The organism is Paenibacillus senegalimassiliensis (assembly GCF_001486585.1).
In the GTDB taxonomy this organism is placed as follows: domain Bacteria; phylum Bacillota; class Bacilli; order Paenibacillales; family Paenibacillaceae; genus Fontibacillus; species Fontibacillus senegalimassiliensis.
This window is the reverse complement of sequence record NZ_LN909042.1, coordinates 230,686-346,028: the sequence shown is the minus strand read 5'-3', so window position 1 is coordinate 346,028 and position 115,343 is coordinate 230,686. Positions and strand designations below refer to the sequence as shown.

Genomic DNA, 115,343 nt, shown 5'->3' with positions numbered 1-115,343 from the left:
AAGATTCCAACCCCTTTTGACATAATAAAGATCCTTTTCGAAACGTTATTTTTTTTCATTGTTTACGTTACTTTTAAACAATAAAAAAGGTTTTTCAATATAAAAATAACTAATTATTGATATCAATAGTACAACAGGTAAGATGATTAAAGTAGTATAAATCAGATAATCAATATTTGCATGTCCAGTAAATAACCATTCCCAGGATTCTAGTAACCTATTCTGAGTTTTTTTCAAAGCAATTATCACAAAATAGTGCCAGATATAGATACTATAGGAAATTGTACCAATTCCCATAAATATTCGATTTAATAGAAACCTTTTTATATTTGATGATATTAAAAGGAAAGAGACAATTATTAATGCCCAAAGCAAAGCTTCACCTGTATGAAAGAAAGTCCAAAAATACCAATTAAGTCCAATCGCTGTATAACCTCCATAACCACTTAAGCGATGCAAAAATAGGAGTAACGATACAATACCGAGAAAAAAAACTCCCCATGGTAATACTTGTTTTAATTTCAAATCTTTCAATTTATTAAAGTAGATATCTGCGGCAAAAACCCCGACCAGAAACTGATCCATTCTTCCAAATATAGAGTTTATCAATGATGGCATAAATATTTTGATAACTAATGATATTATTATAAGATTATAAAATAAAGCTCGGGACTTTCTAAAATAAACCATAAGAAAAGGTAACATTATGTAGAAATGAATTTCAGGACTTAATGACCAAAATACTCCGGCTGCCCCTCCAAGGTCAGCTTTTTCAATTAACGTGTTTTGAAAGAAAAGAAAATAAGGCATGATCGTATTGAAACTTAGATTTTCTGGTGTCTTTGTTACATAAAAATAAAAAAGAAGGGCAACATAATACAAAGGTATTATTCTAAGAGCACGATTAATATAAAATTGCTTAGTGCTTACTTCTCTACCAACTACCCATTTAATTGATAATAGGAAACCGCTAATTACAAAAAATAATGATACACCTGTATGGCCTTCAAAAAAAAACGTCAATAAAGAATTGTAATCACTTTCTAATCTTTCCACATACTTAGGGAAAACCATATTAGCATGAAAATATAGGACTAACAATGCAGCAACAGCTCTGAAAAGTTCAATTTCTTTCAAGAAATTATTGTTAAAGCCATTTTTTTTAGATAATTCTATATTTCTCAGTTTAGCCACCTCTTGGATTTCAAAAGTGAATTATTAAAGATTTCAAATCGTTTTTTGGATTAATGATAAAGCCTCTTCAAATCTATCTTGTTTAATAAGAATTATTGCTTGATACAAATAAAACTCTTTGCTCTCTGGTCTCCCTTTGATGGCATTTTTTATATATATTTCTGCTTCTGTATAGTTCTTATCTTTTATCATCAAAAGTGCTAAATGAAAGTTAGCCTCAGGATATTTTGGATGTTTCTCCAGTGCCTTTTTAAACCAAATAATTGCTTTGCCGGTATTTCTTATTGTATTGTACGTAACACCTATTTTATAATATCCATTTGGCTTATCTGGGTTTTGTTCAATACCTTTTTGATAATAATAAATGGATTTTTTATAATCTTTCTCAGAAAAATAGATATTCCCCAGATGAAGAAACCCATTATCACAATATGGATCGAGTGTAATGCATGACTTAAAAAATTCTTTTGCTTCTGTTATTTTTTTTAACTCCAAGCAAGCAATCCCTAGATACAAACAAAATTCACTATGATTTGCTGTATATTCACAATCAATCAACAACTCATATACTGACTGGTAATTCTTTTCATCCACGTGTAACTTTAACTCCCTGTAGATCATAAAGATACCTGGTTCATCCTTGTTTTCGAAACAATATCTTTCATCGCTAGATTCAAATTTTCGTTTTTCCAAAAATCCTTTTAACAATTTGCTCATGTCAAATCTCTTTGTAACCTGATGATTTCCACTCGCAAATGTTAGATGATATAGATTATTGTTTGTTATTACATCAGAAATACTCCACAATAAAGACAAGTCAATTAGATCGTAAACTCCATAAATACAATAGACTTGTGTCTTTTTATTCTGTCTCATTAAACTAGCTAATGATTTATACCGATAGTCATATTTTTTTATATCGTTAGAATAATAACTTCTCGCATACCCCTCTCCGATTAAAACTTCTGAAGTAAATGCAAGAATTTCATCAACTTCTAAGAGCAGGCCAAATAATAGCGCTGCATACCCCCCCATAGACATACCTGTACATATAATTCTACCTGGCTTTAATTCCGCTAAAATTTCTTTCAATAATTCTGCTGTCTCATCAATAGACGAAGTTATATTTCTTATTCCTTCCTGATACCACGAATTCCCATGACAATTTACGTATATTTTTGTAGCAGCAAGCTCACTAGCAACATTAGTCATAGCAAATTTACCCGGAGGATAATTTGTGTGCGAAAAAACAATAAGAACATCTTTTGAATTTGCATACTTCTCAATCTTAATGTACTCATTACTTCCATTTAAGATCCTCTTAAAAAGTTCATTTTCCGAATTATCATTCGCTAAAAGCGACTTAAATAATTGATTTAAACGCACTTGATTTATCTCTTCTTTCTTTAGGGCTTAGAATTTATTTTATTTCTACTTATAAATTCTGAGATAACGGAATCTAGCACAAAATTAAGATTCTCTTATATTTTTTCGATAGGCCAATCCCACCAAGCAATATCAATTAACTCATCAATTTGGTGAAGCCTGAATCTTTGTTTAATTATTTTTTGTGGATTACCACCAACTATAGTATAAGGGTCTATATCCTTTGTAATAACACTACCGGCAGCTATAACAGCACCATCACCAATAGAAACTCCCGACAAGATCTAGGCATCCCTTCCAATCCAAACATCATTCCCAATGATTACATCTCCCTTGGATTTGGGATGCCCGTCAAAACTTCCAGCCTCTGCAAGTATCTTATTTGAATGGATATGTTGTAACCCAATCAGTTCTGTGTTCCTCTGCCAATAAAATGGTAACCTCTTTTGCAATGGAGCAAAACTTACCAATTTTCAGATTACTACCTTCCCCCAATCCAGTATTTTAGGGGTTCCATAAGTTCAAACTCCAATTTTGTACACTAAGTATTCAATAAATTAATTAGTGAATTTAATTTCTTTATTGATCATATTTCGCTTCTCCTCAAAAGAAATATACTCCAGATATATTATAGTATTTTAAGTTAATAGAAGCTTATGCTAAAATAATTGTCGTACCTATTCGCAAAGGAGATAAATACGTGTCGAATCCAGTATACGGGAAAAAGGCCACAGCGTCGAGAAATGGGGAAAAGTTTCCTGCGGCTCTGTGGGTATTGATGATCGGACTCATTTTATTCTTGGTTTGGGCGCCGTTCCAGGCCGGGTTGTTCAACGGACTTGTGCTAGACTTTGAGAAGCCTATCTATTGGGCGGTGCTAATAGGCAGCTTGCTAATGCTAGCCTGGGTCGCTGCTTTCTTCAAAAGCATTAAGCTTGAAGATCAACGGGATTGGACGGCGCTGCTCGTTCTGTTCATCCCCATAACTTATATTATCGCATTGATTAACGCGGCTAGCCAGTATTTTGCTGCCAATATGGTGCTGATCCAATCGCTTTATGCCTTTATCTTCATTATAGGCCTCTATCTATTACAGCACAAAAAGGCGAATCAAATCATAGAAACGACTGTGATTACCGTAGGCTATGGCATTGTTCTGTTCGGCTTGTTTAACTGGTTGGGACAAGGCAGAACGGTGTCGGCTATTGTCGGCTGGTTCACGAGTACTGTGGTTAACGGCCAGTTCAACCAGGCAGTTTGGGTTGATTCCAATGGTCCACGGCTTGCTTCAGTGTTCCAATACCCGAACACGTATGCCGCTTTTCTAATGGCTTTCTTTTTCGTGGCCATATTTGCTACTACACGTTCTAAAAAAGGATATGGACAAGCCGTTCACGCCTTCATGTTAGTTCCAATTGTCCTGTCTCTTCTCTTAACCTTATCACGTGGGGGCTTGGTGTTCCTGCCGGTCGTGTTTGTGATATTGCTACTGTTTCTGAAGCCAGCCAAACAAATTCTGTGGATTCTCTATTCACTAATTGCTGGAATTGCTACTCTGCTTATTGCCAAACCGGTGACAGAGCTGGGCCAACAGTTCCATTTGGGACAAATCGGAGATCCGGCTAAAGGCTGGTTCTACGTTCTCGCCGCCTCGATTATACTTGCAGTGTTGGCTTGGCTTATACAACGATTTGTAGCACCGCGTTTGGAGAAGGCTACCAGCCATTGGTCAGGGAAGAAGCTTTCCAATTTGTGGCTACCGCTTGTCTCTGTCATAGCGGTTGTGGTCTTGGCTTTCTTGTTCTTGGGCACAAACCTCAAGCATATCTTACCGGGCAACATCGGAGATCGTCTGGAAAACCTCAATCTCCAGCAGCACAGTTTCCTGGAACGGATGACCTTCTATAAGGATGCCGCAAAAGTTGTCAAAGACTATCCGGTGATTGGAGCAGGTGGTGGCGCTTGGGCTTCTATCTATGAGCAATACCAGAACAACCCTTACCTCAGTCGCCAGGCACATAGCTTTGTCATGCAATACCTGGTCGAGGTTGGTGTTTTAGGATTTATCGTTCTGCTTGCCTTTATGGGCTTTATTTTCTACAAATATATCCGTGGCTACATGAAGGCTGATGAGCAAAAGCGTGAAGGTTATTTTGCTTACTTCATTATCGTACTTTCCATTCTCATGCACAGCTTGATGGACTTTAACATGAGTTATGTATTCTTAGGGGTACTTGTGTTCTTGGGACTTGGAGGTATGGCTGCGGGAATGGAGCATCACCCTGCTGGCAAGCTTGTACTGAAACCGGGGACCATGCGCGGACTGTTCAGTTCTGTTATGGTTGTGGCTTCGTTGATTTTGATTTTCGTATCCATCAGTTATATTCAAGCGAACCAAGCTACGGTCCAAGGTAAAATGCTGATGTCTACAAGCTCTGACTTTCAAGAGATTCAAGCACCACTCAGTGAAGCGCTCAAGAAACGTAGTGGGCAGCCAGATGCGGTGTTGTACATGAGTTCTCTTCTGCAAGCCGGGTTCGAGCAAACCCAGGACGATGCCTTTTACAATCAAGAGAAATTGTTGCTTACCGATGCTTTGAAAAAAGAACCTTATAATAAAAATATGTACAAGCAGCTTATTAAGCTCTACCAGTCTAAAGGTGAATTGGAGCAAGCCCATGCCGTCCTTAGCGATAACGCCAAGCGTTATGCTTGGGACATGAACTGGTACGAGGACTTGATTGTGCAGTCCTTCGAGCTTGGTTATCAGAAGCTAGGCGAGCAGGATGTGGCGCAGAAGGATGAATACTTCCACATCGGAGTTGCTGCCTATCAGCATGTGGTTGACGGAGTAGAGCATTTGAGGACACTTCCTGAAGGTCAAATGCAAGGGAATACCTTTGAGGTTACCCAGTCTATGGTCCTTCACGCCGGCAAAATGGAGTTCATGCTCAATGAACCCGCCAAAGCGGCGGAGGTTTTCAAGACAGGAATTCGTGAAGATCTGAATGACAGCACCAATCGAGAGATTGCCCGTTGGTATTTGGCTTCTCTGCAAAAAACAGGCTCCACCGATCAAGCGATACTCGACCTACTTTTACAGGTAGACCCGTCTGAGCAGGCTTCGATAGATGAATTGGCAAGTTTGAATTTCTAAATAAAAAACGGTCCCTCCGCATTGGAGAGACCGTTTTTTTATTGTAAGGTATTATTTAGCTACAGGTTTCAAAGTATCCGTCATATAACGAATCAACTCATCCCGTAGTTCTGGATTTTCTAACGCGTAGTGAATGGTTGTTTTGATAAAGCCTAACTTCTCCCCAACATCATGCCGTTCCCCTTTAAAATGATAGGCCAGCACCCGCTCCATTTCACCTAGTGTGGATATCGCATCCGTCAACTGGATTTCTCCGTTCACCCCAACTCGTTGATTTGCTAAAATATCAAAGATAGCGGGAGTTAAAATATATCTACCCATAATGGCCAGGTTGGAGGGGGCCTTCTCAACGGTTGGTTTCTCAACTAATTGATTAGCCACATATACCCGTTCCTGAATAGCGGTGGGGTCCACAATCCCGTAACGAGATACTTCATTTCCATCGACAGGCTGTACGCCAACGATAGAAGCCTTATGCTCGTCGTACACCTGAATCATTTGTTTTAAGCAGGGAACCTTGGATTCAACAATGTCATCCCCGAGCAATACTGCAAACGGCTCATTACCGATGAATTTACGCGCACACCAGATTGCATGCCCCAGACCCTTGGGTTCCTTTTGCCGAATATAATGAATATCTGCCATGTCCGAGGATTTACGTACCTCTTCGAGCAGTTGAAATTTCCCTTTCTCATGCAAATTGTATTCCAATTCAAAAGAGGTATCAAAATGATCCTCAATCGCCCGCTTCCCCTTACCGGTGACGATAATAATATCCTCGATCCCCGAAGCTACAGCTTCCTCCACAATATACTGGATGGTGGGCTTGTCCACGATCGGCAGCATTTCCTTGGGCATGGCTTTGGTCGCTGGCAAGAAGCGCGTACCCAGCCCCGCTGCGGGGATAATGGCCTTGCGAATTTTCATACAACGATCTCCTCATTTCAAGATTGTCCAATTGCTGTAATTATAACATATGCTCCAGCGCATCTGTGATTTCAGGTAAGTAGAAAAAGCAGACCCGGAGGTAATTCCCGAATCTGCTCACGCTCTTATCTATTCACAGTCATGTATCTTTAGATTAATGGCTGCGCCATTTCCCTAGCCAATCCGTTCGCCAAGGCTGTTCCTCATCGTGCAACACCGGGGAACGATCCATATTCGGGGTATGCAAACGACGCTCATTGCTAAATTCGATCTTGCGGTACTCTTGCTCACCGTCCATGTTCAATCGGCCATGTACCCGACTTACAACCGATTGCATTTCGAGGAATCCTTCAAACATCACGATCACCCTCCTGGGAATGTCGAGCGATACTTCCAGACTGCCTCTTGCAATTCATTTCTAACTTATGACCCTAATTGGCTTCATGACTTCAGCTATTCTCTAACCAGCCATCGCAACAATCTGCCAGGATCGCTCTTTAGTTTTTTGTTTACGCTTACATTATATCATAATAGAATGGTTTGATGCAGCTTGCAGACTTGATTTAGCGCCTTTTCAGGCCCTCTTCACAAACCCTCCACATGTTGTCCTCATTGGGGAAACGAGTGTCTTCGCAGGGTGTATTTTCTGATATTTGAGTTACGAAAAAGAGTCCCTATGGCCAATTTTCTCTGCCATAAAGACTCTATATTTATTCCATATTCGTCTACTTCACCAATTGTCCACGGGTAACGCCAAGCTGATTGGTGGCTTTCAGTGTTTTCCACACCTGAGTACCGCTAATTTCACCACGTAGCGCCCGGTTGTACAAATCAATAACCTCTTGCACTTGCTCCGTTGTTTCCTCCAAGAACTCTACCCGGTAACGGGAAACTCCTAGCTCCAGAAAATGGCTCAGGTATTCCGCGCCCGATTGCTCAATGGCATTGTAGACCGTATTACGGCAGCCTTCATCCACCCGGACCGGATGGGACATACCGATGCGATCCTGCAACGAAGCCCGTTGCTCTTCGCATGGACGGCCACAGTTGGTATAGTTCGTACCTTCGCTGAGGAAGGTGCAATACACGCAATGCTCTGTATGAAACATAGGTAAATGCTGGTGGATAACAATCTCCATCTCAGCCGTCCGGCTTACACCCAGCAGGTCTACCATCTGCTGAATGTTGAGGTCATAGGATGGTGTCACCATGTCACAGCCCGCTTCCAGGAACAGCTCCGCTGCTTTGTGATTAGCGATATTAAGCGAGAAATCGCCGATCAACTGCGGATGCTGCGCAGACGGGTTCTCCTGCCGGTGGCGCAAATAATAATAGAGCGCCCCGGTATTACGTACCAGCACCGCATCCGGCTGGAGACGCAGGATGTTGTTGTGGTAGCCGTTCTCACCTGGCATATGAATGCGCGGCGTAGCCAGAGCAATACGTTTGCCTGCGGCCCGAACGGCTTCTACCGCTGCCGGGAACTGCTTGATAAACTCGAAGTCGGCGTAAATCCACGATACGCCGGCTTCCAGCGCAGCCTGCACCTGCGGCAGGCTGCGGCACAGCGCGGTACACGGGCGGCTTCGGCCGCTCGGCGGCGAGCAGTTCCACCGCCCGCCGGCGGATGCCGTTCAGCTCTCGCATCGGCAGGATCACGTCGCCATGCAGCTCCGTATCCAGCTTCTCGAGTTGGAACACCGTGCCGCCGAGACGCCCGAATTGCTCTTCGAGCAGGGCTGCGTCCATCGGCCGTTTTTGCGCGATCTCGAGCTCCAGCTCCGAGTCCACGCGCACCATCGTTCCCTTCTGCACATCCGTCCAGAAGGTCGAGAGCAGCCCCCCGGCATGGCCTACGGCCCGCACATACACCGGGAACACCCGATACGGCTTCTCCGTCTCATAGGTCTGACGTAACCGTTTATCCAGCGCTGGATCGCTCGTCTTCCAGATGCGATCCCCTACATGCACACGGCGCAAATCGACATCATTCCGGCCCGGCACGATGTCGATGATCCAGCCTTCTCCGGCTTCGCCCTCCTGCTTCACCCCTTGGCGGCGCCAGTCGTACACACGCCCGCCTTCTTCCTTTTTCGTCGGGTCCCCGGCATCAAACACAATTCCGTCCCCCCGCTTAAGCGGGGCTTCCAGCTTACAGACCACGCCATCGCGCAATACCTTCTCTACGCGTCCAAGATAAACACCGCGGCTTTTCGGAAAAGTTCCCTCCACCAGTTGCTTGTTGTTCGTCCCCTCCAGGAAGCCATGCGTAAACCCACGCGAAAAGCTCTGCTGCAGCTCACGAATTTCTTCCTTGGACGGCCGCGCATCATCACCATCAAAATACAGGTCAATCGCTTTACGATACTTGCTCACCACGTTGGCGACATACTCCGGAGTCTTCATCCGACCTTCGATTTTAAAAGAAGTCACGCCCGCTTCAATCAACTCCGGCATAATATCAATGGCGGCCAAGTCCTTAGGTGACAACAGATAAGCCACATCGCCCATCGGCTTTTGTTCGCCATCCACGATCAGATCATAGGGCAAGCGGCAAGCCTGCGCGCATTCGCCCCGATTCGCCGAACGACCACCCCACATCTCGGAGGTCAGACACTGACCGGAGTACGAAACGCAAAGCGCCCCGTGCACAAAAACCTCCATCGGCAGCTTCGCCTGCTCTCCGATCACCTGAATCTGCTTCAAATTATTTTCCCGACCTAGCACCACACGCTCCATATTCCAAGGCTTAACGAACTCGACAGCCTCCGGCGACGTAATCGTCATTTGCGTCGAACCATGAATCGGGAAGTCCGGCGACAACTCGCGAATCAGTTTGACCAAGCCCAAATCCTGTACAATGACCGCATCCACGCCGCTATCAATGCAAACTTCAATCAATTCCTGCGCATCACGTAGCTCATCCTCAAAGACGAGAATGTTGAACGTCAGGAAGCCCTTGACCCCATAGCTATGCAAAAAAGCCATGATTTCCGGCAGCTCATCCATCCGAAAATTGTTCGCTCTGGCGCGGGCATTAAACTTTTCCACTCCAAAAAATATCGCGTCTGCTCCATTCGCCACGGCGGCCCGCATGCAGTCCCAATCGCCGGCTGGTGCCAACAACTCTACATCCTGTCTGGTTAATCCAGTATTACGGCTACTCATATATATCCTCCCAAGCTGACCCTGGTCAGCATTCATCTCTCATAAAGCTTCAAAATTGAATCATCCATTAACTTATTTATTCTAGCAGACATTGCCGACGTACTCTAGCTTTTCCAGCCATTCACCATAAAAATACTTAAATCCACCAAGCAGCATACACATTACACGCAAAAAAAGCCCACAAGAACCATTGTTAACGGCTCCCATGGGCAAAGCACTGATCTTATTATTCTAGCCTTTTATAATTTTTCTCAACATAATGAAGAAGTTTCGCCTCCGTTATGCAGCAATATCGCAGCATCCGGCATCCACTCTCTGGTGCACTCAATGCGTCACCATAGACCGGAAATCATCCCTGCTCGACAAGTCCGCATGATAAAATACGACATCCCCATCCTGCAAACTGAATTTTCGCCCATACGGATCCGCCACCTGCCGGGCAAATCCCTCCATGTCATACCATTGATTCATTAGCGGGCCATAAATATATTGCAGATAAGGCCGGTCAAGCTCCCCGTTTCGCACCGTTTCCACATTGAAGTTCACCACAATATAGCCATTTTTCAAAAAGATTTCCGACCGGTCCGTCAATCCCCCATGTGTGCGACCATACTCTGCCACATTCGTTCCTGTCGGTACGGCAAACAATTCGGCGGGCAGACTGTATTCCCCGTACCACTTTTGGACCGCTGCATTGGCTCTGGCTGGGTCTACGGAAGACGGAATTTCCGTCTTCGGGCCAATCAGCGTTCGTACTCCCTCAGGCAACCTGAGCAGACTCAAGCTTCCGATGGATATCTCTCGAATCGTTTGTCGCTCCATAAAGTTTTGCACAAACTGGCTTCGTCCAATCCCAGCCACCTGATTAAACGTATACTCATGATCATACTTGTACAGCGCCGTATCTCTCAGTTCTTCCTCCGGCACATTTCGCAGACGCTCATTCAGAATGACGTACCGCTTTACCTGATCTGACGGGGAACCAATCCGGACATAACTCCGGCTCCCGGTATGATAATACAAGTCCACCGCTTGTCTGGCCCCACTGTCCCCATCCACAAAATAGAAGCTTGGGGTAATCACGATCTGATCCTCCACACCAAACATGTTACCCTTCGTCTTCAGATCAAACTTGAAGTGATATCCTGTCTTAATGACGGCATTCTTATATAGTGGATGACTTCCCGGCCGAATAGGTAAAGTGTACAGAGCAGAGTTTCCTCGCAGCGCCCCATCAATTCCTTGACGCCCTACCCAATACGATACCCCTGTTGGGGTGCGATTGCCTTTTTCCGTACGAAACACCAGCTCCCAGTTATAATCGGCAATATCCGTCACCCGAAAATCATACACTCGTCCAATCACATCCACAGGGACCTTATCATAAGCGACGTGGTGGGACAGATTCAGGTTTGCACTCGTTTGCTGTGTAGCACCTCCCGGTGCATTATGTGAAATCGAACGGAACTCTACCTCGTAAAAACCTTCATCCACCCAAACAGGCAAAAAGAAGGAGAACGTTTCCTGCTCTTTCCGTACTTCTATCCAAGAATTTTTTGGATAAAATGTCGCTCGTGCTCCATCATACACATCAAACGGAAAACGCACCTGCTTGCTGCCTATGTATTTGAGATAATCTCGGTTGCCATACCCTTTATAGTTCGTATGCTGTCCACTGTTCGGTAACTCTACGGTAAATGGTCGATCTAAAATTAGCGCTGAGCTTCCCGCAGCAGGTGTTGTTTTCTGATTATGAGCAGCATCATCTGACACGTCTGGATACATAACGACTGGCGTATGCACCGTTACCGAGTTAATACCTTGAATGGAATAGCTCTTACCTTCGCCCCCCTGGATATTTCCGCTCATCAAACCATAATAGATCGTACCTGTGCTGGGCTGATTTGCTTTATTCGTTTTACTCGTCGGAATTTCATGTCCCGGACTGTATAGCACATTCTCCCCAATGGATGAGGCAACAGGGATTGTTCCCGGTCTCGGCCCAGAACGCGTAGCTTCGGCCCCCTGCATAATCGTAGCTCCGTTAAAAGTGAGCGTATCATTCGTGACCTTCACTTCTTCTACCGCGCCTTCAGCATAAGAACTCAAATTTTCTCCCGAAACACTCGGCCTACTTTTGATTCCTGATTTACTCCCCGATGGGGCTTCTACCGGGTTTTCCGGCTTAGGAGCCGTAAAGCCACTTGATTTGGCAGTAGAGTAACTAGGTGGTATGTACCCTGCGGGCAAAATACGAATCTCATTTCCTGCAAATGCATAATTTTGCAGAGTTGTTTCGTCGATTTGGTAGACTTCCAGATTATCAATCACCCAGTAAGAATACTCGCGCTGAATAGCGTACGACTTGGTAACCGTCTCAGTATCAGTCTGAGGATCGGGTTCTGTTCGGGTATTGCCTTCATCATCCGTTACCGTCTTCCCCGGGTCCCAAGTCAAGGTATACTCCCGATTCACAGTAATATCAAAGGTACACGTGCCACCCATTTCAACAAACTTGTTCTGGTGCAAATAACTCTTGGCTAGAACATTCCCATACAGACTCTCCGTCGTCGGAATCCCATCCAGCACATTAAACCTCTCCGCCCCCCGGCTATCCGCCTTAATCACGGCGCTGGGATCAGGTGAAGTTAAGGGCATGTCCATGACTTGTCCCGTTGGGGCTGGATCAGTGCATTGACCGCCACCATCAGGAGGAGTAGGTTCATCCGGTGGTACTCCGTCCTTCGGTCTGTAATACATCATCAATTTGTAGCTGTCATAACTGCCATCATAGGTCAATGCAGGTGGTGGTGTCTTGATAATTTCACCTTCAGGAGGTTTTCCTGTAGTACTTTTCTTGTAGCCCACATATTCATACTTTGATGATACTGGCGGTGTATTCGGGTAAGTTTTCCCTGCCTCCATTGAAATTTTAGTGTATTGAAACGTTTGCGGCTCAATCGCGCTCAAATTCTGACCGGTCTCCGTAAAGTAACTGATCTCCAACTGCCCACTTAATGTGAATTCAAACAGAACTGGAAAGTAATAGCGATAGGCTCTAAGATCAGGAGAAAAGTCACCAGGGCTGTGTTCATTTGCCACGATGTCATAAAGAGCAGAGGAGCTCAATCTCCCATTTAAACTGAGATCAAAAGAAACACTGCTTGTTCCCTTTCCTGATATGTTTCCAGTCGAACTAACTGAGATTACTGTTGCGAAGTATCTATTCAAAGACGAAAAATCCCCCTGTCTTGAATTATCAAAGTATTCAATGTGCTTGGGATCCCCAGCAGCGAATACTCTGACCTGCACATCTTCAACTGCTCTTCCTGGAAACGAAAAAGTATAGCGGTGATTCAGCCCCTCAGCGCCATTAATAAGTTCTCCTGGCTTTTTAGTAATCCATTGTCCTGATCCATTGGTCCATATTTCAAATGACATAAAACCCACCGCGTAGCGTTTATTTTGAATACCTGTTGGATCTCGATAAGGTGTAATATGGCTATTAGCAAAATCAGAATTCGAAGCAGAGAATGTGTTTAATGGGATGCTTGTTAACAAAAGAAAACAACCTACACCAAACAGCCATTTGAGTATCCTTATTTTATTCATCTTTCTTACCAACTTATTCTGTAAAATCATTTTTGATGAGAACAGCCGTATCAGCATCAACAGACAAACCAACATATTGAATGTCCTTCAAACGAATTTTATTATAATCTTTAATTCCCAATTGATCTTCATCTGTTGGAACAGCTACCTTATGATACTTTACTCGATAATCTGAAAAGTCCGTAACTCGTTCACGCAAATAAGAAATCTCTGCGCGAAATTTAGCTGGTTCTCCTTTTTGAAGTAAATAGATGCCATGACCTATTAAAGCTTTACTATCAGTAACAGAACGCAGGTATTCCAATCCATTATTCATCGCAGCATAATCCATACGGTAAATAATCTGTTTCTCAAACTTTATAGGAAAGTCATTAAGATTGACCAATCGTACTTGGTCTAATGACACCGCGCCATAATTTATCAAGCTTTCCCCCTTCTCATATAAATGTAAGTAGGGCTTGATGGGAATAGGCGTACTAATCTCCTCCAGCGTAGGAACCTCAGTGCTGCCAATCCAGATATATTGATTTGGTGCATCCCATTTCACATTTTCTCCGAGTGCTTCGCTGACAAAGCGCAGCGGAACCAACGTCCGTCCATTTTTTGCAAACGAAGCTTTATCTAAAGTAACTGTTTCGCCATTCACCGTTGCCGTTTTAGCGCCAATCGTGAGTTTAACCGTCCGATCCCCCTTAACAATCGTAATATCTTTCCCTTTCAACTCCAGGGCTCCCCCCAACTTATCCGACACAAAACGTAGCGGAACAAAGGTGGTTCCGTTATTGATTTGCGGCCTTTCATCAGGAAAAGCCACTCTTCTCGCATCGATCAGCACTTCAATAGACATGTTTTTTACTTTAGGAACCTCATGATCGTTAGAAGCAGCCAAAGCAGCTAAACTAATATCTCCACCAATAACAAACACACCTGTAAATGTAATAATGCAGGTCAATAACAAGATCATCATTCTCTTCATGATATTCTCTCCCTTGTAAAAAATAATCTAAACTCCCACCTGGATCATCCCTCAGTTAGCAACTTATTTGGCAAGAGCGGTCATCCTTTCCGCGGGGTTCCTCCCCAAATCCATCTCCCCCAATATTCGCCATCCTTTCTCCATCAACCTCCTTCCTTCTCTCTAATTTGTGAATTTAACCCATATACAAACAACAAAAAAGCACACCTCGCCATCCATTACGATGCAAGGTGTGCTTCACCAGTTATTAGTATAAGTGAATTTCTTCCATTTGGGAAGAACCTTTCACTCTAGACTGCAACGATTACTTACCAAATTCATTTGCAGGTGAGTCATCAAGCAGATATATATTATCAAAAGCACATCTATAATTGCGATTCAAACAATTTAGTGGGAATTCCTCCAGCTAAAAACTCTTTTTTCGCCATCCTAAAACAGTTAACTGGAATTCCTCCATATAATTTTTCCAAAAGCACTGAAAATAGAGCTAAACCATTGATTTATAGGGAGCTTTTCCAGCTAATTATCAGAGATGAGCCATAATACGCAAATTAGCGGGAGGATTTCCCATTAATGTGTAGCCAGGGCTTTACGCAATGTGTAATCAGGCCCTCTACGCCGCGCATAATCCGCATAGGTGGCCACACAAGCTACTCCACTTCCATGTAACCTCGTTTAGCCTGGCGCTACTCATCTCCCGTGTAGCGTAACCCGGCCTTGCACCGCCCCACTCCACCATTCCCAGCCAATCCGCTGCTCCACAGCTAGCTTTATTACCTGTTCACTTAATTTCACCAAAAGTTAAGCCCGGCTCGCTCCGGCCTTCTCCAGCATCCCCCGGGCGATCCACACTCCGGCGGCTCCGGCTTGAGCCAAGCCCCGGGTAATTCCGGCGCCATCGCCGCCGCAGAACAGGCCGCTGATTTCCGTTTCCAGCGATTCGCTGAGCTTCGGCCGGGCCGAATAGAATTTGGCCTCTACACCGTAAAACAACGTGTGCTCCGAGGCGATTCCTGGCGTGACCTTCTCCAGGGCCTCAACCATCTCAATCAAGCTCTTCATCGTGTTGTAAGGGAGGACTAGCCCCAGATCTCCCGGCACCGCTTCCTTCAGTGTAGGCTCCAGGAACCCTTCCGAAATCCGACCAGCGGTTGATCGACGGCCCCGCAGGATATCCCCGTACCGCTGCACGATTACCCCGCCGTTAGACAAATCATTGGCCCGCTGGCAGATTTCCCGCGCATATTCATTGGGCTTGTCAAACGGCTCCGTGAACTTATGGGATACCAGCAAGGCGAAATTCGTATTATGGGACCCCAGTGCCGGATCTTTGAAAGAATGCCCGTTTGCCGCCATAACCCCGCTATGATTTTCCACGACTACGTGTCCCGATGGATTACTACAGAACGTGCGTACTCTCGTGCCCACTGAAGTGTTGTAGATAAATTTGCCTTCATACAAATGCTCATTAATCTCACGCATCACCACATCGGATGTCTCTACGCGCACCCCAACGTCTACTTGATTATTCGTCATCTTCAGCCGACGCTTCTTCAAAATCTCCGTCAGCCAAGCCGAGCCATCCCGGCCGGGAGCAACCATTACCAAATCCGCCTCGTGCGTGTCACCGTTCTTCAGCGTAATCCCCCGTACTATGTGGCTATCATCCTGTTTATCTGTGATCAAGTCGGCCACTTCTGCCTTGAACAGCATATCGATACGTGTATTCAAATATTCGTAAATGGATTTTAAAATCTCCAGATTTTGCTCCGTGCCCAAGTGACGTACCTGCGCGCGCAGCAGCTTCAGGCCCGCCGCATATCCACGCTGCTCAATATCCCGTACCGCTTCGGTCAACGGGTCTGTAACCGCCCGGGTAGCCCCATGCTCCAGATTGATTGAATCCACGTACTTAATTAAATCAAGCACCCGGGAGGGAGCAATATAATCATTTAGCCAACCGCCAAATTCCGTCGTGATATTAAATTTACCATCGCTGTAAGCCCCGGCACCACCGAATCCGGCCGTAATGGAGCAAGCTGGCAGGCATCCTGCAAACTCCTTGCGCCCGGCAGCAGGCGGACAAAGGGTAATTTTCTCTTCCAGAATTGGACATCTCCGGCGGTAAATATCATGCCCCTTATCCACCAGCAGCACCTTCCAATGCGGAGCCTTCCGAGTTAACTCATAACACGCAAATATCCCCGCAGGACCTGCTCCCACCACAATCACATCATATTTACTCATCTGTATCCTCCACAAGTAAAAAGTATCAGTACTACCTCTTTTTAAAAAAATCCTGGCTACTCATAGGTATGCCAAAGCACCCTATTCGTAGCCAGGAATTTATGGTTCCTTGTAGAGACCCTCAATCCATATTATTGAGGTTATACGAACGTTAAGTTATCTAACTCATGTAACTCTTACGAAACAACCACAGTATATTGAAAAAAATAGACGAAGTCAAGTTCAAAAACCGATTAATATTCGTATTTGCATTAATAAAATCACTAAATTCGTTATTTCATCAGTATTAAATCCAATAAACACGAACGTTTATATCATTAAAGTCTCGTTTTATTGGCTTTCTCGAATTCGCTTTCTCTAGTCAGCCTATTATATAATGAGCTTATGCTTTATCACTTTAATATTTAACAAGGAGTAGATGTAGAGAATGGACAGTGACAGGCTTTTGGTATTGTACTTGGTTTTGGTCGTAATCCTCATTGCGCTCACCGCATTTTTCGTGGCCGTAGAGTTTGCGATTGTACGTGTCCGGGGAAGTCGGGTTGATCAGTTAATTGCGGAAGGGCATAAGGGAGCGCCCGCCGTCAAACTGGTAACCACTAATCTCGATGGTTATTTGTCAGCATGTCAGCTTGGGATTACGATTACCGCGCTGGGACTTGGCTGGCTAGGGGAACCAACCGTAGAGAAGATCCTTCATCCGGTGTTTCAAAGCCTTGAATTACCTGAAGCAGTCAGTAGTGGGCTTTCTTTCGTTATCGCATTTGTAGTCATTACTTATTTGCACGTGGTTGTCGGAGAATTGGCTCCGAAGACGATGGCAATTCGCAAATCCGAGGAAATTGCCTTGCTTACGGCTAGACCCTTGATCTTGTTCACCAAGATTATGCGCCCGTTTATCTGGGCCTTGAATGGATCGGCCAACCAGCTTGTACGCCTGATCGGCATCAAGCCAGCTTCCGAGCATGAAGATGCCCACTCTGAGGAAGAACTGCAAATTATCATCAACGAAAGCTTCGAAAGCGGCAAAATCAACCAAAACGAATATGGTTACGTAAATCGCGTTTTTGCGTTTGATAACTTGCTCGCCAAGGAAATTATGGTTCCGCGTACCGATATGGTGTGCTTATATACGGACAAGACGCGGCAAGAGAATCTGGACATCATCAAGGAACAGCAATATACGCGGTTTCCCGTGGTAGAAGGCAGCAAAGATAATATTGTCGGCGTCATTAATACCAAGCAATTTTTCTTATCCTATGACAGTAATCCCGACTTAGAGCTTGCTTCCTTGCTGCAACCGGCCATAACGGTCTCAGAGGTTACTCCAATCAACGAATTGCTGAAGAAAATGCAGGCCGAAGGCACTCATATTGCCATTCTGATCGACGAGTACGGCGGTACAGCCGGATTAGTCACCCTGGAGGATATCCTGGAAGAATTGGTCGGCGAGATTCGCGACGAATTCGACAAGGAAGAGGAGGACCCGCTCGTACAACTGAACGAACTCCATGTCGTTGCGCTAGGGACAGTGACCGTTAATCAAATTAACGAAGTGCTGTTGACAGACCTCAGTACGGAGGAAGTGGATACGATCGGCGGCTGGCTCTACGGCATGAACCCTGTGATGGATGTGGGCGATACGTTGGAGCATGAGGATTTAACCTTCAAGCTGCTGGAGAAAGAACCTCACCGTTTCAGAAAACTTGAAATTATGAAGCAAGGGTCCGTTTAACGACCTGTTCCATAGATAATATATTGTAGAAAAAGCGAGCTTGCCGAGGATTTCCCTTCGGTAAGCTCGCTTTGTTTAGTACGATCTATATATCTATATTTATTTATAGTGCGTGTTCAAAAAGTCGAATTTTCAGGACCGAGAAGGTTGGATGAGGCTAGGGACTGAGTAGCGGAGCGTACGTAGTGGGTACGTGAGCAACTCAAATGTTTCTGAAGGAAACATACTACGGAAGCCTACGCTAGGCCCGGCTGAATTCAAGATTCGATGTCGAGTTCACTCCTTGAACTACTTCGTTCTGGGAAGGTGACTTTTTGAACAACCTCTTATACTATAGGCGACGGTGGAGCTCTGCCAGTTCCTCTTCATTTATGGGCTTATCGCCATAACGGGCCGGATAATAGAGCTTAAGCAGGCGCTGAATTACGGAATCCCTTTCCCCTCTACGTCCAGAAGCTTTCTTCATCCCTGCCTGCCGTTCCTGCTCGCTGCGGATATCCTCTGCGGTTTCCCTTGGAGTCAACTCAGCCTTCAGGCTATATCCCTGTTCTCGCTCTTTGCGCAAGAACTGGCGGTATAAGTAACGTGCCCGCTCCCGGCTATCTTGTATCTCTTCCCAACGTTCCGGGGCCGATGTCCTAACCCCAAACAAACGTGAAGCCGCCTGGCGCCAGCCTTGCAGCGCGTCTTCCCAGCTAAAGATATTTTTCTCCTCGTCCCGATACACCTCGGCAGAGTAAGGAGCTGACTCCCGGCGCAACAAGGATAACAACCTGGCAATGCTCTTGCGCCAGATGGTTCCTCCATGACGGTACAGCCAATATATAGCCACAACAACCAGTGCTGCAATTACCAAACCGCCAAAAACATAAAACACAATGTTCAGCAGTTTTGCCAGCAGCCCAGGCTCACGGACCTCTTCAGGTAGAAACGGCGGTGGAGATGGCATGGCGGGGGGCTCCTCCGGGAGGATCGCCTCAGGAGCTGGCGAGCGCGTGAGCCATTGCAACAATCCACGAAGCATCCCCCACAATACGCCGCCGATCCAACGCCCCACTCCAGCAGCCAGCAAGAGCGAAGCTACTATGATGGCCGTCACGAACAACCGGTTATGCCGCTTCAATCCAGCGGGCAAACGCTCATGCGAGCCGGTAGAATCCAGATTATAGCGCAAGTGCTGATGATTCGTTACGAAGAGCGCTGCCGCCACACAAGCAGCCCCGGCCCAGGTTAATAGCGGCACACTGTCACTAAGGAGTGGCACTCTGGGGAACACGATTCCGGCAATAAAATAAATTGTGATTGCCGCCCAGTACAAGCGGTAATGCCCCTTACGTGACGCAGCGGTCAACCCCTGCATGATGCACACCACAGCGGCTGCAAGGAAGAACGCCGCTTGCATGATATTAACCACTCGGGCAGGCTCGGAAGTTATATCGCTGCCTGCAAATCCTAGACGTGGCAGCAAAATCAACGGCAATGAAGCATACCCCATCCCCAGGCATATAGCCACCGCCCCTCGTTGCCATAATTTGCGCAAGGAGAAGGACAGCAACGCTCCAATTAGCGACAAAAGCAACATCCCTCCCAGCCAAATGAAGGATAGAGCTTCCGGCCACGCATATACGACGAACAAAACCCAAACAGGAAGAAGCAGGGCATGCTCCATCAGGCAGGACAGCCATAAACGAATGGACTGGCCCAGATAGGCACCATCCTTTTGATTCGTATAATGATCAGCTTGAAGCGCAGATTCCTGGTTTGTTCCCTTCTCCTGATCGAGCGTCACCTTGTCCCCTCCCTCGTCTATACTGAATCCAACCTCATTTATATCATGCGTGCGTATGTACATTTATTATCTGCTTCGATCATACCATATCGACTGGTCAAGCACGTACCCAGCACAAAAAATCCCCCGCTCCTTTGTCAAAGACACGGAGGATCATAAATATAGGTTAAATCACCGAAGTAGAAGCCTCACTATAAGCCAAGCGTTCGACCAATAGGGGATTTTTGCGAACCTCCATCTCGAACTCTACCATCTCCCGAAGGCCCTCGTACAACGTATACCTCGGCTCCCACCACAGCGCATCACGTGCCTTGCCGTTATCCAGTATGCTATGCCCGATATCTCCCGAAGAGGCCGGATGAAACTGCGGCTGCAACTGACGCCCGGAGAGCTCCTTGAGCAAATCCACCACTTCCAAGAGCGAGGTCCCCGTGCTGCTGCCAATATTCAGGACTTGGTTCTGATTCGTCCGTAACGCATGTACCGTCGCATCCGCTACATCTTTTACATAAATAAAATCACGTGTTTGTCTGCCATCCCCGAAAATATCCAAGGGCAGTCCGGCCAGTAGCCGCTCCACAAAGGCCGTCAGCACTCCGTCTTCCCCCGTCCTGCGCTCCCGAATCCCATAGACATTGGCGTATCGCAAGATGGCATAGCCCAGCCCATAGCGTTCGCCAAATGCCTGTATGTATCTTTCGCCCGCCCATTTGGACATTCCGTAAAAAGACAGCGGCTCCGCAGCATGCGACTCTGCGATAGGAAGATGCACCGGATTGCCATAGACAGCAGCCGAGGAAGCAAACACGATCTTCTGTACCCCATAACGAACACATTGCTCCAGTACATTTACGGTCCCTAAAATATTCGTCTGGGCATCCTCAACCGGATGATTTAAGGAACGCCGAACGCTGGTCTGTGCCGCCAGATGGATGACCCGATCCGGGCGCTCCTGGGCAAAAACATCCTCCAGCTCTTTGGACGCAACATCCACAGCGTAATAGGCGACTTCCTTATCCCCTTCCGGCTTGTGGCTTCCTTCTCGCATGTCCCCATTATCCACAATAACCACCTGCTCATCTTGCTCCCTGATCCGCTTTACCGTTTCACCACCAATAAATCCGGCTCCCCCTGTAACCAGTACCTTCATACTTCCGACTCTCCCATTCCCCAATATAATGGCGTTAACTTCCGCTTCAAACACCATATGTAAGCTTGGGCCAGAATATACTATTCCAGTGAATAAAACGGGCCACCCGTTAATATAATGCTATGAAATAGCTGCTGCACTATTCCCTTTCTCAGGATGGAGACGAATGAACCTATGAAAATGAAAACTGTTAAAAAGCTGCTGATGCCGACCCTTCTACTGCTCGTTCTAGCGGGAGGTTTATGGTGGGCCGGGTTGAAATATGAGCCTTCGCGACATTTTCAGAGTGCTACGCTTCCCGTGCTGGCTACCCCGCAACCAGTTAATCTGCCCAGTGACTCACAGCAGGACCAAGCTGGGGGGCAGAGCGTCCCCCCTTCCTCGCAAAGCTCCGCAAGCCTTAGTAGCACCGAGAAAGCCAAAAAGGGACCTACATGGCTGTCCACAGACCCTGACTCTGCCAAGGACAGCTTTAACCTGTTGCTGCTTGCCACCGATGCTAGAGCGGGGGAAGCTTCACGTACCGACGTCTTGATCCTCGTTCATGTCAATACCAACAATAACGGGATTAAGCTGATCTCCATCCCCCGGGATACTCGGGTGCATTTGCCCCAAATCGGATGGACGAAAATCAATCACGCTCACGCCCTTGCTGAAAGTAAAGGCAAGAACAGCCACGCAGGAAGCGAATCGGCCATTCAAGCGGTAAGCAACCTTTGTGGGTGTACGATTAACTACTATGTCAAGACGAACTTTGAAGGATTTGAGCATTTCGTCAATACCATCGGGGGGGTGGACATGAACCTGGACGCTCCCGTCAAGCTAACCTACTATCACAAGACATTGCCCAAAGGGCCACAGCATTGGGATGGAACGACCGCGCTCCAGTTCGTACGCGAGCGCAAATCACTGGAGGATGGGGACCATGCAAGGCAGCAGAATCAAGTGCAGGTGCTTAAAGCCATGGCCAAAAAAATACTTACCCCCAATAATCTACGGCAGCTTCCTACCCTGCTAACGCAGGTTAAAGAGGACATTCTGGATACCAACCTTTCGGATAGCGATATTCTCAGCCTGGCCTGGCTTGCGAGTCAGACCGATACAGACGAGATGGAATATGTGCAGTTCCCCGGCCGCAGCGGGAAAGCCTACGATCCACTGGTCCGGGCCGAGTTGTATTACTGGCTTCCTGATATGGAGGCATGGGGAGAAATAGCCGAGGAAGTGCTGGGAGCCGGTTCATATGAGTAAAATCACGGCTCTGCGCCATATTCTTCGCTGGGGATTCCCGGTAACGATCGGCGCAGGTTTGCTGCTGTTAGCGACTTCTCTCCTGCTCGCCCCACCCGTCTATAACGTCAAAAAAGCCGGCGCCAAGGGCGACGGCTTCACCAATGACACCCGCATTTTTCTGCGGGTGTTAGAGCAAGCTGCTGCTACCGGGCGCGGCGCAACTATCATCGTGCCTCCCGGTACCTACCTGCTTGAAGTAAATAAGCCGCTCCCACTCGCCAGTGGGGTCACCCTGCGAGGGAGCGGCCAGCCCATCCTCTTATTTCGGGAGCCCGCGGGAGCCAGTCATGGCTTTGAGGGCATTTCCATTCACGGGCGGGGAATTCGGGTGGAGGGAGTCACCGTGGATGGAGGAAGTCGCCTGAACCGCGGCATAGGCATTCATACCGGCTCCTCCGATGTACAAATCACGAACAGCCAGGTCCGGCAGCTCAGCCAGCCTGCTAACCCACGGGACCCCCTTTATTCCACCGTCGTTGCCGGAGTCATGATTTATGGCAATACCTCAGATATTCTCATTCAGAACTGCGAGATTACGAGGATTGCAGCCCGCTCCGGAACCCCCGTGGCCAGAGGAATCATGGTCTGGAGTGAGCCCGGGCAGACGATAGCTCAACGCGTCCATATTCTGAACAACCGGATTACCCATATCACACCGAGAGAGGACGCCGATGGTATTTTTTTCGATAAAGCCCCAATCACCTCTCCCCTATCCCAATCCGTCATAGCAGGGAATATGATTCACCATGTCGCCAAACGGGGCATTAAAATCGCTACGCCTGGAGTCGAGGTGCAGAGTAACTACATTTACAATTCGTATCAAGGCAACAACCGATATGTAACTTCGCAACAGGAGCCTTTGCCCCAGGATATGTACGCCGCCATTTCCATCTATGCGGATAAAGTGACCGTTGCGGACAATCGGATCAGCGGAGCAGGCAGCTACTATAACGCGATTGAAGCCGATATTGGCGTAAGCAGCGGATACTTGCGGGGCATCGTTATCACGGACAACATTATTGACAGTGGCGGTCAACCCAAGCCTGTGCGCAATACCAGCGGGATTCGGCTTGGCGCCGTGCGTGAATTTCGCATAGCAGGGAACCGAATCACTGGAACCGAATCAGCCATCAGGTTGTCAGAAGAAGCACGTACAGCTATTCGTGCCGGGGCAAAGGGATATCTCTCTCAGCCATAAGGGGAATTCCTCTTCACATCGTCTTCACCGCTCTCATTTCTGGCACAGCTTCGAGAGTCTCCGCAGTCACCTCAAATCCAGCAGCGCCTGCATTGCTTTCCGCGATTAGATTCTCTGCCTTCTCTTCCACCAGACTAGCTGTCTCTACGCCTTCGGCTTGTTGCCGCTGGAGCATGACCCGAACGGTTTGGAACAAAATTTTGATATCGAGCAGCAACGAATATTGCTTAATATACATTAAATCATAACGCAGCTTATCGGAAGGTGTGGTAGCATAACCAGCCATAACTTGAGCGTAGCCTGTCAATCCGGGTTTGACCATAAGCCGATAGGTATAGTGCGGCAGCTTCTCCTTGAAGCGGGAGATGAAGAAAGCCCGCTCCGGCCGGGGGCCTACCAAGCTCATATGCCCAAGCAGCACGTTGAACAACTGAGGCAACTCATCCAGACGAGTAGCACGGATGAATTGACCCAGCGGCGTAATTCGTGCATCTTCGCGCCCCGCCAGCACCGGTCCCGTAACATCCTCGGCCCCCTCCACCATACTGCGGAATTTGAACAGCCGGAACGGTTGCTCCTTGAAGCCAACTCGCTCCTGAACATACAGTGCCTTGCCTCGAGACGATAGCGGAATCACCAGGAACAGGCCTAGCAGCACAGGAGATGCCAGCAGCAATAACAGGCTGGATACTACCAGATCCAACAGACGTTTCGCGCAGCGTTCCGGCAGGGATAATCTGGGCGGCAACAGCGAGTACACCAATAGATCATCAAGCTGCTGGGGCTCCGCATCAGCCATATACAGCTCATAGAAGTCAGGAATAATCACCACTTCCATATTGCGCTCTCCCGCCGCGGCCGACCATTGCTCCTTCGTCTGGACAGACAATCCCGGTCCGAGAAGCAGGGCTTCCATGCCGCTCCATTCCTCCTCATGTAATTTCTCTTGAAGTTCGTCCTCCCGGACAATCCGTTCAATCCGGAACCAGGGTTCGCCCTTACGTAGCAGACTGCTAAGTGCCGGGTCTCCGTAGCCTCCAAATGTTCCGCCGACAACAGCGATCGTTCTTTTGCGACCGAACCCCTGACGCTGGATGAGGAACACCAATACCCGCAGGCTGAACGACAATCCCAACTGAATGGCGAACCCCCCAAATAGAACGTAAGCGGGCATCACCATCCCTCCCATAAGATAGCTCAGCACAATGAATTCCGCACCAATGAACAAATGAGCCAGCAGCAAATTCCACAGCATCTGCGATGGCTTCCGGCGCCCTGCCAAATCATATAAGTTATAAAAATAGTACGTCGTCACCGTAAAGAGAATCATCCAGAGCATCCCCCAGGTAAATCCATAGCCAGAGCTATCCGCCGCCCATAACGATTCTTCGCTTGGAGCCAATACCAGCTTCGCCAGGCCATAGCTGTCGTAAATGAGTAGAGCATCCAGCAACAGCAACAGAAGCTTGGCTCGCTTATTGCGAAATAACCTGATCATACTGTTCCTCCTCTCCTTGATGATTCACGTCCTGAATTAATGCGTCCCGGCTATGCGATGGGCCGAGCAGCCCGGCATAAATAGCGGCGACATCCCTACGTATCTCGCTAAGATCGTACAGCGCCGCCAGCTTGCGGCTGTATTCCCCCATCCGTCGCCGTTGCGGCGGATCTTGATGCAACCGGATCAGCGCAGCCACCGTAGCAGTCACGTCCCCGAGCGGCACCAGATAGCCGTTCCGTCCGGGAGCTACCAGATCGCGACTGCCGCGCACATCGGTCGTCACCAGTGGCTTGCCAGCGGCCATCCCCTCCAGCAGCGCCTTCGGCAGTCCCTCACGTCGCGATAACAAGGCCACTACGTCGGCTGCCTGCAGCAGCCGGGGGATATCGCGGCGGAAGCCCAGCAAGCGGACCTCCCGCGTTAAGCCATACTCGGCTGCCTGCTTGCGGAGGGACGCTTCATTTCGTCCAGCTCCCGCTAGTAGCAATACAGCGGGAACCCCGCTGCGGCGAAGCCCGCGAACCGCCGATAGCAACTGGCCCTGATTTTTGTTTCCGTTCAATTCGGCGGTGCACAAAATCACAAAATCCTCTGGAGCCAAGCCAAGCTCCTTACGATAGCGGCCAACTTCATCGGCGTCCGGAGAGGTATATCGTTCCATTTCCACGCCAACGCCAGAGATATAAGCCACATGACCTCGGACCGGAAATGATCGCGCCCGCTGTTCATCCTCTCGATTAATCGTGATCAGCACATCGGTCAACCGGGCCAGGCTTCGTTCCAGCAGATAGAACAGCCAGTTGCGCCAGGGGGCACCGTGATAGAAATGGAATCCATGGGCGGTATATACCAACCGAATCCGCTGGCCCCCTGCGGGCCTGGCTAACTGGGCCAGCCAAACGGCCAGACGTACAATCACCGCGGCATTGGGCGTATGTACATGGACAAATTCATATCGCTCCTCACGCAGCCAGCGAATGAGCTGCTCCAATGCTCGCCAGTTGCCGGGCGCCAGTGGATGTCGGCTGAAGGGAAGGTCACGGCAGTCAAAGCCAGCCGCCACCACTTCCTCCCGGCAGTGATCTGAAGCCGCATAAGCGTGAACCTCCAACCCTTCCTGGCGCAAATCCGCCATGAAGGGAAGATGGAATGCCGCCAGATGGGAATAAACGGTGGCGATATAAGCTGCTTTTTGTGTCATCCTTCAAAGCCCTCCCTTCCGCTATAGAACATCGCATTCTTCTTAGCTATCTTGCAGCCAGAAAGCTGCTCGTACAGGGCAACCCACCGCTCAGCCACCCGTGGCATGGCGTAATGAGCTTCCACATGGTCACGGCCCTGTTGTCCGAGTTCCCGCCGCTTCTCTGCGGGCAGTGTCATCAGCCGCTCCATGGCTTGCGCAAGCAATTCTTCCTCCATCGGCGGCACGACGTAGCCGTTCTTGCCGTCCAGCACCACCTCGGCATTGCCGCCCACCGCCGTAGCAACGATGGGCAGACGGGCTGCGCAAGCCTCCAGCAGCACAATCGGGAGCCCTTCCCAGCGGGAGGACATGATAAAGCCATCGGCGGCTTCCATCAGCCGGGGAATATCCTGCCTGATTCCCAAGAAGGCTACGCTATCCGCCAGCCCCAATGCAGCTACCTCCTGCTCCACCCGCTCCCGCTCCGGACCCATGCCCGCAATCCATAACTGGCTTGCCGGGAAGCCTTGGCTCCTGGCAGCCGCGAAGGCCCGCAGCATCAGCGGATAATCCTTCGCCGGGACCAGTCGCCCCACCGCCAGCCAGACGAAGCTGTCCCGCCCTGCCACCTGCGGCGCTCCTAACTCGGCACGTATCATGTCCCGCTCTGGCGTTCCTACACCCGGGAAGCGGCCTAGATTAATGCCGTTTTCAATTAGGTGGATTTTGCGGGCTGGCGCGATTCGCCGTTCCGTATAAGAGCGAACGGCCTCGCGGCTAACATTGGTCAGCACATCACAGAGCGGATCGGTAAGCCGATATAGCCATTCCCGTACCCGGCCCCCTTCACGAATATTGTGCGCCGTGCAGATTAATACCGGCATACGTACGAACAGTCTGGTCACTCGGGCAAGAAGGTTGGCATGCACCAGATGGCTATGCACCACATCGGGCCGCTCGGCGCGTATCAGGCGAGCTAATCGGAAGATGGCCCGGGGATCAGGAATCCCCTTGGCCATATCCAGGCTGTGAACCTCTACACCTAGTTCTCCAAGCTCCTGTAAATAGGCCGTTGGTGGAATCATCGTCACCAATCGAACACGGCACTGCCTGGCCCGCAGTTCCCGGCAAAGCTCCAGCACTTGATTCTCTGCCCCGGCATGGTCAAACCCGGTAATGACAAACAAGATATTCATGTCTTGCGGCCACCCTTTCCTTACGCCTTGCCGGAAGCAGCATCAATGCGGCAAAGGCGATCATCATGTACTCAAAGTTATAACCGAAGTCCCCACTTGCCATGGCATAAGCGATTGCCTGCACCAGCAGGATGGCCAGAACCGGGGCTTGCCGCAGGGCCACAAGCCATGTGAAGAGGACCGCCAGCGTCCATAGGGCCAAGCCCAGGAAGCCGCCCTCGGCCCCGATTTCCAGCGCCAGATTATGTGGGAAATCCCGCGCCAACGGCTGAGTTACACTCCCAAGCCCCGCCCCTAAAAACGGGGAAGCCTCCAGCTTCTCCATCGCCTTCGTTTGCAAATCCATCCGTCCGATGTAATTATCGTCGCCCTGCAACTGATTGCGGTCGAACAACACCATGAACCGGCTGCTCTCCACCCAATCGCTTAACGGCTCCGCATAGAACGTAGCCGTCCCTCCTGTCGCCAGCAGCAGGAACAACAGTGGAACAGTCCATTTGGACAGGTATCCCAGCTTCTTCTCTCGATATTTGCGAATTAACGAGAAACACAAGTAAAAGGCATTTGCGACCAGGAAGGCGACCAGCGGGCCACGAGACTCTGTAGCCAGGGCCGAAGCCAGAGCCGCTCCCAATGTTAACAGTCTTAGAGGAAGTGGAATTTTCCCGGCCCATAGGCAAATCGTGGCCGTAATCAACGAAGCACGGGCATTGAAGATGGGATTGCTCCCCGGCAGGGTGAGCCGACCGGGATACTCCGCCGAATAAACACCAAGCAGCAAATGCCCCAACGCGTAGGCAAGACCCGTCCAGGCGACCACGCTCCAGGAGAACTGACGGTCTTTGAGATATAAAATGTACATATAAATGGCCGGAACGATACCGCGAGCGAGCAGCAGGAACTCCTTCATCAGCCCGCCTGAATCCGCAGGTGCCCATAGCAGCGTTACCAGCATATAAGCAAGGAATAACCCCCATAGCCAAACACCCTGATTGGCGAATATCTCCCGCAGCAATTCCGGTTGAAGCAGCAAGGCTAACACGACAGGCAGAAGCGGAACGGCGAGCAAGACGAACAGGGAAGGACCGGGAAGCACCAGCTTGCTGAAATAGCCAAACAAATCAAAGTAAAGGCAAAATGAAAAGATCCAGGCACTATCTACCTTCATATTCAAGGTCAGCAAGCATTGGAGAAGGAACACAACAACCGCTCCGCCAAGCAGCGCCAGCCACAGCAAGCTGATATCCGGCATTAGTCCTCCCCTCTCTCCCCAATGACGCGCTCCATGTAGGCCACTCTGACCGCCTCCTTGACTGAAGTATCCAAATGCTGCACTAGCGCCCGTGCCACACGCTTCCCCTTCCATCTGGCAGCAAATTGTTCGATCTCCTTCAGGTGAACAACCGTACTGCCTGGCTCATTGGGCAGCTCCAGTATGAAAGGGACTTGCTGAGGAAAATCCGTCTCCTTATAGGCGGAAATAACCGGTAGGCCGTTGGCCAGATATTCTCGCACCTTGAGCGGTGAAGCCTCTTCCATCCCTTTCTCGTACAGGGCCATCGTGCCAATGGCCAGGTCGGCCTGGTCCAGCAGCGGCTGATACGCTGAGCGGGTGAGGACGCCGTGGAAGAACAGATTAGCAGGGCGCTCCTTTTCGAATTGATCCTGTTCGTCCTTCCCGGGCCCGATGATGTCAAACCGCCATTCAGGTTTCATCCTGGCCCACCGGGCAATCTCTTCCAGTCCCTGCCAAGGCTGGCCGGGGGAGCCGATAAACACCAGCCGCATGGAAGCCTGCCCGGACACCTTCGAAGCAACGCTCTGCTCACAAGGTCCACCAGACTGCGGAGCAAACTGCGCCAGTTCAATGCCATTGCCAATCACTATTGCGTTTCTGGCGTAACGTCGAAACACCTTGGCCTCCGCCAACTCACGGCTAACGAAGACAAGCCCTCCGGCTGCCCCCAGCACCCAGCCGCGCGTCATCCGATGATAGGCATAGCGCAGCAACCCCATACCACGGCGTTCCAGGGCCAGTTCAGCCACATCGTTGGTGTTAATCTCCAGGACAGAGGGAATCGCTCTCAGCAACGAGGGCAACTTGATATAGTACAGATCAAAGCGATGATAAATGACATCCGGCTGCCAGGAACGAAGCCGTTCTAACAATGCCTTGAAGCGGGCCATTCGGCCCCAGCGTCCTGAATACGTCTCGCATACTACGGAAATGCCAACAGTCTCCGCCATGGCCCAAGGTTTTACCGTCTTTCGACTGAACAGGAACAAGGACACCTCATGCCCTTGCATCCGCCAGGCCGAAACCTGAGCCACCACTTTCTTGAATACCCCGCTCTCCGGCCCCTCGTTCCAATGGATCAGGTAGGCGATCTTCATCCCTTTCCCTCCTTGGCGAAGTCCGGCTTCAACAGCTCAAGCAGCAATTTACGGTATAAAGCCCGATGAGAACTCTTCAACAATTGGCTGTTGTGCCATAGCAGCGTGAATTCGCCGTTGTATCTGCGACATTGCCTGTACAGGCGGCACAGGGCTTCGTAAGCCTGGTCTGGAGTCAGCCCCATATACTCCGGGTGCAACAGCGTCTGGTCCATCGCAATAAGCGGCCGCTCCCGCAAAGCCAATTCCCGGCGGGTCTTCAAATTAAACACCGGGTATTCGTAACACACGCCAGCGCGGAATCCCGTATGCTCGGCGTAACCCAGCGTACTGTCATAGTCCAGGCCGACATCCTCCCAGAATTGCCAGGTTTCCGGGGCCCGCCAGCGCAAATAGTGCTGCCTTCCTCCCCATCTTCTTGGATGAACTCCAAGGGCTGCCGCAACCTCCTGCAACCGTTCAAATTGCTTGCGGATCAGCGCCGGATTCAGAAAGGTACGATAGCCGGGATGGAGTCCGATTTCATGGCCCCGTTCATGAACATCCCGCAGCAGTTGCCCTACTGCCGGATCATCTATCTTGTAATTGCCATCAAGCCCCGAAGGTGAGTACCTGTCCTTGGCAATAAAATAAAACGCACTCCGCAGACCGGCCTGCTCACTCAAATCCATCAGCCATGCGAAGGTATTGTAGGGGTCCTGATCCAGACGGTCAGGATGCAGCAGCATTGTGCCCTTGTGCCTTGCTGCTTCCGCATCCTTGCGGCGCAGCAGGTCCATGGCCACCTCCCGGAACATGCTGATCCGGCTACGGCCATACACATAGAAGGGAAAATCGACATCATGACTGAGACGAACGGATGGCTCGCGTTTTTTGCGTACCAGCCCTGGCCCTAACCGGGTCAACAGCTCCCACAAGCACTCCACATAAGCGTTGACGACAGGCAGATGCAGGAACGACTCCCGCCAGGCCAGGGAGTTCCTCGCCGGGAACCGGCCATGACGGTCGAATTTCCGCTCTCCCTGAACCACTTCCTCGTACCTGGTTAGCATGAACAGGCTGCTGCCGAACACGTCCAGCCCCAGATAAAGGTTGTCATCCTGCCACTCCATATAGCTCCCGGAAGCCGTCTTTCGGCCATAAATGACGGGCAACTCTTCGCCATCGGCAGCAAAATCGCCACTTGGTAGCACAAAGCGGTCCAGCGGCAACACCGGCAACGAAGCTGGCTTCAGCCAACGTTCCTGCGGGATGCTAAGCAGAACATCCGGCATACGTAGTCCTCGGTGTGGGCCTGCTAGGGAAGGACTTCCCTGATCCAGCACGAGAAGCACCTCGTTTTTCCGCTCCCTTTCGTAGACGATTCGATAATCAAGGCCAAGAAATTCGCCCAGTAACACCCGGTAAATATATTCTCTTTCCGCGCTCCGCGTAGGAGGCGCATGTACAATCAGCATTCGTTATCCCGCTCCTTGCTGGGTAGTGATTCTCCTTCCACCGTCTCCCCGTCTGCCTTCACCTTGTATTTCCGTACAGAGTGCCAGGATAATCCCAAATGCAGGGCATACCCTAGCGTAGAAGCCGCACTGAACCATCCGATCGCATAATCAGCAGACTGATTCGTCTGCCAGGCCAAATAAAGCGAGCCCAAAATGAGCAGGGTACGGATGATCTCACGATATAAGTGCAAATCCTGCCTCTCCATCACATCGATAGTAGAGCCAACCGAGTTGGCCACAAACTGGCTTAGATACATGATGGAAAGCAAGCGGATAAAGCTGCCTGACCTGGCCCACTCCTCCCCGAACAGGAACGAGAACAGATAGGGCCCCACCGCCACAATCAGCAAAATGGCCAATGCGCCGAGCAGGAAGACATTCCGCACCGTTTTCCGGAATAAAGGGTACAAACGACTGGGATTATGGATCATATGATCTGCCGATTCCGCCAAATACACGCTACGTACCGAGGTCATAATCAGCGTCATGGGAGAACCGAGGATTCGCTGGCACAAGGCAAACCAACCTGCAACCTGCGGTCCATAGAACGACGCCAGCAAAATCGTTGGCACGTACAGGCCGATACTGTTCAACAGGCCTGCCGACATCGATAGAATGGGGAACCTCCGATAGCGGTAAGCCGTTTCCTTCAAATCGGTCCAATCCGAAGCGATGTCCTGACGTTTGACATCCCGCCGCCATAACCGCCACTGCGGCAGCAACCCGCCGAAACGCCCCACGATATCCCCGATAATCAAGCCCAGCGGGCCGAGTTGGAACAAGCTCAGTCCGATCTGCGAGGAGATTTGGCTCAGGCTCTGTGTGTACTTTGTCCGCGCCAGTTGTTTGAAGTATTTTTTGCGAATGGACCAGAAGTTCAGGATTTGATAGAATCCGGCCCCAAACAGACTGACGATGAAGAACATGTAGTAGTGCGTCAAGTAAGACTCATGCAGCCAGGAGGACAACGGGTCCTCCAGAATATGAATGCCAATCCCGCTGGCAATGCTGACCCCGATGCAGATACGCAGGGACAAGGACAATACGCTGGAGGCGGTATGATCGTCTTCCGGCAGGGTGATGGCGTTCTCGTAGGAGAAGGAAATGACCATAAGCAGAATGCCGATGATAGAAAGGTACATGGAGTAGGTGCCGTACTCGGTCGGGGAGTACAACCTGGTCAAAATCGGCAAGGTGGCGAGTACGATAATTTGGCTAATAATCGTTCCTCCGGCCAGCACGAAGACATTGCGCAGAAATACATTATTCCTGAGCTTGTGCCAGAGAGCAGACAGATTCGCGGGCCGCAGCAGCTCGCGGAGCTGCCTTGCACGGCTGTGCATGGAGCGGAGGATGAGGTTTACGGAAGCTTTCTTCGGCATATTTCGCATCCTCGTCCCTTTTGAAAGTCGGTTAATATCAATTTACGTACACAGTACATTTCGGATTTGCTGCACAACCAGGTTTTGTACCTCTTCATCCATGTGCGGCCAGATCGGCAGGGACAGTACCTCTTGTGCTAAATGCTCAGCCAGCGGCAGAATATGGAGTCCATCTGCATAAACAGGCTGCCGATGAACGGGCACCGGATAATACACCATCGTGCTAATGCCAGCTTCGGCTAGTCCAGCTTGCAGCTCATCCCGCCGTCCATTTAGCACGCGTACCGTGTATTGGTGGAATACCTGCTTGGACGAGGATGTTACCTCTCCCGGCAGCATAAGACCTGGAATATCCCCAAGCCGTTCGTTGTAACGAGCGGCAACCCGTCTACGTGCTTCATTTTGCTCGTCGATTCTGGGGAGCTTTACCCGCAAAATGGCCGCTTGCAACTCGTCCAGCCGTGAATTGAAGCCCATTATTTCGTTATAATACTTGCGCTTGGAGCCATGGGTTCGCAACATAGCTGCCGCCTCGGCCAACTTTGGATCATCCGTAGTTAGAAGCCCACCATCCCCGTAAGCACCCAGGTTCTTGGACGGGAAGAAGGAGTAGCAGCCGATATGACCAATCGTCCCTGCCTTCTTGCCATTGACCTCGGCTCCAAAGGCTTGCGCAGTATCTTCAATGACAATCAGATCGTGCTGCCCAGCCAGGGTCATCAGTCTATCCATATCAAGCGGTCGCCCGAACAGATGCACCGGAATTACGGCCTTGGTCTGCGGAGTCAACGCCGCTTCCACGGCCTCCAAATCCAGGTTGTACGTCAGTGGATCAACATCGGCAAACACCGGAACCGCGCCCACCCGACTGATTGCCTCGGCTGTAGCGAAGAAGGTGAACGGTGTAGTAATGACTTCATCTCCGGGGCCGATGCCAGCCGCCAGCAAGCCGATCACCAGAGCGTCCGTCCCCGAATTTAGCGTGATGGCATGCTTGGTGCCCAGATAGGCGGCAAGCTCGGCCTCCAGTTGCTTCACCTGAGCCCCCATGATAAAGGCCCCTCCGTCCAGCACATCCTCCATAGCCCGCAGAAGCTGGGGCCTCAATTCAGCTATCTCCTGTTGTAAATCCAGTAAAGGAATCTGCGTCATTTTCATTTGGCATCACCTTCTCCTTTGAGAGTAACGGCGTCCCGCTCCAGACGATATTCCCGGCCGCATTCACCGCACCATGCGTCTCCGCCGCTGAACCCCAACCTCGCTCCACAGCGACAAGCCCAGCCGATTCGTCTTCCGGGTACCCCTGCAATTAGCGCGTACGGCTGGACATCCCGGGTCACGACCGACCCGGCAGCAATCATTGCCCATTCTCCAATGGTCACGCCGCATACCACCGTGGCATTGGCCCCGATGGAGGCCCCGCGTTTTACCCGCGTCTCCAGGTAATCTTCGCTGCTGGCCCGCGGAAATGCCGATCTCGGGGTTCTGACATTTGTAAAAACAATGCTTGGCCCGCAAAATACGTCATCCTCCAGGGTCACTCCCTCATACACAGACACATTGTTCTGAATCTTGACGCCGTTGCCGATTCGAACACGGTCGGCTACGTATACGTTTTGCCCCAGGCTGCACCTTGCACCGATGACCGACGTCGAAGAGACATGGGAAAAATGCCAGACCCTTGTCCCTTCCCCAAGCTGTGCGCCTGGGTCGATGATGGCTGTCTCATGGATATATTCGCTCATTCCATCTACCTCCGTCTTAAATTAATCCAGGCAACTTATTCACCGCACTCCTAGAGCAAGTAATAACGTTCCGACTTGTCCACATCCTTCATGGCATTGCGGGTGTCCAGCAAGCTGCGGCCCGTTCGCGCGATTAACTCATAGTCGAAGCCCGTATGATCTGTCGTAATTACAACCACATCCGCTTCGGAGAGCCGCTGCCCGGTTACTGCCTCACAGACGTACCGGATGCCCCGATGCTTGAACTCGGGGATGTGGGTATCACTGATGCGCACTGTGGCTCCCTGCTCCTCCAGCAGCGTAATCATCTTCAATACCGGAGATTCCCGGTAATCGTCGATATCCTTCTTGTAGGCCACGCCCAGCAGGTGCACGATAGAGCCCCTTAAAGCCTTGGCTTCCCCGTTCAAAATATGTGCGATCTTCTGCACGACAAATTCCGGCATACCCCCATTGATTTCACCCGCCAGTTCAATGAGACGCGTATGATAGCCGTATTCCCGTGCCTTCCAGGTCAGATAGAAGGGGTCAACCGGTATGCAATGCCCGCCAAGCCCCGGGCCGGGATAAAAGGCCATGAACCCGTAAGGCTTGGACTTCGCGGCTTCGATAACCTCCCACACATTGATGCTCATGCGGCTGCACAGGATGGCCATTTCATTAGCTAGCGCGATGTTGATGTGCCGGAACGTATTCTCGTAAATTTTCTCCATCTCCGCCACGGCCGGGCTGGATACCACATGAACCTCCCCGTTCAGCACTTGTTGGTACAACGTCCTGGCCACAAGGGAACAGGCTTCCGTCACCCCACCAATGACCTTCGGTGTATTTTTAGTGTTGTAGGTTTTGTTGCCTGGGTCCACTCTTTCCGGCGAATAAGCCAGGAAGAAATCCACCCCGCAGCGCAGACCCGTTTCCTCCAAAATAGGGCGGATCAATTCCTCCGTCGTACCGGGATAGGTCGTGCTCTCCAGCACTACTAACATGCCTGGATGCAGGAAGCGGGCCACTTCCCGGGCGGAGCTCTCCACATAGCTGGTGTCCGGCTGCTGATAAATATCCAGCGGTGTAGGTACACAGATGGCCACCGCGTCCACCTCGCTTAAGAAACGATAATCTGCGGTTGCCTGCAAACGCCCTTGCTCTATAATGCTGCGTAAATCCTCGTCCACCACATCACCTATGTAGTTATGGCCGCGATTAACCAATTCGATCTTGTGGCTCTGAATATCAAAGCCGATCACCTGATACCCCGCCTTGGCTTTCTCGACTGCCAATGGCAAGCCGACATAACCCAAGCCAATGACACCGATCACCGCCGTTTTATCCTCCAGCTTGCGCAGCAGCACTGCCTGTTCGCTGCCGTTAACCTCCTGATTTATAAGTCCGCCTCTTATTCCTGTCATCCTATATCTCTCCCCCTGAAAACCCGACTTTTTGAACAAGCACTTTTAGTCACTCACCCCAGCGATCCTGCCAGCTCGTCACTGCTCCCGCCGGTCATGTCCAAAGCCAGCTTGACCGCCCGGATGCCGTCTTCGAGTGTAATTTCCGGGTCTCGTCCATCTTCTATCGCCTGTACGAAATCAGCGATGATGCACTGATGCCCAGGAATGCCAAACGGGTCGGCTTCGACCTTGCGGGTCAAGGCCTCCGTCTCTTCCTGGGACATGGAGGCACATACCCAGTGCTTGATCCAGTTGGCCGTCTTGCCCCCAATGACCGCATATCCATCCTCGCCGAAGACCGATATCGTCTCCTCCAGATTGTGCCCGTACACCGTCGTCGCCGCTTCAATCACACCTAGCGCTCCACTCTCCAGCCTTAATGCGGCAATAGCGACATCCTCCGCTTCAATGGGCTTCAGACGCGTAGCTACCAATGATTTGACCTCTTCCACTGGCCCAAACAACCATTGCAGCAAATCCAGGCCGTGGATGGCCTGATTAAGCAGCACCCCCCCGTCCATCTCCCTCGTTCCCCGCCAGGCGGCCTGATTATAATACTCGTCGCTTCGATTCCAGCGCACCGTCACATTAATATGACTGAGCTTGCCAAATCGCTGCTGCTCCAGCGCTGCCTTCAATTCGCGGATCGCCGGGCGATATCGATTCGGATGGACCACGGTAGCTTTCAGGCCGCTTTGATCCAAGGCTTGCCGCAGCAGCTTGGCTTCGGCCAAGTCCAGCGTCACCGGCTTCTCCAGCACCACATGCTTGCCTGCACGAATAGCCTCCAACGCCAGCGGCACATGCAGGCCGCTCGGGGCACAGATGCAGACGGCATCTACCTGGGGCTCCTGTACGAGCAGCGTAGTGAAATCGGCATACAACGAGACCGAACCCGCTCCGCTCCAGGCCGCCAGCTTGGCCGGATCGGGATCACATAGCGCTATAAGCCTGGCACCCTCCGTCCGTTCAATAGCATCAATATGCTTGGCTGCGATATGACCGCAGCCTACAATAGCGAAATGAATCATGATGCTGAACCTCCTTTATGTTTTTGTTCAATACGAAGCAATACATCTCCAAGCTCCGGATCATGATCTGGCAAATGCCGACGCAGCTTCTTGCGTCCCTTCCGCCGTTCGAGCCCCAGCGCTACACTTAATGCTGCAAACAATCCGGTAAAGGCAGCGAAGGCAATATTAAGCACCTTGCGGGGACTTACAGGAATCGAAGTCTCTTCCAGACTGGCGCGATCCAGGATCGACACATTTGCGCTGGTCACGATTTCCCGCGATTTAGCTATGAACGTCTCAGCGAAGGCGTTGGCAATAGTCACCGCTTCCTTGGCATCATGGCCGGTATAAGACAGCATAATGACCAGGGTTCCGGGGTCCGTTCGGACCTTGATTTTCTCCAACAATTGCAGGACGGTATCCTTAGTGCCTACCTGACTCCTTACCTGCATCGCGATCGACCGACTTTGGATGGCATCCTCATAGGTCTTGGTCAGCATCTGGCTGGCCAGGAACTCGTTGTATGTGCTCGATTCAGGGTTTGACGCTATATTAGCAACCAAGCTGACGTTGGCCTGATAGGAAGGTGGCATCACTTCATTGATCAATACCGCCAGGCCAATACAACCCGTCACCACAAGCCAGAAAGCTAGCGGATGGCCTCTGACCGACCGCCATAGAAATTCCATATCCACGCCTAGTTCACCTCATTCATTGGTATGACTCCGCTTCTCCCAGCACAAGGTCGGCAAGTTCTTCCATGTTCAAGCTGGTCATTCCGTACTTAGCAGATAGTCGCGAGTAGTGGACCATCAATGCTTCCAACGACTTAAGCCCCGAACCTACAGCATTGTAGGGATGCAGCCAGAGATGATACACCTCGCCTCGCCTTGCCGCATGGGTCATGCTCTGCTTGATTCTCCGTAGCCGCAGGGGCTCAAGCGAGCGTAGCAGACCCGGTGGCGTACGGAAGAAAAAGCTGGCTGGCAAATTAACCGGAACGGTAGAGTCGAGAGTTTCAAAATCATAGGTATGATGCCCCGTCAGGTTGCAATAGCTGTCTGCTAGACGAAGGACTCTACGCCAGGGCGAGTCGCTCGTCGAATAGCCCTGCTTGTACAATGGGTGATCGGGGTTGCCGCGATAGCTGAGGAAGCCAAGCTCTCCCAGTCCATCCATGTAACTGCTTTGCCATTGGTTGCGCGGCAGCACCAGACTACGGAGCGCGATTCCCCGTTGCCCAGCCACTTGCTGGGCCGCCTGCAAATCACTATAGAATTGCTCCTTGGTCTGTCCCGGCTCCCGGCAGTAGTAATGAGAGAAGGTATGCGAACCTACGGCTTGCCCCGGTGTAGCACAGATTTGCTTGATCAGCGAAGGGGCATAGCTGTGCGGGGCTTCCTGCTCTCCTAATCCCGTGAATCTCTCATCCAGATCCTCATAGGGTGATAAACGGCAGTCCTTATAAGTCGGGCGAAGAGCCGGTAGCCCAGCTAACAGCTCTGCATGGTGCTCGAAGAACAACAGCCCTACTGTAGCCCAAGTCGCATGAACTCCGGCCTGCCGAAACAAATCTAGTATGTGAGGAATCGTCTCCCTTTCTCGCAACCACTTGGCTTGATATTCGTCCATGCTGTACAGATCGCGAAGCCCCCAATACAATTCAAAATCCAGCGAAATGACAAGGGTTCCTTTCATTTCCGGCATATCATGTTCCCTTCCCGTTGATTGGTTCTATCGTCTATCACAACATTTGCTATATTGTGTTTATATTCGCAGCCTGTCCGTTTTAGACCGAATTACGGCGACTTTTCACCAGATTTTCAGCCCAATCCAAAAAAGAAATGCGGTGAAACAACGATCATTAGACCGCTCTTTCACCGCACTGCTGAATAAATATTGAATTGGAGGATTTCCCGTTAAAGTTAAATGGCGTCTTCTATTGTAGCTTCACATTTACGTTGGTAGAGGACGAAGTCTTGATTTTGGAGGCTGCCGTCTTGATGTCATTGTCCTTGCAAAGAATATCGCGTTGCACATGCCCTCGCAGATAGGTGGTCAAGTCAATTCCAACCCCCTTGGGAACGCGGATGACATTCCTCTCAATTCGACCGTCCTCCGCACTTTGCCAGGTCCACACACCTCGCTCTCCACCCTGAATCGTATTCCCGGCAATCTGAAAATCGTGGATACTCCCGAGCCGAATCGCGGTCGTGCCCTTTGTGGTACTTTTTGCTCCCATCGCAATCGTATTGTCCTGAATCGTAATATGGTCCAGCGTCGCTCCAGCCCCTACTTCAATCGCTGCATAGAAGCTGCCACTTCCTGTAATCCGGTTCCCCTCCACGATACTGTCCCCACCATAAATACTGATGGCAGAATACATATCCGGAGCCTGCTGTCCTCGCTGCGCCCCACTATAATAATTGTTATTCAGATAAGGATTGTTAATCGTATTCCCCCGGACCACCAGGCCTCTGGCAAAAACCTTGATCGCACGCTTGGCACAGTAATCAAACCGGTTGTCCGCGATGACACTGTCCAGTTTAACCGCACGGTTCTCTTCCATGGCAGGGTCCTCATAATAGAGGCCATCACCATCGTTAGCCGGTCCGATATGATGGATATAACAATTGGATATTGTAACTCTTCTTGGAGCCAGCTCTCTACTTGCCCAGGTGGTGGTGAGATATATTCCCCGTGCAACCAACCCGGCAGGAGAAAGGTTTTGAGCTACAATGTCATGGACCTCCGTATTCACGATGTTAATGGCTTCACTGTCGCCCAGCACGATAATGCCGGAGACGACACCTCCATAATAGGCGCTTTTGCTGTCCGTGCTATGACTCGCCCCCTGTACAACCAGCCCATTAACCGACACGCGGGCGATGCCACTACCCAACGTCAATACACGATTAACCCGCCGTCCGCCGTCAAGAACGATATCGTTCAGGGAAACATCACTTCCGTTCACCCGTATCAATTCCCAGCCAAACCCCACGTCTGCCGCACGGATTATCGAGGCACGTCCACTCCCCTTAATCTGGGTACGGCCGCCAACGCTGAGTGTCTTGGCAGGATTTACGCGGTACACCCCGGCGGGAAAATAAACCGTGTCTCCGCTTTGCGCTGCCTGATTCAAGGCCTTCTGGATTGCCGCCGTATCATCGGCCGTCCCGTTACCGCGCGCGCCCAGCTTCGTTACATCAATCATCTTCATCCCTCCTTCATTATAAATAAGAGAGACTTCTTGTTCTCTCCTTACAGTAAATGAGCAAGTCCCAGCAGAGGAAGCGGCATCTATACCATTTAGCCAGTTGCCGCTGCACACATATTTAGGAGGACAAGATCATAGATTGGCAGTAACGCCTCGATGGAAGGAGCTAATTGGATAACGATGAATACATGGGAACTGTGGGGAAAATGGGCTGAATTTCATGCCGGAAAATGGGGATGCCGTGCAGAGGTCACCGAGTGGAGTGCCCCGAACTCGACGGCTAGCGGAAGGGGAATGCTGTTTTACGATAAAAAGGGACGGCTCTATCTCCCGCCGCTGAACCCTTATCATCCCTTTGCCTTCCACTCCACTCCAACGGACAAGCGGTTCAAGCTGGATCGGCAATGGCATGAGGTGGCGGGAGCCATGATCCCGGACATGCTGGCAGGGCAACGGGGAGCCAGCTTTGTATTTCCCCCGGAGATTACCGATATTCGGCCATTTCTGTGGAGCGGATTTAAAGCCGAGGTTAAATATACATACATTACCAAGTTGCCCTTCGACCTAAGCCAGACCAGTACGGAGATTCGGGCCAAAGTCAAAAAAGCCCAGGCTGCCGGCTATCGAACTGCCGTTACCGAGGACATGGCTGAGGTGCACCAATGCTTGCAAGGAACCGAGCTACGCCAAGGCTTCAGCCATCAGCTCAGCCTGCAAGACCTTAAGCGCGTCCAGGATTTGCTGGGGAATCAGGCCTTTCAGGCCTATGTCTGCTACGCACCTTCGGGGGAACCGGCAAGCGCCAGCGTTATCGTTTCGCTAGACGGCCAGCATGCCTTCGGCTGGATCGCCGCCAGCAAGACGGAGCATCTGAACCAGGGGGTGGTTCAGCAATCGCAAAGCTTTGCCCTACAGAATCTGTCCGCCTGCGGTTTTGCCGAATTCGACTTCGCCGGGGCCAACATTCCCTCCGTCGCTCAATCCAAGACGAATTGGGGGGCAATCGTAACCCCTTATTATCTGGTCCGGCCCCCGGGCTACAAGGAAATTCTGCGAGCCGGAAGAGATTGGCTCCAGTTTGCTCGCCGCAAAGCCCCTGCTCCCGGTGCAAAATAAATATTCCGCCACCGGAAGGCTTAGGCTTGTCGCAGCACCTGCTCGGAGCCGGGGATTTCCATCCATTCCACCCCGTTGCCGTTCAAGCGCAATTGCTCGGCAAGCTCGCGCAGCTTCCCGCCCTGGTGGCAGGAGATGATTAGATAGTCCATGTCTGTCACGCCCATAGCCAGTTCCATCTCCAGTGTACGAATCATCGAAGCCGTCATGTCCAGAACGAGTCTGGCCATCGCTTCCAGCAGCAGAGTAAGCTGATCGGAAGAGACTGCGGGAGCGATACGCACCGGCTCACGTGGTCCGTCTGCCAGACGCGCATTACTTAGGAAGCCCGCGGACAAGCCATTACGATGGGCGTATTCGGCAACCGTGGCCGCATAACGCAGCCCAAGCTCAATGCGCTCCGGATCGGTAACCGTTCTCCACATGGAGTCGCTCACTTCGAGATTCAGGCAGATCATGAGCCGATGGTCGGCGGTGTAATCATGGTGATGCACCTGCAATTCTCCAGTGCGGGCCGTCGCCTTCCAATTAATATTACCCAGCGAATCGCCTGGGCGATATTGACGAATCCCCGAGATGAGAAAGGGGTCTTCCCCGATCCATCGCCGTACAGGCAATTCACCAAGCCAGCTATGATTGGGTAAGGGTAACTCCGGCAACGACAGTATTTGCGGATAGACCAGCAGTTCCAGATTCAGAGGGAACTGCTTATATTGCCTGTTAAAGCCCATCGGGTCTCCCGTCGTCATCGTAGCCGAGTCCAGCAGGTAGTATCCCCTGCGAGAGCAGACGATTTCATGTCGACGGGTAATTTGCCGATAGGAGCGGAGGTAAAACAAGCTGCTGTGATTCTGATAGATATCTCCGGCATGGATGGTCAAATTGCTCTGCTGACCAAAGGCCAGAGCCACAGGCATGCTCGATTCCAGCCGCAGCCACGACAGAGGCAAAAGCTTGGCATTGGCGATGACCTCAACCATCTCCACCGTATCCCCTTCGAAGACGGTCTTCTCGCTAAAGAAACGATCGTAACGTATCCCCTTCAATGCTCTGGATTGATACAAGAGCACAACTATGCCGAAGATCACAGCCACACTTACGATAAGCCACGTAAGCTGCATGAATCAGTTCACCTGCTCCCCTTCACCGGAACCAGCGTCTCGGCCGGAACCGCCGTTGCTGCCAGTACCTGACGTACCGCTTCCCCCGCCGGATTGCTCGCAGGCGCAAGCCCGTGCCGCATCAACAACCGATGGGCCAGTACAGGCTCCGCCACCGCCTTGACATCATCTGGCGTCACGTAATCTCGTCCCTGGACCAGCGCATATCCCTGAGACGCGCGCAATAGCGCCATACTGGCCCGGGGGCTGGCTCCCAGCTTCACTTCGGAATGCTTACGCGTCGCCTCCGTAATCGCAACGATGTAGGCAAGCAAGTCGTCCTGCACTCGCAGGGAGCGGGTAAAGGCCTGAGCCGCCGCCACTTCTTCTGCCGATGCTACCGCCTGCAATCCTTGCAGCGGCTGCTGCTCCCGGAAGCGTTGCAAAATGGCCACCCCCTCATCAGCCGTAGGATACCCCATTGATATGCGCATGAGGAACCGGTCTAACTGTGCCTCAGGCAAAGGGAAGGTGCCCTGCTGATCAATGGGATTTTGCGTAGCCATGACCAGGAACGGTGCTCCTAGGACATGAGTGTCTCCGTCAATTGTTACCTGACGTTCCTCCATACATTCCAGCAAGCTGGATTGGGTTCGCGGAGTTGCGCGATTTATCTCATCCGCAAGCAGGACATTCGTGAACAGCGGGCCCGGACGGAATTCGAACTCTCCCAGCTTCTGATTGTAGAAATGTATCCCGCTGAGGTCCGAAGGAAGCAAGTCTGGCGTGAACTGAATGCGCTTGAACTCGCCGCCAAGCGACTTCGCAAGCGCTTTCGCCAGCAATGTCTTGCCGGTGCCAGGCACGTCCTCCAGCAGAACATGTCCATCCCCGAGCAACGCGGCCAGCAGCAAATCCACCACCTCACTCTTGCCTACTACCACCTCGCCGATATTGCGGCGAATTCGTCCTATTGCTTCTACTGCATCACGAAGTTCCATCAGGTCAACCACCCTCACTACCATTTTCCTTTATTCTATCATAAGGAGATCGTTTCATAAGTCATCTTTTGAATACGAGGCACCTACTGTTCGCCGCGGTTGCGGTAATTCCGTGGGGAAACGCCGGTAATTCGCTTGAATACACGCGAGAAATAAAACGTGTCCGTATACCCCAGCGTTTCTCCAATCTCCTTAACACTCAGCTCCGTATTGAGCAGGATGCGCTTGGCTTCAGCCGCCTTGAGGCGATGCAAAAACTCATTCAGCGGATAACCGGAATATTCATGGACTATTCGCCGCAGCGTGGAGACGGAAATATGATGTCGGGCTGCTATCTCTTGCGGCGGCGGATTGGTGAAGATGGAATCGGAAATATCTTCAATGACCTTGAGGGCAAAGCGTCCCCGATTTCCCGCCTCTACCTGATCGGTCTGGGACATCAGTTCATAGAGCAAGGATTCGAGTAGCAGAGCAGCCCGATCCAGATTACTGGGTATTCCGCTATCAATCAGCATGAACATCAGTTCCATCCGGCTGACAACGGCATCATCCACCTCAGCCTTCTTGACCAAGGATGGCTGCTGTAGCCAGCTATTCAGCCACTCCTGAATTCGCTCCCCCTCTACGGTGAAATAATATTCATCCCAGGTACCTCCCGGATGAGGGCCGTAATGAAAGGTCTCACCAGGGTACAGGCAGAACCAGGAACCCGACGTGACTTCTTGCTTCTCGCCATCGCCCGCCCGGTAATCGCCACTCCCGCCGGCAATCATGACAAAGGCCCAATAACGGAAGCGGGCGTTCTCACGCCTTAAGGTTCTCCCGGGCAAATGACCCGCGTTGACCAGTGCCAGCGAAGGGATTCTCCGCTTGCTGGCGTCCACCACCGGATTAAATAGGCGAATAGGCTGAGAGCTGATCATATAATCCATGTATTTTATCATCCTGCACATTCTCCCTTTTATAACCCTATGTTAAATTAATGGTGTTTGAACAAATAAAACATATCCGCGCAGAAGATTTCTCTAATTGTAGCAAAATGTTGCGGAGAACGAAAGGATGTCAGGTACAGAATATGAGCGAACTGTATATCGGCGTAATCGGAGCCGGATCGATTTCCGAGGCTCACCTTGCAGCCTATCAAGCTAATCCTCAAGCACGCCTGCACGCGATTTGCGATTTGAACGAGGAACGGGCGCGGAAGCTCGCTGCCAAATATGAAATCCCCCATGTTTATACAAATTTTCACGATCTGCTAGCGAACTCTGAGGTACAGGCGGTCAGTATCTGCACCTGGAATAACTCCCATGCTGCCATTAGTATTGCCGCGCTGGATGCCGGCAAGGATGTGCTTTGCGAGAAGCCTCTGTGCATGACTGTGGAGGAAGCGTTACAGGTACAGCAGGCCGTGGAGCGTACGGGGCGCCGGTTTGAAGTCGGCTATGTGCGCCGCCATGCCTCGAGTATCGGCGTACTGAAGAAATATCTCGATGCTGGCGATCTTGGTAGCATCTATTATGCCAAGGCAAGCCTGATTCGTCGGCTTGGGAATCCTGGCGGCTGGTTCGCCGACAAGGCCCGCTCCGGTGGTGGACCCCTGATTGATATCGGCGTGCATGTGATTGATCTTTGCTGGTATCTGATGGGGCGGCCGAAGGTTGTCTCCGTCAGTGGCAACACTTACGCCAAGCTCGGCAACCGTTCAAATATTGAGAATTATGCCTTTTATCAGGCGGCCGATTACGATGCTTCCTTTAATACTGTTGAGGATATGGCGAACGCACTGATTCGATTCGAAAATGGAGCTTCGCTCATGGTGGATGTCAGCTTCTCGCTGCATGCCAAGCAGAATTCAGCGCTAATTAATATCTATGGTGACAAGGGGGGCGCAGAAATCGAGCCCGAATTGTCCATTGTGACCGAACAGCATAATACTATTGTAAATATAAGTCCACAGATTACCGCTCCATCCTTTGATTTTGCCGAGAGCTTCCAGAACGAGATCAACCATTTTGTAGCAGGATGCCTGAATGGAGTCCCGGTTTTCAGTCCCGTTGAGGACGGCGTGGAGATGATTAAGATATTGAATGCGGTTTATGAGTCTGCGGCCGAGGGCCGGGAGATCCGTTTCTAAGAAACTGGAAAGAAAGGTGGCAGGTTTCATGGGATTAAACAATAAAATTGGTGTCATTGTGGATAGCTTTGGCGTAGGCGTTAAGGAAGGCTTGCGTAAAGCCAAGGGGGCCGGAGCCGAAGGCGTGCAAATCTATGCGGTGTCCGGAGATATGGACCCGGCCGTGCTAACCGGGGCAGCTCGCAAGGAGCTGCGCACCTATATTGAGAGCCTCGGTCTGGAAATATCAGCGCTATGCGGCGACCTTGCCGGCCACGGCTTTCAGGATGCGGCGGCCAACCCGGCCAAGATTGAGAAGTCCAAGCGCATTCTGGATCTGGCTGTGGAGCTAGGCACAAACATCGTAACTACGCACATCGGCATCGTGCCGGATGACAGCAGCAGCCCAATCTATGCCGCGATGCAGCAAGCCTGCGAGGAGCTAGGCGTATATGCCAAGAGCCTGAATGCCTACTTTGCGATCGAGACCGGACCGGAGCCTGCCGCGCATTTGAAGAGCTTCCTCGACACGCTTAGCACCAACGGCGTTTCGGTCAACTTTGACCCGGCCAATATGGTCATGGTCACCGGGGATGATCCGGTCCAAGGTGTGAAGACGCTACGCGATTACATCGTCCATACTCACGTCAAGGATGGCATCCGCCACCGGCTGGTAGACCCGCGGAACGTTTATGGTTACTTAGGCTATGAGGCCATGGATCACCAGAAGATTGCTGACATGGCCACCTCGGGGGCTGATTTTGAGGAAGTACCACTTGGTCAAGGCGGCGTGGACTTCCCGGCTTATTTTGCGGCCCTGCAAGAGATCGGCTATACCGGTTATCTCACGATTGAGCGTGAAGTAGGCGACCGTCCGGAGGAGGATATCCGCCAGGCCGTTCAATTCGTCCGTTCCTTCCGCTAACCATTACCTATAACTATAGAGGAGTTGCTTGTCCATGAAGCTGGGAATTAGCTCTTACAGCCTGTACCAAGCGATGCGAAGCGGCAGCATGTCGATTCTGGATACCATCGATTGGGTAGCCGAACTGGGTGCTGAGCATATCGAGATCGTTCCACTCGACTTTAACTTCAACGAAAATCCGGAGCTGATCGGCGCTATTCGGGAACGGGCGGCCAAGGCTGGTATCGCCTTATCCAACTATGCCATCGGCGCCAACTTCATCACCGAATCCACAGAAGCCTATGAGGCAGAGATTGAGCGGGTCAAACGCGAGGTGGACCATGCTCATGCCCTGGGAGTTAAGCTGATGCGTCATGATGTAGCCGCCCGTCAGGATACCTCCATCATTCGTTTCCAGGAGGACCTCCCTCGCATTGCGGAGGCTTGTCGCCAAATCGCAGACTATGCCGCTGAATACGGCATCACTACCAGTCTGGAGAACCACGGTTATTACGTGCAAGCGAGCGACCGGGTACAGGCCGTGGTGCATGCCGTTGATCGGCCCAACTACAAAACAACGCTGGATGTGGGCAACTTTGTCTGCGTAGACGAGAACCCTGTTATGGCCGTGAAGAACAACATCGGCTATGCTTCAATGGTGCATATCAAGGATTTCTACATTCGTCCGGAGCACGCTAATCCCGGCGAAGGCTGGTTCCGCAGCGCAGGAGGCCAATATTTGCGCGGGGCCATCGCGGGCCAAGGCGATCTGGACCTGTACGAGCTGCTACGTATCGTGAAGCATTCCGGCTACGACGGCTACCTCTCCATTGAGTATGAAGGGATGGAAGACTGCCGCCTTGGCACGCGGATTGCCTACGACAACGTTCAGCGGATCTGGAACGAGGTCTAAAAGGAGCTGGTCTAGATTGGTCTATCTAGGACGGTCTGGTCTAAAAGAGTCTAGTCCAGAATAATCTGGCTCAATAAGCCCTACGACCACTGCTAAAAAATGAGCTCACCGCTCACTATACACCCTATACAAATTAAAATCCCCCTGCCACGGCGCTCTTGCTCCTGGCAGGGGGATTTATTTATGGGATGAAAATTTTTTGTCCTGTAGTGAGACTTCTGTCGTGAACAGTCCTGTCGTAAACACCTCACGAGCAGTTCACATGGTGAAGCCCTCATGATGAACCTCATCATAAGCCTCACCATGAAGTTCTCATCACGAATTAACAGGAATTCCTCATGCTAATTAGCCCATTTCCCCAAAAAACTACGGATTAACGGGAAATTCTCCCGCTAATCTGAGGGTATTCACCGCACATGGCGGATTTCCCGCATATTATAGGGAGAATTTCCAGCTAAACATTGATATCCACTAGTTTTCCAGCAAATAACGGGACTTTTTCCCGCTAATCTTCATCTCGAGCTCATAACTAGCTACTCAAACACAATAAACTTCATTTCGAGCTCATAACTAGCTACTCAAGCGCAACCGTCCGCTTGTACCCGTTGTCGTTCTTACGATATAAGCGGTCGCTCTCAAGGTACCCGTTGGCATCCTTACCCTGCCAGTTTGTCGCTCTTAGGATACCCGTTTGGCTGGCTCCTTACGATGCCAATAGCCTTTGCACTTTCGGTTTAGGCACGGCGAATACCGACCGTCGTGATTTCACACGGAGCCACCGGCAGCGACAGGCAGCCTGCCGCACTCTTGGACAACGGCGCAGCCGCTTCTTCAAGAATTGTCGTTTTGTAGAAATGTTGATGCGGGATGTCCGTACCGAGTGTTAACTCAGCCGCTTCGTCGCTCATATTGTACCAACGCAGCAACAGATCACCCGTCTCTTGGTTCATTTTGAGGGAGGAGAAAGCCAGTTCCGCCCCTTCCCACTGGAACGGCTTATACACCGGTGACAGCGGTCCTTCATGAACTCCGGTCTGGCAGACCGTCCAAGGAATCTGGAATTGGTAGGCCTCCGTGTAAGCTCCGGACGCGATACCATCACCGCTATGCGGAATCAGTTCCATCCGAACAGTATAGGTATCCAGACATTGCGCCTCAGGTGTTGGGAACAAGCCCCAATCGCCCAGTTCGCCAACCGAACGCAACAGCGTAATCGCAATCGTGTTGCGGCCGTCGCGCAAGACTTCGTACTCGTTCAAGCCAAGATTGGCCACCGTCAGGCCGGCTCCCTCTCCGCTTACATCGACGAAGGCTTGCTGATGCTGGGTATTGCTTGGGTTCTCCCATTCCGGCGCAGGAACGATATCGCGCTCAGCTACTTCAAACATGGAATCGACGCTAAGCGTTGAAGCCTCGATATCGGTCGGGAACAAGGCGCGTACGCGATGATCCTTGGCCGTATTGTTGATCGTCGTTTCGATCTGCACACCCTTGCCTGCGGCTTCAAGCGAGATTACAGTACGCAACGTGATCGTCGTTACTTCATTGCTGCGACCTGCCTTCCGGCGAGGGAAGTATACCAGCTCACGTTGTTCCTCATCCAGCTTCTCATCCGCAGATACAGGAATCTCCCAAGCATGGTTGATTTCCAGCGATGCACGGTAAGGCGCGTCCTCCAGTACACGGATATCTGCTGCCAGACCCTTGGTTGTCAGCGGAGTCGTGCCTTCGGGTTGTCTGTACATATACTCATTTCCGATATCTCCGGTATCCTCGTAGATGCCCAAATCACGGTAAATCTTGCCACTAGCCTTGTCGGTCAGCGTAAACGAACCATCTTGAGCCAATTCGACCTTCAGGCTCTCGTTCTCCAATACCTTGTCTCCTGTGAGCAGGGAAGAAGGCTGAACTGCTGTCTTGGCATCACGACGTACCCAGGCGTAAGTGCTCAAGCCTAGCGCAGGGATATCCTCAGCCAGGAAAGTCAGCTTCACTTTGCGGCACATGTACGGCTGGCGGAATTTATCGTCCGGCAAATCATAGCCGAACAGTAGTCCCAGGTCTTCAACGGTACAAGGTACCGTGTTGCCTTCGGCGTCAACCAGTTCACGGCCAGACAAGTCTACAGCCTTCATGCGGCGGCCTGTCTCTTCTACGCCAAGCCCTTCACGCAGGTACAGACGAGCGGCATCCAGTTCCACCGTCACCGTTCCTGTGCGCGTCCAGCCTGTTGTATTCATCGCGATAACGGGCAGCGGGTCTTCCCCGTAAGCAGCGAATACGGAGGTATTCACAGCATCGGCAATGACTTGCTTGCTATCATCAATCAGAGTTTCCGCCACATGGCGGCTCTTCTCGAAGCGCGTTACCATCTCGCGGTGAACCTCATCTACGCTACAGCCGCAAATGCTATCATGCGGATGGTTCTGCATCAATGTCTTCCAGGCATAGGTGAACAGATGATGCGGGTAATCCTTACCCAGCAAATGTGCAACCGAAGCAAGCGGCTCGGCTACCTTCTCCAGCAAGGCTTGACCTTCCTGGTTCATTTGCTTCAAGTACACCCGGGCCGAAGCGGTGTTGACCAGCGTTCCCCAGCCATCATTACGCTGGCTACGCAGTTCACCCTTCACCGTCGACAGCTCGCGTCCATCCAACGCGCGGTCCAACTCGTTCAAATAGTCCGGGAAGTTGGAATGAATGAACTTCGTATCCGGGTACAGCTTCTCTGCGGTACGGATCGCTTCAGGCAGATCCAGTTGCAACGGCTGGTGATCACAGCCATTCATGAACAGAAGTTCTCCCGTAGCCGCATACTTCTCGGCATCGGACAGCTTGCGATCCCAGAATGCCTTCGCTTCTGCTTCATCCACAGGAACTTCATTCCCGTTGGAATACCAGTTAGCGAACAAAATACCAAGCACCTTGGAGCCGTCTGGACCTTCCCAGATCAGCTCGGAGAAGGAGGATTCATAATCACCCTCAGATACCGTGTTGTTGAAGCCCGTTGGCTTAACGCCACGGCCGAAGAAGACATTGTTAATGCCCGACTGCTTCATTAATTGCGGTGTTTGTCCCACCAGACCGAAGGTATCGGGGAAATATCCGATTTTGGCTGGCGTGCTGTATTTCTTGGCATCCTGATGACCAATTTGCATATTGCGAACATTGGCTTCTCCGCTGGTCAGGAAAGCATCCTGCAGGATGTACCAAGGACCAATCAGGATACGGCCTGCACGGATATGCTGCTCCAGACGTTCCTTGTTCTCCGGGCGAACTTGAAGATAGTCTTCCAGAATAATCGTTTGTCCGTCCAGATAGAAGCTGCGGAACGCCGAATCTCCATCCAGCTTGTCCAGCAGCGCATCCACCAGCTCAACGAGACGGACATGATGCTTCTCATATGGCAAATACCATTCCCGGTCCCAGTGGGTATGGGAAATGATATGCGCAGTTCTTTGCTTGCTCATTTGCTGATCCTCGCTTTCTTAAGCCGCATAAGTTAGTCTTAAGCTTCGATTTCCAAAGGATACTCTTCCATGTAGCTCAGCAATTCGTCGACAGTTGTAAACGCCAAACCAGTCACAGTGTCGGCACAGCCGTAGTAAATAGCGATACGTCCTGTATCAGCGTCAGTCAAAGCCGCGCAAGGGAACGTTACGTTCGGTACATCGCCAACACATTCATACAGCGTTTCAGGGCCGAGAATGTAGTTACGGGAGCGAGCCTTCACGATCCATGGCTTGTCGATATCCAGCAGCGCACAGCCCATGCGGTACACGAAGCCATTGCAGGTATTGATAACACCATGGTAGATCAGCAACCAGCCCTTGTCGGTTTCAATTGGAACCGGTCCTGGGCCAATTTTTTTGGATTGCCAAGCCGAAGCATCACCGTTAATCGTACCCATCACATAACGATGCTTGCCCCAGAAGGTCAAGTCCGGGCTGATGCTATAGAAGATGTCGCCGAATGGTGTATGTCCAGTGTCACTTGGACGGCTTACCATGGCATAATGCCCGTTAATCTTGCGTGGGAACAACACACCGTTACGGTTATATGGCAAGAAGGCATTTTCCTCTTGGTGGAACGTCTTGAAGTCGGTTGTCCAAGCAATCCCGATGGTTGGGCCATGATAGCCATTACACCAGGTAATATAATAGCGGTCGTCAATCTTGACTACGCGTGGGTCGTAACGATATTCGCGCTTGGTGATTTCCTCGTCACCTTCAAATTGAATCGGCTCGTGGTTAATGTTCCAGTTCACGCCGTCATCACTAAAGCCTGCGAAGATATCCATGCTAACTGAACGGGAGTCACAGCGGAATACGCCAGCAAATCCACCTTCAAAAGGAACAACTGCGGAGTTGAACACACTGTTGGAGTTCGGAATAGCGTGACGCTCGATGATCGGATTTTGCGAATAACGCCATACTGGAGCATTCAAGCCTTCAGGCTTGTCTTGCCAAGGAATATTTTTCAGAGTTTCACCGATAATTTTAGACATGGTCTTGTCTCCTTTTCTTTGTTAAGAGATTGGCGAATATAAGAATCCTTGAATTGAAATTACAAAATGCCTTCTTTCATCGCTCTGTATACCAATTGCGAGAACAGGCTGTTTGACCAAGCAAACCATTTACGGGTAAAAATCGTCGGGTCATCGGCATGGAAGCCTTCGTGCATAAAGCCGGTTCCAGCATCTGTGGATTCAAGCATCGCGATCAGCTCCAGCTTCTCTTCCTTCGATTGCGCCGTGATGCCCTGCATCGACAACGCCATATGCCAGATGTAATCCTTCGGCGTATGAGGACTACCAATCCCTTTGGCTGCTTTCCCTTCAAAGTAGAACGGGTTCTCCTTGCTCAGGGCAAAACGACGTGTATTTTGATAAATCGGATCGTCCGCGCCCACATAACCAAGATATGGTATGGACATCAAGCCCGGCGTACCCGCGTCGTCCATCAGGCAATAGTTGCCGAAGCCATCGGTTTCGTAAGCATAGATAGGTCCAAATTCTGGATGGCGATAGATGCCGTACAGCTTGATGCCGTGATCGACCTCGAACTCCAGTTCTTTCAATTCGGCCAGGAAGTCCAGATCGCGGAATACCCACTCCGCAAACTCCTGCATTTGACGCAAGGTTACCACGGCGAACATATTACCCGGAATGTTGTAATGGAAGTCGCAAGCATCGTCACTGGAGCGGAAGCCGGACCAGATCATGCCTGTATAGTTCACGGGCATACCAAGGCCGTTATTACGCAAGGAATCCTCAGGAATGCCGTTGTTGCGCGTGAAGCGGTAAGGCGATTGTTCAAAGTGATATTGCTCGGTTTTGAACAGATCGTATATTTTGCGCATAGCAGCTTTGAACCCGGCATCGAAGATATCGGTTTGTTCGGTTTCTTTCCAATAGGTATATGCTAAACGAACCACGAAGCACAGGGAATCAATTTCGAATTTGCGCTCCCATACCCATGGAGACATTTCGGTCACGTCGGCCGTATTCCAATGCCAATCATTAGCCGATTCATTAAACGCATTGGCGTATGGATCGATATGAACGTATTGAATGTGACGTTTGATCAAGCCGCTGATAATCCGCCGCAAATCGGCATCTTCTTTGGCAAATGGCACATATTGAATAACCTGCTCCACGGAGTCCCGCAGCCAGGAAGCTGGAATATCACCCGTAATGACAAAGGTCGTACCGTCATCCATCAACTTGGTGGTTGTTTCGAGCGTGTTAGGGAAACAGTTCTTGAACAGTTCCAGCAGCTTGGGACGATGGGCCAGCTTGGTCTCTGCTTCAGCCAAGACGTCTTGAACGGCTTGCGGCAGCTCCAGCTTAGGCATAGGTATTTTAGGAAGTCTGAATTGTTCCATGAGTGATGGTTCTCTCCTTTATTAGGCGATGTAAGAAGTGTGGGGAACCATGGGGCCTGCGGCCGATATGGGCTTCCACTCGCTGTTAAACCCGAATTTTTTGAAGCATTTTAACCTGAAAAGGTAAAAATCCGGGTTTAAAGGCGACCGCTTCGCTGCTCCAGCTCCATATCGGCTCTCCGGCAACGGGTTCACCACAATTCTTAAAGTGTGTGTTCAAAAAGTCGGGTTTTCAGGACCAAAGCGTATGCTTTCGATGTGCGTTTTTTCAAAACGCTTGAGTTGGATGAAGCTAGGGACTGAGGAGCGGAGCGTACGTAGTGGGTACGTGAGCACCGGAAGTCCCGGCTGAATTCAAGATTCGATGTCGAATCCACTCCTTGAACCGCTTCGTCTTGGGAAGACGACTTTTTGAACAACCTCTTAAAGTTCGCAAGAATGTCTCCCGTTATTTAAAGCTCATATTAACGGGAGACATTTTTGCTAGGTTAGACTCTGCTCTCGGATGGCCGGATGATCACAGCCACGTGAGAGTCATAATTACTTGATCTTCAAAGTCTTGATTTCATATGGGGCAAAATCCAATGTGATCACGCCGCCTTCGGCATTCACAGGCTCGAGCTCTTGCTCAAGCGCATTGGATAGAACCGCTGACTGGAACGGCAAGTTCCAGGTTAACTCTACGCGCTCACGACCGCCAGTCGACTCGTAGAAGCGCAGAACTACGCCATCGCCGTCCTCGGCTGGCTTAACTGTATCCAGCACGACATGCTGGCTGGCAAAGCCCAGCAACGCATGTACCGCAGGCAACGAACCTTCATGAGCCCGAGTCGCCAGGACCGCTGCTTCATGATTCAGTTCAGCGGCTGCACGGACCGTATGGGCCGCTTGCCAATCGCCTTCGTGCGGGAACAGTGAATACGTAAATTCATGCTCGCCCAGGTCGGCCGTCATGTCTGGCCATTTTGGTGCCCGCAGCAAGGATAGACGAATCGTGCTGCCTTGAACATCGTAGCCGTACTTGCAATCATTCAGCACGCTGACGCCGTAACCACGTTCGGATACGTCGGCGAACCGATGTCCGCATACTTCGTACTGAGCCTGCTCCCAGCTTGTGTTGCGATGCGTAGGACGTTCCAGTGCACCAAACGGAATTTCATAAGTAGCCTTGTCGGTAACCACGTCAATCGGGAAGCCAACCTTCAGCAGCTTGTGATTTTCGTTCCAGTTCACCTTCGTTTGGAAATCAATACGACGATCATAATGATACAGAATCAAGTCCTGCTCAATCTCCGATTGCCCTACGCTCCAGCGGAACCGCAGCACATCCTTAACCGCTCCTCTTGCCACAACACGGCTCTCCAGCAGCTTCGCTTCTCCGGCCGGTTGTTGCTCATAACGGGTATCAATGTCCCAGGCATCCCATAATGTCGGACGATCATGGAAGAAGTGGAAACGATTCGCCGCTTCTTCGGCTTTGACGATTTCACGGTTTGCTTGTTTATCCCAAAGGCTGACAATTTCCCCGCGATCATTAAAGGTTAGGCGGTAGAACTCAGTTTCCCACTCACCAGGAACTGCTTGCCCGGCTTCAACTGCTCCAGTCTTCTCAGCAGTCGCTTCACTCCGCAGCCAAATCGTTTTGTAACCGAAGGCCGGAACTTCTGGTACGCGTACCCAAACCGCTAAGCCATCCGTTCCCGGAAGCACATCCAGTTCAAGCTTCGCTCCCTTGTCGTCATAAGCCATCACGCCGCCGCTTACGTCAGCACCGCGCAGCTCAGCAACCAGGTCGCGAGACCAGCCGAGACTGTTGAACATAATATATGGCACGCCGTCGCCCTTCGTCGCGATCTGTCCGGCTAACGCCTCAAGGCCGTGACTGAGTCCGGCATAACCTTTTTCAAAGACATCCTCATATTCTTTCAAGGACGTCACATAAGATTCCGTAATCGCCGAACCTGGAATAATATCATGGAACTGATTCAGGAGAATCAGCTTCCAGCCGTCCTGCAATGTGGACTGAACCTCACGCTGCCGCTCTGCAGATACGGCAGGAGCCGACAATGCGCTCCAAATCTCCGCTTCACGGTACAGAATCTCTGCCTTACGGTTGCTGCGTTTGTTACGTCCGTGAGTTGTATATGTCCCCCGGTGTAATTCAAGGTACAGATCTCCGTGCCATGAAGGCAGCTTCGGCTGCGCCGCATCAATTCCGGCAAAGAAGTCGGTCGCTGTGCTATAAGCACTCGACGGCTGACCTACCATTAGCTCAGCACGATTGATATACTCCAGCATCTCGCGGGTAACCCCGCCGCCGCCATCACCATGCCCGTACAGCAGCATTTGCTCAGGGTGAACGGCCTTCTCCCGGTAGGACTGCCAATGATCATGAACATCCTTCGGCAGTGTATTCTCGTTCACACCATGGTTCAGATAGGACAGCATCGGCGTTCCGTCGATACCTACCCAATGGAACAGGTCGTATGGGAATAAGTTGGTGTCGTTCCAACCCAGCTTCGTCGTCATGAAGTAGCGGATATTCCCGTGCTTCAAAATCTGCGGCAGGGAAGCGCAATAGCCAAACGTATCAGGCAACCACTCGATCTCCGAGGTTTGTCCGAACTCTTCCTGATAGAAGCGTTGACCATACAGCATTTGCCGCATCAACGACTCGCCACTTGGCAGGTTAAGGTCCGGTTCGACCCACATCCCGCCGACCAGTTCCCAACGGCCTTCCTTAATGCGTTCCTTCACTCGTTCATATAATTCAGGATCATTATCCTTCAAATAAGCAAATAATTGCGGTTGGCTCTGGGCATAACGGTATTCCGGATATTCACGCATCAGCGCGTCCACCGTAGAGAAGGTCCGACTGGCTTTACGCACCGTCTCCCGAGTTGGCCACAGCCAAGCGATATCAATGTGGGACTGGCCCACCATATGAATAAGTCCTTCGGCATTGCCGCCGACTTCTTTGATTCTATTCGTTAAAGTTTGCTCAATGTCAGCAATAGCATGGCCTTCTCGAACAGCCTGCTTGTCTAACATCACAAACGCATCCATCGCGGTATATATAGCTTCAATCAACCGGGTACGCCGAAGATCCTGTTCTGGCAACAGTATGGCAGCATCACGAATGATTGTTACTGCATACATCAGGCTTTGCGCCGGCTGATTCACCAAGACCAATTGACTTTGGATATGGGTAATCGGAGGCTGAATATTGGCCTGATGGTTAAGCGGGTCTACCGGTTCCGGAATAGGATCAAACAGTTCGATTTCCAAATCAAGCGACCGGGCATCATCAATCGCAGGCAAGGTCACAAAGCTATGGTTACGATCCAGCCCCTGCGCCGACTTGCCATTAATGCGCAATAACCCTTCCCCGATCGAAGCAAATATCAATCCCGTCTGGCCATTCCAGCTTGACGGTATCTCCAGCTTCTTACGAAAGAAATAAGTTGTACCTTGCGTACTTGGAAAGCGTTCGAAGTTCTGGCCTTCCGGGTATGAAGTCTCTTCTGTGTAATTTCCAGGAACCACATAGGTAGAGGTCGTAATCTCCCAATCCCGCAGCGGTGCTACTTCAAGCCACTGCGCCTCCGACAATTCCCGAATAAAACGTTTGATCCGTTCCATTAGTATTAGTCCTCCCGCACAAAGAAATTGGCGCTCAGCGTATCATTTACGTTCTTGCCGACATGAACCCGGAATTCTCCCGGTTCCACCACTGGTTTGAAATCCCGGCCGATATACTGCAACTGCTCTGGACCTACGGCAAACTCGACAACCTGCGATTGTCCCGGCTCCAGAAATACCTTCTGGAAGCCCTTCAGTTCTTTCGCTGGTCTTGTCACCGTACTGGCCACGTCAGTCAGGTACAACTGTACCACCTCAGCGCCTGCCCGGCTGCCGATATTCGTCACTTCTACCGTAACCTTCGCTTCGCCGTCTCTCCCGATAATTTCAGGAGTGACTGCCAGTTTGGCATAGCCGAATTCGGTATATCCAAGTCCGAAGCCAAACGGATATTGCGGCTGCGAATCAGCTTCCAAATACCGCTTGCCCCGTGAGCGTTTGCCATTGTAGTACACCGGAAGTTGTCCGACATGCTTCGGAATGGAGATGGTCAGACGTCCCGACGGATTTGCGTCGCCGAACAAGATATCGGCCACTGCATGTCCACCCTCTTGTCCTGGATACCAAGCTTCCAAAATTGCATCCGCATGTTCATCGATCCACGGTTCGGCAATAGGCCGTCCATTAATGTAGACAACGATTAATGGTTTGCCCAGCTTGTGAACCTCTTGAATCAGCTCCAATTGGACGCCGGATAGAGAGAGTGACATCCGGTCGATGCCTTCACCACAATCCATATCGCTTTCCGAATTACCGGTCACCTTCGAAGCACCGGTCTTCAAATCGATGCTGCCCTCACCAAAGTCGCGGGCACTTGAGCCACCAACGACCATAACGACCGTATCAGCTTGCTCAGCGCATGATAAGGCCAACTCGAAGCCTTCTCGCGAATCTCCTTTGATACGGCAACCCGGGGCGTACAACACTTGCTCCAGCGTGCCCGCAAGCTTACTACGAATACCGCCAAGTACCGTCGTGACCTTGGAATTGGGCTGTGGCGATGTATAATCGCCAAGCTGATTATAGCCTACATCCGCATTCGGTCCGATGACGGCTATTTTACCCATCTTCGGCGAAAGCGGCAATATGTCATTTCTATTCTTGAGCAAGACAATGCCTTCTGCGGCCAATTGACGTGCCAAAGCGACATGCTCTTCGCTGGCAATGACCTGCTCGGCCCGATCCGGATCAGCATAAGGAGATTCGAACAAGCCGAGGCGGAATTTCAGCGTTAGCACGCGATCAACCGCACGATTCAGCACTTCTTCCTCCAGCGCCCCGGAGCGAACGGCATTCACCAAGTGATTGCCGAACATTTCACCGGACATTTCCATATCAATGCCTGCACGGATAGCTTGAACGGCAGCATCCTGTCCATCAGCGGCTACGTCATGGCCAGAGGCCAGCATATCGATGGCTCCGCAGTCGGTGATGACCATGCCGTCAAAGCCCCATTCGCCACGAAGAATATCGTCCAGCAATTCTTCATTCGTGGTGCAAGGCACACCGTCGATTTCATTGTAAGCTGGCATGATTGAAGCCGCACCGGCCTCTACCGCCTTGCGAAACGGCAGCATATCAACTTCCAGCAGCTCACGCCGCCCCATATGCGCCGGACCCGCGTTGCGGCCCCCTTCAGAACTACCGTAACCGACAAAATGCTTCAACGTCGCCGCAACGCTATCTTGTCCATCCAGACGATCGCCTTGCAGCCCTTCCACTGAAGCCACCGCCATCTCACTGATGAGATGCGCGTCTTCGCCGAAGCATTCCTCTGTCCGCCCCCACCGTGGATCACGGACAACGTCGAGCACCGGCGAATAAGTTACTGCGCCACCTTGGCTCCGCGTCTCACGGGCCACAGCCCGACACATTTCACGGTATAAATCCACGTTCCAGGTGCTACCTAGGGACAAAGGCACCGGATATACGGTTGCCCCAATCGCCATATGACCGTGGGAGCATTCCTCCCCAATCAGAATCGGAATGCCTAGCCGGGAATTCTCTATGGCGTAGCGTTGAATCGCGTTCACCGCTTCGGCCCCTTGACGTGGCGACAAGCCGCTCGCAAGCGTCACGCCCGTCCAAGGGTCGGCGCGAAGAACGCCATACAACGAACCAACCCCACCATTTGCAACCTGTGACTTAAATAACTCTGTTAATTCAACTTTTCCATCTATATGTTCATAGGTCTGCCAGCCGAACGGCTGAACAAGCTGGCCAGCCTTCTCTTCCAATGTCATCAGATCGAGCAGGTGCTTTACTCGCTCCGGAATGGGTTTCGTGCTGTCCTTGTAAAGCAACATCGATACTCGCTCCTTTTCTAACAACCTCTATTAGTGCGAGTTCAAAAAATCGGGTTAGCAGGACCAAGAAGGTTGGATGAAGCCAGGGACTGAGTAGCGGAGCGTAGACAGATCTACGTGAGCAACGGAAGGCCCGGCTGAATTCAAGATTCGCTGTCGAATCTACTCCTCGATTTGCTTCGTTCTGGAAAGACGATTTTTTGAACATCCTCTTAAATTATTCTTTGACAGCACCTACCGTAAGTCCTTGTACGAAATAACGTTGGAAGAACGGGTAAGCAAAAATAATTGGCAGCGTCGCAAGCACAACCATCGCCATCCGGGATGTATCCTGTGGAATGGATTGCAGTGCAGTTAAGCTAAGCGAGCTGTTTTGCGAGTTCTGCTGAATGAACGCAATACTCGATTCGATCCGCATCAGCATCGACTGCAACGGTACCAAGCTTGGTTTATCGATATACAGCAAGGCGTTAAACCAGTCGTTCCAGTAACCTAAAGTGCTGAATAGTCCAATCGTAGCCAGACCCGGCAGGGACAACGGCAATACGATGCGTAAGAAAATGTAGAAATCGCCAGCTCCGTCGATGCGCGCCGATTCAATGATCGGTTCAGGCACACTGGTGCTGTAGAATGTGCGTAGAATCATGATGTAGAAAGCATTCATAGCGAGCGGCAGAATCAAGGCCCACAACGTGTCCTTCAGTCCGAGCAATTGGGAAACGACCATGTACGTCGGAATCATACCACCGTTGAACAACATCGTTACAATTGCAAAGATGGAGAAGAAGCGCCGATAAGGGAAGCTCTTCCGCGAAATTGCGTAGGAGTACAACGAAATCATAATCAAACTAAGAATCGTACCAACTACTGTTACCAAAATAGTAACGCCGTAAGAACGAAGCAGCGTATCCCCTGTCTCAAATACGAAACGGTACGCTTCCAGGCTCCACTTGGCCGGAATTAACCGATAGCCGTCCGTAGCCAGCGTCTTCTCATCAGTTAATGAGATGATGACAACGAACAAGAACGGGAATACACACATAAAGGAAAATATGCCCGCAATTAAATGCAAGATGAAATTCCACCCGCGGGATACCTGATGAAAGTCCCGCTGTTTCTTAATTACCTCCGCCATAGCTTGACACTCCTTTCACTGTTTTAGAATAGGGCACTGTCTTTATCGATTTTGCGCACAACAAAGTTGGAAATCATGACGAGGGCAAAACCTACTACCGATTGATAAAGACCGGCTGCCGTACTCATACCAATTTCCCCGGTTGTCTTCAAACCGCGGTATACGTAAGTGTCAATAACGTTGGTAACCGCATAGAGCGTACCTGAATCCCGTGGTACTTGATAGAACAAACCAAAGTCTGCGTAGAAAATTCTACCTACAGCGAGCAACGTCATAATGATAATGATCGGGGATAGCATCGGAATCGTGATGCCCTTAATTTGCTGCCATTTGCTGGCCCCATCAATCATGGCTGCTTCATATAAGGATTTATCAATCCCCATAATGGAAGCGAGGTACACGACGCTGTTATAACCAATTGACTTCCACAGGCTGACAAATATCAGAATGTATGGCCAATATTTCGGCTCGGAATACCACTGTATGGCATCGACGCCAAACCAGCCCAAAACCTGATTAAGCATCCCGCGGTCCATGCTCAGGAAGCTGAATGCAAAGTATCCAACAATAACCCATGATAAGAAATAAGGCAGGAACATACCGGTTTGGTACACCTTCGCCAGCTTCTTACCAACCAATTCAGACAACAATATGGCCATGGCCACGGAAAGGACCAGACCGATGATGATAAATGCCAGGTTGTAGAACAATGTGTTCCGTGTAATGAGGTAAGCATCGTTGGTGCTGAACAGGAATTTGAAGTTATCCCAGCCCACCCATTCACTCTTCACGATACTGGCCCAGAAGCCCTCTCTGGTAAAGCGATACTGCTTAAAGGCAACGATTGTACCCACGAGCGGCATATACGAGAAAAAGAAAAACCAAAGCGCGCCGGGCAGTACCATAAATAGCATGACTTTGTTTTTGATCAGGGTCTTAAAGAATGCGGTCACCTTGTTCCCTCCTATCAGTAAATAACGTAAAAAGATCGGGCGATACATATCACCCGCCCGATCTTACGAATTTCTTTAATTATTACTTGTTGTTTTCAGCTCTCCAGGCATCGAGCTGAGTTTGGGCTTCGGCCATAACTTGATCAAGACCAGCCTCTTTGAATTTTTCGATGGCTTTTGGCAGGTAAGACTCAGGGTCTACCGTACCGGTCATCAGCGAGGACCAGAATTGTTCCTTCACGTTTTGAACCGCAGCCATTTGTGTTGCTACCTTCGTGCTGTCAAAGTTGAAGCTCAGGATTGGAGAGTTTACGCCTTCAGCGTTAAATTGCTTGAATTGTTCCCATTTGTCATCAGCATCACTTGGGTTCAAGTAAAGCAGCATGTTGTTACCCAGGGAATACGAAGGCATGTCATAGTTCTTCGATTCAGCCAGGTTTTCGTAATGTGTGTCATCCAGTTTCTTGTAGTGAACGCCTTCGATACCGGAGTCAACCATGTTACGCAGTACAGGATCTGTGTTCAGCAAGTTCAAGAACTCCATAGCTTTCTCTGGATACTCAGAGTTTGCGGAGATTGCCATGATCGAACCTTGTACAGAAGTGTTTGTGATAATAGCATCACTTGCTTGTGTGGAGACAACTGGGTAGCCATAACTTGCAGACCAGAGGTTATCTGCCGACGGTTGAGTTTGCGCACGGTCCATGAACCATTGACCGGAAGTCATCAAGTCGCTTGTAGAACCTGTAGTAGCTGCTTCAGGAGCTACATAACCAGCTTGATAGTATTTACGCATCGTGCTCAAAGCTTCTTTCATTTCAGGTGTTTCCAAGATGTTAACGATCTTATAATCTGTTGTATCCAGCTTTACAGCCAGTGGCAAGTTAGTGATAACGTAGTCGTAAGGAACATACGGCACGTAGTTCTTGTCCATAGCGAAAGTGGTGATCGTTGGTTCGTTTTCTTTGATCGTTTTCAGCAATGGTTCGATGCTGTCCAAGCTGCGAACGTTCGTGATGTCCAGGTTGTACTTGTCAACCAGACCTTTGTTGAAACGCCATACTTCTTGTTGCGGCAATTCTTTGTTAGCCGGAACACCATAGTTGTGGCCGTCGACTTTGGAACCTTCCAGGAAGGCAGGGTCGATGGTATCTTTCAACTCTTTGCCGTATTGCTCAAGCAGGTCGTCCAGTTCCATGAATGCGCCTTTTCTTGCGTTCTGTACGTAGTCAAAGCCACCTGCAGAAGTAAAGAGGATATCCATTGGCTCACCGGAAGCTACGTTAACTTGCATCTTTTGTTGATAATCGCCCCAGTCAACCATCTTCATAGTGATTGTGGCATTGATTTTTTCTTGGGTGTATTTGCTAACTTCTTCCATAACGCGGTCCACGTCTTTTTGCGGAGTACCAATCGTGTACCAGATCAGGTTGACAGGTGCTTCGCCTTTGCCGTTGCCGCCTGCCGAAGAGTTGTTTGTTGCACTGTTTCCGTTACCGCCGCAAGCGCTAACAACTAACGCGAGTGCCATCAGGGAAACCAGCAACAAAGAAAAGCTTTTTCTCTTTTTGCTCATTGTAAATTTAACCTCCCTTTAATGTGTACCTTAAGAACTATTTATACTGTAAGCGATGAAAGCATTTTCAAATAGAAGTGAAAACTAATAAATCATGTCTAAAGTAAAGAAAGGTCGTCCAAGACTTGACATTGATTTGACACTGTTAGACAAGTCCCTTGAATTCCGTCGGGGATACGCCTACATACTTGCGGAATTGCTTGTAGAAATAACCCGGCTCCCAGTACCCTACATTCCGGGCAATTTCATGAACCTTCAAGTGCGTGGTCCTCAATTGTTCCTTCGCCTTCTCAATCCGGTAGTGGTTGATGTATTCAGTGAACAACTCGCCGACCTCTTTATGGAAAAGCTGCCCCAGATAAACGGGATGGATATGATACAACGCCCCCAGCGTCTTTAACGATAAATCCTCGTTGTAGGAAGTATGAATCGTATTGAGCACCTGCTGGATCACGGGACTCTTCAAGTCGCGCGTCAACGCCGTAATCGTTTGCCCGGCAATTTCCTGCATCAATTCAATTAGCACTTCAAGCGAGTCCGCCGTGCGGATTCGGGCCAAGCTTTCATTGAACGCATCCGGTTCTTCGGTATGGCGAATCTCCTTCAGTTGCATCTTGAAGCGAATTAACCATTCCATCACCACAAGTTGCAAATGCTCCGGAGTGACTCCCTTCATGGTCGCTAATTGATGAAAATCTTCATCAATAGCTTCATCCATCGCCTCTTTATTTCTGGCTAGAAGCAGCTTGGGATATTTGTCCCAATCCATCGTTAGACTAGGTCCAAGGGCTTCGCCCGTTAATCCAAGATCCTCAAATCGAATCAGATCGCGATCCTTGAAGATCAGGAAATATTCCAACGCCTTCTTCGCATGCGCGTAACTGACCGAGGCCTGACTATCCGCTGCTTCGATGCTGCCTGCGGCAATACGTACAGGACGGTAGGACTCTAGCGTTTGCTTCATTTGAGCCAGGCCTTCCTCTGCGTCGCGGGCTCCTTCCACAGTATCGTCAATGTTAAACACGACAGCCAAGTCGCCATCCATGTCCTGAAAGACGACGATGCGGGGTTGTCCGGCGAATAGCTCGGCTATCGCTTCGTAAGCCGCCTTAGGGGAATCCTCTATCCGAAGCAACGCAACTAGCACCTTGGGCTTGTCCAAAGTGATCCCCAGCAGTTCAGCACGTTCATGGAACTCGGCCGATCCAATCTGCTGCCGCATCCAGCGGGTCATGACATTGTCCCGCAGTATGCGAATGCTATGCTCATCAACCAGGGCCTTGGACTCATCCAGCTTCTGGGTGACGGTGTGCAAGGTCGCGTTGAATTCCTCCAAATTAATGGGTTTCAACAGGTAATTCTCAATCCCCAGCGACATGCCTTCCTTCAAATAAGCAAAGTCATCATATCCGCTCAGCACGATTACCTTCAGGTCAGGATGGATTGCTCTAGCCTGACGAATTAGGTCCAGCCCGCTTAGCCGAGGCATCGAAATATCCGTAATCAATAAATCCACCGGAAGATCCTTCAATGCCTCCAGAGCGGCAAGCCCATTCTCTGCCTGGCCCACGATCTCCATCCCCAGCTTGGCCCAATCGATAATGTCGTAGAGTCCCTCTAAAATAAACGGTTCATCATCTACCAAGAACACCTTATACATGGCTTGTCTCCTCCTCCCAAAGTTCCGGAAAGCTGACTGCCACGGTTGTTCCTTGCCCGATTTCGCTCTGGACCTCCAAGCCGTACTCAGATCCATAGAGCAACTTCAACCGGTCATGGATGCTACGCATCCCGAACGAATCCGAAACAATTTCCGGATTCTGCAAGGCAGCATTAATTTGCCCCAGTCTTTCCGATTCAATACCTTTTCCATTGTCCTTTACGATGGCCTGCAGCACACCCTCACGGAGCCGCTCTACCCTAATCTCAATTCGGTTATCCGTACGCTCCGGCCGCATTCCGTGCAGGATATAATTCTCTATAATCGGCTGCAAAGACATTTTCAGCACCAGGCTGTTCTCAATCTCCTTCTCGCAGGATATTTCATACGCGAACTTGTCCTTGTAGCGAATGCGGAACAACTCCAGATAGAGACGACAGGCTTCCAGTTCATCCTTGAGTGTATATCTGGCCTTCTGCTGCACGTAGCTCTTAAATAACATCGACAAGCTATAGATCATTTCTCCCACATCAGCAGCCCCCTGCGATATGGCTCTCATTCGAATGACCTCCAACGTATTATAGAGGAAATGCGGATTGACTCTCGCTTCCAGCGCTGCCTGCTCTGTTCTTCGCTGCTTAATCTCAGCCTTCAGCACGCGGTCGATGTATATATTCAATTCATCCAGCATGTCATTGAAGCTCTTGGAGATCTGGCCCAACTCATCTTCGCGGGAATCGGCAATTCTCGCCTTAAGATCCCCGCTGCGCACCTTGCGTGTAAACCGGATAATCCCATATGTCCGCTTGGCAAAATTACTGATAAACAGCGAGGGTATTAGCGTGGCGAAGAAAATACAAATGATGCTGACAGTCACTATCGTATTACGCAAACCTCGATAGGTCTTGGCCAACTCCTGCTGGGGCACAACGCTCACCACTGTGAAGCCAGCCTGACTTTGCGTCAGCTTCGTAATCGTTGTCGTCTCATTCAACATCCCGTCACTATAAAGCGTATTATTGATTTGCTCGGCGTAAGGGTATTTTTGACCGTAATATTCTCCGGAGGAATCGAACAACACCTCGCCATCCTTGGATAAGACCAGAATCGTGCCTTTCAAGTCCTCCTGATAGGGTGCAAGGCTCTTCCATACACCGTCTGTGTTGAAGAACACCATTAACTGTCCTATATTCCTTAACCATAGCTTGTCATTAACCGGGACACGAATGGAATACATCATCTGGTCATTTAGCCCAACAGCCTGACGGACCCAGATGTTCGCATCTGCAACATCGGCATTTTCCTGCTGATACATGACGTCGGGAATGAAGGAACGGGCGGCATTTGTGGAAATGACTTTAAATTGAAAGTTGTCATTGTATACAAAGAGTTGCTGTTGCTCTGCGCTGTATAACATCAAGCTGCGAATATCTGCATCATCCTCAACCTGATTACGGAAATAGGCCACCGGGTCTGTGGTGGAACTATAGAAGCGGTCCAGCCGATATTTTACATAGTCCTGATAAGGGTACTGGAGGAAATAGGTGATGTTGTTGGCCAATTCCTCATCCCTGTAAAGTCCTCGCACCATATCCTGTACGGTTCCGTATTTGTTGCCGATGTAGTTGCCGACACTCTCAATCGCCCGCTTCTGAATGCCCATCTGTCTCTCCACGGCCAGTTCGGACATGAACTTGAACATTAAGTAAGAGAAGGTGATAATCGTGACAATCGTAATAATCGAAAAGAATAAAATAATCCGCATGAACAGATTATTCTTAAAATAGTTGTGATAAATGTTCCGGATGAACATAACTTCCCCCCTATACCTGTCCCAATTATAGCATGCCCCATACCCTACAGTGGACTATCCAGCAAGCTAATCGGGCAATAGGCAGCAGGTGTCGACACCATGCCCACAGCATAGTTACGGACCCAAAAAGTGCCTGTTCCGCAGGGGAACAGGCACTTTCAAAACGAATGTGTGTGAGATACGAAATGCTGCAAGCTACTCTCTGAATTCCTGCAAGCCTTCATTTAATAAACGAGTTGCTGCATATACTTGCTGGTACAGCTTGAACAGACGAGCATATTTCTCAACATTGACCGGGATCGGTTCATAGGTCGCCGCGTAGCCAATAAAGGCATCTGCACATTCCTTCAAGCTGCTGAACCAGCCGCTGCCTACGGCCGCCATCATCGCCGCGCCCATGGCTGGGCCTTGCTCATTCTTCAACGCTACGACAGGCTTGCCGAAAATATCAGCCTGCATTTGCAGCCAGGTTGGATTCTTCGCGCCACCGCCGATCGAAATGACACGTTCAACGGCAATCCCGGCCTGGGCGAACAGGTCAAAGGATTCTTGCAGGGAGAACGTGATACCCTCCATTACGGCGCGCGCCAAATGCTCACGGCGATGCGTTCCGGATAAGCCGATAAAGCTGCCGCGAATTACGCTATCGGCATGTGGGGTGCGTTCTCCTACCAGGTAAGGTGTGAACAACAGGCCCTCTGCTCCCGGAGCAATGTCTCCTACCGGTTCCAGCAGTTCATTGAAGCTCAGTTCGGGAGCCAAGGACTCTTTGAACCAACTTAGTGAGTACCCCGCCGCCAAGGTTACACCCATCGCATAAAAGGCGCCTGGATGCGCATGGTTGAAGAAATGAACCTTGCCGCCGAAATCTTTATTCTTATCTTCTTCATATGTGAGCACAACGCCCGATGTCCCTACGCTGCACAGCGCGTCACCTTGGCGAACAATCCCTGCTCCCACGGCTCCGCAAGCATTGTCAGCTCCGCCGCCAAATACCTTGGTTCCGGCAGACAAGCCCGACAAGGCGGCAAATTCCGGCAGTAAGGCACCCGTGTCCTCTGTACTACCGACCAGTGGCGGGCAGAAGTTAGCTGGTAACCGAAAGGCGGTGGCAATCTCCTCACTCCAGCAGCCCTCCGGTACATTCAGCAACAAGGTGCCTGCGGCATCAGAGATCTCCATCTGTACTTGGCCTGTCATGCGGTAACGCAGATAATCTTTCGGCAAGACAAACCGCGCTGCCTTAGCGAACAGTTCCGGCTCATGCTCCTGCACCCAAAGAATCTTGGGTAGCGTAAAGCCTTCCAAGGCTGCATTGCGGGTAATGTCCAGCAGCTTGCCGCCCAGCTTGGCTTCAATATCACGACATTGCTTGGTTGTCCGTGTGTCGTTCCAAAGAATGGCATTGCGTAGCACCTTGTTCTGCTCATCCAACAGGACCAGGCCATGCATCTGCCCGGAGAAGGATACGCCCGAGATATCATCCGCAGCTACGCCGTTATCCTTCAATAATTGCTGTAGACAAGCCAGGGTACCCTTGACCCACTCTTCAGGATCTTGCTCACTATATCCCGGACGCTCATGAATGAGCGGGTAAGCAGCGGTCGCTTCTCCGGCAATATCACCGTTTTGGTTGACCAGCAGTGTCTTGACAGAGCTGGTTCCGAGGTCGATGCCAATTACATACTTCATCGTGATACTCTCCCTTGCGCTTGGTTCAACTCTTATTTGGTGTTGAAGATATATTCGTTCAGGCGAGCTTTGACCAATTCAAGATGATTGGATTTGTTGACGATTTGGCTGTTTTGCAAAGCGTAAGCTTCCAGCGTCTTGAAGTTGGCTTTGCCGGATACGATGTCAGCACCAATACCTGTCTTGAAGCTAGAATAACGCTCTTCAAGCAGTTGTTCGAAGAATTTGTCTTCCGTCAGCTTGCCAGCCACTTTAAGGCCTCTAGCGAAGGAATCCATCCCGGCAATATGAGCATAGAACAAGTCTTCTGGCTCGAAGGAACCACGTCTTACTTTGGCGTCAAAGTTCACACCACCGGAGCCGATGCCACCGTTTTGCAAGATTTCATACATAGCCAGTGTGACAGCATACATATCTGTAGGGAATTCATCCGTATCCCAGCCCAGCAATGGATCGCCTTGGTTAGCATCCACGGAACCCAGCATATTGTTGGTACGAGCTACGCGCAGTTCATGCTCGAAGGTATGACCAGCCAAAGTCGCATGGTTGGCTTCAAGGTTCAATTTGAACTTGTCTTGCAGACCATATCTTTGCAAGAAAGCAATTGTAGTCGCTGCGTCAAAGTCATATTGATGTGTAGTTGGCTCTTTTGGTTTTGGTTCGATCAGGAATTGACCAGTGAAGCCAATTTCCTTGGCATAGTCGATAGCCATTTGGAAGAATCTTGCCAGGTTATCCAGTTCAAGACCCATATCCGTGTTCAGCAAGGATTCATAACCTTCACGGCCGCCCCAGAATACGTAGTTCTCCGCACCCAGTTCAACCGCAGTCTCCAGACCCTTCTTCACTTGCGCCGCTGCATAAGCAAAAACATCGGCATTGGAAGTTGTTGCTGCACCATGTACATAACGTGGATTGGAGAACATGTTAGCCGTATTCCACAGCAATTTCACGCCGCTGGCTTTCATGCCTTCCTTAATTTTGGCCACGATTACATCCAGGTTCTCGTTGGATTCCTTCAATGTTGCGCCTTCTGGAGCGATATCGACATCATGGAAGCAGAAATAAGGAGCGCCAAGCTTCTCAAGGAACTCGAAGTTAACTTCAACGCGAGCTTTGGCCAGATCAAGGCCGGATACTGTTTCCCAAGGACGAATCATGTTGCCTTGACCAAATGGATCGCTACCGTTCATTGTCAGCGTATGCCAGTAAGCCACGGCAAAACGCAGATGTTCTTTCATCGATTTACCGAGTACAACTTCATTCTCGTTATAATGTTTAAATGCCAGCGGATTGTTGGAACCTGCACCTTCATACTGAATTTTGCTGATGTTTTTAAAATAACTCACACTAAATCCTCCCAGCCTGATTTTAATTGAAGTAAGCCTTTACATTCTGTCACTAACAAGTAGCATGCCCGCCGTATGAGGGCCGCATGCCGTTTGCATTTTGATCGTAACACGTTATACTTAGTTTGTCTAGTGAACTAACTAAGTTATTAATCAAGCATTTGATGACCTGTGTTATGATGAATAGAACAAAAAATTCCATGCCTTTCAGACATGGACCGACGAGGGAGATTTTATGAAGAAGACCGGTGATCAGCAGCTTATCAAGAAAATGAATAAAACTATCGTCCTCGATACTATTCGGCAGCGACAGCCGTTATCGCGGGCTGATATTTCCGCTGCGATCGGCCTGAACAAGGCAACCGTATCCTCCCTTGTATCCGAACTGATCGAGAGTCGCCTGGTTACAGAGATCGGACCCGGAGCCTCCAGCGGTGGGCGCAAACCTACGCTGCTCCTGTTCGAGCGAAGTGCCGGATACGCAGTAGGCATCGATATTCGTGTCAATGACTTGCTGGCCGTGCTCGTAGACCTGGAGGGTAATGTCTTGAAGGAGAAAACGACAAAACTAAGCGACTTCTCCCCTGATACCGTGCTGAACCACATCCGTCAATCCATCCACCAGCTCAGCAAGTCACTTCCAGAATCACCCTACGGGATTGTGGGTATCGGGATCGGGGTACCTGGACTGGTAGACGAGAAGAGCCAAGTCATCTCCGCACCCAATTTAGGTTGGAATCAAATTGATTTGCTCGGAGCCTTGGCCCCCGAGTTCGGAGCCAATATTCATATTGATAATGAGGCCAACGCTGGTGCCATTGGAGAGAAGCTATATGGCGCCGGGCGCGAAGCCCAAAACCTGATCTACCTGAGTATCGGAATCGGGATTGGCTCCGGCATCATTGTAGACGGGGCCCTATACCGGGGGACGTCGAACTTCTCGGGAGAGGTCGGACATATGACCGTGGCCGAGAATGGCCCGCTCTGCCGTTGTGGTAACCGTGGCTGCTGGGAGACATTGGCCTCGGAGAAGGCGATGCTGGACCGCGCCGCCAAGCTTTGGAGCGATTTGGTTCCCGGACTGGAGGATATCATCGCCTTTGCCCGCAAGGGAGATGCTGAGGCCATTCGCTTAATGAACGATACCGGCAATCAATTGGGCGTCGGACTAGCCAACCTGGTCAATATCCTGAATCCCGAGCTGATCGTGATTGGCAATCGCCTGTCACTGGCAGGTGAGTTGTTGCAGGACGAGATGCTTCGCACCATTGAGAACCGGAGCTTATCGTACCATCGTAAGAAAACAACTGTTGCTTTCGCCACATTGGGAACTAGCTCCACAGCCCTGGGCGCAGCCTCCATGCCAATTACGATGTTCCTGAGTGATCCCGACGTTCTGCCTGCTTCTAAAGTTAACTCTTAACAAGCAACCCCCTCTGGACCAAAAATTCCAGAGGGGGTTGTTATATACCATCACTTCTTCAGTTTCTCTGCTTGATCCTGAGCGTCAAGATAAGGTTTATTGACGAAGTAATACATAAAGCCCATCAGCAGGACCCCACCCACTAAATTGCCGAAGGTCACCGGAACTAGGTTATGCACCACGCCACCGAACGATATCGTCCCCGGATGGTTCAATACCAGCGCAATAGCAAACGTACACATGTTGGCAATGCTATGTTCATAGCCGGAGATGAAGAAGCAGAAGACGAACAGCATCATCGCGAACATCTTAGCCCCATCCCCCTTGAGGGACATCGGAATGAAGAAGGCCAGACACACCAGCCAATTACAAAGAATGGCCCGAAAAAATAGTTCCGAGGCCGGGGTCGTCATCTTGTGCTCCACCACATCAAGCAGGAAGCTGTTCACCGACGCATCGGTGAACAGGCCGGTCGAATAGATCAGAAGAGCAAATGCCCCGGCCCCCAACAGGTTACCAACATAGCTGAACACCCATAACTTGCTGACGTCCTCCCACTTCAATCGCTTCCGCAAGGCGGCGTATGTATAATAGAATGTATTTCCCGTGAAAAGATCTCCCCCACCGTAAGCAATCAAAATAATAGCAGCGCCAAACGTTAGTGCAGCCATAGGGTACGTTAACGGAGAATTCTCCAGATAGAAGTAGTTCCCGGTCTTGAACGCAACAATAACTCCGAACCCGATGAACATACTGGCCAACATCGCTCTGGCAATGTATCGCAGATGGCTTTGCTTGAAAACTTTATATTTCTTGAGTGCCAATTCCTCGACCTTTAGCAACGATTCTGTCTCCATAGTGCCTCCTTAACTTGCTGTTCTGCATTCCTGTTAGCATATCCTGCGTCACGACTAGACATCCTAGATGAAATAAATGTTCAAATTTTAGATTAAACGGTGTTGCATCTATTTACAAGGGGACCAGAGATATGCATAATAAAAGTAAGACTATAATGATAATGATTATCATTATTATATGATGCTATTTTACAAGCATCGGCACGGAGGAGACGAACGCGATGAGATTGTTAACTGCCCGCAAGCTGCCCCGGCTAAATACCGATGATTACCTGGACCTGTTGAACCTCGCGACCCGCTTGGGTGATCTGCAATGGCAAAAGGAAATCATACGCAAGCTGGAAGCGAAGCAAGCCGAATTAAGCAATGTCAGCCAGTAGCATATATATGCCTATGCAAGCCAACAAAGCGTGAGCACCGGGACCTGATCCGGAAAGCTCACGCTTTGTTGGCTAATAAATGTATCAATGCCCGCTATTCTTTGCTCATGACCGACAGAATTTGATCAAAAGCCTCCTTCGCCTCCGGGATCGGATACAACGGGAACACATGGGCCATTTTAGAGTAAACAAAGAAGTTATGGTCTATCCCCTGCTTGTTCAGCTTCTCATCCCACAACACGCTATCGGGATAGCCCCCCTCATAGGTACCGACAAATACCGTCACCTTTGCCACCTTGTCAAAATTCCCAAACAGCGGAGAAATACGCGGACTGGTGAGCTCTTCATCTCCAGCCCATTTCTTAGCGGCGTATAACGCCCCAGGCACAGCAAGCATGGGATCACGCTCCACATAATCGTCGATTAACGGATTCTGGAAGGACAAATCCATAGTAGGCGAGAGAGCAACAATATCTTTAGGCTGCGGGATGCCCGCCTCTGCTAATTGTTGACCGAACCCCAAGATAATGTTGCCGCCTGCGGAGTCTCCCATGAGCGTAATCTGTGACGGGGCATCCACGGAATCCAGTACAGATTGATAGAGCTTCTGCAAGAGCTCATAAGTCTCCTCAAACGTATGCTCCGGCGCCTTCGGATAAATAGGTACGACAACCCTCGCATCTGTAGCCTGAGCAAGCTTATCAATGAACTTCCAATGAAAAGAAAGGGGTTGCTGAACCCATGCCCCACCATGAACATAAATAACGACGGTTTGTTCCGAGTCCTGCTTATCGTTAAACGTATACACCGCATAATCGTCCAAGCGTTCGCTCGTGACCTCGCTCTTGTATTTCTTATCTGGCAGTTCATATTCCTTCGAGTCGATCCTCCCTTCCAAACTCTTCACCATCAGCTCTTCCGAAGCAAAAGTCTTCTTGCTGCCACTCAGCACAATCAAATCAGAGAATATTTTACTTCTATACGAACGGTGCTCCACCTGATTAAAGTACAACGCTCTTCCACCCAGCCAGCAGGCAATTAGCACCACCAGCACGACAGGAATCATCCATCTGCGCATGAGCTTCACAATCCTTTCTTTCACTGCATCCTCTTGAGGTGTTACAATTATAACACCCCCGATATCAGAACAACATACGAATACAGCGTGATGGGACAAAAGGAAAGGATGTGTCACAGGTGGGCAATGAGGAGCTAAAGCAACTTTCAAAGGCCTCCATTCAGGAGGCCTTTCTGTTGTTGTTGGAGAAGAAGACGTGGCATGAGATCTCCATACAAGATATTATCCACAAATCAGGAGTATCGAGAATGACTTACTACCGTCATTTCGACTCCAAGGAGGATATACTGATTCAATTATTTGATGCCTTCTTGCAAACTATTGCAGATCATACGCCCCAGAGCTTCACTCGCGCCAATAAGCGAATCTTCCTAACGAAGCTATTCACGGTCATTAAGGAATATCGCAAGTTTATAAGAACTTTGATTATGAATGATCAATATATCGGGATGATTCACCGGACAAACCATTTTTACTTGAAGCAGATAACCGCCTCACGGCAGCAGCCCTTCAAATTAATCGGTTTCATTGGCTTCATCTCAAATGTATGCTTCCATTGGGTGAGGCAGGATTGCCAGGATTCCCTGGAAGAGCTTGTCGAGACCTGTCTTCAAACCATCCATTACCCATAAAAATTACATATATGGATCGTCTCGGCCGCTGCCTTCGACTATACCGGAAATCACCAGGTTGGTGGTACGCATCAAGTTGACTTCATAGGGCTTCTCTACTGCGGTGCCATCCGCTTCCTGAATGATTCGGACCACGGGACGATGCACCACGCTCGGGTCCAGTGAGGAGACGATTCCTAGTTGGCCGTTGCTCAGCTTCACCTTGCTCGCAAGAGGATAAATACTAATATGTCGCAGATAAGTCTGAATCATATCCAGGCTGAAATAGCGGTCGCCCACGGCCAGCAAATATTCGATGGCTTCGCCGGGGGTGTAGGCCAGACGGTAATTTCTTCGCGAAATTAAGGCATGATACGTATCCGCTATGGCCACGATCTCGGCAAATTCGTCTATCTCGCCGTGCTTGAGCCGGGATGGATAACCCGTGCCGTTATAGCGTTCGTGATGCTGAAGTGCACATAGCGCAGAGCGAGGGGAGACCCCCTTCATCTCGCGAATCATCCGATAACCGATCTCCGGATGCCGAAGCATCGCTTCCCGATCTGGTTCGGTCAAGGTCCCCGTCCGATTTAACGTATGAGTCGGCAGTTCTGTCATCCCGATATCGTATAGCAAGGCTCCTATACATAAATCCGTCATTTGCGTGCTGGAATATTGGTTGGCAATACCCAGAATCGCCGAGTAAGCCGTCACATGAAAAGAATGATCCAGCAGATAAGGATCGCTTTGGTGGAGTAAGATCAAGCCGTCAATGACTTCCTGACGATTTGTAATCTCATGCAGTACGCTCCGAAACACCCGGTGAAACTGCTGTTCCAATTCAGGCGTTGAAGGCCGTCCGAAGCCAAACTCCGAATCCGCCAGGCCTACCAGAGAATTACGAATCCGCTTCCGCATCTCCTGCTTATCATTAGGATTCAGGAACGATAAGCGTAAGCCGTTAGCGTTAGCCGCATTCTGAGATCCGGCTTCCCCTGGCAACTGTACCCCTGGTGAATCCACCGTAGTAATGATTGCCGTCTGAATTCTTAATTTTTTGAGACGAGTAATGTGATTCTCTGTGAGCGCAGTTCCCGCCCCAAGCATGGTCATTCCTTGTTGATTCAAGATAGGCTCGGCCAAAACATCTCCTGGTTCGAGCATTCGCACATGAACCTCTTTCATGGCATCACCCCATTAAATTATGCAATTGATTACGCAGCAACATGAATAAATGTGACCTTTGGCCTATGCCAACTTTGCCCTAACAAATTAAAAATGTAGTCCAGACCACAGAAAAATAGTTCTCTACAATTTAAAATTTATCATGATTGAAAGGTTTGAGACACTATCCGAAAGTATACTTTGCCTCCACAAATTTCGACAAATATATACAAAAAGTCACTATCCGCTATAAGTCCGCAACGATAATCTAAATATATTATGTTAATCCAAAGGAAGTTTGAGGGTGAAGAAGCATGTGCATACAACCATATGAGTCAACAGGCTCCGCCCAGATTCCACGCATAGTAGGAAGAGACTGGGAGCTTGAGATTTTCACAATGTTCCTGAGTCGTCAGGCCTATATGGAGCGTATGATCTACATTACCGGGCCTTTAGGCTCAGGAAAAACAACTCTAATTCAGGAATTCCAAAGGCGAGCTGTACGTCAAGGAATCGCAACGATGGTGTTGGATGCTACACAATGCAATCCGACAGCATTTGATCTAAGTCGACAAATACTGCATCAGCTTGGGTTATCCGCTACACTCCCCCCTTCCTCTAATCCCAATTTTGTCGTGAGGTCTGCCCTGGAGGGCATTAATAGATGGGCCGAGTTTGGACCTTCTATTTTGTTTATTGACGGATATGAGCGTTTAGAGCCACTTGATGATTGGCTGCAGGAATTTTTCTTCGCACAAATAAGCCGGAAATGTCTACATGTACTAGCCAGCCGCAACCCCCTGCCCGATTCATGGACCAAGACTGATTTCTGGCAGCATTCGATCTACCGGATGCCGCTAGGCAACCTGGATCGCAGGAGCGTAGTGGCTTATCTGCAGGCCATGGGTATCTCTAATCCGGAGCAAATTGCCCAGATTTGGCGGCAAACCGAGGGACATCCCCTCAGGCTATTCGCCCTGTATCAGGAAGAGCGCCGAGAAGAGGCAGCCACTACGGACGTTTGGGAGGACGCGCTCGCAGCGCTCCCCGAGCTGCCTCTATTTGGAGAGGCGGCAAGGCCAACGCCTAAGGAGGTCATCTATGCTCGCACCGATCTGACTCACCGGGAGAAAGAAGTAGCCACCCTGGCCGCAGAGGGTCTCACGAACCGCGATATCGCCTCGCGCTTGTTCCTGAGCGAGGTAACGATTAAGAAGCATATGCGCTCGATTCTGCAAAAGGTAGGGGCCAGCAATCGGACGCAGCTCCTCAAGTTATTAATGGATTGACCTCTCTACTGATTAAAATGGCAATAAAAAAACCGTCCGCAAAACGGACGGTTGATGTTGCTGTGTGTTCTTAAGGAAGCTGCGTGCTGCCCATTAGATATCGATCGACCTCGCGGGCTGCTTGGCGACCTTCATGTATGGCCCATACAATCAAGCTTTGTCCCCGCCGCATATCCCCCGCAGCGAAGACCCCTTCCACATTGGTACGAAATTCGCCTAATTCAGCCTTGATGTTGGTGCGATTATCCACTGCCAGTCCCAATTGATTTGGCAAGGTTTGCTCGGGCCCGGTAAAGCCCAAAGCCAGTAATACCATATCAGCCGGAATGACCTGCACACTGTCCGGGACCTCGACTGGCAACAATCGGCCCTCATTCTCCTTCCATTCAACACGAATGGTCTCCACACCCATTACTCGGCCTTGCGCATCCCCCAGCAAACGCTTCGTTGAAGTCTGGAATGCTCTTGGGTCCTCACCAAATATCTGAGCCGCTTCAGCTTGACCATAATCGGTCTTCAGCACCTTCGGCCATTCCGGCCAAGGGTTGCCAGGCTGCCTTGTTACAGGAAGCTTTGGCATAATTTCTAACTGGGTGACACTTTGACAGCCTTGACGGATCGCCGTAGCGACGCAGTCAGTTCCTGTATCCCCACCGCCGATAACAACAACATGCTTGCCCTTCGCTGACAGGAATTTCCCATCATTCAAATTCGAATCCAGCAGACTCTTCGTATTTTTGGATAAAAACTCCATCGCTTGATGAACTCCAGAGAGGTTCCGGCCTTCTACGTTCAAGTCCCGAGCTTGCGTAGCCCCGCCGCACAGAATGACGGCATCGAACTCTGCACGAAGCTGACTTGCTGCGATATCTTTGCCAATCTCTACCCCTGTCACGAATCGGATGCCCTCGGCGGCCAACAAGTCTACGCGGCGCTGTACTACCGATTTGTCCAGCTTCATGTTAGGGATGCCGTACATGAGTAGTCCACCAATGCGATCAGCCCGTTCATATACGGTGACCTTATGTCCGGCCTTATTCAACTGGTCTGCACAAGCCAAGCCTGCAGGGCCAGAGCCAACGATAGCCACTTTCTTTCCCGTGGATGCCGCTCTAAGTTGAGGCTCAATCCAGCCCTCCGCAAATCCGCGATCAATGATTGCCTTCTCGATATTCTTAATTGTGACAGGTGATCCACTCTTGCCAACCGTACAGGCTCCTTCACATGGAGCCGGGCAGACCCGTCCGGTGAATTCGGGGAAATTGTTCGTCTTATGGAGCCGCTTCAACGCCTCACGCCAGCTTCCACGATAGACTAGATCGTTCCATTCGGGAATCAGATTGTGTAGCGGACAACCGGAGGCCATCCCGGATAACAACCGCCCAACGTGACAAAAGGGGGTGCCGCAATCCATACAACGAGCCCCTTGCGTTCTTAGCTTATCCTCTTCCAAAGGGACAGAGAACTCCTGCCAGGATTTCGTGCGCTCCAACGGTTCAATCTCTCCGGGTACCTCTCGACAATACTCCAAAAAACCAGTCGCCTTTCCCACTCGCATCCTCCTATTCCGACACCACGCCTATTCATACACTGCCAAGCATACCAAGCTACTCATAGCCGATACACTTGACGCTTTAACGTGCTGCCGCCATCAAGTAATCTCATGTTATCACTTGCACTTGGCAGTTCAGAATGAAGAAGATCACTACGCGTGAAAAAAATTACAATTCAGGAGTACAGCTCCGAGTCCTTATTCAATACATATGTATTGCACATGTGATCATGCAGGCCACGCTTCTCTGCGGAGAAGGCAATCATGATGTAACCGATACACAGAAGAATTCCCGATATAAATTGGGCAAAATAACGTCCTAAAGAGCGGAGAATGGATAGGCGTTGTCCTTCTTCATCCACAATCTTGGCTCCCACCACAAGCTTGCCGATCGTGGCTTGCCAGGCCGTGCAGGGTAAAGCCACAAAATAGATCATATCCAGCACTCTCTCACCCCAGACGGAGATAGGCAATAACCCTCCAATCGCCCACAGAATAAGAAAATCAATCAGATAAGCCAGGGCTCTCCTCCAGAAGCCAACATAGACGGGGTCTGGATTGGGATAAAACATTCTGTTGTGCCCTAGCTCTCCTTCCTCCGGTCTTGGGGTCGAAGGCGGCCAGGCCGGACTTTGATAGAAGCTCGGTGGCGACATCACTTGAGACATATTAACCCCTTCCTCTCTACCCAAAGTGGCATTTATTTTAGATAATCCAGCTTGATGCTTAACAAGGAGAAACTAGGAAAAAGAGCGGTGCCTTAACTCGGCAACCGCTCTTCTTCCTGATGGTATCTAAGATTATGCTAGTTATGCAGCCAACCTTGTATTAGGAATTTGCAGGCTCTGAAGTATCAGCCGGTTGTGTGAGTTCTCCGGCTCCTTGCGCTGGTACAAACACATTGCTTCTCGTTCCCGAAGACAAGGCGTACAGCTTGGCGTTTACCATATCAGGAACCGACAACACGTAGATATTGTATGCTCCAGTAGCTGGATTTAATGCATTGCCATTCACGTCCTGCGTAACAATCGCTGTGATTGGTCCCTGATTACTTGCAGATACACTAGCCCCTCGGCTCGCCAACTGAATGGCAGCATCCAGATTCAACGACTGTCCATCCGGTGCAGCAAGCACTACATAGGAGTTGATATAACGGTTATCCGTAGGTGGGTTGAACGCTACGGAAATCCGATCTGCTTCTGATGTCGGACTCACCTGAGTCACAGGAGCGACCGCTACATTGTTCGAATTTACCACCAATTTGATACCGTTGGAGGCTTGTGACAAGGCATTGGTACCACCGCTTTGCGCTACAGTGAGCACAAAGAATTGATACGTGGTATCTGTTGTCAGTTCATTCCCCCAAACATCCTTCGAGGTTTGCAACGGAATCCGAACATTTGACCCAAACGGTGTTACTGAAGTGTAACGGTCTGCTGACCGTACATCGTTAGCATCTGCTAACCGGAAGCTTCCAACACTCGCTTGTGGAACCGCCAGGATGCGATATTCCACTACATTGCTCTCATTAGCCAGCTTGTTGAAGCTAACGATGATATCACGGTAGGTTCCGCTGTTGCCTTCAAGCTGTGCATACAGTCCGGATACGGCCTGCACTTGGCCGCTATCGGACAAGGTAATTTCCTGAGAGTACCATGACAGAGCATTACTGCCTTGACCGGTTGCCGCTACGGATAATACGTATACCCGGTAACTAACCCCGTTACGAATTGTTGCTCCATCCACATCTCTGGCTCCTGCAGCAAGATCCACCGTCAGCGTTGATCCTGAACCGCCTTTGCCTACATAAGTGTAATTGGTATTGCCCACATTATTGGCGCGACTCAAGTCAAAGCTTCCTGCATTATTCGCCTTCACCACCAAAATCCGGTAGTGGCTGAGCTTCGACTCATCACCGGAGCGGGTGAAGGATACGCGCAAGTCGCGACCATCTCCCTGGTTACCAATATCCGCTGCCGTAACATTGGACGCTGGAGCAATCGTATTGCCCGACAGCGTGATAGCCGACGAATAAGAGGATAAAGCGTTATTCAAGTTATAGTTGTTGTTCGCTACGGAAAGAACAAACACCCGGTAGCTAACGCCATTACGAATCGTTGCGCCATCCACGTCCCGAGCTCCTGAGCCAAGTACCAGGGATTGAGTATAACCCGTCTTACTAACCTCGGTATAGTTGGAACGAGATACATTGTTGGCTCTGGATAGGGTGAAGTTCCCGGCATCGGACGCCTTCACGACCAGAATTCGATAAGAGCTGATATTATATTCGTCCGCAGCCGGATTGAATGATACACGCAGATCGCGGCCATCGTTCAAATCACTCACATCACTGACATTCAGATTAGATACGGTGCTTACGCTATTGCCATTCGTCAGCGTGATCGCACTTGAAGCCGAGGACAAGGTATTGCTTCCCTCGTAGGAGCCCGTACCTACTGCCATGACGAACACACGGTATCCTACGCCGTTGCGAATAGCGGTACCATCAACATCCCTTGCACCTGAAGGCAAGGCATATTGAGAGATGTTATACCCTGTTTTGTTCACTTGAATATAGTTTCTGCTGGACACCGTATTAGCTTTGGCCAAGCTAAAGCTGGCATAATCGCTGGATTTAACTACGAAAATGCGATAAGAGCTAATTCTCGACTCATCGGAAATCCGGTTGAAGCTGATGCGCAAGTCGCGCCCATCCCCATAGTCGTTCCAATCCTCTACTTGCGTAATGACCGGGGAGATCATCGAGCCAGTGCTAAGAGTAATGGCCGATGAACCCGTGGATAGCTTGCTGGAAGCTGTCCCCGCATTGCTGACCGACAGTACGAACACGGTATAGGATACGCCCGACTTGATCAATTCGCCCGAAGTATCGCGGGACGAAGATGTCAACTGACCTGTAAGGGTCGTGCTGCTACCCGATTTGTACACCACCGTTGAATAAGAGGTAGGTACCTTATTCGCTGCGGTCAGGTTGAAGCTCGAGGCATCCTTCGTCTTGACCACGAATACACGATAATTTGCGATGCTGCCTTCGCTGCTGGCCCGTGTGAAGCTCACACTCAAATCACGGCCATCTCCGAAGTCGCTCACATCGGTGGCACGAACATTAGATGCTGCCGCAACCGCCGAACTGTTCTGTAAAGTCACAGATGGAGAGGCTGTCGACAGCGTTCTGCCGCTATTCCCCTTGCCCACTGCCAGAACAAAGGCTACATAAGCCTGGTTCTCACGGATCGCCGAGCCATCCACATCCTTGGCGTTAGAAGAGAGTACCAGGGCCGGGTCTGAGCCCGAAGGTGCTAAGCTGGTATAGTTGCCTGAAGCCACCTTCTGGGCGGCTGCCAGATTAAAGCCGGAAGCATTAGCTGCCTTAACGATCATAATCCGGTAATGATCTACACGAGATTCGTTGGAAGACTTGGAGAAGCTTACTTCCAAATCACGGCCATCTCCGTGGTTAGCCACATCCCGGCCATATACATAGGCTACCGGATTAGGATCAAGCGTGTCTCCGCCGCCAACTCCGCCACCCGAACCGGTATTAATCGTTACTCTCTTGGACTGACTATTCCAATCTACCTGCTGACCGAGCGCTTCACTGACGAAGCGTACAGGGACCAGCGTTCTGCCCTTGATGCTTTGGGCTGGTACATCAAGCAGCACAGCCTCATTGTTGATCGTCGCGGAACGTGAGTTCAACTTGAGTACGACGGTTGTGCCTGTCTTATACGCCGTTACCGTCTTCAGCGTCTGGTTATAGTTGACCGTTGCATCCAACGCTTCAAAGATGGCCCGCATCGGCAACATGACCCGCCCGCTCACGACCACCGGCGCCTGATCGGTAGCCAAGCGATTGCCGTCAATATAAACGCTGATCGGTGTAGCAGCCGAGGCTTGCGGCTGATACAACATAGGTACAATTAGTAATGCGGCTAGAAGTGAAGCCCATAGTTTCTTCACAAATTCATCCTCCTTAGGCTCGTGAATAGAGCGAATAAGAAATATCTCTTGCCCAATTTGACGTTTGATCTTACGTAAAAGTTGCTGTCATTTGCCTAACTAAGCAAAATTACCTATTTTTTTGAGTTGTTCAGAATTTGTACAGATCGATGTGCAGATTTTGTTCAGGACATTTTTATAAAATATGAAATTATATCCGAAGTCAGAGAGGAGATAAATGAGCAATATCACAGTGCAGAAATAATTGAAGAAAAAGTCAGCATTGGTACTAGATTTATTTCTGTGTTTTTCATTTTTCATTCTAGGAGGAGAACATGCGTACAATAGAACGTCCTAATCGGTGGAAACGTAGCTTCAGCACTTTTCTTGCCTTCACCCTCATTGCCAGCAGCTTGTCCCTGAGCGTATTCTCAAGCAAAGCAGAGGCTGCTTCTACAACCGCTCTTCCAGGTGGTATTGATGCTTCGAAAATATCATTATGGGTAAAAGCAGATGGCGACATTGTTGCGGATGACCACGGAGTTGTCTCTCAGTGGGCAGATGCTTCTGCGCATAATCAGTTTACGATAGCGGGAACGCCCCAACTTGAAAATACCACGACGAACTTCAATCCTTCCGTAGCCTTTGACGGATTCAGTTATCTCCAGGGAGACACTGGAATTACGATGGAAGAGGCCTACACCGTTGCCATGTGGAATGGGTTAACGAACGGTCCCAATGGTCAAATAACCAAAGGAACTGTTCTTTCGAGCATATTACCCAATGGTTCATCGGCTCAATATTATTTCTGGGTTTATGCTAACTACTTATACACTGGAGCTGCGCCTTATAATACGGTACCTGCTCCGGAAGACCAACAATATCATATCTGGAACGCTACTGAGCAGCTTTATCAAAAGAACGGCGGCGATGTAAACTCTACTATTGCTACTAATAGCACCACCATCAATGGAATTCCACAAATCGGTAAAAGAAACAATTTTACAGACGGTAGTAATATGGGCAATATGAACGGAAATATCGCCGAGGTTATCGTCTTAAACGAGAAGGCAAATGATTCTGAACGAAGCAGAATTAACAGCTATCTTGCTCTCAAATATGGCATGACTTTAAATAATGGCGCCAGCAATTACGTAGACACCAGCAATCAGCCTGTCTGGGTAGCAGATCCAGAGTATGCTAGCAACATTGCCGGAATTGCACGTGATGATGCCCAAGGCTTATATCAGAAGCAAAGTCATAGCATCCAAGCGGAGAATACTAACGCAGTTGCCCAAGTATTAATCGGACTTAATACCCTGACTGACACGAATATTGGCAACCAAGGTACGCTGACAGATAAGCAATATTTAATTTGGGGAGATAATGGCGTTGCCGATAATGATGTCGAATTAAAATTCACAACCCCGGTTGGCACAACACATAAAAATCAAACCGAGCGAATCTGGAAGGTGCAAAATACAGGGAATATTGGTGAAGTCAACATCGCCATTCCTCAAGCAGCGGTTCCATCCGTTCCTACACTGTTCATTGGCTCAAATGCAACTGACTTCGCTTCAGCCACCCCTTACTCTATGACAGAGCTAACGGTGGCCGGCGTAGACTATTTTGTCACCAAGGCAACCTTGGAAAATGGTCAGTATTTTACCTTTGCTGTAGACGATGCTCTATTAGCAAGCTTGACTATTACCGAACCGGGTAGAGAAATTGTAAATCAATCACCAACCGAAATCGGTGGTCAGGTTCAGCCCGATTCAACGGTCACGGTGGTCATTAAAGATAAGCAAGGTAATATCATAACCACTGGCCCAGCTACAGTCACTGGCGACAGTTGGAGCTTCGTTCCGTCTACAGATTTAACCCCTGGCGAATATACCATTGTTGTGACCGCTGACAAAAATGGGGATACGGTCACTAGAGAGCAAAAGTTAGTAATCGTAGATAAAACTGCCTTGCAAAATAAAACAGACGAAGTGAAAACATTAGTAGAACAGGAATACACAGCGCAAAGCTGGAGCAACCTGGAGCAAGCTCTGGAAGCTGCTGAATTAGTTCTGGCTAATCCGTCAGCAACGCAGGCACAAGTAGATGCCGCACTAGCAGAACTGCAGCAGGCACAGGATAATCTAGTGAAGCTGGGTTCATACGACGATGGGTTGCAAATCACGCAGCCGGATACAGTCACATCAGACACCTACCCGACCATAGGGGGCTTGGTAGATGTGCTTCTCCCGTCTTCCGTCACCTTTACGCTAAAGAATGATCAAGGCGACAATGTACTAGAAGATATCGTTGCAACGGTTAATCCCACAACCGGCGAATGGTCCTGGCCTTATACACTGCCAACCGGCTTACCGAACGGCACCTACACCATTATCGCCACGGCAACAAATGGTCAGCAAACGGCAACCAAGCAGCATACGTTCCTGGTAGACTCACAGCCGATCGTCGACAAAACAGCCTTGCAACACAAAGCAAAAGAAGCTGATACTCTGGTAGAGGATACCTACACTGCAGAGAGTTGGGGCCATTATCAAGATGCATTATGGCTGGCAAATAGAGTGTTAATTGATCCTGATGCAACGCAGGGAGAGGTTGATGCCGCACTTGCTCATCTAACAGCAGCACAAGATGCACTTATAGCTCTTGGGAAGGGCTTGAGTAACTTGACTTCTCCAACGGGGGGCTCGCTAAGTCCAAGCTTCCAAACAAAGATAGCGAACTATACCATGACGGTGGGATATCCAACAGCAGCCATTGATTTTACAGCCATTCCCGTAGAGGAAGGCGCTAAAATAACGACTACCGTAAATGGACAGGCAGGAACGCTTGATCAAATTCCTTTACGTGTCGGGGAAAATATCATTATTATTTCCGTCTTGGATCAAAATGGACAATCCCAGCACTACACCATTAAGGTTTACCGCCAGGCAGACTCTTCAAGCCCAGGCAGCGGTGGGGGTGGAAATAGCGGCGGAGGTTCACCAGCACCAGAACCAAACCCTGATACAAAGACAAAAGTCAAAATTGAATTGGAAATCGATGGTGAACATCCGTTAGAAACAACAACCATCGAGATTGAACGTACAAAGCGAGCCAACGGTCAAACAGCCGACTTGGTAGCATTTACGGAAAAAGTCGCTAACGAAGCCGCCGAGAAGGCCAAGCAGATTGGCAATCATATCGCACGTATCGTCATTCCTGATGCCAAGGATGAAGTAGATGAAACGACGATTAAAGTCTCGAAAGGATCCTTGCAAATCCTGCGAGACAACAGCTTGTCATTAGAGATTGCCACTGAAAATGGTCATATTGCAATTCCTGCCAGCTCCATAAGTGATATAGACCGAGACTTCTATTTCCGTCTGGTTCCGGTCAAGAAGGAAAGCGAACGCCAACTGATTGAACAACGGGCAAGAGCAGAACAAGTCGTTCGTGAAACCTTGCAAACCGATGAGGTTCATGTTGTAGCACGCCCGATGACGATTGAGACGAATATGCCAAGCCGTCCCGTTCAAGTAACCTTGCCATTGAAAGGCATTGATGTACCGGGCAGCAAGGCTGGACGCGATGCCCTGTTAGCACAGCTTGGCGTATTTATCGAGCACACCGATGGAGAGAAGAAGGTCGTTCTTCCAGAGTTGGTATCTACGAAGAAGGACGCCTATGGATTGCGCTTCACGGTGGACAAGTTCAGCACCTTTACAATTATTCAATTTGATCCTTCGGGAACCGGTACGCACAATGCATATATTAAAGGATTTGCCGATGGAACTTTTGGTCCTGAGAAGAACGTGACCCGAGCGCAAGTAGCTACCATGATTGCCCGGATCTTAGGCTATACCGATGGTCAAGTTGTAGAAACATCACCATTCAAGGATGTAGCCACAGGCCATAGTGCTGCTGGAGCGATTGCCTTCGTGAAGCAACAGGGAATCATGAACGGAGACCAGAATGGTAATTTCCATGCAGGGGCAAATATCACACGTGCAGAAATGGCCACTGTGGTAGCCAATTACAAACAGCTTCCGGTAGCGGATAATGTCTTGATTACATTCAATGACACCCAAGATCACTGGGCACAATGGATTATTGAAGCAAATCGTGCGGCCGGCATTATTCAAGGACTTGAAGACGGCAGCTTTGCACCAAATGCTTCCTTAACCCGGGCCCAAGCTGTCGTAATGATCAACCGCATGTTTGAACGTGGACCTCTATATGGCGTGTCTGTTCCAAGCTTTCCGGATGTGAGTCTGACTCATTGGGCATTTCATGACATTGAAGAAGCAGCAAAATCACATACGTATATAGTTGATCAGGATCATAAAGAACAGCTTAATAGCTACTAAAGTACCGACAGATAATAGCTCTCTGCCCCCTCCGTGCGAGCTCCATTCAGGCTACATAAAGTAGCCTGAATGGTTCTCACGCGGAGGGGATTTATTATATACTAGCACTTGACCAGCGATATTCGTAAATATTCGACAAATTATGTAGGGATGAATCTATGAAGAAAAATGTTGTTATCACAGCAAGTATAGTTTTATTGTTCATTGTTGTTTTAGCAATAGAGAACGGACCATACTTGACTAGCCCCCGCTCTAATCCGGTAAACCATGGAGCCGTCGTTATCCAAAGCAACCAGTTGCAATCAACAATCAAGCTAAACGGACAATGGTCTTTCTATCCCAATCTTCTAATTCCGGTTGATCAACCGCTTGAAATATACGCTGATAGCCGCATGCTTATGCAGGTTCCCGATAAGTGGAAGGACCACTTCGAGTTTCATAAAGCAGGTCCATTAGTCGGAACCTATCATCTTTCCATAAAGGTTCCAAAGGAAGGACAATACAGCTTGCTTTTTCAGTCGGTCTATTCCTCAAGCAAAATTTTTATTAATGGCATTGAGGTAGGCGGAAAGGGGAATCCCAGTAAGTCTTTTATTGAATTCCAATCGGCAATTGACGATAATTTTACGGTATACAGCCAAAGTCAGCAGGGTGAATTGGATATTTTGGTCCATGTAGCCGGCTATAATCAGTATTCAAAGGCCGGGATTAACTATCCGGTAGAATTCGGCACCAAAGAACAGATTGACCAGTTATATCAACGCAAAAATTGGATATATACCTTAGTTAGCATTGGACACCTCACTTGCGGTGCTGTTTTTCTAATCAGTTATGGTCAAAATCGACGTAGAAAAGAAGAATTATTTTTAGGTCTGACCATGCTGCTGATAAGCTTTTTTCTATCCATAATTAAGCAGAAAATATTCTTTCAAATGTTTCCTATCGTATCGACGGTAAATCAACTGCGTCTTCAATTGGGCGTCATCCCCTTAATACTCATCTGCACCACACTTTTTCTTCATGTCATGTATCCAAAGGTAGTTCAGAGAAAATCGATGTACCTGATGATTACTGAACTATTCGTTTTCTTTTTTATTTATGGTATTTATAACCCGTTAGCTCCGGACAAGAGCGAGGCCAACCAACAAAATATTATTCTTAATCAAATTTTATATATCATTTGGGCGGTTCCCCCTATCATCTACCTGGCAAAAATTATGATTCAAATTATGAGGAAAAAGCTGGAAGGCGCTTCGTATATACTCATTACTTTTGTAGCGAGTTGCTGCTATTCTGCGCTGACCATATTAGATTTTTTTACTGAGATACCTTTAAATTACAGTCCGTTAGTTTTTTTTCTATGCATTCTAGTGAGCTTTGCCTCACTCTTAAACTATCGTGCTAATGCCGCTTTTATCAAGATGCAAGCCGTGTCGGAGGAATTGATCACTCAGGACGGAATGAAAAATAAATTTCTGCTAAAAACGTCACAGGAGTTGCGTACCCCTTTGGAGGGAGTTCTAAATTTGTCCAAATTGCTCATGGAAGGTGCTCAAGGCCCCTTGAAACGCACGCAACAGGAGCAAGTCATTTTAATCCATAATATTACGCAACGTATGGAGCATCTTGTGGATAATCTCTTATTTTCGTCTAGTCACATGTCTGGAGAGTTGCGTATTTCCCGCCGGGCTGTATCAATAAATATTATTAATGACGTTGTAACGGAGATCCGCAATTCAATGACAGACAGCGAACATATCCGCCTAATCGTTGAGATAGATTCCAACGCTCCGCCCATGCTGACGGATGAATTGCGCTTTAAGCAAGTGCTATACAATCTATTGCATAATGCTTTTCAACATACCCGAGCAGGAGAGATCAAGGTTACCGCCTATCCACAGCATCAACAAATGATTATTGAAGTCAGTGATACGGGTATTGGAATTCCTCCTGAGGACGTAGACCATATCTTTGATGCCTTTTATCAAGTGAAGAATAATGATCTCAAGAAAGGCCTGGGATTAGGGTTAAGCATCGTGAAAAATATCGTGCATCAATTGCAAGGTGAGGTTTACGTAAAGAGTATCTTAGGAGAAGGAAGTCTCTTTACGTTCACTATGCCACTGGCCACGGAAGAGATGGTTAGCATTGAAAACTCGCTGGGAATAGACCATGCTTCTGCTTCAGGATCATTACATTTGGACTTGCCCTTTGTTCACGAGGGTAACCAGAGTAAGGTACTGGTTGTAGCAGATCATCACATCAACCTGAAGGTGCTGGCTGATACGCTGCTGTTAAAGGGCTATACCGTTATCGGTGTTGATAACAGTGTGGATGCCATCGACTACATGGCAACTAACCACGTAGACTGCATGGTCATTGATATGATGGTGGGCGATGTGTCCAGCTATGACTTATGTAAGCAAGTACGTTCGCAGTATGATATGTTGGAGCTTCCGATTATTGTGTTGACGACGATTATGCAGCATTCGGATGTAACACTTACTCTGCAATTAGGAGTTAATGATTACTTGCAAAAGCCCGTCACCAGAGATGAGTTCCTGCTGCGTGTCGAATCCTTACTGGCTGTCCGCCAAACTTCCTTGGATGCTATTGAGGTAGAGATGAATTATTTGTATACCCAGGTAGCCCCACACTTTGTCTACAATACTCTCAATAGCATTATTGGTTTGAGCTATAGTGACATGGACCAAACTAGAGAAGCACTATACTCCCTATCCACCTACTTCCGTGCGAAGCTTAATGTTCATTATCGTAATAGCATGGTCTGGATTGAGGAGGAATTGGAGCTTGTACAAGCCTATTTATCTATTGAGAAGATGCGTTTGGGTGAGCGCCTGACCGTTCACTACGACATTGATGAATCTATACAACTCATGATTCCTGCCTTATCCTTGCAGCCCTTGGTGGAGAATGCGATTATTCATGGTCTGTCTAAAAAAAATGAAGGCGGCACAATTAAAATCAGCGTCCGAAGGCAAGAGGCCTTGGTTAAGATTGAGATCTATGATAATGGCGTGGGCATACCTGCCCAGAAGTTGGAACAACTTCTTAATGACGAAGGTACCCGGATTGGCTTCGCGAATCCTCTTAGAAAATTCAAATTGATTAAGCATGCCACGCTGGATGTATACAGTGAAGAAGGACGATATACGAGAATTGTTATCCTGTTACCTGAGGGTGGTCGATGATGAATATCATTATAGTGGACGATGAAAAATTAGCCATTGATGTGTTAAGCATGCTGCTCAAACGACAGGTACAGTTCGACATCCATATTAAGGGTGCTTTTACCAACGCCACAGATGCCCTGTTATTTCTGGCGAAAGAACCTATTGATATCATGTTCCTGGACATAGAGATGGTTGATATGCATGGCCTGCAGGTTGCAAAGCAGCTCTTGAAAAGACAGCCTTCATTACAGATTATATTTGTAACGGCACACGCTCAATTTGCTGTGGATGCCTTTGAGATTGAAGCTACCGATTATCTACTCAAGCCTGTTCCTGAGAAACGGCTCATCAAAGCATTAACTAAATCGCAAAAAAAGTTAGACGATGCTGCTATGCATCAGAAAATAAAGGCTCCCTATATGTACGCACATACTTTGGGTAGTTTCTACCTACTGGATACTAGCCAACAGGTCATTAAATGGCGAACCAAGAAAGTACGTGAATTGTTTATTTATTTGTGGATTCACCAGCAAAAGCCTGTGCTCAACGCGGTGCTAATCGAAGAGCTATGGCCGGAGTTAGAATTGAAGAAGGCTGTTCAAAACCTGCACACTTCAATCTATCAATTAAGAAAACTGCTCAAAGAGAATGGCTGTCCGGATGGGCTTCAATTGATGAATACACATTATCAACTGAAGCTGGAGATCAGGAGCGATTATGAAGTGCTAAATCAGTTATTGAGGCAAGACAAGCACACAGATGAATCTATTCAACAGCTTCTCGATTGTTATGAAGATGACTTTCTTGCTGATGCCGAATATCCATGGGCGATTCAAATTCAGACTCATCTAAAAGAAAAGGTCATCCAAACGCTTCAACAATACATTACAAACAATGGTTCAGTTAATGCAGGATTATACTATAGTTGTCTGCAAAAGTTGCTTGATTTAGATGAATACAACGAGTATTATATGGGCCTGCTCTTAGAGGTATTCATTCAGCAAGATAACAAACAAAAGTGTACAGAATATTTCAAATCGATTGAAGCAAAGCTGGCAGAAATTGAAATGCCTGTTCCTGCAAAAATCCAGGCTAGGTTCAAAGATTACATGCTTAAACCATGATAAGGAGCGCCTAGTCCCGAATAAGACTGGCGCTCCTTCTATCTCTAGTTAGCATTGCCTCGCTTGGGCAGCAGCTTAACGTACTCGTCGGAGAGACGCATTAGCTCCGTAATATATTCGTAGTCACTGCGATAAGACTCCAGATCCGTCACCGGCTGTAAGGAATCCAGCGAGACGGCCGAGCCATCATCAAAGCCCGCCCCCGGCACGAATATCACCTCATCGTTGAAGAACGAGCCGGTCGGCAGGTAGTAACGCATCCCGATCACATTGCGGTCAACGCTCAACAAGTCCTGGCCCAGTGCGACAAAGCCCTCATCCTTCAGCGATATCCCTAGCAAGCCGGTGATCGTCGGTAAAATATCCACCTGCCCTCCGGTACGGGGCGATACTTCGCCCATCGTTTGACCGGGAACATGAATAAGCAAGGGGATATTGAAACGGCTAATTCGTTCATCGTAAGCGACCCCGAGCTTCTCCTGAATCTCCGCAGCGGGTACATCCTTCTCCTGCAAGCCGAAATGATCCCCGTAGAACACCAGCATGGTGTTCTCCCACATCCCAGCCTCCTTCAAACGTTCAATCAACGTACCAATCGCATAGTCCGTATAATTGATGGCCGTGATGTAGTTGCCGAGCATCGTTCCCTCCAGATCAGCAGGGAGCTTGATATGGCGTTGATCCTCGGGAACGATAAACGGATTATGGCTTGATGTCGTGACAAACTGGGCGTAAAAAGGCTTGGACTGGGCCTTAAGCTCAGCCAGCTTCTCTATACCCACCCGATACATTTCCTCGTCTGAGGCTCCGAAATCATTGAAATGATCATTGGTATAAGACGGCTTGTCGTAATACTGATCGAAGTTCAGCGCCGGATACAAGCGATTGCGATCCCAGAAAGTCACATCGTTGATATGAAATGTATTCGCCGCATAGCCGTGAGCCTGCAGCAGCCGTGGCAGGCTGGGAAGCTCACGGTCGCCGAAGCTGGTCGACATCGCTGCGGTCGCTGTTGGATAGATTGATGTATTTGACATAAACTCGGCATCTGACGTATTGCCCGGACCGATCTGCTGATAGACCTGTGGGAAGTAAACTCCTTCCTGAGCCAACTGGTTCAGAACAGGCGTCACCTCCTGGCCATCTACTTGCAAATGAATCGGGAAGTTCTGGAACGACTCCATCTGGATAACGATAACGTTCATCCCCTCTGCCACGCCGAAATAGGGCGAGCCCTGCCCCGGCGTCGACTGGTAAGGGTAACTGTTTTGCAATTGCTGAATCTTGAGAACGGTCTCCTGAAGATTACCCTCAGCAATCAGACGCTCTTCTTCCTGATTACGAATGGCCGCATCTACCTGGAAGTTGAAGAAGCCGACATTTTCCGCACGCACCAGTTCGTTGTCGATCGCCTTGCCGGTACGAATATACAGGCTGGATAACAGCAGGCAGACCACCATAACGGACAAAATCGCAACCTTCCGCCACAAGCCCCTCCGCGGCCGGTCTGTCCGGAAGCTTAAGCCCTGCACGGAACGCAGTCCGACGACCCGATCCCCCTGGCCACGACGCTGAAGCCCCTGCACAATTCTTATGCCCACCAAGACCGGCAGATCCACAAAGTAAAGGAACTGCTCGGGCCGCAGCAAGGAAGCTACGCTGGCCTTGACCTCGGGCACCTGATTAATCCCGCTTAACACGGCATAGGTCGGGACGGTCCCGAAGTAGGCAAAATATACCGTGGCCGCGAAGAAGACCATAGACATCATTAGATTGAAGGCGAAATACACGCCCCATTTGCCTCGTACCGGTGTCACCAGTTCTATCAGACATAACAACGCTACTACCGACAACCACTCCGCGGGCAGTCCCTGAACGGCAATGCCACCATAAAAGAAGGTTCGTAGCAATAACAACTTCGCACCCAGCAGCACGAAGGTTTCTATAAATTTATATCGGTTGTTCGTAATCATGTTCCCCATCTCATTTCTCTGTATTTCCCGTGTTTTACAAACTTCATGATTTTCTATTTGTTTATTATAGCACGGTAAAATTCAGAGTTCATTTAGGGGGAAACCCAGGCGTACCGCGGTAAGTCAAGTCAACGCAGTACCCACCACACTTTTTTAGACGAAATCAGCCATGGAACGAACGTTCAGCTTCCCGGGATGCCCGATCACAAAGGCCTCCTGGCTGTCTGCTCCTCCACGTCGCCGGAATTCAACGGTCACTGGAACACCTGGCATCAGATCAAAATAGTTATCTGAGAAGATGCCTTCTTCTTCGGCGGATATCCAGACCTGACGCGCCAACACATCGCTGGACAAGGTATAGCGGCTGCCTTGGCTCCCCGGCTCCTCCTGCACAGAGATGGAAGCAGGACATATCGGCTGCTCCTTGGCGGTTACGAAGTAATGCGGCTTGCTATCCAGCACGATCCCGGCCACTTCCAATACGGAATAGAGCACCACCTGATGCGGATCGCAGCCTGCCAGCCATACTTCTCGGTCCAACGCCGCCACCTCGGTGACAGCATCGGCTCCGATGACTACATCCACCGTATCCGCCTTCAGCAATCCACCACGTATGTCATAGAGCGATAACCGAAGCGTTCCTTGCAGCGGCTCCCGAAGATCGGATACTACTTGCATCGTAACGGGTCCACCTTCGGATTCACGAATCGCCAGCATGACCTCGCGGAAGCTGCGGCGAACGGTATATTGCAGCGCCTTCCAGCGTCCGTAGTAATCCATGCCCGCCCAGGAGGCTACCGGCCAGCAGTCATTCATTTGCCAATATAAGGTGCCCATGCAGTAAGGCTTATTCCGCCGGTGCGCTTCAATTGCCGTCCTGATGGCTTCGGCCTGAAGCACCTGGCTCATGTAAAGGAAAGATTTAAAATCCTTGGGCGTCGGCAAATACAGATCCATATATTCCTTGATCAACTGATTGCCACGCGCATTCTTCTGGTGGGCCAGCATAATCTCAGATTCCAACGCTAATTCGCTTTCGGGCGCGTATTTCATCACGGTGTCCAGCTCCGGGAAGGATTGGAAGCCGTATTCGCTCATGAACCGTCCGATCCGTATGTCATAGTTCGAGAACGGCTCTACCGAATGCCATACTCCCCAATAATGGACATCTCCTTCTCCCGAAGGCTGGTAAGCATGCTGCTCGCTATCTCCAGTCAAACGACGTAATGGAGACGATGGCCAATAATCGACCCCATCTGCCAGCCGCTGCACCGCCTCAGGGAGAACGTTGTGGAACACCGCTTCATAGTCGGACCAGAGCTGCTCCCGCTGCTCCTGCGTGTAATCCTGCTTCCAGCCCCAGCCGACATTCTCAATATAATGAGCCCAAGCAGAATCGATCTCATTATTGCCGCACCACAAGGCCAGAGACGGGTGGCGACGCAAGCGCTTGATGTTGTACTCCGCCTCCAGGGCAACACTGCCGAGAAAAGCTTCGTCTCCCGGATACATGCTGCATGCGAACATGAAGTCCTGCCATACGAGCAGACCGTACTCATCGCACAGGTCGTAAAAGATTTCTTCTTCATAAAATCCGCCGCCCCACACCCGCAGCATGTTCATCCCGCTTTCGGCTGCCGATGCAATCTCATGGCGGTAGCGTTCGGCGGTCACCTCCGTAATGAAGCTATCATTCGGAATATGGTTGGCCCCCTTGGCGAAGACCGGAACACCGTTTAGCTCGAAATGGAAGGAGGCCCCAGCTTCATCCTTCTCCCGAACCAGCTTGATCGTACGCAATCCCGTCTTCACCTTGGCGGACGTAGCAACAGCTTGATCCTGACCCAGCAATTCGGCCTGGAAGCTATACATCGCTTGCTTGCCCAGCCCCCGGCACCACCATAATTCAGGCTGCTCGATGGCCGCACTGAGCGTGACCTCCTGCGTTCCCGCAGCAAGAACAACCTTACGTTCCCAGATCAACTTGCCTGTAGTCAACCGCAGTGTTCCCTGCCAGTTCTCCTCGGCTTCTACCTCCAGCACAGCGGTCAATCCTGCCAGAGAAGCATCTACCCGATCCTGACGAATGTGGAAATCTCGGATAACCGGACCTTCCCACGCCTCAATACGTGCCTCACGCCAGATCCCGCTGGTGACAAAGCGCGGACCCCAATCCCAGCCATAGTGATACGGCGCTTTGCGAGCGAAAATGCTGACTCGCTGTTCCCCCAGCCCACCAAGCTCGGATTGGTCATTGGATGCCGGAAGAGCATACCCCAGCCGCTCAAGCTTTGGCAAATCCTCCTGAATCGGAGAACGGAAGTGGACTTGCAGCGTATTGGCTCCCGGTTGCAGCAGCGGCTTGACCTCTACGCGCCAGGCGCGGAACATATTGTCCGCGGACAATACATGTACACCATTCATCGATATGTCAGCATAAGTATCCAGGCCATCAAATACCAGCTCGACCCGCGGCATGGCAGACCAGGCCGGATTATACTCAAACGTCGTTTCATATACCCAATCCTTCTTGTCAATCCACTGTAAATCATGCTCATTCGTTCCATAGAACGGGTCAGGAATCAGGCCATGATGCAGCAAATCAGTATGAACTGTGCCAGGTACCTTGGCCGGGTTCCATTTCGTCTCATCAGATGCTCTAAATCTCCAGTCAGTCAGCAAATAGCGGTGGTTGGTCATAAGTCCTCCATCTCTGTTGATTAAGATATGATTCATTATAGAACACATCCGTTAGTTTTTGTTATAATTTTGTTATTACTTTTCAGAAAACAAATTACAAATTCATAAAGAAGGCAAGGCGAGACAATAAATGACATTTCAGTCCATTTCTATGTGCAGGATAAGGCGATAAACTATAAATGTAAGCGCTAACAAACATTTATGATAAGGGGTGACACGGTTTGAACAAGAAGGCTCTGATTGCGTTTGTTTGCAGTTTTGCACTAACTGCCGTGCTGGCAGGCTGCGGCGGAGGAAGCAATAGCCCAGGCAACAATGACACTGCCGCTAACAACAGCAATACCAGCAGCAACGGCGCTGCCACCGGGCAAGATTCAGATGGAGATGCAGCCGGCAAGCCAAGCGGCAAGGTCACGTTCCTGACGAACCGGACAGATATGATCGGTAAGGAGTATGACGAATACATCAAGCGCTTCAACGAAGAATACCCTGATATCCAGATCGAATTTGAGGCCAGCCAAACCGACTATAATCAGCAAGCGAAAGTGCGCATGGCTAGCGGAGAGCTGCCTGATCTGATGTTCGTGCCGGACATTCCTAACTCCGATCTGCCAAAGTATTTTGCACCGCTTGACGATCTGAGCCTCAGTGCAGAGATTACCTTTAAGGACTTTAAGGCCTATGAAGGCAAGCTCTACGGCATCACGACGGGCAATTCCACCTCCGGTATTGTTTACAACAAGCAAGCCTTTGCCGACGCCGGCATCACAGAGCTGCCGAAGACTTGGGATGAATTCCTCGCGGCCTGTGAGAAGCTGAAGCAACAGGGCGTCATCCCGTTATCCTCCAACTTCAAGGACAAATGGCCGCTTGGCAGTTGGGTGTACGATATGCCTCGGGTCATTGAGAATAACAAAGACTTCTCCAATGAAATCATTAATACGGATACTCCATTTACGATGGATAACGGCTACGGCAAAGCGATGTCCCTGCTCAAAGAGCTGGCTGATCAGGGCTATCTGGAGAAGGACATCAACTCTACCAACTGGGAGCAGTCGAAGAAAGACCTGGCGAACGGCAAAATGGCCATGTATTTTCTCGGCAACTGGGTCATTAATCAGGTTATCGGCGTAGGCGCGGAATCGGATAATATCGGCTTCTTCCCGCTTCCCTTCGATAATTCCGGAGATGTGCGGGCCGCCTTCAACCCCGACTTCTTCTATGCCGTCAATAAAGACAGCAAGAATCTGGATGCCACAAAGGCCTTCCTGAAATGGATGCTGGAGGATTCAGGTTATGAAGATTTTGCCGGATTCATCTCGCCGCTTGCGGGCCGTGAATCCAAGCTGACCCAATTGGCTGAATTCCAGGCCACCGGCGTAGACCTCCAAGAGGGCGTGCCGGATGATACGAAGGTAATTGAAATTCGCAACAAGGCACAAATCGACCTCCCTGCCATTGCACAGGAATTTGTACTGGCCAAAGACCCGCAAACTGTACTCGATAAATGGAACAAAGCCTGGGCCAAGGCCAAGGGTGAGCTAGGCTACTAAAATGTATTGCTGCTGGAGGGCGTGCTAACAAGATGTGACTGAGAGCTTGAGAACAGCAAGCACGCCCTGGCAAGCAGCTAAGGAACAAAATGGGTTATCGCCCCGTCGATAATCCATTTTGTAGAAAAGAGGGAATCACATGTTTGGAACCCTGTCCTACAAGATGCAGAAGAATTGGATCATCATCTCCTTCCTGTTGGTGCCACTTACCCTGCTTCTGCTATTCACCTATTATCCCGCCGCCAAGCTGGTCATGTTCAGCTTCACCGACTGGGACGGGTATAGTCCGGAGAAGCCCTGGGTCGGCCTCGCTAATTACAAAGAGGTGTTCTCCAATCCAGATATCTTCGGCGTGTTCACCCACAACTTTGCTTATTTTGTCATGGGCATTCTGCAAAATATCATCGCGATCTATTTCGCGGTCATTCTGAACGGCCGCCTGCGCGGGCGTAATGGCTTTCGGCTACTGCTGTTCCTGCCCTACATTATGAATGCTGTAGCGGTGGCCTTTATGTTCGGCTACGTGTTCGACACTACCCAAGGTTCGCTCAATCTATTCCTGCAAAGTCTCGGCCTGAACAAGCTCGGCGAGACCAGTTGGCTGGGAACAGCCGGGCTCGTGAACTATTCGCTGGCTTCCACCGGCCTGTGGCGGTTCATGGGCTATAACATGGTCATCTATATTGCCGCGCTGCAAGCCATACCGAAGGATATCTACGAAGCTGCTCGTATCGACGGAGCAAATGGCCCGCAAACCTTCTGGCGCATCACCTTGCCAAATATGAAGCCGGTCATTCAACTGAACCTGTTCCTTACCGTGACGGGGGCGCTGGAAGTCTTCGACCTGCCGTTCGTGTTGACCAAGGGCGGACCCGCCGGGGCAAGTCAGACCTACGTTCAGCGGGTCATCGACACAGCCTTTGCTTATAGTCATTACGGGCTGGCCTCGGCTATGAGCATTATTTTGCTGCTGTTTGTCATTGCCGTCGTAGGTCTGCAACAATTCGTACTTAGCCGGGGAGGGAACAATAAATGAAAACACGCCAGCTTTCACTGATGGATGGCCTGAAATACCTGACCCTGCTGATGGGTGTATTCGTCGTACTCTTCCCTCCTTATGTCGTCATTGTTAACTCATTCAAATCGGGTGAGGAATTCAACACCGCAAGTACCATGGCGCTGCCTAGAAGCTTCTTCAACTTCGAAAATTTCCGCATCGTGTTCGAACGAGGTGGGTTACTCAGCGGATTTGGCAATACCTTGATCATTATCTGCGTCTCTCTCCTGTTCAACATCCTGTTCGGCACAATGGTGGCTTACGTGCTGGGGCGCTTCTCTTTCAAACTGAAAAAAGTGGTGTTCGCCCTCTATCTGTTCGCTACGGTCATTCCCAGTATCACCACTCAGGTCGCCACCTTCGGTGTAATCAAATCGCTGGGCCTTTACAACACACTTGGCGCGCCCATCATCTTGTATATCGGGGCCGATGTCATTCAGATCATCCTGTATCTGCAATTCATTCGCAACATTCCCGTCGATCTCGACGAGAACGCTATGGTGGAAGGTGCATCATTGTTCCGCATTTATCGCTCGATTATTTTCCCGCTCCTGACACCCGCAACGGCCACCTTGATTATTTTGAAAACGATCAGCATCTATAATGACATGTACACGCCGTATCTCTATATGCCCAAGCAAAGTCTGGGCGTCGTGACTACGGTACTCATGCGCTTCCAAGGGGTCAACGTGGCGGATTGGAACCTGATCAGTGCGGCTATTTTGTTAATTCTGCTGCCTACCGTCATCCTCTATTTCTTCTTGCAGAAGTATATCTTTGAGGGTGTCACCAGCGGGGCTGTAAAATGAAGCTCTGGCGAAAATTGTGGCTACCCTTTGCCAACCTGTCGATGCAGAAGAAGCTGGTCATTATTTTCGTCTTCCTGATCTCGTTGCCCATCACCTATTTCAGCTATAGCTCCTATCGGTCCAGCTTTGAACTGGTGCTGGGCAGCACGACGGATGCCGCCAATCTGATGACGGACAATGCCATGGATAAGGTAGACCGGTACATTGCCGACCTCAAGCGCTATACCCTGCTCCCGCTGTATAATAAAGATGTGCAGAAATATCTGGATCAGCAAGGAACCGATTGGGATAAAAATACGACGATGGATATGTTCCTGATGTACGTGAACAACACCAAGGAAGAGATTCTGTCCACCTATCTGGTGGATCGTTATGATACCGTCTTCTATTACCGCAGGTCCGGCATCAACGTGTTGTACCCGGAGACTCGCATTGCACAGTGGAAGAACATGACCCGGCAGTCCGGCTCTGCGCCCGTGCTGTCGGGCACACACCTGATTCGCGCTAATGATACGGAACAACGTCAGGTGTTTACGGTCGTCCGCTCCGTCCAGTCCACCAGCACACTCAGGCATATCGGCCTGATCGCCATCGATGTTGACAGCAAGTTGTTGGAAGATATTGTTGCTCCACTGGGAGCCGTTACCCATGGCGATGCCCTGATTATCGACGAGGAGGGCGATGTCGTGTATAGCAGCGCTCCCTCCCGGTGGGTGGGCAATCTGAGCGCAAGCCCCTGGCTCACCGGAGCCACCGGGGAACGGGGCAGCTTTGAGCTGGATATAGACGGGGTTCCCTACATCGCCGTGTACACCGCATCAATACATACTGGCTGGAAGACGCTGGTCTATATCCCCTCAACTGAGCTGCTGGCACCCATGAAGCAGAACCGCGACAAGCTGATGATTACGTCGTTGTCGATTATATTGCTCGGCCTGCTGGTGTCCATCATCCTGTCCTACGCGCTGACCAAGCCGCTCAAGGCCACCGTCCAGTTGATGAAGCAAGTGCAACGCGGCAAGCTGGATGTCGCGGTTCAAGTTAAATATAATGACGAAATTGGTATGCTGGGCAGTCACTTCAATCGCATGATCTCCCGCATCAGAGAGTTGCTTGAAGAGGTAGCCCTAACAGAAAAAAGCAAACAACAGGCGGATATGCTGGCCCTGCAAAACCAGATCAATCCGCATTTTATATACAATACGCTGGAATCAATTCGTATGCTGGCCGAACTGAACGATGATGATCAGGTGGCCGACTTAACCTATCTGCTGGGCCTCCTGCTGCGGTACAGCATCACTCGCAGCGCCGACGAGCGCTCCACCATCGGCCAGGAAATTGACCATGTTCGCAATTATTTACTGCTGCTCCAGATTCGGTTCCCTGGCAAATTCAACTTCAATTTCGATATCCCGGTCGACTTCGCTCCCCTGTCTATTATCAAGCTGGTGTTCCAGCCCATCGTGGAGAACGCCGTCTTCCATGGTCTGGAGAAGCGTGAAGGCTCGGGAACGATCACCATTCACGGCTGGCAAGAGCATCGAGATGCCGTCTTCACCATTCATGATGATGGCATTGGAATGACGACGGAACGACTGGAAGCCCTGCATCACAGCCTCAAGGATGGGAAAACGGACAAATTCGGCATCGGCTTGCGCAATGTTCATGAACGAATTCGTCTTCACTACGGACCTCGTTCACGTCTGACGGTCAGCAGCAGGCCAGGGGAAGGCACCACCGTGACGCTACGAATCGCTGATTTGTTCAACTTGAATAGTTAGCCTTGAAAAGGAGGGATTCCCCTTGCTACATATTGCTATCGTGGATGATGAAGCTTCGATTCGGGAGGGCCTGGGGAGAATTGTCGGCAAAGAGAGCGAGCAGTTTGTCGTTACCGGCTTATTCGCCAATGGTCAGGAACTGCTGGACCGCTTACTGCTTCAAGATATCGCAGTGGATGTAGTCATTACCGATATCCGTATGCCGGTAGTCGATGGGCTGGAGCTAATCGGGCAAATCAAGGCCTTATACCAAGATATCCGCTGTCTGCTGATGAGTGGCTTTACCGACTTTGAATACGCCAGACAAGCGCTGCGTTATTCGGCTGTAGATTATTTGCTGAAGCCGATCAATAAGAAGCAGCTATTCACCTTGCTGCACAAGCTGGAGGAGGAGAAGGAAGCTGGCCATCGCCAGGCCCAACGTCTACGGCAAGGGCTGCTGCTCTCCTTTCTCAAGAATGAGCCAGGACTATGCTCGAAGCTGCCAGAGCTAGCGTTGCCGTGTCCCTGTTTTGTCGTATTCGCCTTGAAGGGGGCCGCAATCGAGCCTTTGCAGGATGCGCTGGAACAGCTACCCGGCCATTTGTTCCCGGACTGGGATCTGGTGGAGACCGGGGAGCAAGTAGTTGCTCTTGTTGGTTACGCCATGGATATGCCTGAGGAGAAAGAGTTGCAGGCCTTAGCTGATCAATTACAAGGGATGCGGCTTGGAAGTAGACTGCTCGTTGGAACAAGCCGGGGCTACAGACAGCCCGCCCTGCTGGGCCAGGCCTACCATGAAGCCGTGAACGCCTGTGAGCTTGGTATCTATGACGAAGCCGACTGGAGCTATCACCATTACGGAGCCGCAGATGAGCGTACAGCAGACCATGGGGAAGAAGCAGAAGCTACGGCGTTGTTCGCCCATAGCCGGGAAGCGCTGATTCAGAAGCTGCAGATTCTGGAGCTTTCGCAAATTGAAGCTTGTTTGCAGCACTTGTTCACGTTATCCCGAGAACAGATGCTGTCCCAGAGAACCATTGTTCTTCTAGGCCGCCTTATTCTGGACGCCGCTGCCGCCGAGGTTCAGGAATGGAGCCAATATACCGAGTCATCTGCTTCAAAAAAAATACTAGAAGCGCTGAGCGCCTCCCTTCACTTCAATGAAATGCAGACCCTATTCATTGCCGAGTTCATCGGTATACTAAAAGTCATTCGTAATATTCGTCTGGAGCAAGCCGGAAAATCGGTTGAGACCGTCAAACGCTGGATCGCCAAGCACTACCACGAGCCAGCCGAGCTCAGCCAATTGGCCGGGCTGGTATTCCTCACCCCTACCTATCTGAGCAAGCTGTTCAAGGCGGAGACTGGGATGACCATTACGGATTACTTAATCGAGATAAGGATTAATCACGCCAAGCTTTTATTACGTGAAGCCTGTAGTCTCAAGGTTCACGAGATTGGCAGCAAGGTGGGGTACCCCGATCCCGCTTACTTCAATAAGCTGTTCAAGCGTATGGTTGGTGTCACGCCCAACGAGTATAAGCGAATTTCCCGATAAATCCAGCTCTTCCTTTCACATGCAAAAAAATAATGATATTCCCCTGTGAATCATAGTATGATGATGGCGAAAGTCTATCATCTACGCATTCTTGAAAGGGGTTTCATATGCGGAAAGTCTGGATCATCTATTTGCTGCTCCTTGCCTGCTTCGCCTTCTATGTGCTGGATTACCGCGCGCAAAGCCAGGTCAATGATCAGCGGGCCATGGGCGGCCTGCGAGGGAGCATGGACGAGAAGTATGTCATGGTCACGTTTCAAATGGGCATCGACTACTGGAAGAGTAGCCTGAAAGGCTTTGAAGACGCGGCTCAAGGGCTGAACGTATCTGTGGAATATCGCGGGGCTACCCAGCGGGATGTCCATGAGCAGCGCACCGTTCTGGAGCAGGTCATTGCCAAGAAGCCCGCCGGCATCGCCATATCCGCCATGCATGCGGAGGAGCTGACGGCGACGATCAACAAGGCCGTAGAGGCCGGAATCCCGGTGGTGCTCTTTGATTCCGATGCCCCCGGAAGCCGGGCCTATTCCTTCCTGGGGACCAACAATTATGCAGCCGGGGCCGCCGCAGCCGGGAGGATAGCCGAGCTTACGGGGGGACAAGGGAAGCTTGCTATCATCACCGTGCCGGATCAGCAGAACCATCTGGACCGAACACAGGGATTTGCCGACACAATTGCCGCCAATTTTCCTGACTTGAGCGTTGTTGTCATCAAGAATGGCAAGGGCGACCCTCTCTACTCTCGCCAGGCAGCGGAAGAGATTTTGCAATCCTTCCCGGATGTAGCCGGCATCTTCACTACAGAAGCCAACGGGGGAATTGGCGTCGCCGAGGCGGTGCGCGAATTCAGGCCCGTTGTTGCAGGACCGAAGATCGTCAGCTTCGATACGGACAAGGGAACACTCGACCTGGTCAAGAGCGGAGACATTAACGCTACCATGGCCCAAGGCACCTGGAATATGGGATATTGGGCCATGCAGTTTCTGTTCTCGCTTAACCATAACATGAACGAGAACCGCAATCCGGGCTCCATGCGGGTGCCACAGCAGGTGGATACCGGCATCACTATCGTCACCCGGCAGAATGTGAATGATTATTATGCGAAATAGACGTACGGAACGTCCCTGGGAGCTCCGCCGCTTTCTGCTGAATAACTTGCCAATCCGCTATAAGCTGATCGTTCACTTTCTGCTCATCAGCATCCTCCCCTCTATTGGGCTGGGCCTGCTGACGAACTGGACGGTCGACCGCATTATCGAGCGGCAAATTACAGATACCACCCTGCAACTGATCAGCAAGGTCAATCATTCCCTGGAGACCTATGTGGAGAACTTGCAGAACATGACCTATTTCATATCGTTCAATCCCGAGGTGCGGCGCTTTCTGGAGGGCAAGCCGGGGAGTCCTGAGGAGAATGTACTGACAACAACCGCGGAAGAACGGGCTAGTATAACTGCAAGCTTATCCTCCACCCTCGACTTCAGCGATACGGATACGCCTGAGCAACTGCTGAAGGCAGGCAACGAATACTATGAGATTCGCAAATTTCTGCAGGGCTTCACCACGCTGCATTCCGAGGTAGCCGGGATTATGGTGGTCAACAGCCAGGGCAAGTACATCAGCAATGAAATGTATGCCCGTACAGAAGAGAGCCTGACCCGTGAAAGTTGGTATGCGGAGGCTATCCGGAACAAGGGAATCTTCAAAATCATTGGCCATCCCCATAGCCGCAACGTCACGACACACGTTAATTATCAGGATAGCGAGGTGGTGTCCGCGGTTCGCGCTATCCTCGATCCGGATACCCAGCAAGTCAAGGGCGTCATTCTGATTGATCTCAAGCTTCGTGTCATTGCGGAGACCGCTCAGGATGTACGGCTGGGCAAGACGGGCTACCTGACCGTGGTTGACGGCGAAGGTGAGCTGATCTATGCCCCGCCAGACCCTTATATCGAGCGCATTCCACTGGAGCATCTCGATCCTTCCGGTTCGGGGACCTACTCCGAGCGAATCGGAGGCCGCGACTTCCAATTCGTCTACAGACATGCCACGTTCCCCGACTGGACTACCGTTGGGATCTTTCCTATGGCGGAATCAGCGGCCGAGATGCGGGAAATTCGCTTCTATGTCGTCAGCTTCGTCTTTATCGTTTGCCTGCTGGGGATGACCGCTTCCTTCTACCTGGCCCACTCGATCTCAAGACCAATTGGACAATTGGCCTCCTTCATGCAGAAGGCCCAGTCCGGCGACCTGACGATTCGTCACTGGAGCGACCGCACCGATGAGGTCGGCTTGCTGGGGCGCCAGTTCAATGCCATGCTGCTGCAAATCCATCGGTTGCTCTCCTTGACGGAACTGCAGGAACGGCAAAAACGGGAGGCCGAGCTGCGTAGCCTGCAAGCTCATATCAAGCCGCATTTTCTGTATAACACCCTCGATACAATCCATTGGATGGCTCGCCGCCGTGGGGCTGAGGATATCGCAGAAATGGCCGAATCGCTCTCCAAGCTGTTCCGCATCGGACTCAGCAAGGGGAACGATATCATCCCGCTGAATGATGAAGTGGAGCACATTCGCAGCTATTTGCAAATTCAGCATGTGCGCTATCAGAATAAGCTGGATTATACGTTAAGCATCGACCCGAAGATTCAGGATGTCCATGTCCTCAAGCTGATTCTTCAGCCCATCGTGGAGAATGCCATTTACCATGGCATCAAGGAGCGGCGTGGACCCGGACTTATTACCGTAGATGCCTCCGAAGAAGACGGCATGCTGGTCATGACAATTCGGGATGATGGCAAGGGAATTCCCCCGGATAAGCTTGCCGTCCTGCAGCGGAAGCTGCAAGCGGCCGCTACCGTCAAGGCGGAGGGTCCAGAGCAACCCCCATCTACCCTGGACCCTGAGGACGAGAATCAGCAAGGTTATGGGATGGTTAATGTCCAGGCCCGCATTGCCTTGACCTTTGGCAGTAAATACGGCTTGTCGATTCAAAGTGAAGAAGGCCAAGGGACAACCGTTACCGTACTGCACCCGGTCATTCGGGAGAATCGAAGCTGGATAGGAGGGAACGGTCATGAATGACTTTCACTGGAAGGTGCTGATTGCGGATGATGAGCTCATTATCCGTGAAGGTATTCGGGAGAGTGTCGATTGGGAGAAGTTGCGAATGACGGTGGTGGCCGAGGCAGAGGATGGCGAGGAGGCACTGGAATTGGCGCTGCGCCACGGCGTTCATATCCTGCTCGTCGATCTGAATATGCCCATCATGAACGGCATTGAACTGATGAAGCAGGTTCGCGAGAAGTTGCCGGAAGCGAAGCTCATTATTATTACCGGTCATGATGAGTTCACCTATGCCCAGAAGGCCATCCGCTTGCAGGTCAAGGACTACATTCTCAAGCCCGCCAACCCCGCCCAATTGGAAAAGGTACTGCGGCAGGTTCGCGGCGAGTTGGAGGAAGAAGCGACTAAGCAGCAGCATTTGCAGACGACTTCCCGGCATATCTCGCGCAGCTATCCGCTGCTGCGGGAACGGTTCTGCCAGGAATGGATGGAAGGCGGCTTGACGGAAGCGGAGATTATGGAGCAGTTGCAGTTCCTGAAGCTGCCGGAAGCCAGTCCCGATTGGCTGGGGGTCATTCGCCTGCCTGAGCCCGGCGGCTCTCCCGCTGCGCTGAAGGAGGATGAGCGGCAGCTTTACTGGTTCGCGGTGGAGAATATCGCCGCCGAATGGCTGGGCCCCTATCCCAAGGTAATGTTCCGCGATCCCTTCGGGTTGTTGGTCATTCTCCTTTGGGGGCTAGAAGCGGAGAAGGACTTCCACCGCATTGAAGCTTCGGTACGAACGCATCTGAAGATTGCAGCGGAGGTTCACCTCGCGGAAGGCACCCGCAGCGTCCTGGAGCTGCCGTCTGTCTATCGGGCCAGCAAGGCCATCGTAATGAAGGAGGTCGCGATCTCCCCCCTGGTGCGCAGGGCCAAGCAATATATGCTGGAGCATTTTGCCGATAGCCAGCTTACGCTGGAGGGAATGGCCCAGGCTTTGCAGGCCTCCCCCGCTTATCTGAGCCGGATGATCAAGCAGGAGCTTGGCACAACCTTTGGCAGCTATATCACACAAATCCGCCTTCGCCGGGCCAGCCGGCTGCTCACCTCCACCCTGCTAACCATTGCCCAGATTTCGGAGCAGGTCGGATACGAAACCCAGCATTATTTCAGCACCGCCTTCAAGCGGGCCACCGGCATCTCCCCGATGCAATATCGCAAGGGCGCCTTCGAGAGTGAGCCTGAAGAAGACGAATGAGATGCGGGGCTATCTCATCAGCCCTATCATCCGCTGAACCAAAAACATGTTCTTTCAATTCATCAAACAGGCCTATGCGCAATTGCATAGGTCTCTTTTTCTCCCAACTTGGCCTCATTTCACTCCATTCCCCTCTTCCCCCTCTGAAGCTGTCCTCATACTACCTGACTTATTTCCACTTTTTTGGAAAAGTAAAAATTTTATAAAAAGAGTAGTTTCTATGTAAATACGACCTCCCCCTTCTCTTGCTATACTCCCTAATGAAAACGCATTCATAAAACATGTAGGGGGAATGAGTTTTGAAGAAGTTATTAGCAATCATGCTTACACTGGTGCTTATGCTCAGCCTTGCGGCTTGCGCCGGGGGTAACGGCAGCGGTGCAAGTGAAAAAGGAACCGTCGGCATCGCCATGCCAACCAAATCCTCAGAACGCTGGGTCGGCGACGGCAACAACATGGTCAAGGAATTTCAAGCCTTAGGCTACGACACCGACTTGCAGTACGGAGAAGATGTCATCGAGAATCAGGTATCACAAATCGAGAACATGATTACCAAGGGCGTTAAAATTCTCGTCATTGCTTCCATCGACGGCGGCGCATTGACGGAAGTGCTGCAAAAAGCGCATGACCAAGGCATTCAAGTCATTGCCTATGACCGCCTGATCATGAATAGCGAGTATGTCGACTACTACGCTACCTTCGATAACTTCCAGGTAGGCGTACTGCAAGCCTCCTACATTGAGGAGAAGCTTGGACTCAAGGACGGCAAGGGCCCCTTCAATATCGAATTGTTTGGCGGGTCGCCGGATGACAACAACGCTTATTTCTTCTTCGACGGCGCCATGTCTGTTCTACAGCCGTATATAGATTCCGGCAAGCTGGTCGTTCGGAGCGGACAGACGAAGATGGAGCAGGTTGCTACGCTTCGCTGGGACGGCGCTACAGCCCAGGCAAGGATGGATAATTTATTGAGTGCGCATTACTCGTCAGAGAATGTAGATGCTGTCCTTTCTCCTTATGATGGCATTAGTATCGGCATTCTTTCCTCGCTTAAAGGCGTTGGTTATGGCTCCGGCAGCAAAGCACTACCCATCGTGACTGGACAGGATGCGGAGCTCGCTTCCACAAAATCCATCCTTGCCGGAGAACAAACACAAACGGTGTTTAAGGATACGCGGGAGTTGGCCAAGAAGGCTGTCTCCATGGCTTTGAGCATTTTGGAAGGCTCTGAGGCGGAAGTCAATGATACGGAAACCTATGACAACGGCGTAAAGGTCGTTCCATCCTATCTGCTGGAGCCCCAATCGGTTGATAAGGACAATGTGGAAAGCTTGCTGGTAGAAAGTGAGTTTTACTCCAAAGAAGAACTCGGCCTCTAAGAGAAATCACAAGCATGCCCTGGTGGCGGACGTTTGATCATCCGGGCCGCCGCCATTTCACAACTATGAAGGAAAGGCCGGGTGACGACACTTGAGCGGGACGATTTTGGAAATGAGGGACATTACCAAGACGTTTCCGGGCGTTAAAGCGCTCAGCAACGTCAACCTCAAGGTAACAGAGGGAGAAATTCACGCCTTGTGTGGCGAGAATGGGGCTGGCAAGTCCACGTTGATGAAGGTACTCAGCGGGGTATATCCTCATGGCTCCTACGAGGGGGACATTTACTTTGACGGACAGCCCTGCGAATTCAAGGATATCAAGCAAAGTGAACAGGTTGGCATCGTCATTATCCATCAGGAGTTGGCCTTAATTCCCTACCTGTCGATTGCGGAGAATATCTTCCTGGGCAACGAACAGAGTAAGCATGGGCTAATCAACTGGAACGAGACCACGATGAAGACGAAAGGGCTGCTGCACACGGTAGGGTTGAACGAATCGCCAACCACCCGTGTACTGGAACTTGGGGTCGGCAAGCAGCAGTTAGTGGAAATTGCCAAGGCTTTGTCCAAGCAGGTCCGACTGCTCATACTGGATGAGCCCACGGCTGCATTGAACGAGGACGATAGCGAGAACCTGCTGGCTCTTATTTTGGAGTTGAAGAAGCAGGGAATTACATCGATTATCATTTCGCACAAGCTTAACGAAATCAGCCGCGTGGCTGATTCTATTACAATTTTGCGTGATGGTCAGACCATCCAAACCTTGGACATGAAGGCGGACCAGGTCACGGAAGACACGATTATTAAAGGCATGGTCGGTCGCGACCTGACCCATCGATATCCCGAGCGGGTTCCACAAATCGGCGACGTCATTTTCGAAGTACAGGACTGGGAGGCCTATCATCCTCAGCAAGAAGAACGCAAGGTGCTTGATGACATCAATCTGAACATTCGCCAGGGTGAAATTGTTGGCATCGCCGGGCTCATGGGAGCGGGACGGACGGAGCTAGCTATGAGTATCTTTGGACGCTCTTACGGACGGCATATCCAAGGCAAGCTGTTCCTGCATGGCCAGGAGGTTCGATTTGATAATATCAGTCAGGCGATTGAGCACGGTGTGGCTTACGTTACGGAGGACCGCAAGCAATACGGCCTGATCCTCATCGATGATATCAAGCGTAATATTTCGTTAGCTTCGTTAGGCAAGCTCTCCCGCCGGGGCGTCATTCATGAGCAGGAGGAAGTGCTTGTCGCCGAGGAATATCGCCGCAAGCTTAACATCAAAACACCAAGCATTTTGCAAAAAGCCGTTAACCTGAGTGGCGGAAATCAACAAAAGGTTGTACTGAGTAAGTGGATTTATTCGCAGCCGGAGATATTGATCCTTGACGAGCCCACTCGCGGGATCGATGTTGGAGCCAAGTATGAAATTTACTCCATCGTGAATCAATTGGCTAGCGAGGGTAAGGGCATTTTGTTCATCTCCTCCGAGCTGCCGGAAATTCTCGGGATGTGCGACCGGATTTACGTCATGAGCGAAGGGCGGATCACCGGGGAGGTCCGCCGCGAAGACGCCACACAGGAAGTATTAATGAAGTCCATGACTCGAGGCAGGGGGGAGACAGATGCAAGCAGTCAGCGAGCTCTTTAAGAAGAACATTCGCCAGTACGGCATGATCATCGCTTTAGTATTTATTACGATTCTATTTCAAATTTTGACCGAGGGCATTTTGCTCAAGCCACTTAATATTACGAATCTGATCTTGCAGAATAGCTATATTCTAGTGCTTGCCATCGGGATGGTGCTGGTCATTATAACCGGGCATATCGACTTGTCCGTCGGCTCCATTGCCGCGTTCATCGGTGCTCTATCCGCCATCATGATGGTGGATTTGGAGCTCCCCGTGTATCTGGCAGTCATTTTATCCTTGGTCGCCGGTGGGCTAATTGGCGCCTGGCAGGGATTTTGGATTGCGTATATCAAAATTCCGGCTTTTATCGTAACACTGGCTGGTATGCTCCTGTTCCGAGGACTTACCATGATTGTGCTGGGAGGCCAGTCGATCGCACCGTTCCCGAAAACATTCCAACGCATCAGCTCTGGCTTTATTCCAGACTGGCTCGGTGGCGGCGAAATCCATCTGCTTACGATAACCCTTGGCCTCTTGCTGTCCCTTCTCTACATCTGGCAAGAGTTCAAGGACCGCCGGACACAGATCAAATACAACTTCGACACGGCACCGATCTGGATGTTCGTAACGAAGATTGCCCTGCTGGTTGCTGTCATCAACATCTTCACGTTCGTGCTCGCTACGTATAACGGGCTGCCGAATATTCTCATCATCCTCTTCTTCCTGATCATCATCTATTCCTTTGTCATGAATCGGATGGTGGCCGGGCGGCATATCTATGCTATCGGTGGCAATGAGAAAGCCGCCAGCCTGTCAGGGGTCAAGACCAAGCGGGTGACGTTCTGGGTATTCGTCAACATGGGCGCTCTGGCCGCGTTATCCGGCCTGATCTTTGCTGCTCGCCTGAATTCGGCGACGCCCAAGGCAGGCATCAACTTCGAGCTTGATGCCATCGCAGCCTGCTTTATCGGCGGTGCTTCCGCTTCCGGCGGCATCGGTACCGTCATCGGCGCCATCATCGGCGGCTTGGTCATGGGCGTGATGAACAACGGCATGTCCCTCATCGGCCTCGGCGTTGACTGGCAGCAAGGCATCAAGGGCCTCGTCCTGCTGTTGGCCGTAGCCTTCGACATCTACAATAAGTCGAAGACGAATTGATGGATTTCAGTAGAAAACCACCGAATTAGGATTGAAATTCGGTGGTTTCTACTTACATTCTAATAATACTCTTTCTTAAAAAGATTAAACCTCCTAATTAGGCCTGATTTGGTGCCCCGTTATTTCCAAAGTATATCTGGCTCCGTGATCAATTCCATAAACACCTATATAATACACTCCTTGTTTGGGAGATTTAATATTTATGTTTTCTTGAGGTAAGCCTTTATTCTTATTAATGTAATAAGTAGAAGGATCCCCTTGATAAGGGTCTGCCCCAGGTTCCCAAATGACTAAATCAAGATTTTCCATATTTTCATCAATAATCAGTAAGGTTACATTTAGATCAGCAGTTGTGGAGCTTTGATAAATCTCATAAATATCTATATAATCCTTTTGCACCCTACCATCAGGTACTCTGATATAAGTTCGATAGTTATCAAATGAACCTGAACCCTGTGCAGCATTTTTAATAGATTCATAGGCTAACAAGCTACCATTGCCATATATTTTATCATAACCGTCCATGCCCATATCAAATGCAGAAAAATTGATAGAACTGGAAACCCCTCGAGAGTACGCGGCATCATACATTAAGCTGTATATTCCCGCAGCCATCGGGCTTGCCATTGATGTACCACTTAGCGTTTCATATTCTCTTGTAGAGTTTGCCTTTGCCGCTCTAATATCTTCTCCAGCAGTGACAATATAAGGGCCTTGACTTCCCGTACCTCTGGATGAAAATTCGCTTAATCCCCAACCGCCCTCATAAGGATCCTTTATACTACCTACTGAGGTCGATGTATATTTTGCAAAGGTACTTAAGGTATCATAATATCTACCTAAAAATTGACCATTATAATATCCATCGCCCTCGTTTCCCGCTGCTACAAAAACAGGTACACCCGCATTTTTAATTTTGTTAATCATATTTACTATATTTGAGATACTACTATATGACGCTTGTGTGCCTATGCTAATATTTACTACATTGATTTTATAAGTGTCTAAATGAGTGTATATCCAATCAAGACCAAGATATATCTGATTGGCCGTTCCCTCCCCATCCTGATTTAATACTTTTACTCCCACCAATGCAGCGCCCGGGGACACACCAGTCTGTACCCCCGGGTCCCCCTCACCTGTACCTGCTGCTATACTCGCAACATGTGTACCATGGCCTTCATCATCATAAGGCGAAGTTTTACCATTTATAGCATCAAACCACCCAATAACTTTCCCACCATCTAAATCAACATGAGAAGCATCTATTCCCGTATCAACAACAGCTATAACAACGTCATTTTTTGTAAAATTAGTTTCTCTTCCATCTAGGTCGCCTGAAACTTGAAAATCGTTTCTCGCCTTTTTTATACCTAACATTTCACTAGCAGCGTTCATGCTAGGGGTAACATCCCTGAACTGGGGTAATTGTGAGATATACATCTCATCTTCTTTTTCTGGCTGTCTAAATATAAATTTTATAGTACTTATAGATTCCAAATCGTCTAATTGCTCTCTGGTTACCCATGCATTATAAGTTCGATACCCAACCCGTTCAAACTCTAATAAATCTCCAAAAGTAGCGTCAATCTCTTTCTCAAACTTAGCTTCAGCGTCCTCAATATCAAAGTCTAAACTAACTTGAACTGGAATTAATCCATTCATACCATCCTTTTTTAACTTCGCCTCCTCTTGAACATCAAACATGATTTTACTTTCAACCTCTAATTTCAACGGTTGATCGTTTGGGCCCAATCCACGTGGCTGGATAGGTTGTAGCTGAATTATATTTGTTTTAACATTTGACGACTCCTTGATTGTTTTCTTATTTATCATTAAAGGATCCATTTGAAGCTGTTCGGCATCTCCGTAGGCGAATGAGAGGTTTGATAACAATACAGTTAACACAAGCGCAATGAATGCTACTCGATTTTTCATTATCATAATCACCTTTCTAAATATAATATTACAAACAACCTCCTGATCCTCCTTTTCTAATTTTTATAAATATTACCAGTATAATTTTACCAGAAATAAATATATAATAACTGTAATTTTTTTCATAATTTATGTTGTAAACAGAATTTATACTGGTCTTTTAATTGGGGAGCACTAATTCCAATTTCATCTCCTGCTTCAGCTATCTGATCGGGAACTTGGTAATTATGAATTGAAGCTATCACAAGCACCTCTTTTACTTGTTCCAATCGGATGATTTGCTCATATTTAATATTTTCAACCAGATATGATTTATGTTTTCTCTTTTTGAGCTCCAAAACATCTCCAAACCATTCCTTAAACGCTTGTTCAAATTCCTCATCCGTATAATTGAAATGTACCAAAACTTCTACATCAAAAGTACTCACCTTATTTTGATTCAATTCCAATTCCTCTCTCAAGAGATAAGTAATTTTCGACTCAGGATCTTCGTCCTTCTCCATAACTCCCTCCTCGGTTAGAACAGGCAACTGAAATGTCCTTGCTTCCTTTTGTACGCTTTGATGGTCGATCTGCTTTACAATTAACTTATCCTGATCTATGATGAGTCCCTCGGTCATTAGCTTGCACACTGATAATCCAGTCATATAAATCTCATCTTCACGTTCGGGTTGTCTATAGATACGTTTTACAGTATTCATTAATTCCAGAACACCCAATTGCTCTTTGTTAACTACCATATCATATCGTCTATACCTAACTCTTTCATATTTCAATTCTTCCGCAAATAAAAGTTTCAATTCTTTTTCAAACTTTGCTTCATTCACTCCAATATTCGCTTCACTATCATCATCCTGTACTACAACACGAACTGGTATTAATACATTCATACCATCCTTTTTTGACTTCTCCTTCTCTTGAACATCAAACATGATTTTACTTTCAATCTCTAATTTCAACGGTTGATCGTTTGGACTCAATTCTCGAGGATGGATAGGCTGTAGCTGAACTGTATTCGTTTTAACGTTTGAGGACTCCTTGAGGGTTTTCTTATTCATCATTGAAGGATCCATTTGAAACTGTTCGGCATCCCCGTAGGCGAATGACAGGTTTGATAACAATACAGCTAACACAAGCGTAATGAAGGCTACCCGATTTTTCATTATCATAATTACCTTCCTAAATAGAATAGATGAATTGCCCTTAATAATGTTTTATCACCCATAGGGAAGACATCTTCAAGACAATATCCAAAATTTAACTCACCCACATTGACGTTACAGACAAGCTATTTGTTGCTCAATTTGTTGCTTGCGGGGAATAAATATTCCTCTACCCGAACACAATTCTATCGCACAGTGCCTCGCTGCGTGGCGATAGTCGGCTAAAGCTACTACAGTATTTAAGACAAAAAAAACGACCCTTCTCTTTTGAGAACAGTCGTTGTGCTTATGAGCAAGCTACTAAGTGCATCCTTGCCGTAATACATTTATTTTTAATTCTTGGCCTGGTCTTTAACCCTTCTTGCAAACCTTCATTGTACGCTGCCTTCCTCCGGCTCAAATATAAGTCTTAATTGGGCGCAGTCTTCACGCAACGGCTCCAGCCGCTCCAGATAATACAACAACGATTTGGTGATTACGCTTAAGGTTAGAGAGTCTCTGGACTCTTTCTTGATCTCTGTGATGGCTTGAAGATAGTCCTTCATCTCCAATTCACTCAGAGAGGCATCATGCTTAACCAATGTCTCCATTCGGCGGAACAATTGCTGTAATTGGCGCGATCTGAGAATGGGCGTGACCTCTTCCGGCCAATAATTTAATATCCAGGACGGCGTATCGAAGAGCAATGGCATGTTCGGCTTGTTGTTCTTAAGCCCCTCGACTAATACCTGGATTAGATATTCGATGTAGATGGCAATTCTCCGACAATGATCATGGGACAGATTAGGCCCGACTACACGGGTGTAGTCCATCATGACGCTAGTCGCAATAAAGGTAACGTCTACGGCGAAACCATCAATTTGCTCCTTGTACAGATCGACAATGCTGTCTTGCAGCCACGTAAATATCTTACGCTCCAGCGTCATCGCCGCATTCTGGATACGTTCGTTCTCATAGAATGGCTGCGTCAGTTCTGTGAAGAAGTTGACATAGGCCCGATGCTTGAAAATCTCCTCCAGATAAATCATGATCAATGCGGTAATTCGCTCATTCTTCGTTAATTCGGCATTACGATAGAGCCGATAAACTTCCTCCTCTAACTCATCGCTAAATAGCTCAAATACCTCCAGCAGTAAATCTTCCTTGCCGGGAAAGTATTTATAGAAGGAAGGCTTGGTCATACCGCTTGCCTTGGCAATCTCCTCAATGGTGGTCAGCGCAAATCCCTTCTCTTCAAAGAGACAAAGCGCCGCCTCCATAATGACTCTTTTTTTACTCACATCCTAGGTTCCCTTTCCTTTGCGGATTCTCAGTAAACAGCCTGACTGGCCCTTCCGGGGAAGGGCCGAATCCCTTACATAGGGAGCGGGCTGTCAGGACCTTCCGGAAGACTTGGCTTAGGCTTCTTTGGCTCCTTCAACTTCTTCGGTTTCTTTGGCTTCTTCGGCCCTGCACCTTGATTCAGCTTACGTTCCTGACGTCTCTCTTTATACATGGCCATCACCATATACAAAGATGGTACGACGATCAACGTCAAGATTGTAGAGAACATCAGACCAAAGATGATGGTATAAGCCATCGGCCGGAACAGGATGCTCCCCGTAGTTGCCAGCGGCAGCATACCGAACATCGCAGTAAGGGAGGTCAGCAGGATCGGCCGGAAACGGGCCGAAGTTGCCCCGATAATCGCTTCCTGTAGGCCTACTCCCTCGCGACGTGCATCCTCAATGAATTCAATCAGTACAATCCCGTTCCGCACGACAATCCCGGCCAGAGAGATAATC

The 115,343-nt window shown here is 49.8% G+C and carries 78 protein-coding genes, 1 pseudogene and 1 riboswitch (2 of these 80 only partly in view); of the genes and pseudogenes, 26 read left to right on the top strand and 53 right to left on the bottom strand.

Annotated features, from left to right (window positions below):
- From BN3279_RS03670 to BN3279_RS23930, 4 genes are all read right to left on the bottom strand, one after another.
- Positions 1-5, bottom strand: partial view of a nucleotide sugar dehydrogenase gene (locus BN3279_RS03670; RefSeq protein ID WP_089153424.1) — the beginning only. Its footprint begins 1,318 nt before the window's first position; 5 of the gene's 1,323 nt are visible here — the first part of the coding sequence; it begins with the start codon at positions 3-5; the stop codon falls past the left edge of the window.
- Positions 6-45: 40 nt separating this feature from the next.
- Positions 46-1,194, bottom strand: a complete 1,149-nt coding sequence (locus BN3279_RS03665) for an acyltransferase family protein (protein ID WP_059049288.1) — start codon at positions 1,192-1,194, stop codon at positions 46-48.
- Positions 1,195-1,227: 33 nt separating this feature from the next.
- Positions 1,228-2,580 (bottom strand): tetratricopeptide repeat protein, encoded by a 1,353-nt coding sequence (locus BN3279_RS03660; protein ID WP_059049287.1) that lies wholly within the window; start codon positions 2,578-2,580, stop codon positions 1,228-1,230.
- A gap of 95 nt (positions 2,581-2,675) precedes the next feature.
- Complete coding sequence (locus tag BN3279_RS23930; RefSeq protein ID WP_059049286.1) at positions 2,676-2,861, bottom strand: LbetaH domain-containing protein; 186 nt, start codon at positions 2,859-2,861, stop codon at positions 2,676-2,678.
- Positions 2,862-3,280: 419 nt separating this feature from the next.
- Between BN3279_RS23930 and BN3279_RS03650 the strand changes: the two genes are divergently transcribed.
- Complete coding sequence (locus BN3279_RS03650) at positions 3,281-5,737, top strand: O-antigen ligase family protein (RefSeq protein ID WP_059049285.1); 2,457 nt, start codon at positions 3,281-3,283, stop codon at positions 5,735-5,737.
- A 51-nt stretch (positions 5,738-5,788) separates the two neighbouring features.
- Here BN3279_RS03650 and galU read toward each other — a convergent pair whose 3' ends face one another.
- The 6 genes and pseudogenes from galU to BN3279_RS03620 form a co-directional block, all read right to left on the bottom strand.
- Positions 5,789-6,664 (bottom strand): UTP--glucose-1-phosphate uridylyltransferase GalU, encoded by an 876-nt coding sequence (gene galU / locus BN3279_RS03645; RefSeq protein ID WP_059049284.1) that lies wholly within the window; start codon positions 6,662-6,664, stop codon positions 5,789-5,791.
- Positions 6,665-6,818: 154 nt separating this feature from the next.
- The gene (locus BN3279_RS03640) at positions 6,819-7,022 is read right to left on the bottom strand and encodes a hypothetical protein (RefSeq protein ID WP_232436743.1); all 204 of its coding nucleotides are present in this window, start codon (positions 7,020-7,022) and stop codon (positions 6,819-6,821) included.
- A 367-nt stretch (positions 7,023-7,389) separates the two neighbouring features.
- Positions 7,390-9,832 (bottom strand): annotated as a pseudogene (locus BN3279_RS03635) (DUF3656 domain-containing U32 family peptidase).
- A gap of 324 nt (positions 9,833-10,156) precedes the next feature.
- Positions 10,157-12,934, bottom strand: coding sequence for a DUF5704 domain-containing protein (locus BN3279_RS03630; RefSeq protein WP_232436742.1), 2,778 nt, complete (start codon positions 12,932-12,934; stop codon positions 10,157-10,159).
- A 523-nt stretch (positions 12,935-13,457) separates the two neighbouring features.
- Positions 13,458-14,420, bottom strand: a complete 963-nt coding sequence (locus tag BN3279_RS03625; RefSeq protein WP_059049282.1) for a stalk domain-containing protein — start codon at positions 14,418-14,420, stop codon at positions 13,458-13,460.
- 801 nt (positions 14,421-15,221) lie between these two features.
- A complete protein-coding gene (locus BN3279_RS03620; protein ID WP_059049281.1) occupies positions 15,222-16,667 on the bottom strand; it encodes an NAD(P)/FAD-dependent oxidoreductase in 1,446 nt (481 codons plus the stop codon).
- Positions 16,668-16,735: 68 nt separating this feature from the next.
- A riboswitch (purine riboswitch) is annotated at positions 16,736-16,835 on the bottom strand.
- A gap of 259 nt (positions 16,836-17,094) precedes the next feature.
- Here BN3279_RS03620 and BN3279_RS03615 point away from each other — a divergent pair.
- Positions 17,095-18,402 (top strand): hemolysin family protein, encoded by a 1,308-nt coding sequence (locus BN3279_RS03615; protein ID WP_059049280.1) that lies wholly within the window; start codon positions 17,095-17,097, stop codon positions 18,400-18,402.
- 331 nt (positions 18,403-18,733) lie between these two features.
- Here the strand turns inward: BN3279_RS03615 and BN3279_RS03610 are convergent, their stop codons facing one another.
- Together BN3279_RS03610 and BN3279_RS03605 are read right to left on the bottom strand one after the other, a co-directional pair.
- Positions 18,734-20,191, bottom strand: a complete 1,458-nt coding sequence (locus BN3279_RS03610; protein ID WP_059049279.1) for a DUF4129 domain-containing protein — start codon at positions 20,189-20,191, stop codon at positions 18,734-18,736.
- A 166-nt stretch (positions 20,192-20,357) separates the two neighbouring features.
- Positions 20,358-21,341 (bottom strand): NAD-dependent epimerase/dehydratase family protein, encoded by a 984-nt coding sequence (locus BN3279_RS03605; RefSeq protein ID WP_059049278.1) that lies wholly within the window; start codon positions 21,339-21,341, stop codon positions 20,358-20,360.
- 180 nt (positions 21,342-21,521) lie between these two features.
- On the opposite strand from BN3279_RS03605, the gene BN3279_RS03600 reads away from it, so the two are divergent.
- Both BN3279_RS03600 and BN3279_RS03595 read left to right on the top strand, forming a co-directional pair.
- A complete protein-coding gene (locus tag BN3279_RS03600) occupies positions 21,522-22,592 on the top strand; it encodes an LCP family protein (RefSeq protein ID WP_232436741.1) in 1,071 nt (356 codons plus the stop codon).
- Positions 22,585-23,832: a glycosyl hydrolase family 28-related protein gene (locus BN3279_RS03595; RefSeq protein ID WP_059049277.1), complete on the top strand. Its 1,248-nt coding sequence runs from the start codon at positions 22,585-22,587 to the stop codon at positions 23,830-23,832. The genes BN3279_RS03600 and BN3279_RS03595 overlap by 8 nt, the downstream gene beginning before the upstream one ends.
- Before the next feature lie 13 nt (positions 23,833-23,845).
- Here the strand turns inward: BN3279_RS03595 and BN3279_RS03590 are convergent, their stop codons facing one another.
- The 14 genes from BN3279_RS03590 to BN3279_RS03525 form a co-directional block, all read right to left on the bottom strand.
- On the bottom strand, positions 23,846-25,330 hold the full coding sequence (locus BN3279_RS03590; protein ID WP_059049276.1) for an exopolysaccharide biosynthesis polyprenyl glycosylphosphotransferase: 1,485 nt from the start codon (positions 25,328-25,330) through the stop codon (positions 23,846-23,848).
- Entirely contained in the window at positions 25,308-26,534 is a 1,227-nt protein-coding gene (locus tag BN3279_RS03585; protein WP_059049275.1) for a glycosyltransferase family 4 protein, read from the bottom strand. Before BN3279_RS03585 ends, BN3279_RS03590 begins: the two co-directional genes overlap by 23 nt.
- Positions 26,531-27,712 (bottom strand): glycosyltransferase, encoded by a 1,182-nt coding sequence (locus BN3279_RS03580; RefSeq protein ID WP_082672920.1) that lies wholly within the window; start codon positions 27,710-27,712, stop codon positions 26,531-26,533. Before BN3279_RS03580 ends, BN3279_RS03585 begins: the two co-directional genes overlap by 4 nt.
- Positions 27,681-28,964 carry an O-antigen ligase family protein gene (locus BN3279_RS03575; RefSeq protein WP_059049274.1) on the bottom strand — a complete coding sequence of 428 codons (1,284 nt, stop codon included), beginning with the start codon at positions 28,962-28,964 and terminating at the stop codon, positions 27,681-27,683. The genes BN3279_RS03580 and BN3279_RS03575 overlap by 32 nt, the downstream gene beginning before the upstream one ends.
- Entirely contained in the window at positions 28,964-30,106 is a 1,143-nt protein-coding gene (locus tag BN3279_RS03570) for a glycosyltransferase (protein ID WP_059049273.1), read from the bottom strand. Before BN3279_RS03570 ends, BN3279_RS03575 begins: the two co-directional genes overlap by 1 nt.
- Positions 30,103-31,563, bottom strand: coding sequence for a polysaccharide deacetylase family protein (locus BN3279_RS03565; RefSeq protein WP_059049272.1), 1,461 nt, complete (start codon positions 31,561-31,563; stop codon positions 30,103-30,105). The genes BN3279_RS03570 and BN3279_RS03565 overlap by 4 nt, the downstream gene beginning before the upstream one ends.
- Positions 31,557-32,987 carry a lipopolysaccharide biosynthesis protein gene (locus BN3279_RS03560; protein WP_059049271.1) on the bottom strand — a complete coding sequence of 477 codons (1,431 nt, stop codon included), beginning with the start codon at positions 32,985-32,987 and terminating at the stop codon, positions 31,557-31,559. Before BN3279_RS03560 ends, BN3279_RS03565 begins: the two co-directional genes overlap by 7 nt.
- 42 nt (positions 32,988-33,029) lie before the next feature.
- Positions 33,030-34,145, bottom strand: a complete 1,116-nt coding sequence (locus BN3279_RS03555; protein ID WP_082672917.1) for a DegT/DnrJ/EryC1/StrS family aminotransferase — start codon at positions 34,143-34,145, stop codon at positions 33,030-33,032.
- A complete protein-coding gene (locus BN3279_RS03550) occupies positions 34,142-34,732 on the bottom strand; it encodes an acyltransferase (protein WP_059049270.1) in 591 nt (196 codons plus the stop codon). Before BN3279_RS03550 ends, BN3279_RS03555 begins: the two co-directional genes overlap by 4 nt.
- Before the next feature lie 50 nt (positions 34,733-34,782).
- The gene (locus BN3279_RS03545; RefSeq protein ID WP_059049269.1) at positions 34,783-36,138 is read right to left on the bottom strand and encodes a nucleotide sugar dehydrogenase; all 1,356 of its coding nucleotides are present in this window, start codon (positions 36,136-36,138) and stop codon (positions 34,783-34,785) included.
- A gap of 53 nt (positions 36,139-36,191) precedes the next feature.
- Complete coding sequence (locus BN3279_RS03540; protein WP_059049268.1) at positions 36,192-37,211, bottom strand: Gfo/Idh/MocA family protein; 1,020 nt, start codon at positions 37,209-37,211, stop codon at positions 36,192-36,194.
- Positions 37,208-37,888, bottom strand: coding sequence for a YveK family protein (locus BN3279_RS03535; RefSeq protein ID WP_059049267.1), 681 nt, complete (start codon positions 37,886-37,888; stop codon positions 37,208-37,210). The genes BN3279_RS03540 and BN3279_RS03535 overlap by 4 nt, the downstream gene beginning before the upstream one ends.
- Before the next feature lie 16 nt (positions 37,889-37,904).
- Positions 37,905-38,900 carry a polysaccharide deacetylase family protein gene (locus BN3279_RS03530; RefSeq protein ID WP_059049266.1) on the bottom strand — a complete coding sequence of 332 codons (996 nt, stop codon included), beginning with the start codon at positions 38,898-38,900 and terminating at the stop codon, positions 37,905-37,907.
- Between the two features lie 232 nt (positions 38,901-39,132).
- The gene (locus BN3279_RS03525; protein WP_059049265.1) at positions 39,133-40,407 is read right to left on the bottom strand and encodes a glycosyl hydrolase family 28-related protein; all 1,275 of its coding nucleotides are present in this window, start codon (positions 40,405-40,407) and stop codon (positions 39,133-39,135) included.
- A 183-nt stretch (positions 40,408-40,590) separates the two neighbouring features.
- Between BN3279_RS03525 and BN3279_RS03520 the strand changes: the two genes are divergently transcribed.
- Positions 40,591-41,526 (top strand): GNAT family N-acetyltransferase, encoded by a 936-nt coding sequence (locus BN3279_RS03520; RefSeq protein ID WP_157686437.1) that lies wholly within the window; start codon positions 40,591-40,593, stop codon positions 41,524-41,526.
- A 20-nt stretch (positions 41,527-41,546) separates the two neighbouring features.
- On the opposite strand, the gene BN3279_RS03515 is transcribed toward BN3279_RS03520, so the two are convergent.
- The 3 genes from BN3279_RS03515 to BN3279_RS03505 form a co-directional block, all read right to left on the bottom strand.
- Complete coding sequence (locus BN3279_RS03515) at positions 41,547-42,647, bottom strand: DUF58 domain-containing protein (RefSeq protein WP_059049263.1); 1,101 nt, start codon at positions 42,645-42,647, stop codon at positions 41,547-41,549.
- Between the two features lie 8 nt (positions 42,648-42,655).
- Positions 42,656-43,627, bottom strand: a complete 972-nt coding sequence (locus BN3279_RS03510) for an AAA family ATPase (protein ID WP_059049262.1) — start codon at positions 43,625-43,627, stop codon at positions 42,656-42,658.
- 83 nt (positions 43,628-43,710) lie between these two features.
- Complete coding sequence (locus tag BN3279_RS03505) at positions 43,711-44,571, bottom strand: helix-turn-helix transcriptional regulator (RefSeq protein ID WP_059049261.1); 861 nt, start codon at positions 44,569-44,571, stop codon at positions 43,711-43,713.
- A gap of 131 nt (positions 44,572-44,702) precedes the next feature.
- On the opposite strand from BN3279_RS03505, the gene BN3279_RS03500 reads away from it, so the two are divergent.
- The 3 genes from BN3279_RS03500 to BN3279_RS03490 are packed head-to-tail and all read left to right on the top strand — an operon-like array spanning position 44,703 to position 47,557.
- A complete protein-coding gene (locus BN3279_RS03500; RefSeq protein WP_059049260.1) occupies positions 44,703-45,761 on the top strand; it encodes a Gfo/Idh/MocA family protein in 1,059 nt (352 codons plus the stop codon).
- Between the two features lie 28 nt (positions 45,762-45,789).
- A complete protein-coding gene (locus BN3279_RS03495) occupies positions 45,790-46,665 on the top strand; it encodes a sugar phosphate isomerase/epimerase family protein (RefSeq protein ID WP_059049259.1) in 876 nt (291 codons plus the stop codon).
- A 34-nt stretch (positions 46,666-46,699) separates the two neighbouring features.
- Positions 46,700-47,557, top strand: a complete 858-nt coding sequence (locus BN3279_RS03490) for a sugar phosphate isomerase/epimerase family protein (RefSeq protein WP_059049258.1) — start codon at positions 46,700-46,702, stop codon at positions 47,555-47,557.
- Positions 47,558-48,291: 734 nt separating this feature from the next.
- On the opposite strand, the gene BN3279_RS03485 is transcribed toward BN3279_RS03490, so the two are convergent.
- The 12 genes from BN3279_RS03485 to xylA all read right to left on the bottom strand — a co-directional run bounded on the left by BN3279_RS03485 (position 48,292) and on the right by xylA (position 69,569).
- On the bottom strand, positions 48,292-51,027 hold the full coding sequence (locus BN3279_RS03485) for an alpha-mannosidase (RefSeq protein ID WP_059049257.1): 2,736 nt from the start codon (positions 51,025-51,027) through the stop codon (positions 48,292-48,294).
- A gap of 38 nt (positions 51,028-51,065) precedes the next feature.
- Positions 51,066-52,064: a glycoside hydrolase family 130 protein gene (locus tag BN3279_RS03480; RefSeq protein WP_059049256.1), complete on the bottom strand. Its 999-nt coding sequence runs from the start codon at positions 52,062-52,064 to the stop codon at positions 51,066-51,068.
- A gap of 59 nt (positions 52,065-52,123) precedes the next feature.
- Positions 52,124-53,443: a glycoside hydrolase family 125 protein gene (locus tag BN3279_RS03475; RefSeq protein WP_059049255.1), complete on the bottom strand. Its 1,320-nt coding sequence runs from the start codon at positions 53,441-53,443 to the stop codon at positions 52,124-52,126.
- Positions 53,444-53,983: 540 nt separating this feature from the next.
- Entirely contained in the window at positions 53,984-57,085 is a 3,102-nt protein-coding gene (locus BN3279_RS03470; RefSeq protein WP_059049254.1) for an alpha-mannosidase, read from the bottom strand.
- Positions 57,086-57,090: 5 nt separating this feature from the next.
- Positions 57,091-59,391: a glycoside hydrolase family 3 N-terminal domain-containing protein gene (locus tag BN3279_RS03465; protein ID WP_059049253.1), complete on the bottom strand. Its 2,301-nt coding sequence runs from the start codon at positions 59,389-59,391 to the stop codon at positions 57,091-57,093.
- Positions 59,392-59,608: 217 nt separating this feature from the next.
- The gene (locus tag BN3279_RS03460) at positions 59,609-60,526 is read right to left on the bottom strand and encodes a carbohydrate ABC transporter permease (RefSeq protein WP_059049252.1); all 918 of its coding nucleotides are present in this window, start codon (positions 60,524-60,526) and stop codon (positions 59,609-59,611) included.
- A gap of 23 nt (positions 60,527-60,549) precedes the next feature.
- Positions 60,550-61,479, bottom strand: coding sequence for an ABC transporter permease (locus BN3279_RS03455; RefSeq protein ID WP_059049251.1), 930 nt, complete (start codon positions 61,477-61,479; stop codon positions 60,550-60,552).
- A gap of 82 nt (positions 61,480-61,561) precedes the next feature.
- Complete coding sequence (locus BN3279_RS03450) at positions 61,562-63,055, bottom strand: ABC transporter substrate-binding protein (RefSeq protein ID WP_059049250.1); 1,494 nt, start codon at positions 63,053-63,055, stop codon at positions 61,562-61,564.
- Positions 63,056-63,200: 145 nt separating this feature from the next.
- On the bottom strand, positions 63,201-64,715 hold the full coding sequence (locus BN3279_RS03445) for a response regulator transcription factor (protein WP_059049249.1): 1,515 nt from the start codon (positions 64,713-64,715) through the stop codon (positions 63,201-63,203).
- Positions 64,708-66,528, bottom strand: coding sequence for a sensor histidine kinase (locus BN3279_RS03440; protein ID WP_059049248.1), 1,821 nt, complete (start codon positions 66,526-66,528; stop codon positions 64,708-64,710). Before BN3279_RS03440 ends, BN3279_RS03445 begins: the two co-directional genes overlap by 8 nt.
- Before the next feature lie 195 nt (positions 66,529-66,723).
- Positions 66,724-68,220 (bottom strand): xylulokinase, encoded by a 1,497-nt coding sequence (gene xylB, locus BN3279_RS03435; RefSeq protein ID WP_059049247.1) that lies wholly within the window; start codon positions 68,218-68,220, stop codon positions 66,724-66,726.
- Positions 68,221-68,252: 32 nt separating this feature from the next.
- Positions 68,253-69,569 carry a xylose isomerase gene (xylA, locus tag BN3279_RS03430; RefSeq protein WP_059049246.1) on the bottom strand — a complete coding sequence of 439 codons (1,317 nt, stop codon included), beginning with the start codon at positions 69,567-69,569 and terminating at the stop codon, positions 68,253-68,255.
- Between the two features lie 235 nt (positions 69,570-69,804).
- Between xylA and BN3279_RS03425 the strand changes: the two genes are divergently transcribed.
- Positions 69,805-70,992 (top strand): ROK family transcriptional regulator, encoded by a 1,188-nt coding sequence (locus BN3279_RS03425; protein WP_059049245.1) that lies wholly within the window; start codon positions 69,805-69,807, stop codon positions 70,990-70,992.
- Positions 70,993-71,042: 50 nt separating this feature from the next.
- Here the strand turns inward: BN3279_RS03425 and BN3279_RS03420 are convergent, their stop codons facing one another.
- Positions 71,043-71,849: a formate/nitrite transporter family protein gene (locus BN3279_RS03420; protein ID WP_059049244.1), complete on the bottom strand. Its 807-nt coding sequence runs from the start codon at positions 71,847-71,849 to the stop codon at positions 71,043-71,045.
- A gap of 221 nt (positions 71,850-72,070) precedes the next feature.
- Here BN3279_RS03420 and BN3279_RS23925 point away from each other — a divergent pair, with 221 nt between their 5' ends.
- The gene (locus tag BN3279_RS23925; RefSeq protein WP_187377731.1) at positions 72,071-72,229 is read left to right on the top strand and encodes a hypothetical protein; all 159 of its coding nucleotides are present in this window, start codon (positions 72,071-72,073) and stop codon (positions 72,227-72,229) included.
- Between the two features lie 94 nt (positions 72,230-72,323).
- Here BN3279_RS23925 and BN3279_RS03415 read toward each other — a convergent pair whose 3' ends face one another.
- Positions 72,324-73,307 (bottom strand): alpha/beta hydrolase fold domain-containing protein, encoded by a 984-nt coding sequence (locus BN3279_RS03415; protein ID WP_187377730.1) that lies wholly within the window; start codon positions 73,305-73,307, stop codon positions 72,324-72,326.
- A 176-nt stretch (positions 73,308-73,483) separates the two neighbouring features.
- Here BN3279_RS03415 and BN3279_RS03410 point away from each other — a divergent pair, with 176 nt between their 5' ends.
- A complete protein-coding gene (locus BN3279_RS03410) occupies positions 73,484-73,939 on the top strand; it encodes a TetR/AcrR family transcriptional regulator (protein ID WP_187377729.1) in 456 nt (151 codons plus the stop codon).
- Between the two features lie 3 nt (positions 73,940-73,942).
- On the opposite strand, the gene BN3279_RS03405 is transcribed toward BN3279_RS03410, so the two are convergent.
- Complete coding sequence (locus BN3279_RS03405; RefSeq protein ID WP_082672913.1) at positions 73,943-75,103, bottom strand: HD-GYP domain-containing protein; 1,161 nt, start codon at positions 75,101-75,103, stop codon at positions 73,943-73,945.
- Between the two features lie 293 nt (positions 75,104-75,396).
- On the opposite strand from BN3279_RS03405, the gene BN3279_RS03400 reads away from it, so the two are divergent.
- Positions 75,397-76,371: a LuxR family transcriptional regulator gene (locus BN3279_RS03400; RefSeq protein ID WP_059049240.1), complete on the top strand. Its 975-nt coding sequence runs from the start codon at positions 75,397-75,399 to the stop codon at positions 76,369-76,371.
- Between the two features lie 70 nt (positions 76,372-76,441).
- On the opposite strand, the gene BN3279_RS03395 is transcribed toward BN3279_RS03400, so the two are convergent.
- The 3 genes from BN3279_RS03395 to BN3279_RS03385 form a co-directional block, all read right to left on the bottom strand.
- The gene (locus tag BN3279_RS03395; RefSeq protein ID WP_059049239.1) at positions 76,442-77,923 is read right to left on the bottom strand and encodes a glutamate synthase subunit beta; all 1,482 of its coding nucleotides are present in this window, start codon (positions 77,921-77,923) and stop codon (positions 76,442-76,444) included.
- Positions 77,924-78,099: 176 nt separating this feature from the next.
- Positions 78,100-78,591 carry an RDD family protein gene (locus tag BN3279_RS03390; RefSeq protein ID WP_059049238.1) on the bottom strand — a complete coding sequence of 164 codons (492 nt, stop codon included), beginning with the start codon at positions 78,589-78,591 and terminating at the stop codon, positions 78,100-78,102.
- Between the two features lie 160 nt (positions 78,592-78,751).
- Positions 78,752-81,904 (bottom strand): copper amine oxidase N-terminal domain-containing protein, encoded by a 3,153-nt coding sequence (locus tag BN3279_RS03385; protein WP_232436740.1) that lies wholly within the window; start codon positions 81,902-81,904, stop codon positions 78,752-78,754.
- 314 nt (positions 81,905-82,218) lie between these two features.
- Between BN3279_RS03385 and BN3279_RS23315 the strand changes: the two genes are divergently transcribed.
- The 3 genes from BN3279_RS23315 to BN3279_RS03370 all read left to right on the top strand — a co-directional run bounded on the left by BN3279_RS23315 (position 82,219) and on the right by BN3279_RS03370 (position 90,571).
- Positions 82,219-86,253 carry a DUF8202 domain-containing protein gene (locus tag BN3279_RS23315; RefSeq protein WP_082672912.1) on the top strand — a complete coding sequence of 1,345 codons (4,035 nt, stop codon included), beginning with the start codon at positions 82,219-82,221 and terminating at the stop codon, positions 86,251-86,253.
- A 158-nt stretch (positions 86,254-86,411) separates the two neighbouring features.
- On the top strand, positions 86,412-89,465 hold the full coding sequence (locus BN3279_RS03375) for a sensor histidine kinase (RefSeq protein WP_059049237.1): 3,054 nt from the start codon (positions 86,412-86,414) through the stop codon (positions 89,463-89,465).
- The gene (locus tag BN3279_RS03370; protein ID WP_059049236.1) at positions 89,465-90,571 is read left to right on the top strand and encodes a response regulator; all 1,107 of its coding nucleotides are present in this window, start codon (positions 89,465-89,467) and stop codon (positions 90,569-90,571) included. The genes BN3279_RS03375 and BN3279_RS03370 overlap by 1 nt, the downstream gene beginning before the upstream one ends.
- Positions 90,572-90,615: 44 nt before the next feature.
- Here the strand turns inward: BN3279_RS03370 and BN3279_RS03365 are convergent, their stop codons facing one another.
- Both BN3279_RS03365 and BN3279_RS03360 read right to left on the bottom strand, forming a co-directional pair.
- Positions 90,616-92,544, bottom strand: coding sequence for an LTA synthase family protein (locus BN3279_RS03365; RefSeq protein ID WP_059049235.1), 1,929 nt, complete (start codon positions 92,542-92,544; stop codon positions 90,616-90,618).
- Positions 92,545-92,697: 153 nt separating this feature from the next.
- The gene (locus tag BN3279_RS03360; protein WP_059049234.1) at positions 92,698-95,244 is read right to left on the bottom strand and encodes a beta-mannosidase; all 2,547 of its coding nucleotides are present in this window, start codon (positions 95,242-95,244) and stop codon (positions 92,698-92,700) included.
- A gap of 221 nt (positions 95,245-95,465) precedes the next feature.
- Here BN3279_RS03360 and BN3279_RS03355 point away from each other — a divergent pair, with 221 nt between their 5' ends.
- The 11 genes from BN3279_RS03355 (at position 95,466) to mmsB (ending at position 110,458) form a co-directional block, all read left to right on the top strand.
- A complete protein-coding gene (locus BN3279_RS03355) occupies positions 95,466-96,797 on the top strand; it encodes an ABC transporter substrate-binding protein (protein ID WP_059049233.1) in 1,332 nt (443 codons plus the stop codon).
- 139 nt (positions 96,798-96,936) lie between these two features.
- Positions 96,937-97,833 carry a carbohydrate ABC transporter permease gene (locus BN3279_RS03350; RefSeq protein ID WP_059049232.1) on the top strand — a complete coding sequence of 299 codons (897 nt, stop codon included), beginning with the start codon at positions 96,937-96,939 and terminating at the stop codon, positions 97,831-97,833.
- Positions 97,830-98,663 carry a carbohydrate ABC transporter permease gene (locus BN3279_RS03345; RefSeq protein ID WP_059049231.1) on the top strand — a complete coding sequence of 278 codons (834 nt, stop codon included), beginning with the start codon at positions 97,830-97,832 and terminating at the stop codon, positions 98,661-98,663. Before BN3279_RS03350 ends, BN3279_RS03345 begins: the two co-directional genes overlap by 4 nt.
- Positions 98,660-100,444, top strand: a complete 1,785-nt coding sequence (locus tag BN3279_RS03340; RefSeq protein ID WP_059049230.1) for a cache domain-containing sensor histidine kinase — start codon at positions 98,660-98,662, stop codon at positions 100,442-100,444. Before BN3279_RS03345 ends, BN3279_RS03340 begins: the two co-directional genes overlap by 4 nt.
- 22 nt (positions 100,445-100,466) lie before the next feature.
- A complete protein-coding gene (locus BN3279_RS03335) occupies positions 100,467-101,984 on the top strand; it encodes a response regulator (protein ID WP_059049229.1) in 1,518 nt (505 codons plus the stop codon).
- Between the two features lie 107 nt (positions 101,985-102,091).
- Positions 102,092-103,093, top strand: coding sequence for a substrate-binding domain-containing protein (locus BN3279_RS03330; protein WP_059049228.1), 1,002 nt, complete (start codon positions 102,092-102,094; stop codon positions 103,091-103,093).
- Positions 103,074-105,068 carry a cache domain-containing sensor histidine kinase gene (locus tag BN3279_RS03325; protein WP_082672911.1) on the top strand — a complete coding sequence of 665 codons (1,995 nt, stop codon included), beginning with the start codon at positions 103,074-103,076 and terminating at the stop codon, positions 105,066-105,068. The genes BN3279_RS03330 and BN3279_RS03325 overlap by 20 nt, the downstream gene beginning before the upstream one ends.
- Positions 105,061-106,290, top strand: coding sequence for a response regulator (locus tag BN3279_RS03320; protein ID WP_059049226.1), 1,230 nt, complete (start codon positions 105,061-105,063; stop codon positions 106,288-106,290). Before BN3279_RS03325 ends, BN3279_RS03320 begins: the two co-directional genes overlap by 8 nt.
- Before the next feature lie 299 nt (positions 106,291-106,589).
- Positions 106,590-107,669 (top strand): multiple monosaccharide ABC transporter substrate-binding protein, encoded by a 1,080-nt coding sequence (gene chvE / locus BN3279_RS03315; protein WP_059049225.1) that lies wholly within the window; start codon positions 106,590-106,592, stop codon positions 107,667-107,669.
- Positions 107,670-107,760: 91 nt separating this feature from the next.
- Positions 107,761-109,320: a multiple monosaccharide ABC transporter ATP-binding protein gene (gene mmsA / locus BN3279_RS03310; RefSeq protein ID WP_059049224.1), complete on the top strand. Its 1,560-nt coding sequence runs from the start codon at positions 107,761-107,763 to the stop codon at positions 109,318-109,320.
- A complete protein-coding gene (gene mmsB / locus BN3279_RS03305; RefSeq protein WP_059049223.1) occupies positions 109,295-110,458 on the top strand; it encodes a multiple monosaccharide ABC transporter permease in 1,164 nt (387 codons plus the stop codon). Before mmsA ends, mmsB begins: the two co-directional genes overlap by 26 nt.
- A 93-nt stretch (positions 110,459-110,551) precedes the next feature.
- Here mmsB and BN3279_RS03300 read toward each other — a convergent pair whose 3' ends face one another.
- From BN3279_RS03300 to BN3279_RS03285, 4 genes are all read right to left on the bottom strand, one after another.
- Positions 110,552-112,396 carry a S8 family serine peptidase gene (locus tag BN3279_RS03300; protein WP_157686436.1) on the bottom strand — a complete coding sequence of 615 codons (1,845 nt, stop codon included), beginning with the start codon at positions 112,394-112,396 and terminating at the stop codon, positions 110,552-110,554.
- Positions 112,397-112,518: 122 nt separating this feature from the next.
- Positions 112,519-113,565 (bottom strand): hypothetical protein, encoded by a 1,047-nt coding sequence (locus tag BN3279_RS03295; RefSeq protein ID WP_059049221.1) that lies wholly within the window; start codon positions 113,563-113,565, stop codon positions 112,519-112,521.
- Between the two features lie 365 nt (positions 113,566-113,930).
- Positions 113,931-114,839 (bottom strand): TetR/AcrR family transcriptional regulator, encoded by a 909-nt coding sequence (locus tag BN3279_RS03290; protein WP_148466804.1) that lies wholly within the window; start codon positions 114,837-114,839, stop codon positions 113,931-113,933.
- 74 nt (positions 114,840-114,913) lie between these two features.
- On the bottom strand, positions 114,914-115,343 hold the 3' portion of the coding sequence (locus tag BN3279_RS03285) for an efflux RND transporter permease subunit (protein WP_059049219.1). The gene runs 2,756 nt beyond the window's last position; only the last 430 of its 3,186 coding nucleotides appear in the window; its start codon lies off the right edge, out of view — the gene reads right to left on this strand; it ends in the stop codon at positions 114,914-114,916.

Excerpts from the sequence above, each read along its gene's own strand:
- BN3279_RS03445 (WP_059049249.1), bottom strand. The coding sequence starts at position 64,715 with ATGTATAAGGTGTTCTTGGTAGATGATGAACCGTTTATTTTAGAGGGA.
- BN3279_RS03530 (WP_059049266.1), bottom strand. The coding sequence starts at position 38,900 with ATGCCGGAAATGAAAGGAACCCTTGTCATTTCGCTGGATTTTGAATTG.
- BN3279_RS03300 (WP_157686436.1), bottom strand. The coding sequence starts at position 112,396 with ATGAAAAATCGAGTAGCATTCATTGCGCTTGTGTTAACTGTATTGTTA.
- BN3279_RS03575 (WP_059049274.1), bottom strand. The coding sequence starts at position 28,964 with ATGCCGGATATCAGCTTGCTGTGGCTGGCGCTGCTTGGCGGAGCGGTT.
- xylB (WP_059049247.1), bottom strand. The coding sequence starts at position 68,220 with ATGAAGTATGTAATTGGCATCGACCTCGGAACCAGCTCTGTCAAGACA.
- BN3279_RS03480 (WP_059049256.1), bottom strand. The coding sequence starts at position 52,064 with ATGTCTAAAATTATCGGTGAAACTCTGAAAAATATTCCTTGGCAAGAC.
- BN3279_RS03620 (WP_059049281.1), bottom strand. The coding sequence starts at position 16,667 with ATGAGTAAATATGATGTGATTGTGGTGGGAGCAGGTCCTGCGGGGATA.
- BN3279_RS03490 (WP_059049258.1), top strand. The coding sequence starts at position 46,700 with ATGAAGCTGGGAATTAGCTCTTACAGCCTGTACCAAGCGATGCGAAGC.
- BN3279_RS03605 (WP_059049278.1), bottom strand. The coding sequence starts at position 21,341 with ATGAAGGTACTGGTTACAGGGGGAGCCGGATTTATTGGTGGTGAAACG.
- BN3279_RS03425 (WP_059049245.1), top strand. The coding sequence starts at position 69,805 with ATGAAGAAGACCGGTGATCAGCAGCTTATCAAGAAAATGAATAAAACT.
- BN3279_RS03350 (WP_059049232.1), top strand. The coding sequence starts at position 96,937 with ATGTTTGGAACCCTGTCCTACAAGATGCAGAAGAATTGGATCATCATC.
- BN3279_RS03450 (WP_059049250.1), bottom strand. The coding sequence starts at position 63,055 with ATGAGCAAAAAGAGAAAAAGCTTTTCTTTGTTGCTGGTTTCCCTGATG.
- BN3279_RS03595 (WP_059049277.1), top strand. The coding sequence starts at position 22,585 with ATGAGTAAAATCACGGCTCTGCGCCATATTCTTCGCTGGGGATTCCCG.
- BN3279_RS03465 (WP_059049253.1), bottom strand. The coding sequence starts at position 59,391 with ATGTTGCTTTACAAGGACAGCACGAAACCCATTCCGGAGCGAGTAAAG.
- BN3279_RS03640 (WP_232436743.1), bottom strand. The coding sequence starts at position 7,022 with ATGTTTGAAGGATTCCTCGAAATGCAATCGGTTGTAAGTCGGGTACAT.
- BN3279_RS03570 (WP_059049273.1), bottom strand. The coding sequence starts at position 30,106 with ATGAAGATCGCCTACCTGATCCATTGGAACGAGGGGCCGGAGAGCGGG.
- BN3279_RS03585 (WP_059049275.1), bottom strand. The coding sequence starts at position 26,534 with ATGACACAAAAAGCAGCTTATATCGCCACCGTTTATTCCCATCTGGCG.
- BN3279_RS03420 (WP_059049244.1), bottom strand. The coding sequence starts at position 71,849 with ATGGAGACAGAATCGTTGCTAAAGGTCGAGGAATTGGCACTCAAGAAA.
- BN3279_RS03580 (WP_082672920.1), bottom strand. The coding sequence starts at position 27,712 with ATGAATATCTTGTTTGTCATTACCGGGTTTGACCATGCCGGGGCAGAG.
- BN3279_RS03370 (WP_059049236.1), top strand. The coding sequence starts at position 89,465 with ATGAATATCATTATAGTGGACGATGAAAAATTAGCCATTGATGTGTTA.
- BN3279_RS03475 (WP_059049255.1), bottom strand. The coding sequence starts at position 53,443 with ATGGAACAATTCAGACTTCCTAAAATACCTATGCCTAAGCTGGAGCTG.
- BN3279_RS03550 (WP_059049270.1), bottom strand. The coding sequence starts at position 34,732 with ATGAGCGAATATATCCATGAGACAGCCATCATCGACCCAGGCGCACAG.
- BN3279_RS03600 (WP_232436741.1), top strand. The coding sequence starts at position 21,522 with ATGAAAACTGTTAAAAAGCTGCTGATGCCGACCCTTCTACTGCTCGTT.
- BN3279_RS03590 (WP_059049276.1), bottom strand. The coding sequence starts at position 25,330 with ATGATCAGGTTATTTCGCAATAAGCGAGCCAAGCTTCTGTTGCTGTTG.
- BN3279_RS23315 (WP_082672912.1), top strand. The coding sequence starts at position 82,219 with ATGCGTACAATAGAACGTCCTAATCGGTGGAAACGTAGCTTCAGCACT.
- BN3279_RS03330 (WP_059049228.1), top strand. The coding sequence starts at position 102,092 with ATGCGGAAAGTCTGGATCATCTATTTGCTGCTCCTTGCCTGCTTCGCC.
- BN3279_RS03565 (WP_059049272.1), bottom strand. The coding sequence starts at position 31,563 with ATGCTGATTGTACATGCGCCTCCTACGCGGAGCGCGGAAAGAGAATAT.
- BN3279_RS03320 (WP_059049226.1), top strand. The coding sequence starts at position 105,061 with ATGAATGACTTTCACTGGAAGGTGCTGATTGCGGATGATGAGCTCATT.
- BN3279_RS03470 (WP_059049254.1), bottom strand. The coding sequence starts at position 57,085 with ATGGAACGGATCAAACGTTTTATTCGGGAATTGTCGGAGGCGCAGTGG.
- BN3279_RS03360 (WP_059049234.1), bottom strand. The coding sequence starts at position 95,244 with ATGACCAACCACCGCTATTTGCTGACTGACTGGAGATTTAGAGCATCT.
- BN3279_RS03555 (WP_082672917.1), bottom strand. The coding sequence starts at position 34,145 with ATGAAAATGACGCAGATTCCTTTACTGGATTTACAACAGGAGATAGCT.
- BN3279_RS03440 (WP_059049248.1), bottom strand. The coding sequence starts at position 66,528 with ATGTTCATCCGGAACATTTATCACAACTATTTTAAGAATAATCTGTTC.
- BN3279_RS23925 (WP_187377731.1), top strand. The coding sequence starts at position 72,071 with ATGAGATTGTTAACTGCCCGCAAGCTGCCCCGGCTAAATACCGATGAT.
- BN3279_RS03460 (WP_059049252.1), bottom strand. The coding sequence starts at position 60,526 with ATGGCGGAGGTAATTAAGAAACAGCGGGACTTTCATCAGGTATCCCGC.
- BN3279_RS03485 (WP_059049257.1), bottom strand. The coding sequence starts at position 51,027 with ATGAGCAAGCAAAGAACTGCGCATATCATTTCCCATACCCACTGGGAC.
- BN3279_RS03415 (WP_187377730.1), bottom strand. The coding sequence starts at position 73,307 with ATGCGCAGATGGATGATTCCTGTCGTGCTGGTGGTGCTAATTGCCTGC.
- galU (WP_059049284.1), bottom strand. The coding sequence starts at position 6,664 with ATGAAAATTCGCAAGGCCATTATCCCCGCAGCGGGGCTGGGTACGCGC.
- BN3279_RS03400 (WP_059049240.1), top strand. The coding sequence starts at position 75,397 with ATGTGCATACAACCATATGAGTCAACAGGCTCCGCCCAGATTCCACGC.
- BN3279_RS03545 (WP_059049269.1), bottom strand. The coding sequence starts at position 36,138 with ATGACAGGAATAAGAGGCGGACTTATAAATCAGGAGGTTAACGGCAGC.
- BN3279_RS03525 (WP_059049265.1), bottom strand. The coding sequence starts at position 40,407 with ATGATTGATGTAACGAAGCTGGGCGCGCGCGGTAACGGGACGGCCGAT.
- BN3279_RS03345 (WP_059049231.1), top strand. The coding sequence starts at position 97,830 with ATGAAAACACGCCAGCTTTCACTGATGGATGGCCTGAAATACCTGACC.
- BN3279_RS03500 (WP_059049260.1), top strand. The coding sequence starts at position 44,703 with ATGAGCGAACTGTATATCGGCGTAATCGGAGCCGGATCGATTTCCGAG.
- BN3279_RS03540 (WP_059049268.1), bottom strand. The coding sequence starts at position 37,211 with ATGATTCATTTCGCTATTGTAGGCTGCGGTCATATCGCAGCCAAGCAT.
- BN3279_RS03615 (WP_059049280.1), top strand. The coding sequence starts at position 17,095 with ATGGACAGTGACAGGCTTTTGGTATTGTACTTGGTTTTGGTCGTAATC.
- BN3279_RS03365 (WP_059049235.1), bottom strand. The coding sequence starts at position 92,544 with ATGATTACGAACAACCGATATAAATTTATAGAAACCTTCGTGCTGCTG.
- BN3279_RS03325 (WP_082672911.1), top strand. The coding sequence starts at position 103,074 with ATGATTATTATGCGAAATAGACGTACGGAACGTCCCTGGGAGCTCCGC.
- BN3279_RS03520 (WP_157686437.1), top strand. The coding sequence starts at position 40,591 with ATGAATACATGGGAACTGTGGGGAAAATGGGCTGAATTTCATGCCGGA.
- BN3279_RS03510 (WP_059049262.1), bottom strand. The coding sequence starts at position 43,627 with ATGGAACTTCGTGATGCAGTAGAAGCAATAGGACGAATTCGCCGCAAT.
- BN3279_RS03295 (WP_059049221.1), bottom strand. The coding sequence starts at position 113,565 with ATGATAATGAAAAATCGGGTAGCCTTCATTACGCTTGTGTTAGCTGTA.
- BN3279_RS03390 (WP_059049238.1), bottom strand. The coding sequence starts at position 78,591 with ATGTCTCAAGTGATGTCGCCACCGAGCTTCTATCAAAGTCCGGCCTGG.
- BN3279_RS03625 (WP_059049282.1), bottom strand. The coding sequence starts at position 14,420 with ATGAAGAGAATGATGATCTTGTTATTGACCTGCATTATTACATTTACA.
- mmsB (WP_059049223.1), top strand. The coding sequence starts at position 109,295 with ATGCAAGCAGTCAGCGAGCTCTTTAAGAAGAACATTCGCCAGTACGGC.
- BN3279_RS03560 (WP_059049271.1), bottom strand. The coding sequence starts at position 32,987 with ATGCCGAAGAAAGCTTCCGTAAACCTCATCCTCCGCTCCATGCACAGC.
- BN3279_RS03505 (WP_059049261.1), bottom strand. The coding sequence starts at position 44,571 with ATGATAAAATACATGGATTATATGATCAGCTCTCAGCCTATTCGCCTA.
- BN3279_RS03405 (WP_082672913.1), bottom strand. The coding sequence starts at position 75,103 with ATGAAAGAGGTTCATGTGCGAATGCTCGAACCAGGAGATGTTTTGGCC.
- BN3279_RS03375 (WP_059049237.1), top strand. The coding sequence starts at position 86,412 with ATGAAGAAAAATGTTGTTATCACAGCAAGTATAGTTTTATTGTTCATT.
- BN3279_RS03515 (WP_059049263.1), bottom strand. The coding sequence starts at position 42,647 with ATGCAGCTTACGTGGCTTATCGTAAGTGTGGCTGTGATCTTCGGCATA.
- BN3279_RS03340 (WP_059049230.1), top strand. The coding sequence starts at position 98,660 with ATGAAGCTCTGGCGAAAATTGTGGCTACCCTTTGCCAACCTGTCGATG.
- BN3279_RS03495 (WP_059049259.1), top strand. The coding sequence starts at position 45,790 with ATGGGATTAAACAATAAAATTGGTGTCATTGTGGATAGCTTTGGCGTA.